Here is a 115,343-nt window from a genome sequence, read left to right as displayed (position 1 = left end):
ATAAATTCTAAAAATTCATCAACAATATCACTAAAACTTTTCTCGTTTTTTAAGCGTTCATTGGTTAATCCGTGAATTGCTACCACTTCATCAGGAATAAGAACGCCTTCCGGATTTAAATAAACATGAAACTGGCGTCCCGTAAGATAACGATCAACCATTTCTACACAACCAATTTCGATTATGCGATCTTTCTCTTTATCTAAACCTGTTGTTTCTGTATCAAAAATAATTTCCCGCATAATTTTAATTCTTTAGCAATTTTTTTATGACATCAAAAACCTGTTGACGTGTATTCTCTAAATCTTTCCCTGTATCAATAATAAAATCAGCACGTTCTCGTTTTTTTTCATCTGGCATTTGCCTCGCATTGATAAAGGCAAATTTTTTCTCATTCATCCCTTGGCGAATCATCACACGCTCTTTTTGTATTTCTGGTGGAGCAGAAACAACAATAACGCTATCTACACGACTTTCACCATTTTTTTCAAACAGAAGTGGAATATCAAGAATAACTAATTTTTCCCCATGGCGACGCGCTGTATCAATAAATTCCTTTTCTTTTTTTTGCACTAATGGATGAATTACTTTTTCTAATGTTTGTAATTTTTCCTTATCATCAATCAAAATTTCAGAAAGTTTCAAACGATTAACTTCACCATTTTCAACAACACCAGGAAAAATACGCTCTATGCGAGACACAGCTGGCTCACTTTTATAAAGCTGTTGTACCGCCTCATCAGCACTAAAAACAGAAATACCCGCTTGCTTGAAAAAATCAGCAACTGTTGATTTTCCCATAGCAATTGATCCCGTCAATCCTATGATCTTCATTCTCTCTCTTCACTCATATCCTCTAAAATAGCTGCCCGTAAGGCTTTTGTTACCTGTGGTCTTATTCCAAACCACCGTTCAAAACCTATAACAGCTTGGTGGAGAAGCATCCCAAACCCATCAACAGTCTTTAGACCGCAAGCTTTAGCCTGTTGTAAAAAAGGGGTTATCAATGGTGTATAAACAATATCTGTTACTAATGCTGTTTTTTTTGCTTTATGAAAATCACAAAAAAAAGAATCATTTTTTTCTTCTGGATTTTTTATGCCTATGGATGTCGTATTAACAATCAAATCAGCTTGATAAAGTATTTCATGGACCTTATGCCAATCGTAGACTTTAATGGGTTTTCCAAAATGTTGGGCTAAATTATCAGCGCGTTGTTTTGTACGGTTAACTAAATAAATCTGTTCAAATCTGCGCTCTTTTAAAGCATAGAGGACAGCGCGTGCAGCACCACCTGCTCCAAAGACAAGAGCTGTTTCCCCTTCCCAATCAGATGCAAAATCATCAAGATTAGCGCTAAAACCATAGGCATCACTATTGGTAGCACAAAGTTTATCTCCTTCATACCAAAGTGTATTAGCCGCACCAATTATTGTTGCTGTTTCATCTTTATAATCTGCTAGACGAAAGGCTTCCTGTTTATGAGGCAAAGTAATATTTCCTCCACAAAAACCCATTTTTTGTATAGAAATAATAAAATGGTTGAATTCTTCAGAAGTCACTTCCTGTGCAAGATATTCCCCTTGTAAACCATATTGCTTAAGCCAAAAATTATGAATTGTTGGCGATTTTGAATGATGAATAGGAGAACCAACAACAAAAGCGCGGGGATAATTTGTTTTTTTTATTGTTAAGTCAACCATCAATAATCCCTAAATGACGTAATTTTACGAGTAGAGGGAGCAAAGGTAAACCAACAATAGTGAAAAAATCTCCATCAATTTTTTCAAAGAGTTGAATCCCTTCCCCTTCAATTTGATAGACTCCCACACTGTTTAAAACATCTTTTCCTACGCGCGCTAAATAACGCTCAATAAATTTTGATGAAAGTAAACGTACAGACATATGTGCACTAAAAGCTTCGACCCAAATTTTTTGACCATTTTTAAATAAAGCTACCGCACTATGAAGAGAATGTGTTTTTCCTGATAATTCGCATAAACGTTGGTGTGCTTCCTTAATATTTGTTGCTTTATGAAAAACTTGACCTTCTAAATCAAGCACTTGATCGCAACCAATAACAAAAGCATTAGAAAAACGATCTGAAACATTTTTTGCTTTTGCACTCGCAAGAAAACAGCTGAGTTCTTTAGGTGTTTTTTCTTTTGCTTTTTTTTCTACTTCTCTTTCATCAAAGGAAGCTCCTTCAATCAAAAAATTTAAACCTGCTTTTTTTAATAATTTTGCACGATAAAAACTAAGAGATGCTAATATTAATGTCTCTGTATTCATGAGAATTTTCTCTCATTTTCCTTCACGAAATCGTGATAAAAGTTCAAATATTGCCGCTGCAGTTTCTTCAATAGAGCGCCTTGTGACATCAATAATAGGCCAACCAAAACGTTCGCAAATGCGTTTTGCATAGATTAATTCTTCAGCTATGTTAATACGGTTTGTATAACTATCAAGAGCAAGACCTTCTCCCAAATCACGATTTTGCCGAATATGTGAGATTCTTTCAGCTGAAGCGATTAAACCAACAATTAAAGAATTTTTTGCCTCTAAAAGGGATTCTGGTAAATCAATATTAGGAATAAGAGGGACATTGGCCGTTTTGATCCCCCGATTTGCTAAATAGATACTTGTTGGCGTTTTAGAGGTCCTTGAAATTCCTACAAGAATTACATCCGCTTCAGATAAACTACTGGAAGATTGTCCGTCATCATGCTCTATCGTAAAATCCAATGCCTCAATACGGCGAAAATAATCAGCATTAAGATCATGTTGTGCGCTCGCACGTAAATGAGTTGGCATTCCAAGATAAGACTGAAAAGCATTTAAAACAGGATGTAATATATCAATACAGGGAACTTTTATTTTTTCGCATCTTTTTTGAAGAAGAAGTTTAAGTTCTTCATCAATTATTGTGTAAAGAACAATACCTGGCTCTTGTTGTATTTCATCAAGAGCTTTTTGTAACTGTATTTTATTACGAATCATAGGATAGATATGTTCTGTTGCCTGACTCATTGTATATTGGGATGCTACAGCTCTTCCAACAGAGATTAAAGTTTCCCCCGTTGCATCAGAAAGCATGTGTAAATGAAAGGATTTTTTTTCTTTTGTCACAAAAATTTTAACTCCTTGTTAAGACATGTGTATATATCTTCAGGCTTTTTTATAAAACTAAAATTTAGGAAAAATCTTCCATTATTATGCACAAATAAATCCCTTGTGATAATTGAACACTGCTTATGAGAAAAAAATGGGGATAATATCTTTAAGATAATGTTAATTTTATTTTTTTTATCCTCTCTTTTGTGGATAAAATTGAGAATAAATGAAGTGTAAATAATAATTCACACTAAACACAGTTTTTAATAAGAAGAATCCTCTCTTTAATATAAATTTATTAATAAAAAGTTTTGGAAAAAATACTCTTGAATGGAATTTCATTAACGTTATAGGTTAAATTCATATTTTTGTTATAAAATAATTAAATACTATTCGTGTTTTATATTTTTTATATAATATTCTTAATATTATACGAATAAATTTCATATAAATGGTACTTGCAGATTGAAAAAATTGAGTGTAAAATGCTTTCTTCTTGAGGATATTTCGTTCTATAAAATCTCCATAAATTGTTCAAGGTAATTCTCTCCTTAATTAAAAGAGCATCTTTCATGCAAAAAATGAAACTACAAGAACTTAAAAGTAAAAATCCCGTTGAACTTGTTTCTTTTGCTGAAACATTAGAAGTTGAAAATGCCTCCCTTATGCGCAAACAAGAATTAATGTTTGCGATCTTGAAAAAACTTGCTCTACAAGATGTAGAAATTATAGGAGAAGGCGTTGTTGAAGTTTTACAAGATGGATTTGGATTTTTGCGATCTGCTGATGCTAATTATCTTCCTGGACCTGATGATATCTATCTTTCACCTTCACAAATTCAGTCATTTTCTCTAAAAACAGGCGATACCATTGAAGGTCCTATACGAAGCCCAAAAGAAGGGGAACGTTATTTTGCTCTTCTTAAAATTAATACAATTAATTTCGAAAAACCTGAAAAAATTCGTTATAAAATTCACTTTGATAATCTTACACCTCTTTATTCAAATGAACGCTTCCAAATGGAAATACAAGATCCTACAGAGAAGGATATGTCATCGCGCGTGATTGATTTGATATCTCCATTGGGAAAAGGACAGAGAGGATTAATCGTTGCACCACCTCGGACGGGAAAAACAGTTCTCCTTCAGAATATTGCTCATTCTATTACCACTAATCATCCTGAATGTTATCTTATTGTTCTTTTGATTGATGAACGACCAGAAGAGGTTACAGATATGCAGCGTTCAGTAAAAGGAGAGGTTGTTTCTTCTACTTTTGATGAACCTGCAATACGTCACGTACAAGTGGCAGAAATGGTCATTGAAAAAGCCAAACGCCTCGTTGAATATGGTCGTGATGTTGTTATTCTTCTGGATTCGATTACACGTTTGGGTCGCGCATATAATACGGTTGTTCCTTCTTCAGGTAAGGTTTTGACAGGTGGTGTGGATGCAAATGCTTTGCAGCGTCCAAAACGTTTTTTTGGTGCTGCACGTAATATTGAGGAAGGTGGATCTTTAACCATTATTGCAACGGCTTTGATTGATACAGGAAGCCGTATGGATGAGGTTATTTTTGAAGAATTTAAAGGAACTGGTAATTCGGAAATTGTTCTTGATCGAAAAGTCGCTGATAAGCGTATTTTCCCCGCTATGGATATTTTGAAGTCAGGAACGCGTAAAGAAGAGCTTTTGGTTGCAAGACAAGATTTACACAAAATTTTTGTTCTTCGTCGTATTTTAGCGCCTATGAATGTAACAGATGCAATTGAATTTTTGATTGATAAATTAAAGCAAACAAAAAATAATAGTGAATTTTTTGATTCAATGAATACATAGAATCATTAAAGTTTTTATTAGGATAGAACCTGTGGATACAATCTTTGCTGTTTCGAGTGGATTGTTACCTTCAGGGGTTGCAGTCATTCGGCTTTCTGGTCCTCATGTTGTGCATATAGTTGAAACTCTTTGTGGTTGTTTACCTAAAGCACGCTTTATGCATTATGGAAATCTTACTGCTCGTGATGGTAGTTTTTTAGATTCTGCTTTGACTGTTTTTTTTCCTGCTCCTCATAGTTTCACGGGAGAAGACTGTGCAGAATTCCATTTGCATGGCGGAAAAGCAGTTGTTAATCGTTTTCTTGATGAATTATCGACATTTTCTGAATGCCGTATGGCTGAAGCAGGTGAATTTTCACGTCGTGCATTTATGGAAGGGAAATTAGATCTTGTTCAAGCAGAAGGTTTGGCTGATTTAATAGAAGCAGAAACGGAGAGCCAACGACGTTTAGCAGTGATGGGGACAAGTGGACATTTAACGACACTTTATCGTGATTGGCGCCATAAACTTATGAAGGCGCGTGCTTTTATTGAAGCAGAACTTGATTTTGCTGATGAAGCAGATATTCCTAACGCAATATCTGATAAAATTTGGAAAGATGTGGAAGATCTTTGTATTTCTCTTCGAGAACATATTGCTGAAGGAGAACGTGCAAGTATTTTACGTGATGGATTAAAGATTGTTATTGCAGGGGCTCCAAATTCTGGAAAATCAAGCATTATGAATCGTCTTGCAGGAAAATCTGTTGCTATTGTAACGGAAGAAGCAGGGACAACACGTGATGCTTTAGAAATGAGGCTTATTCTTGCTGGTTTACCTATTTTTTTAACGGATACTGCTGGTTTTAGAAAAACAGAAAATAAGGTAGAACAATTAGGAATAGAAGTTGCTAAACAGCATGTTAGAGAAGCTGATTTGGTTATTTTGGTTTATGATATAGGAAATCCTGAGCAAGTCGATTTACCAGAAACATCGGCTGAAATATGGCGTGTTGGCAATAAGCTTGATCTTTATGAAAAAAATGATCAAGATTATTCTATACAATTTTCTGCATTAACAGGGTTAAATTTTGATCATTTTATCAAAGAACTTGAATCATTTTGTCATCATCGTGCTTCTAAAGTTGGGAATCTTGTTCCGGCGCGTAAAAGACAACTTCAACTTTTAAAGGAAGCTGTTAAAGAGATTGAAAATTCTCTCAATTATCATTCTCTTGATCTCAGTTTACGTGCAGAACATCTCCGTCGTGCAAGTGATTTTATTGGAAAAATTACGGGAGATATTGATGTTGAAGATTTGCTTGATATTATTTTTTCAGAGTTTTGTGTTGGTAAATAATGATTCACGTGAAACATTGATTATTTCATAGACAGATTTAAAAGATTATGTAATTTATATTCTGTTTCACGTGAAACCTTAGATTATTCTCTATGGAATGAATTAAATGCAATCATATGATGTTGTCATTGTTGGTGGTGGTCATGCTGGCTGTGAAGCAGCTTCAGCTTCAGCCCGTGTAGGAGCACATACAGTACTTGTGACACATAAAATATCGGCACTGGGAACAATGTCCTGTAATCCTGCTATTGGAGGACTTGGAAAAGGACATTTGGTTCGTGAAATAGATGCTTTAGATGGTCTTATGGGACGTGCAGCAGATGCTGCTGGAATTCAGTTTAGACTTCTTAACAGACGTAAGGGACCAGCCGTAAGAGGTCCACGGACACAAGCAGATCGACAACTCTATAAAGAAGCCATTCAAAAACTTTTAAAAGAGCAGGAAAATCTGACGCTCATTGAAGATGAAGTTATTGATTTGGTTTTTAAAAATCATTGTGTATCAGGTGTTGTTTTAAAAAAACAAGGAACAATTTTTTCTGGTGCTGTTGTTTTGACGACAGGAACATTTTTAAATGGTTTTATTCATATTGGTGATAAAACATGGGCTGCTGGCCGTATGGGGGATCCCTCAAGTGTGCAACTTGCTGATCGTTTGAAAAATTATTCTATAAAGCTTGGGCGATTAAAAACTGGAACTCCTGCGCGTTTGAGTAAAAAAACAATTGATTGGGATCGTCTTCTAAAACAACAAGCCGATGAAAATCCTGTTCCTTTTTCTCTTTTAACAGAGAAAATTGAACAGCCACAAATTGAATGTGCAATAACACGTACAAATGCGCAAACACATCAAATTATTCGTGATAATATTCATCGTTCTGCTTTATATTCTGGAAATATTGAAGGATTAGGACCCCGTTATTGTCCATCAGTTGAAGATAAAATTGTTAAATTTGGGGAACGTGATGGACATCAGATTTTCCTAGAACCAGAAGGATTAAATGATGATACAGTTTATCCAAATGGTCTTTCTACTTCTCTTCCTGAAGACGTACAAATTTCCCTATTGAAAACCATTGAAGGATTGGAAAATGCTACAGTTTTACAACCTGGTTACGCTATTGAGTATGATTTTGTTAATCCACAACAATTAACGAGAAGCTTAGAATTACGCTCCTTACCAGGGTTGTTTTTAGCAGGACAAATTAATGGGACAACAGGATATGAGGAAGCAGCAGCACAGGGACTATTGGCTGGATTAAATGCGGCACGTAAAGTGGGTAAATTAGATGAAATACTTATAAGTCGTTCTACGGCTTATATTGGTGTTATGGTTGATGATTTAGTTTCACGCGGTGTTTATGAACCTTATAGAATGTTTACATCACGTGCTGAATTTCGTTTATCTTTACGATCTGATAATGCTGATACGCGTTTGACACCCTTGGCAAAAGAATGGGGTATTGTCAGTAAAAAGCGTTGGGATTGTTATCAGAAAAAGCAACAACGGCTTGATCAAGCACGATCAATATGCCAAAATCTCTTTTTAACACCGAATGAAGCTTCCGCTCATGGATTACACGTGAATCATGATGGAATTCGGCGTTCGGCTTATGATTTTCTTGCTTATCCTCATATGACTTTAGAGCGTCTTTCACATTTTTGGCCACAACTACAAACAATTGATTCTAAAACAGTAGAATCTTTAGAAATTGAAGCACAATATGCGGTTTATTTAGATAAACAAGCACAAGATATTGCCTCTCTTCAGAGAGATGAACGTTTAGAAATTCCTTCATCTCTTGATATTCAGGCAATTTCAGGTCTTTCAAATGAGCTTAAATCAAAGATTCAAGAAATGTCGCCGCGTTCAATTGCTGATGCACAAAAAATTGATGGTATGACACCCGCCGCGTTATCCCTTATTATTACATATATTCAACGTCAACGACGTGAAAAGGCTAAAACAGCTTAATGGATTTTTCTACAGAACAAAAATATCAGCAATTATTAAATATTGTTCCTTCTGTTTCACGTGAAACGATGGAAAATTTAATTCAGTTTGAGTCTTTAATACTTCAATGGAATGCGCATATTAATTTGATATCTGCTGCAACAATACCAGATTTATGGACACGGCATATTTTAGATTCAGCACAAATTTTTCCTTTGTATCCTCATTCTTTACAGTGGTGTGATCTAGGATCAGGAGGAGGTTTTCCCGCAATTGTTATTGCTATCTTTCTGAAAGAAAAAGGAACAGGGCACATTAATCTTATTGAAAGTAATGGAAAAAAAGTTGCTTTTTTGCGAACTGTTATTGCTCAACTCAATCTTCCTGCAACGGTTTATCATGCTAGAATTGAAGATGTATATCAGAAAATTCCCATATCCGATATTATAACGGCACGGGGATTAGCACCGCTTAATGTTCTTTTACCGCTTATTTTTCCTTTATTAACAGAAAAAACGATCGCTCTTTTGCAAAAAGGTCGGGATTACGCTACAGAAATAAAAAATGCCTCTGCCAATTGGCACTTTGATCTGTTAAAACATAAAAGTAAAGTTGATGAAAATTCTGTTATTTTAGAAATTTCTCATATTAGAGGGTAAAGCAAAATGAGCGAAACAAGAATTATCGCTATTGCAAACCAAAAGGGTGGAGTCGGAAAAACAACCACAGCAATTAATCTTGCGACAGCTTTAGCAGCTATTGGTGAAAATGTCCTTATTATGGATGTTGATCCACAAGGTAATGCAAGTACAGGTTTAGGAATTGATCGTAATAGCCGTCCTTTGTCATCTTATGATGTTCTGGTTTCAGGAGTTTCAATCACACAAGCGGCTTTAAAAACAGCAGTACCCAATCTTTACATTGTTCCTTCTACTCTTGATCTTTTAGGTGTGGAAATGGAAATTTCTTCATCACAAGATCGTATAAGACGCTTGCGTAAAGCTCTATACGATGATCCAGAAATGGAAAAAAAATTCAATTATATTTTAATTGATTGTCCACCATCACTTAATCTTCTGACACTGAATGCTATGGGAGCTGCAGATTCCGTTTTGGTACCTATGCAATGTGAATTTTTAGCGCTTGAAGGTTTAAGTCAATTGCTTGAAACAGTAAAACAAGTGCGATCCGTTCTTAATCCATCCCTAGAAATCCAAGGTATTGTTCTCACCATGTATGATGGACGGAATAATCTTTCAAATCAAGTTGTTGAAGATGTACGCTCTTTTATGGGAGATAAAGTTTATCGTACTGTTATTCCACGAAATGTAAGAGTATCAGAAGCGCCCTCTTTCGGTAAACCTGTATTGCTTTATGATCTCAAATGTGCTGGGAGCCAAGCTTATTTGCGTCTAGCATCAGAAATGATTCAACGTGAAAAACAAGCACGCGCTGCTGCTTAGAAATATAAAAAATATCTAAAAGTTCAAAGAGAAAAATTATGAATGATGATCTCTCAAAAAAAAGACTAGGACGTGGATTAGCAGCATTGATTGGTGATATCAATTTAAACAACAATCTTGCACGTTCATCAAGTTTTGATAAATTAACCGAATCCAGTAGCATTTCCGAAAGATTTGTTCCTCTTGAATCTATTTCGTGTAATCCTCATAATCCGCGGCGGCATTTTACTGAAACAGAGCTTGACAATTTAGCACAATCAATTCGTCAACATGGTGTGGTTCAGCCTGTTATTGTAAGACCTTTAAGAGATCATCCTCATCGGTTTGAATTGATCGCGGGTGAACGGCGTTGGCGTGCTGCACAACGTGCAAATTTAAGTCAATTGCCTGTTATCATTCGTGATGTCGATGATAAAACTGCTTTGGAATTGGCTATTATTGAAAATGTTCAGCGGGCTGATCTTAATCCTATTGAAGAAGCAAAAGGATATGAGATGCTCCTGAATGAACATGATTATACACAAGTCGATTTAGCGCACGTTATAGGAAAAAGTCGTAGTCATGTTGCTAATACGCTTCGTTTGTTAAAACTTCCAGAAAAAGTACAACAATTCTTGACGGATGGACAACTTTCTGCGGGACATGCGCGATGTCTTATAACCGTTGATAATCCACAAGAGTTAGCTGAAAAAATTATCCGTGAAGGGCTTTCAGTACGTCAAACAGAAATACTTGCCTATGAGCAAGCTAATCCTAAGACTAAAAAACGTACCACTGTGGAGAAGGATGCAGAAACAAAATCTTTAGAAAAATTACTTGCCGATGTTATTGGAATGAAGGTTATGATTCGTCACGGTAAAAAAGGTGGCGATTTAAAAATACATTATTCTTCACTAGAACAATTAGATGAAATTTGTCGTCGTTTACAAAGTTAATCGATTATTTTAAAAGAATTTTTTAACAATTCCCTTTTAAAATTTTGATTATTCTGTACATATGTTTTTTAGCAAATTCTATATTACTTGAAGGTATAATTTTTGGGTTATAAATAGAATTTTCTTCGTTGGTAAGCACATTCAATGTTGCTTGAAGTGCTAGGAGAACAACAACAAAATCTTTTGGTGTGAAATTATTTTCTCTTAAAATGTTTACGAGTTCTCGTTTACTAGAAATATAAGCGACATATCCTTCAATATGATCATTATCAGTGGTGAAATCACTTTTTGTATTTTTTGTTTCTGGCTCTGGAGGTAAATTTTTACATTCGTTTTCAATTTTTTCTAGCTTTAAAAGAAGATCTTCTGTTAAGGGATAATTTGCAATAAGAGGTGATATAAGAGGAGGATTATCTGTTTCTTGTTTCTTTTCTTGAGCATATGATATAAAGGGAAAAAGCAAAAGAAAGCACAATAAAAATTTAAACATGATTAAAATTGATCCTTTCTTTTTTGAATTTCAATAAAGGTTTTTTCATCTATTGACCTTTATTTTTAGAAAAATCATTTATAAACATAACCAGAACACAAGGTAATTATTTTAAATGGTGAAAATATGCCTCTTATGAAGAATAGAACGCTACTGGATTGCTAATTTAAATATTTGTTTTTAAAAAAGATATTCTTCAACATTCCCAAGAACATTTTATGACGTTCTCATAAATGGTATAACGATAAAGCGTCGTGAATAATATAAAATTATAGGGTTCCAATCTTTGCTTTTATAAAGGAGAAAGCCATATCATCACGTATATTTTTCCAACACCCAAAAGTTTTCAATGGACGACAAAGTGCCTGGTACTTAAGATGATTCATAAAAGGTATTTTTATTGTAGAGTTTTACTCAATACAGCTCCGCCCCTTTGTACATTACAATCGGATAGTTTTGGTCGACTCAACATGGGAGAGATTTTGAATAAGAGAATCTTGCGATATTCTTGCTCCTTATTCAACCCGCAAAATAGAGAATTATCATTATAAACCAATATCTTGATATATTATGGCAATGGAATGATATTTCTCGAATTTTCATAATTTATTAGTTTATCAAAATAAACTCCCCACAGCTTCCTAAATGAGTCGTTATTTTGTAAAAGCCTTTTTTAACAAATTTAAAATTATTGAGAAATATAACATTTTTCTCAGATGAATATTTCTTTTCGGATACCAATGCAAGAAGCATTCATATCCCTTTAAGTGTTAAGATTCCAGAAGAAAAATCTCTATGGGTGAGATTATTTTCTTTTAAAATACTCGCGAGTTTTGGTTTACTAGAAATATAGGCAGTGTAATTTTTAACACTAGAGTGGATACTGGAGTCATAAATGATAGACTTATTTTTTGTTTATGAAAGTAAATTCTTACATTCCTTTTCAGTTTTTTCCAGCTTTAAAAGAAAAGTTCCTATTAAGGGATAATTGCTGATGGCAAGTTATATAAAAAAGAATTATTAGTGTTTTTTTTCTAGAGCATATGATACAAAAGAAAAAAAGCACAGTGCAAGTTTAAGCGTGGCTAAAAATTATCCTTTCTTTTTCGAATTTCGGCAAAAACTTCTTCACCTGTAGCATTCTTCATTGAAAGATTTTTTCTAATTGTTTGATCATCCCAACGAAGAAAGGGGTTTGTTGTTTTTTCCTGCCCTAAAGTAACTGGTAAAGTCATGGCATTTTTTGCGCGTAATGAAAAAACCTCTTCTGCTCTTTGTTGAAGTTCTTGATTATCTGGATCAAGTGTTAATGCAAAAAGAGCATTATTTTTTGTGTACTCATGTCCACAATAGAGAAGTGTTTCGTCAGGAAGCTCACGAAGTTTTTTTAAAGAGTTCAGCATTTGCGTTGCTGTTCCTTCAAATAAGCGTCCACAGCCGAGTGAAAAAAGTGTATCTCCGGCAAAGAGTAATTTTTTTTCAGGAAAATAATAGGATAGTGCTCCCAAGGTATGGCCAGGTGTTGAGAGAGCTAAAAGTGTATGAGAGCCAAAGAAAAATTTTTCATCAGGTTTAAGTGTTTGATCAAGATGATTAATTTTTTCTTTTTCTGCTTCTGGTCCTATAACCATAGCGTTGTACACTTGTTTTAATTCTGCTACGGCTTCCACGTGGTCATAATGATGGTGAGTCACAAAAATAGTATGAAGTGTCCAATTACGACGCTTTAAAGCATTGTGAATGGCTTTGTTTTCAGGAGCATCAATTGCGGCTGTCATACCACTTTTTTCATCATGAATGAGCACACCAAAATTATCCTCCCGACAGATAAACTGTTCAATCAACATGCTTTTTCTCCTGAACAGTGTATCTGTCAATAAATACATAAAGTAATTTGTATTCGTGAATTTGTTTAAGAATTAGATTTATCCTCTTCTGTAAAAAGCCCTTGTGAGTGTTTTAGTATAAGAGGCATTTGGGTAAGCATAAAGAGAATTGTTATAGGCATGACGCCAAAAACTTTGAAACTCGTCCAAAAATTATCGCTAAAATTGCGCCAAATAATTTCATTCAAAAGGGCAAGAAAAGCGAAAAAAAATGCCCAACGATAGGTGAGTTTTTGCCAGCCTAAATCATCAAGTTTTAAGGTAGAGTCAAGAGCATAACGTAAAAGTGGTTTTTTAAAAAACATGCCACCAAAAAGTATACAAGCAAATAAACTGTTAATGATTGTTGGTTTCATCTTTATGAAAGTTTCATTATGAAGCCAGAGCGTCAGAAAGCCAAAAACGAGAACAAATATTCCCGAAATAAGAGGCATAATAGGAATTTGTCTTGCAAGGATCCACGATAAGCTTAGAGAAATAATAATCGCTACCATAAAAATAGCTGTTGCAGGGAAAATAGGCTTACTAAAATTTTGAAAAAATTCAATGTTTTTTATCAACCATTCTCCCTTATAATTAGCAAAAAAGAAGGCGACCAATGGTCCCATTTCTAAGAGAAATTTAAATGTTGGTGAGAGAGGCGTTTTTTTATTGTTGTTCATATTTTTCTCAGAATTATTGTGTGAATTAGGGTTCGTTAAAGGTTGTTTCATACATGTTTTCCTACGATAGTTTCGGCAAAGTCAGAGGCAGAAAAGGGTTGAAGGTCTTCAATATTCTCTCCTACACCGATAAAATAAATGGGTAATTTATATTTTGCTGCGATCGCGACAAGAATTCCTCCGCGTGCAGTCCCATCTAGTTTTGTCATGACTAAACCATTAACACCGGCAATATCACGGAAAATCTCCACTTGGCTGAGTGCATTTTGTCCGGTGGTGGCATCAAGTGTTTGAAGAATTGTATGGGGCGCTTGGGGAGAGTGTTTTCTTAAAACACGAATAATTTTTGCCAACTCATCCATCAATTCAGATTTATTTTGTAAACGCCCTGCTGTATCAATAATTAATACATCACTGTTTGCTTTTTTTGCCTTCTCGAAAGCATCAAAAGCTAAGCTTGCGGCATCTGCACCCAATTTAGTCGAAATAACAGGAGAATCGGTACGTTTACCCCAAATATGCAATTGTTCAATCGCTGCGGCTCGGAAAGTATCACCTGCAGCAAGCATAACTTTTAGTCCCCCTTCAGTTAATTTAGCTGCAAGTTTTCCAATAGTTGTCGTTTTTCCAGTACCATTTACACCAACCAACAAAATAACATGAGGCTTATGACTGAGATCAAGCTCTAATGGTATTGCTACAGGCTCCAAAACTTTTTTGATTTCATCAGCAACAATCATATGAATATCATCTGGGGAGAGATCTTTTTCATAACGACTGGAAGCTAAAGTATTTGTGATGCGTGTTGCCGTTTCTACACCAAGGTCAGCTTGAATAAGAATATCTTCGAGCTCTTGCAATGTCTCTTCATCAAGTTTTCTCTTAACAAAGAGGTCGCTAATTGATCCGCTTAGACGTTGTGAAGAAAGGGCTAAACCTTTTTTAAGGCGTCCAAACCACGCTGTCTTTTTTTGTTCAACAGAGGGTTCGGGTAAAGTTTCTTCACTCTTTTTTTCACAAATGGTGTTTGTGACAATAATTTTGCTATAAGGAGAAACTTTACCAGAATGGGGGACTTTATCAGAATGAAGTTCTAAAGATGTGGGGAGGTCATCGTGTTTTATAGGTATTGATTTTTTACTTTTTATTTTTTCCTCTTTTTCTACCTCTATAGAGGTTTGGCTGTTTTTTATCCCTTCATTTTCTTCTATTATATCGCTTTTATCAGGAGCGGAAATTTGTTCACTTTCCTGCTCTTTGGATTTGGAATAAGAAAATATTTTTTTTATAAAAGATTTCGTCATAAGAGTTTTCCTGCTCAAGCAGCGTTTAATTTTGGAAGGACAGCAATTAATTTATCGCCATCATGGTCAATGATAAGAGCTTGAACAATTGTCCCTGCTTTTGCACCTTTAATTTGTACAAGAGTATAATCTTCTGTTCGTCCAATTTCATCTTTTTCAACGAGAATTTTTTGTTGGCTGTTTTGTAAATGAGCAAGATGTTGTTGGTAGGCCTCTTCACCTGCCTTACGCAAGCTTTCAGCACGCATCTTAATTATTTTACGGTTGACTTGTGGCATTCGTGCGGCAGGTGTTCCTTCTCTTGGACTAAAGGGGAAAACATGAAGGTGGGTTAAATTACAATCTTTGATTAAAGCAAGACTGTTTTGAAACATCTCTTCTGTTTCCGTAGGAAAACCAGCTATTAAGTCGGCACCATAAACCATTGTAGGACGTTTGGAACGCAACTCTTGGCAAAATTGAATAGCATGTTCACGCAAATGACGACGTTTCATCCGTTTTAAAATCATATTATCGCCTGCTTGCAAGGATAAATGCAAATGGGGCATGATCCTTTTCTCATAGGCTAAAAGATTTATAAGTTCTTCGTCTGCTTCAATAGAATCAATAGAAGAGAGGCGTAATCGGGCCAAATCGGGGACATGATGTAAAATGGCTGATGTTAATTTTCCTAAATTTGCTTTTCCAGGAAGATCGTGACCATAACTTGTAAGGTCAACACCTGTAAGAACAACTTCTTGAATCCCCTCGCCTGTAAGTTTTTTAATTTGCTCTATGACAGCACCCATGGGAACTGAACGAGAAGGTCCACGTCCATAAGGAATAATGCAAAATGTACAGCGATGATCGCATCCATTTTGTACCTGTACAAAAGCGCGGGTGCGTTCTTGCATTGCACTGACCATATGGGGAGCAATTTTTTGCACTTCCATGATATCATTGATACGCACCTTTTCGGAATGATTAATACCAAAATCAGGAAGTTGACGATAAGAATGGGCGTGAAGTTTATCTTCGTTCCCTAAAACGAGATCAACTTCTGTCATTGAGGCAAAATTTTGTCCTTCTGTTTGGGCAGCACATCCTGTTACAATAATACGTGCATGAGGATTTTCACGTCGCGCTTTGCGGATAGCTTGTTTTGCTTGTCGTACGGCTTCGGCAGTGACAGCGCAGGTATTAAAAATAATAGCACCATCCTTGAGCTGGTCTAAACCTGAAGCAGTGCTTTCTTTGCGAATAATTTCCGATTCGTAACTATTGAGTCGACAACCGAAAGTTACAATTTCTACTGCCATCAAGAGTGATCCTTTTTATAGCACCCTGTTAAAGGATTTAAAAAACCACTAAATTGATATTTTATGGGTCCTGTCATAATAATGTGATTATCTTCTCGGTAAAAAATATTAAGTGTTCCCCCTGGTAAATTTACATCGATATGGCGCTGTGTCAAACCACGTCGATAAGCGGCCACGGCACTAGCACACGCAGCACTCCCACATGCTTGTGTTAATCCTGCTCCTCGCTCCCATGTACGTAAATTTAGACTTTTCTTTGACGTTATGCAAGCAATGGAAATATTACACCGTTCTGGAAAAAGGGAATCATGTTCAAGTATTGGTCCGTATTTTTCTAATGGAATATGTTGAAGATCATTTTCAACAAAAAAGATAGCGTGGAGATTGCCAATAGAGACAAGACAAGCATCTCTTAGGGGACCAGCTGTAATTTCCACGTGATTGGTATCAACTATTTCACGTGAAACAGGCATCTCTTTTGCATTGAAATTTGGGCATCCCATGTCAACAGAAATGAGATTGTCGGCTTGGTATTTTCCTTCGATCACTCCAGCGGGGGTTTCTAAACGAAAATTTTCACCAAAATTGTGGTCTGTGAGCCATGCAATGACACAGCGGGTACCATTTCCACAAGCTTTAGCCTTTGAACCATCAGCATTCCATATTTCGATGCGGAAGTCGGCTTCGTTCTGAGTTGGAGTGTGGATAGCCATGATTTGATCAAAATGCATTTCAGGATCTGCCGATAAAGCAAGGATTGCTTGTGGTGTAAGAGCCTCTGTGCTTTCGCGCATATCAGCAACAATAATTTGATTTCCAAGACCATCCATTTTGCTAAATGGCGTTTTCATGAAATTTCTCTATTCTAAAGATTACTTATCAAGGGATATATGACTAAAAATCTTATAGATTTCTAGTGTTTAATAAATATAAACTTAAGTACATAAATTATTTTGTTTTAAATAAAGAATTTTAATCCTGTTTTTTTAATTTGTTAATTTATCTTTGTAATTATAAAAAATATTCACTTAATTTTTTGTGAGTTTATTTATTGTCATGGGAGAGAGTACAGAAATGTCGTTTTCAAAAAATTCGTTTTTCGTTGCAATGTCAACTGTAATGCTTTTAGGGGGATGTTCAATAACGCGGTTTGACAGTAATGATAATAGTAACGCATTAGAAGTTTTTTATCCATCTCAACAAATGACAACCCTAGAAGTATCTGATCTATCGTCTGCTTCTTCGTCGGTATCTGAAGCTGCAAACGCTTCGATGTATGAGAAAGGAGATTCTCAGAGCGATGGACGAATGGCGAGTCTCGAATTACCAAGCAATGCCACTGATTTGTTTCCTGCAAGTATTGCTGGGGTATGGAATCTTTCTATGGGGGGTAAAGTTTGTCGGATTGCAACGCCACAAACAAAGTTTGGACAAGGGTACCGAGCAGGTCCTTTACACTGTCCAGGAATTGTTTCCCAAGTAAGATCGTGGGCTGTTAAAGGAAAAAGATTATATTTTTATAATAATTATGGACGTGTTATCGTTGCTCTTTATTCTTCAAATGTTGATCGTTTTGAGGGACGTACACTTGATGATCATCCCGTTGTTTTAAGCCGTTAAATCATTTTTGACCGTTTATGAAAAAATAAGCTATAGGGGCAGATTCGTGAAAAGAATTTGTATTTTTCATTGAAAACGGTTGGAAAAAGGTTGTTTGGATGATTCTCGTTTCAACGCGCTATAAGGAGCTGGTCTCTAAAGGGGAAGTCCGTTTTGATCCAGCTCAGTTGGCTGTAACAGAGCACTTTGATCATTTATTAAAAAAAATTTTGGAACAAAATGCTTCTCGTCCTTGGTCTTGGATATTTGGGTCTTTTTTAAAAAGAATATTTAAAAGGAAAAGACAAAATTTTGATCATATTGTAAAACAAAGGGATGAAAATAGTTCTTTTCAGGGATTGTATATTTATGGTGAAGTAGGACGAGGCAAAACCATGCTGATGGATTTGTTCTTTTCTTGTTTGCCTAAGAATAATAAAAAACGCGCTCATTTTAATGATTTTATGGCCGATGTGCATGAGCGTATTAATTTTTATCGTCAAGCATCTGGGCGTGCAAAATCTAAACAAGATAATCCTATTTTAGCTGTTGCTGAAGATCTTGCACGAGAAGCAAAGGTACTTTGTTTTGATGAGTTTAGTGTAACAGATATTGCTGATGCTATGGTGTTGGGGCGGCTTATTTCTGCTTTGTTTGATAAGCGAATTTTCTTTATTGCAACTTCAAATGTGGCGCCGAATAACCTTTATTATAACGGTTTAAATCGTGAACTCTTTTTGCCTTTTATTGAAGTTTTGAAAGCATATGTTCGTGTTGTTAATCTTGATGCAAAAACAGATTATCGTCTTGAAAAATCAAATCTACAGCCTGTGTATGTAACGCCATTAGGGAAAAAAGCAGATGAATGTATGGATCAAGCATGGGTACGTGTGTTGCAAGGACATAAAGAAAGATCTGATGAGCTTTCTATCAGAGGGCGCCTTATTCCTATTCCACGTTTTGCTGCTGGTTGTGCGCGCTTTGATTATCGAGACTTGTGTGCAAAACCTTTGGCCGCAGCTGAGTATTTGGTATTAGGGGAGCGCTATCATACGATTTTTATCGATAATGTACCGATCATGGATGATACATGTCGCAATGAAACAAAACGGTTTATTTTGCTTATTGATATTCTTTATGAGCGCCACATTCGATTATTTATGTCGGCAGCAGCAGGAGTGGAGGATTTGTATAAGGGGCATGCTCAGACTGCAGAAACATTTGAATTTCAAAGAACACAGTCACGTCTTTTTGAAATGCAAAGCTACGATTATTTGAAGCTTTGGGAAGAACATTTTCTTTTGAAGAAGAAGCTTTGATTATACTTTTACCTTTACGTAAACTGTAAAAACAATAACTCTTTGAAATTAAAGAAATGTAATAATTCTGTTGTATTTTTTTAAAATTCACTTTATCGATACATCATGATAATTTTCTAATAGTTGTTTGTGCGGAGGGTTGTTGTTTCTGTAAGGAGAGAAATTTGTAAATTTCATTTCTTTACTGCTTTTTATGATATTGTTTAAATGTGGTGTAAGTCAAAAATTTTCAGTATATGGGCGCTGATGTGTGTGCGCTGAATGATCTAAAAGTTAGGAAAAAATAAAATGGCACGAAAAAAGATAGCTCTCATTGGTTCAGGTATGATTGGGGGTACTTTAGCACATATTATTGGGTTAAAAGAGCTTGGTGATGTTGTCTTATTTGATATTGCAGAAGGTATGCCTCAGGGTAAAGCTCTTGATATTGCTGTATCTTCTCCCGTTGACGGTTTTGATATTAATTTAAAAGGTGCAAATGCTTATGAAGCAATTGAAGGGTCTGATGTTGTTATTGTAACAGCAGGCGTTGCACGCAAACCTGGTATGAGCCGTGACGACCTTTTGGGTATTAATTTGAAAGTCATGGAACAAGTCGGTGCTGGGATTAAAAGATATGCACCTTCAGCTTTTGTTATTTGTATTACAAATCCCCTTGATGCAATGGTATGGGCATTGCAGAAATTTTCAGGTCTTCCCGTCCATAAAGTGGTTGGTATGGCTGGTATTCTGGATTCAGCGCGGTTTCGTTATTTTTTATCTGAAGAATTTAAAGTCTCTGTTAAAGATGTGACAGCATTTGTTTTAGGTGGGCATGGTGATTCAATGGTGCCTTTGGTGCGTTATTCAACAGTTGGTGGTATTTCTTTACCTGATCTTGTTAAAATGGGTTGGACAACGCAGGAAAGGATTGATCAAATTATTCAACGGACCCGTGATGGTGGTGCAGAAGTTATTCGTTTGTTAAAAACAGGTTCTGCTTATTATGCACCCGCTGCTTCTGCTGTTTCCATGGCTGAAGCTTATTTAAAAGACACTAAGCGTGTTGTTCCCGTTGCAGCCTATCTTTCAGGGGAATATGGGGTTAATGATACCTATGTTGGTGTTCCCGTTGTACTTGGTGCAGGTGGTGTTGAAAGGGTCATTGAAATTGAGCTTGATAAAGAGGAAAGAGAGGCTTTTGATTATTCCGTAAATGCGGTTAAAAAGCTTTGTGAAGCTTGTATTGCTCTTGTGCCTAGTCTCAAGTAAATAAAATAAGATTTCGTTCATTAAAATAAAGTGTTTTAGAATATTAGAACTTTAGGATTAATAATAATTCATAAAAGAAAAGGACAAATGCATGAATATCCATGAGTATCAGGCCAAACGTCTGCTTCATGAATATGGAGCACCCATTGCAAATGGTGTTGCTGTTTATTCTGTAGAGCAAGCTGAAAAATGGGCAAAAAAATTGCCCGGACCTCTCTATGTGGTTAAAAGTCAGATACACGCTGGTGGTCGTGGTAAGGGTAAGTTTAAAGAACTTGGTTCTGATGCAAAGGGTGGTGTTCGGCTTGCACATTCTGTTGAAGAAGTTGTTGCAAATGTTCAAGAAATGCTTGGGAAAACTTTGGTAACCAAACAAACTGGTCCAGAAGGTAAACAGGTCAATCGTCTTTACATTGAAGATGGTGCTGATATTGAACGCGAGCTTTATCTTTCGCTTTTGGTTGATCGGAGTGTTGGTCGGATTGCTTTTGTTGTTTCAACAGAAGGTGGAATGGATATTGAAACAGTTGCTGAAGAAACACCAGAAAAAATCTTCACTCTGCCCATTGATGCTACGCAAGGTGTTACCTCTGCTGATTGCGCAAGACTGTGTGATGCATTGGGATTGCGTGATAGTGCGCGAGAGGATGGTGAAAAGCTTTTTCCAATTCTCTATAAAGCATTTTGTGAAAAAGATATGAGCCTTTTAGAAATCAATCCCCTTATTGTGATGAAAGATGGTCATTTGCGCGTTTTGGATGCAAAAGTTTCTTTTGATAATAATGCTTTGTTTCGTCATCCAGATATTTTAGAATTGCGTGATCTTTCAGAAGAAGATCCAAAAGAAATCGAAGCTTCAAAGCATGATCTTGCTTATGTTGCTCTTGAGGGTACCATTGGTTGCATGGTCAATGGTGCGGGTCTTGCTATGGCAACCATGGATATCATCAAGCTTTATGGCGCTGAACCGGCAAATTTTTTAGATGTGGGAGGTGGCGCATCAAAAGAAAAGGTGACTGCTGCTTTTAAGATTATTACAGCTGATCCAAATGTTAAGGGCATTTTAGTTAACATTTTTGGTGGTATTATGCGTTGTGATGTCATTGCTGAAGGTGTGGTTGCTGCTGTGCGTGAAGTTGGTTTAAAGGTTCCCTTAGTTGTTCGTCTTGAAGGTACGAATGTTGAGCAGGGTAAAGCAATTATCAAGGACAGTGGTTTGAATGTTATTCCCGCTGATGATTTAGATGATGCTGCTCAAAAAATTGTTGCAGCCGTGAAGGGAGCTTAAGTTATGTCGATTCTTGTGAATAAAGAGACGAAAGTTCTTGTTCAAGGGCTTACAGGAAAAACGGGAACATTTCATACAGAACAGGCGCTTGCTTATCATGGTACGCAAATGGTTGGTGGTGTTAATCCTAAAAAGGGTGGAGAAACATGGGAAGGTTCAAAAGGTGAGACTCTTCCTATCTTTGCTAGTGTTGCAGAAGCAAAAGAAAAGACAGGCGCGGATGCTTCCGTTATTTATGTTCCTCCTGCAGGAGCAGCGGCAGCTATTATAGAAGCGATTGAAGCTGAAGTTCGTTTAATTATCTGTATTACAGAAGGTATTCCTGTTATGGATATGGTCAAGGTAAAGGCACGATTAGAAAACTCAAAATCTCGTCTTATTGGTCCTAATTGTCCTGGTATTCTCACGCCAAACGAATGTAAAATTGGTATTATGCCTGGTTCTATTTTTAGAAAAGGTTCTGTGGGGGTTGTTTCACGGTCGGGAACATTAACTTATGAAGCTGTTTTTCAAACGAGTCAGGAAGGTCTTGGACAAACAACCGCTATAGGAATTGGGGGCGATCCTGTTAAGGGGACTGAATTTATTGATGTGTTGGAAATGTTTTTAGCGGATGATGAAACCCAGTCTATTGTGATGATTGGTGAAATTGGGGGATCTGCTGAAGAAGAAGCCGCACAGTTTTTACAAGATGAAGCAAGAAAAGGTCGTAAAAAGCCTATTGTTGGCTTTATTGCTGGTCGTACGGCTCCTCCAGGACGTACAATGGGGCATGCTGGTGCTGTTATTTCTGGTGGTAAAGGTGGAGCAGAAGATAAAATTGCGGCAATGGAATCAGCAGGGATTCGTGTATCTCCTTCGCCATCACAAATAGGTAAGACTTTGATGTCAGTTTTGAAAGGCTAAAAGAAAATTTCATCTGAATTAAGAAAATATTCTTAATTCAGGTGAAAAAACTTGAGTATAAAAAGGTAAAACTTTTTTGAATATTAGACCCCTCCCTCATTTGCTTTGTGAGCGTTTAAGGGTTGAAAAGAGATGTAAGGAGACGGAATAGATGTTCCGGAGAGGTATATGGCAAGGCAGGACGAGATAAATAGTCTTTTTGCACAGACGTCATTTCTTTATGGTGGGAATGCGGATTATATAGATCAACTTTATGCTCAGTATGAAAAAGATCCTACCAGTGTTGATTCACAATGGCGTGCTTTTTTTGAAGGCCTTCATGATAACAAAGAAGATGTTCTCAAAAATGCTGAAGGAGCGACGTGGCAGCGTGATCATTGGCCATTAAAGCCAGATGGTGAGTTGGTTTCCGCTCTTGATGGTGATTGGTCTTCTCTTGAAAAATATCTTGGTGATAAATTAAAGCAAAAAGCAGCAACAGGGATTGCTCAAAAGGGAAAAGCTTCCAGTGAACAAGATATTATTCGTGCAACGCGTGATTCTGTTCATGCGCTTATGATGATTCGTTCGTTTCGAGCTCGGGGGCATCTTCGGGCAAAGCTTGATCCTCTTCAATTGGCAGAAAAGCTGGAAGATTATAAAGAACTTTCTCCGGAAGCTTATGGTTTTACTCCTGCTGATTATGAACGTCCCATTTTTATTGATAATGTTTTAGGATTGGAATATGCAACTATTCCGCAAATGCTTGAAATTCTCAATCGTACCTATTGTTCAACAATCGGTGTGGAATATATGCATGTTTCTGATCCGGTCCAGAAGGCGTGGCTTCAAGAGCGGATTGAAGGGCGAGATAAAAAAATTGCTTTCACACAGCAAGACAAGAAAGCTATCCTGAATAAGCTTATTGAAGCAGAAGGATTCGAACAGTTTTTAGACACTAAATATAAAGGAACAAAACGTTTTGGACTTGATGGTGGTGAAGCGCTGATTCCTGCTCTTGAACAAATTATTAAATGCGGTAGTGCTTTAGGGGTGCAGGAAGTTATTTTAGGCATGGCCCATCGTGGTCGTTTAAATGTTCTTTCACAAGTTTTGGCTAAACCGCATAGAGCTATCTTTCATGAATTCAAAGGGGGATCTTATAAGCCAGATGATGTAGAGGGATCAGGTGATGTTAAATATCATTTAGGAACGACGGCTGATTTAGACTTTGATGGAAATAAAGTTCATTTATCGCTTGTGGCTAATCCTTCCCACCTTGAGATTGTTGATCCAGTTGTTATGGGAAAAGCACGTGCTAAACAAGATCAACTTGTCGGACCCACACACACTGATTCACTCCCATTAAGTGAGCGCTCAAAAGTGTTGCCATTGCTTATTCATGGTGATGCTGCTTTTGCAGGACAGGGCGTCATCCAAGAAACTTTCGGTCTTTCAGGTCTTAAAGGTTATCGTGTTGCAGGTTCACTTCATGTGATTATCAATAATCAGATTGGTTTTACAACGGCACCACGTTTTTCACGTTCTTCGCCTTATCCATCTGATGTTGCAAAAATGATTGATGCTCCCATTTTTCATGTGAATGGCGATGACCCTGAAGCTGTTGTTTTTGTTGCTAAAATAGCAATGGAGTTTCGTCAAATTTTCCATAAACCGGTAGTTATTGATATGTTTTGTTATCGCCGTTATGGACATAATGAAGGCGATGAACCTTCCTTTACGCAGCCACTTATGTATAAAGCAATTCGTAATCATAAAACAACTCTTCAGCTTTATAGTGATCAATTGATCGCAGAAGGAGTGGTTTCTTTAGAAGAGATTGAGCAACAAAAAAAATTATGGCGTGATAAACTTGAGGGTGAGTTTGAAGCAAGTGCTTCTTATAAGCCTAATAAGGCTGATTGGCTTGATGGAAGCTGGACGGGACTTAAAGCCTTTAGTCATGCTGATGAGCAACATTCTAGAACAACGGGTGTTGAATTAAAGACCTTAAAGGAAATTGGTCAGAAACTTGTCGAAGTTCCAGAAAATTTTCATGTTCATAAAACGATACAGCGTTTTTTAAATAATCGTGCTAAAATTTTCGAAACTGGTGAGGGCGTTGACTGGGCAACCGCTGAGGCTCTTGCTTTTGGCTCACTTTGTTTAGAAGGAGCGCCGATACGTCTTTCCGGTGAAGATGTTGAACGGGGAACTTTTTCACAACGTCATTCAGTTCTTTATGACCAAGAAAATGAAGCGCGTTATATTCCTTTGAATCATTTACAAAAAGGGCAAGCACTTTATGAAGTTGTTAATTCTATGCTTTCTGAAGAAGCTGTTCTTGGTTTTGAATATGGATATTCTCTTGCTGAACCACGAGGATTAATACTTTGGGAAGCACAATTTGGTGACTTCTCTAATGGTGCACAGGTCATTTTTGATCAATTTATTTCATCTGCAGAGCGTAAATGGCTTCGTATGTCTGGTCTTGTGTGCTTATTGCCTCATGGTTTTGAAGGACAAGGACCGGAGCATTCTTCTGCACGTTTAGAGCGGTTTCTTCAGCTTTGTGCGGAAGATAATATGCAGGTTGCTAATTGTACAACTCCTGCAAATTATTTTCATATTTTGCGTCGACAAATTAAGCGCGATTTCCGTAAGCCATTAATTCTAATGACACCTAAATCGCTTTTGCGTCATAAGCGGGCTGTTTCTCTTCTCAATGAAATGGGACCAGAAACGAGTTTCTCTCGTGTATTGCTTGATGATGCAGAATGTCTCAAGGATTCTGTCATAAAGTTGCAGAAAGATAATAAAATTCGCCGTGTCGTTCTTTGTACAGGAAAGGTTTATTACGACCTTTATGAAGAACGTGAAAAAAAGGGTATCGATGATGTTTATCTCCTTCGTGTTGAACAGTTGTATCCTTTCCCTGCAAAAGTTTTGGTGAATGTGTTATCGCGCTTTTTGCAGGCAGAAGTTTTTTGGTGCCAAGAAGAGCCAAAAAATATGGGGGCTTGGTCATTTATTGAGCCTTATTTGGAATGGGTTTTGACGCATATTAATGCGCAATATTCACGTGCTCGTTATGCGGGACGTCCGGCGAGTGCGTCACCGGCCTCTGGGTTAATGGTGAAACACCTTGAACAACTGGCTGCGTTTCTCAAAGACGCGTTAGGTTCTTAATTTATTACTACTCTGATGTATGGAAAAATATTATGACTACTGAAATCCGTGTTCCTACTTTGGGCGAATCGGTTACCGAAGCAACGGTTGGCAAATGGTTTAAAAAACTTGGCGAAGCTGTCGCTATGGATGAGCCTTTGGTTGAATTAGAAACTGATAAGGTAACTGTTGAAGTTCCTTCTCCTGTTGCAGGGAAATTATCTGAAATCATTGCAAAGGAAGGCGATACAGTTGAAGTGAATGCGCTCTTAGGGACAGTTGAAGCTGGAGCTGCCGGTGTTACCCAATCGTTTTCACCTTCTGCGACATCTGTTCCAGTGGCTTCATCTGAATCGGAGAAACTGGCTTCAAGCAATACTATGCCACCTTCACCTTCAGCAGCAAAATTGATGGCTGAAAATAATATAGCAAAAAGTGATATTGCAGGTTCTGGAAAACGTGGACAAATTCTTAAAGAAGATGTTCTTGGTGGATTAGAACAAAAAACAAAAACCCCCACACCTTCTTCTTCTGCAACAGGTTCTTCAGTGGTGTCTGTTCCAGAAACACGTGAAGAGCGGGTTCGTATGACGAAATTGCGTCAAACAATTGCTCGTCGTCTTAAAGATGCGCAAAATGTAGCAGCAATGTTAACCACATTTAATGAGGTTGATATGTCGGCGGTGATGGATTTGCGCAAGCGTTATAAAGATCTTTTTGAAAAAAAACATGGTGTTAAACTTGGTTTTATGGGCTTTTTTACCAAAGCTGTTTGTCATGCATTAAAAGAACTTCCTGCTGTTAATGCTGAAATTGATGGAACAGATATTCTTTACAAAAACTATGTCAATGTTGGAATTGCTGTTGGAACGGATAAAGGACTTGTCGTTCCAGTGGTGCGTGATGCAGATCAAATGTCATTAGCAGAAATTGAAAAGGAGATTGGCCGTTTGGGACGTCTTGCGCGTGATGGGAAATTAGCCGTTTCTGATATGCAAGGCGGAACTTTTACCATTACTAATGGTGGTGTGTATGGATCGTTGATGTCAACACCGATTTTGAATGCACCACAATCTGGTATTTTGGGAATGCATGCGATTAAAGAACGTGCAATGGTTGTTGAGGGCCAAGTTGTGATCCGCCCCATGATGTATTTAGCGCTTTCTTATGATCACCGTATTGTGGATGGGCAAGAAGCTGTAACTTTCCTTGTGCGTGTTAAGGAAAGCTTAGAAGATCCGGAACGCCTTGTTCTTGACTTGTAAAATATAGTTTTCAGGATGAAAGGAGAAACGGATGTCTTATGATGTGGCTGTGATCGGAGCGGGTCCAGGTGGTTATGTAGCAGCAATAAAGGCCGCACAACTGGGGCTTAAAGTAGCGATTATTGAAAAGCGTACAACATTAGGGGGAACATGTCTCAATGTTGGTTGTATACCTTCTAAAGCGTTGTTGCATGCTTCAGAAGTGTTTGCTGAAACCCAGCATGGTTTTGAAACGCTTGGGATTTCTATTGGCAAATCTAAACTTAATCTTGAACAAATGATGGTTCATAAGAAAGCCGTGGTGACAGCTAATACAAGCGGTGTTTCTTTTTTGATGAAAAAAAATAAAGTTGATACTTTTTTTGGAACAGCCAAAATTGTAAACGCGGGGCAGGTGGAAGTTGTTGCTAGAGATGGTAACAAGCAAACAATTGAAACAAAAAATATTATTATTGCTACGGGCTCAGAGAGTTCAAGCATTCCAGGGGTGAATGTTGAAATTGATGAAAAGATAATTGTTTCTTCTACGGGAGCTCTTTCTCTTGAAAAAGTACCATCTCGTATGATTGTCGTGGGCGCTGGTGTCATTGGTTCGGAACTTGGGTCGGTTTGGAGCCGCTTAGGGGCTAAAGTGACTATTATTGAATATCTTAATAAAGTTTTGGGCTCAATGGATGGTGAAGTTTCACGCCAATTTCAAAAGTTAATGGAAAAACAGGGCATTGAATATAAAGTGGGTGCAAAGGTAACAGCCATTACACAATCTGGCTCAACGGCTCAGGTGAGCTTTGAATCTGTTAAAGGTGGTGAATCTGAAACCTTAGAGGCTGATGTTGTGCTTATTGCGACTGGGCGTTCTCCGTATACGGAGGGGCTTGGTTTGAGTGAGGCTGGTGTTCAGTTAGATGAACGGGGATTTATTGCCATTGATGCCCATTGGCAGACGAATGTTCCAGGAATTTATGCGATTGGTGATGTCGTAAAAGGACCAATGTTAGCGCATAAAGCAGAGGAAGAAGGCGTTGCGGTGGCAGAAATTTTGGCAGGTCAAAAAGGGCATGTTAACTTTGATGTTATTCCTAGTGTCGTTTATACACAGCCGGAGATTGCGAGTGTAGGAAAGACAGAAGAAGAACTGAAAGAAGCCGGTATTGAATATAATGTTGGCAAATTTCCTTTTATGGCTAATGGTCGTGCACGCGCGATGCAAAAAAGTGATGGATTTGTTAAAATTCTTGCTGATAAAAAAACAGATCGGGTTTTGGGCGGGCATATTCTTGGATTTGGTGCTGGTGAAATGATTCATGAAATTGCAGTCCTAATGGAATTTGGTGGTTCATCAGAGGATCTAGGACGCTGTTGTCATGCACACCCTACTTTATCAGAAGCAGTTCGTGAAGCAGCTTTGGCAACATTTGCTAAACCGCTTCATATTTAAAAAGCTTTTAAAAAGGACATTTTAAAAAGCCAAAGAGACAGTAAATATTTGTGAAGCATGCAACAAATTTTGAGAGAGAATAAAAAAAATCGTATGAGGTATTCCACTTAATTTGTTGTGTGCTTTTCCAATAATTGTTGTTTTAAATCTCTGTTGTGCTGTTTTGATTAATTATCCTGTTGTGCACACGCGTTTAAAGCGGTGGTATTTAGTCTATGTCAAGTTTTACATATGTGGTGTTTCCATCCTGTTATAAATTTCGGGATGGGATTCTCAGCCTATTTACGTGCTGTGTTTTAAGGAAACATCTCTCAAAGCTATCAAATCTATTTCGCGATGGAACTGGTGAATGGTGTAATTGAAATTCTTAAAGCCATTATCCACCATCATCTTTATGCTTCATAAAAGATATAAGTCGGCGTCATAAGTTATATTTACGAACCTTCAATGTTATACTGATTTTCGGTTATTTGAGAGCGTTTATAAGAGGTATTTTTTCTTTTTTACTCTTTATTCATACAGACCTCTTCCGCTTGTGACATGTAGAAAAAGTGGTTTTGATTAATTTAATATAAATAGATTTGTCATGAGAAAATCCTACGAGTATGGGGCTCTCATTCAATGTCTACAACAATAAATTATACTTACAATTTATATTCAGAGAAAAGTCTTCTTATAGAGCTGTATGAAGTGGAAAGCCAAGCGGAAAGTATTGGATAAGACACAAGGTTGTTGATCGTTTTTTAGAGAAACGATATTTTATTGTTATAAATTAATGAGTTATAGATGATGTGAGACAGATGAAGTATGAAGGAAAGTGGAATTTTTTTAAAGAAATCTGATTGTTTAATGATTGGTGCGGGTTAAGGATCTTTAATTTTTTTTAAGATGAAGCGGGTGCTAAATATTTTGAAAAATACCACCTTTTAAGGTGGTATTTTTATATCTTTTGTTGAAGCACTCCCTTTTTGATGACGATAATAGGTCATGCGATGTGATTAAGTTAGTTTTTGCCTCTTAGCTCTTTTTAATCGTTGCTTGCTCTGTCTTAAAAAAATGATCTGTATCTTCTTTAAGGTTTTTAAGAAATCCTAATATTGCCAAAACATGACCCATAGCTAAAAAATATAATTTCATAAGAATATTAAGTTTTTTCAGGAGGAAGTTTTGTGATAACTTAAAAAAATCAAGCCTATGCACTCTATAGGGATAAATTTAAAATTGTAATTTTTTATCCTCTTCTTGTTCTCTTATAAAGGTAGGGAGCCCCATATGATCAAGATATTTGAGGAAAGGACGGGGAGGTAATTCTTCTACGTTGACCATCGTTTTTACATCCCATTCACCTGTGGCAATAAGGAGAGCTGCTGCTGCTGCGGGTACACCAGCTGTATAGGAAATGCCTTGTGCACCGGTTTCATGAAAAGCTTGTTTGTGATCAGCTATGTTATAGATAAAAATTTCTTTTGGTTTTCCATCTTTTTCGCCTTTGATAAGATCTCCGATACAGGTTTTTCCTGTGTATTCAGGGGCGAGAGAAGAAGGATCAGGTAAGACAGCTTTGACAACTTTTAAAGGAACGACTTCTTGTCCTTCTGCTGTTTTTATGGGCTGTTCGGATAAGAGGCCAAGATTTTTCAAAACGGTAAAAACAGTGATATAACGATCACTAAACCCCATCCAGAAGCGAACATTTTGGACATCAAGATTTTTGGAAAGTGAATGAATTTCATCATGTCCTGTCATATAGGCTTTTTGTTTTCCAACAACCGGAAGATCCCATTCATGACTGACTTCAAACATTTTATTAGAAGTCCATTTTTTATTTTGCCATGACCATACCTGTCCTGTAAATTCTCGGAAGTTAATTTCTGGATCGAAATTTGTAGCAAACCAACGCCCATGATTTCCAGCATTAATATCAATAATATCGATGTCTGTGATTTTATCAAAATAACATTTATGCGCTAGTGCTGCATAGGCATTGACCACACCTGGATCAAAGCCCGCACCTAAAATAGCCGTGATACCAGCTTGTTCACATTCTTGACGCCGTGGCCATTCATAATTGCCGTACCAGGGTGGGGTTTCACAAATTTTAAGAGGATCTTCATGAATGGCAGTATCGATATAAGCGCATTTGGTTTCGATACAGGCTGAAAGAACAGACATATTAAGAAAGGCTGAACCAACATTAATGACAATTTCACACTTGGTTTTTTGGATGAGCTTTACAGTTTCTTCTACATTCATGGCATTGAGCGAATGGCTTTTGAGAACACCTTGTTCTTTCATGCTGTTTTTTTCTTTAATAGAAGCAATAATAGCCTCACACTTTTTGAGTGTTCGTGAAGCAATATGAATTTCACCAAGAATATCGTTGTTTTGAGCACATTTGTGGGCAACAACTTGTGCAACACCTCCAGCACCAATAATGAGAACATTTTTTTTCATTGTAGGTTCATCTCCTTTTTAATACTGTTGTATGACGTTTTTTGTGGTTATCTTTATGAAAGGCTTGTCTGATAGTCATTGTAGCTGAATTGGCGTTGCAGCGTTAATGTACCATCGCACTCTTTTAGAACAATAGCAGGCATTGTCACACCATTAAACCAGTTTTTCTTGACCATTGTATAACCTGCTGCATCTTGAAAAGACAGTCTATCCCCTACTTGAAGAGGTTTTTGAAACTGAAACGTTCCAAAAATGTCTCCAGCAAGACAAGATTTTCCGCAGATCATAATTTCGTGTTCTCCTTGATTGGGTTCTAATTTGGCATTTTCACGATAAATGAGAAGATCAAGCATATGTGCTTCGATTGAGCTATCAACGATGGCAAGATTCTTTTCGTTGTACAATGTATCAAGAACGCTAACTTCTAAGGTAGTGCTTTTGGTGATAGCAGCTTCTCCTGGTTCCAGAAAAAGAGTGACACCATGGGTCTGTGAAAAGTTTTTTAACCGTTCTGCGAAAGCTTCTAGCGGATAATTTTCAGCTGTAAAATGAATTCCACCACCAAGGCTTATCCAATCTACGGCAGAGAAAAGTTCTGAAAACTTTTCTTCCATAACCCCGAGCATTTGATTAAAAAGATTAAAATCAGCATTTTCGCAATTGTTATGGATCATTAAGCCGTTGATGAGAGGGAGGACTTCTTTAATAGCATTTTGGTTCGTTTCTCCTAAGCGGCTAAAAGGGCGCGAGGGATTGGCAAGATCAAAATGGGATGCACTTATTCCTGGATTTAATCTTAGACCTCGTTGAATGGTTTTGGTTGCATCAGAAAAGCGTTGAAGTTGCTGGATTGAGTTAAAGATAATTTTATCTGCATAACCACAGGCTTCATCAATTTCGTGATCAGCCCACGCAACCGAATAGGCATGGGTTTCTTTGCCAAATTTTTCTCTTCCTAAGCGCAGTTCATAAAGGGATGATGAGGTGGTTCCATCCATGAACTCAGACATTAAATCAAAAACACTCCATGTGGCAAAACATTTCAAAGCAAGCAAAACTTTTGCTCCTGACATTTCTCGTAAACGAGAAATTGTTTGCATATTTTTGATAAGTTTCGATTTGTCTATAAGGTAGTAGGGGGTTTTTATCATCATTCATTCATTCTTTTTTAAAGGATCTTATTCTTGAGATCAGCGTTTAGTACAAAGAGTAACAGAATGTCTCAAGAAAAAAGAATCTTAAGAAAAGAATCTGTTTCTGTCTAGCAAGAGAAAGGCTTTCTGTAACGACTGTTGTTTATTAGTTTGAGTTTTGCGTTATGCGTATGAAAAAAAAATTATATTATGCTTTAGCTTTTATATTTATGAGCAGTCTTTTCATGATAACAACTGCTCTTGTTCATTTGGGGCAAAATAGAGGTAATGCTAAAGCCAAACTGGTCTCTCAAACCGCTGTCCAAGAGAGTTCGGTGCCTTTGATTTTTACGGGACGTAGAGAACTGAATGGTTTTAAGGGTTATCATCATTATCGGCGTGGTTATGTTAGGTATAAAGATAATTGGTGGTATCCTGAAGCGGCTTTTGTTACATCACCACACTTAAGCACAAAAGGCGCATCATTAAAAGTTGTATCAGATGCTAAAAGAGTTTTTTTAACGGCTTCTTCTGAAAGTTCAGAAAAAAAAGAGCCATGGATGCTTAAACAGCATATTGAATCTTGTCGTGCGCGTTATCGCTCCTATAACCAAAATGATAATAGTTTTCAGCCTTTTCATGGGCCTCGTAGACAGTGTTTATCGCGCTTTTTTAAAGGATAGAAAGATTAAATAAAATTTTAATTGCTTCTTGTCGTGAGCGTTATTGTTCTTACAATAAAAGAGAGCTTGTGTGGTGCGCAGCATTTCTATGCAAGCATTGTTTTTTGAAAAATTTAAATGCTTTTAAGTTTTATTAAATCTTATTATCATTAAGTGTGCAATGGGGGGTGAGAATATAAATTTTTGTTTTGTCAATGACAAAATATTAAGGACAGGATGGAGCTGAAAGAATGGCAACACGGGAAGCAATGCTAATATTGCTCATTTTGCTTCCCTTTTGTGGAAGTGCTGTTATTGGCTTTTTTCGTTCGACAGCAAAAAATAATGAAGCATGGTTTGCTGGGGGAATTGCTTTCTTTAGTCTTCTTTTTACAATCATGCTTTATCCGGCAATTCGTGGCAATCATATTATCCGTTTAAATATTTCTTGGCTCCCAGAATGGGGAGGTGATTTGATTCTCCGGATGGATGGTCTGTCTTGGCTTTTTTGCTTACTCATTACAGGAATTGGTCTGCTTGTCGTTGTTTATGCCCGTTATTATATGGATCCCGCGGATTCTGTACCCCGATTTTTTTCTTTTTTTCTAGCCTTTATGGGCTCAATGACAGGGATTGTTTTATCAGGTAATCTCGTGTTTTTGGTTGTTTTCTGGGAACTTACCAGTATTTTTTCTTTTTTGTTGATTGGTTATTGGTATCATAATGCGAGTGCGCGTGAAGGGGCGCGTATGGCTTTAACGATTACAGGTTTTGGTGGTTTTGCCCTTTTTATTGGGGTTTTATTGATTGGGTATATCGTTGGTAGTTTTGATCTGGATAAAATTTTACAGTCTGGAGATGTGATCCGATCAAGTTCGCTTTATATCCCCGCCCTTATTTGTATTTTATTGGGTGGATTAACAAAAAGCGCACAGTTTCCTTTTCATTTTTGGTTACCTAATGCGATGGCAGCGCCAACACCTGTGTCGGCTTATTTGCATTCGGCAACGATGGTAAAAGCTGGGTTATTTTTGCTGGTTCGTTTATGGCCCGTGCTCTCTGGGACAGACTCTTGGTTTTGGATGGTTGGATTTTCAGGACTCTCAACACTTCTTCTTGGCGCTTATTTTTCCATGTTTCAGCAAGATTTAAAGGGCTTGCTTGCTTACTCAACGATTAGTCATCTTGGATTGATTACAACGCTTTTAAGCCTTGGGAGTCCCCTTGCATGTGTTGCTGCGATTTTTCATATGGCCAATCATGCTACTTTTAAAGCGTCTTTATTTATGGCTGCTGGAATTATTGATCACGAAACGGGAACACGTGATATGCGTAAGCTAACTGGTCTTTATCGCTCTATGCCGATTACAGCAACTCTTGCTTTGGTCGCAAGTGCGGCAATGGCTGGTGTTCCTTTGCTCAATGGTTTTTTATCAAAAGAAATGTTTTTTGCTGAAGCTGTTGAAACGCATATGGAATCATGGCTTGATTGGATTGCTCCTTATGTTGCAACACTTGCTAGCTTGTTTAGCGTGACCTATTCTGTACGTTTTATTCATGGTGTCTTTTGGGGACCAAAACCTCATAAATTACCCAAAACTCCCCATGAACCACCGCATTTTATGCGTTTACCTATGGAACTTTTGGTGTTTATTTGTTTGGCCGTTGGTATTTTTCCTAATTTTACAATCGGGCCTATTTTAGATAATGCTGTTGTCTCTGTTTTAGGACCGATGACGATCTCTTATAGCTTGGCTGTTTGGCATGGGGTTAATACGCCATTAATGATGAGCTTGGTGGCTTTATTTGGGGGTGGTTTGCTCTATGTTGTTGGGCGGCGTTATTTTTTATCTTGTGATGATGGGGCTCCCTTTTTTCGTCATTTGAAAGGACCGCGTATTTTTGAACGCATTCTTGTGATTATTTCTTGGAAATGGGCCCGTGCGGTGGAAGCTTTTTTGTCAACACGTCGTTTGCAAATCCAGTTGCATTGGATTTTTGCTGTGTGTTTTGTTTTTGTTGGTCTTTTGCTTTGGCGTGATGGTTTCATTGCACTAGGAGGGTTGCCGCTTTTTCCACTTGATATTCCTTTTCTCGCGCTTTGGCTGGTCGGTGGATTGTGCGCGCTTTTAGTCGCTTGGCAAGCAAAGTTTCATCGTCTTGCATCACTCATGCTGTTGGGGGGAGCAGGGTTAATGACGTGTGCAACCTTTTTATGGCTTTCTGCGCCCGATTTGGCTATAACGCAATTGGTTGTTGAAGTGGTGACAGCTGTTTTATTATTGCTGGGTTTGCGTTGGTTGCCTAAGCGTGTGCATAATCCTTCTCCAAAGTCTATTCGTTTCGGGGTACGTTTACGTCGTGCTCGTGATTTCATTATAGCAATTATCGGAGGTGTTGGTGTTGCATGGCTCTCTTTTGCCATGATGACACGTCCTCAAGGGACAACAGTTTCTAATTTTTTTCTGAAAAATGCTTATTCTGGTGCTGGTGGTCGCAATGTTGTGAATGTATTGTTGGTTGATTTCCGTGGTTTTGATACAATGGGTGAAGTTGTGGTGTTGGGGGTTGTTTCTTTGACTGTCTTTGCTCTGTTACGTCGATTTCGCCCTGCTCCTGAAAGTATTGAGCCGCCGTTTCAACAACGTGTTCAGGAAGCTTTTGATAAGGCACAACCAAATCGAAATGTGGGGGATACAGTCTTAAACTATCTCGCTATTCCTTCTGTTATTATGGGGTGGCTCTTTTCCGTTATTATTGCTTTTTCCTTTTATTTATTTGTGCGAGGACATAATCTTCCAGGTGGTGGATTTGTTGGTGGTGTGACTTTAGCGATAGGCTTCATTTTGCAGTATCTTGCCCGGGATATTCGTTGGGTGGAAAATCATTTAAGAGTTTTGCCCTTACGTTGGATGGGCTTTGGCTTATTGCTATCGGTTGTCACGGGAGCAGGGGCTTTGTTTGTTGGGTACCCTTTTTTAACATCATTTTTTCAATATATTCATGTGCCATTGATTGGAAAGGTTCCTATAGCTTCTGCTTTTTTGTTTGATTTTGGTGTGTTTTCTCTTGTGTTGGGAGCAACGATTCTCATTTTAATCGCACTTGCACATCAATCAATACGGAGTTACCGAATCGGTAAAAAACCTGCTTTAAAAGGGAAGGAAAATTAATGGAAATTATTCTTTCTTTGGCTATTGGTGTTCTTGTGGGATCGGGAATTTGGCTCATTTTGCGTCCTCGAACTTTTCAAGTCATTCTTGGTTTGTCTTTGATATCCTATGGCGTTAATCTTTTTATATTTGCAATGAGTAGGCCACGCAGTAATGCAGCACCAATCGTTGATCCTACGATGGCTATCAATCCAGCGAATTATGTTGATCCTCTTCCACAGGCGTTGGTTTTAACTTCGATTGTGATCGGTTTTGCAACGACAGCTTTATTTTTGGTTATTTTGTTGGTTTCACGCGGTTTAACAGGTTCAGATCACGTTGATGGACGTGAGGTACAGTGATGGGAGCTTGTGTGCATCATCTTCTTATCTTGCCGATTCTTTTGCCGTTAAGTACTGGAGCCTTTCTTCTTTTCTATGATGAACGTCGTTCAAAATTGAAATCACTCATAAGTATTTTTTCTGCCGCATTGTTAATTGTCATTGCTGTTCTACTGGTGATACGTGCTCTTGACGTTGCACCAGCTGTGGATGTTTATCGGCTTGGTAATTGGCCTTCTCCTTTTGGTATTGTTTTGGTGCTTGATCGCTTAAGTGCTATGATGCTTTTGCTTTCTAGCTTGGTGATCAGCGCGACGTTGGTTTTTGCTCGAGCACATTGGTATAAAGCGGGTCCTCATTTTCAGTCATTGATGCAGTTTTTCATGGTCGGAATAAACGGCGCTTTTTTAACCGGTGATTTATTTAATTTATTTGTATTTTTTGAAGTGATGTTAACAGCTTCTTATGGCCTTGCATTGCATGGTTCTGGTCCTTTACGTGTGCGCGCGGGGTTGCATTATGTCGTGATTAATCTGGTTGCTTCGTTGTTTTTTCTCGTTGGTGCGGCACTTATTTACGGAATCGTAGGCACCCTCAATATGGCTGATTTGGCTGTAAAAATGCAATATATCGCTTCTAGCGATATGACTTTATTCGAAATAGGGGCTGCACTTTTGGGAATTGCTTTCTTAATTAAAGCAGGGGTGTGGCCATTGAATTTTTGGTTGATGCCAACTTATAGTGCAGCTGTAGCCCCTGTGGGAGCTTCTTTTGCGCTTTTAAGCAAAGTCGGTATTTATATTATTTTACGTTTAACATTGTTATGGTTTGGTCCAGAAGGTGGACATTTTAGCCATTTTGGTCAAACGGTTTTGTTTTACGGTGGGCTTGCAACTATGGCTTTTGGTTTTGTTGGGGTGTTGGCAAGTCAAGTCTTGGTACGTTTGGCTGCTTATAGTGTTTTGGTTTCTTCTGGGACATTGTTAACAGCAATTGGGATCGGCAATACAGCTCTGGTTGCAGGCGCACTCTTTTATATTGTTTCCTCAACTTTGGCTCTGGGGGCTTTTTTTCTTTTGGTGGAATTGGTTGAACGCTGTCAAGATGTAGCTGCCAATGTTTTGACGGTGACAATGGAAGTCTATGGGGACGATGAAGAGGAGGAGGAAGATGAGGTAGGGACTTATTTACCGGTAACTTTGGCAATTCTTGGAGCTTGTTTTGGTCTTTGTGCACTTTTGATTATTGGTCTACCTCCTTTTTCTGGTTTTGTTGCTAAATTTATGATGTTTGTGGCACTCTTAAAACATAGTAAAGAAAATATTTCTCCCTCTCTCCCTGTTTATCACGATTGGCTTTTTATGATTTTTGTCACTCTCTCTGGTTTTGCGGCTTTTATTGCGATGACACGAACGGGCATTCGAACTTTTTGGATTTCTCTTGAAGGGAGGATTCCAAGGGTGCAGGTGATTGAATTTGCCCCCATTGCTGTTCTGCTTGCTTTGTGTTTTCTTATTACAATTGTCGCTGGTCCTGTTAGTCGTTATATGTTTGAAACAGCTAAAACTTTGTATGAACCTCAAAATTATATTGGTAGCGTTTTAGATGATTTTTCTCTTGAAAATAGGGGGATTCATTAGTGAAATATTGTTATTTTTTCCCTTTTTCTAGCGTAGCAATTATTTTTATGTGGCTGATTTTAAATGGTTTTAGTTTTGGTCAACTACTTTTAGGAATTATCATTGCGTTATTTGGGGGCTGGATGATGCGGCTTCTTGAGCCGGAAAAAATAACGATTAAAAGTTGGCGTGCCGCCTTTCAGCTGTTTTTTCGTGTGTTTGTTGATTCTATTATTTCAAATATTGCTGTGGCTTGCTTCGTTTTAACCAAAAAAACTCGGAAACAGCAGTCTGGTTTTATTGTGGTGCCCATTTCGCTTGAAAGTCGCACCGCTTTAGCTGTTTTGGCCTGTATTCTTTCAGCAACTCCAGGGACTGTTTGGATTGCCTATAATAGAAAGAATAGTGAACTTTTGCTTCATGTCTTAAATTTTGAAAATGGATATGATTACCAAAAATTGATCAAAAAACGCTATGAGCAATTACTTTTGGAGATTTTTTAATGAGTATGCTGATCCTTTATTGGGGGCTTTATCTTTCACAGTTTTTTTTAAGTTTGGCAATGATTCTCGCGCTATTTCGGTTGATTCGTGGTCCACGAGCGCAAGATCGGATTGTGGGGTTGGATGCCCTTTATATAATCACTATTCTTTTATTTCTGACCTTTGATATCCGTTCAGGAACAACCATTTATTTTGTGGCAGCTCTCATTGTTGGCTTATTGGGTCCTATATCAAGTATTGCTTTGGCAAAATTTCTCATGCGGGGGGAGATTATTGAATGAAGGATGATGCATCGCTTGTTGTGGCTATTGCTGTCACTGTTTTTTTGATCTTAGGATCTGGTCTCACACTGATTGGAACGATAGGATTGGTGCGTCTTCCCACTTTTTATAAGCGTTTACATATGCTTTCGTTGAGCACAAGTTGGGGCGCGGGTAGTATTCTTGTTGCGTCATTTCTTTATTCAATTTTTGTCGATCATCATTTTGTTTTTCATGAATTTTTGTTGGTAATTTTTTTACTTGTAACAATACCAGTCGCTTCTATGTTGGTATCACAAGCAGCAGCTTATCGAGACTATTCAGAAAATAAATTAAAAAAACCGCTGGCCCTTTTATCACGTCAGATGGAAAAACAAACATCTACTTCCGAAGAAATGTCATGTGATACGAGCCAGAGCGATTTTTAAGATACCATAAGCTTTTTTTATTCTGTTTTTTGTTCTTCTATACAGTGAATAAGATTTTTTTCTTCTGGGTCATTGATGAGATCAGAAAGCATGGCTTCGTTCCCTTTTGTCCACCATATATAGGGTCCTCCCATATATTTTGTTCCAGAAGCACTGATACTACGGGAAGCGATGATGCGTTTTCCTTGCCATTTGAAATCAACAAGTGAAATGTTCCCAGCATTGAGATAGGTTACTTCAACAGACTCTTTACTTGTCCCTGTTTCGCATTGATAGGTAGTAACTTCTGTTGTGGGCTCTGGATCATCTGGGACTTCAATAACTAAAGAGCCAGCAAAAGCATTAAGTGAACCGAAGAGCGGTAGGCTTAAAGCAGTAAAAAATCCTACAATAAAAGCAATTTTTTTCATGATATTTCCTCAGTTATTTAAAATAATAACAGTGATTCATCCTTACAGAGGATGGGTTTTTTTTCTTCTGGATCTTGGATAAGATCATAAAGTGTTACTTCTTTATTTTTCTCCCACCAGATATATTGCTCCCCTACATATTTTGCTCCAGAAGCAGCAATTACATTCGCAGCGATAATACGATCGTCTTTCCATTTAAAATCAACCAATGAAATATCGTCAGCGTTGTGATAGGTTGCTTTAACGCGTTCTTTATTTTCTCCCATATCACATTGATAGGTTATGGTTTGTGTTTCTGGATTACCTGACACTTCAATGACTAAAGCAGCAGCTAAGCTATTAGTGACATTGAAAAATAATAAAAAGGAAAAAAATCCTAAAATTTGTAGAGTTTTTTTCATAATGCTTCCCTATATGAAAAGTAATTTGTCTTTAATCTGATGGTGTCTACGGCAGGATTCGAACCTGCGACCCCAGGATTCATACCACTTCGGTTTTCACCGCCAACCTTATTGGTTGTTTGTGGTCTGGACTGTCTCTTCACCTTGAAGCTTCCGCCTTTTAGGTGCTGCCCGTTCAGTCTCTACACCTTCCTCTCATGTGAAGAGAGGCTTGGCTCGGGATTGGCATATCGTTTTGCCCATGAAGCTTTCCCCGAATTTGAGCAGATCCACTTTAAGGATTTCTCCTAAAAGCGCCCAATTTCTTTAGGAATCCTGTGCTCTATCCTACTGAGCTACGCAGACATCATCATAGCTATTCCTTTAATAGAAGTATAAAAACGAATCAATTATATTCAATATCAATTAACGAATTTCTGATAATTTTTGTTCCAAAAAGGATAAAACTGCATCTGGTGGAACATTTTTTGCAATAAATGATTGGCCAAGTCCGCGTGTCAAAATAAAGGTTAAATTATTTTGTGAAACTTTTTTATCTTGAGCAATGAAAGTCATTAATGTTTCAGCATTTGGTAGCCTTCCGGGGATATCCTTTAACTGTGTGGGCAAACCCACAGCTTTAAGGTGTGTTTCGATACGATGTGTGAGTGTGGGATCACATAGATTCAGTTGTGTAGAGAATTGATGGGCAAGAATCATTCCAATTGCTACAGCTTCACCGTGAATTAAACGCTTGGAATCATAAGCGGTTGCTGTTTCGAGCATGTGTCCAAAGGTATGACCAAGATTTAAGAGTGCACGCTCTCCAGCTTCGTATTCATCACGGGCGACTATGGCAGCTTTAAATTGGCATGAGCGAACAATGGCTTCTATTCTTATCGCGCCATTAGAAAAAATTTCTTGTCCGTTTTTTTCAAGCCATTCAAAGAAATCAGGCTGGTTAATAAGTCCATATTTGACCATTTCCGCATAACCTGCGCGAAATTCACGTGGTGGGAGCGTATCAAGAACAGATGTATCAGCGATAACGCATTCCGGTTGATAAAAAGCACCAATAAGATTTTTACCATATCGGCTGTTGATGCCTGTTTTTCCACCAACAGAGGAATCAATTTGTGCAAGAAGCGTTGTGGGCATCTGAATGAAGTTCATTCCGCGGCGGATCATACTTGCTGCAAATCCTGCTAGATCTCCGATGACACCGCCACCAAAAGCAATTACACAGTCACCTCTTTCTAAGCGTGCGGAAAGAATTTGGTCGATGACAGTTTGCAAGGTTGAAAATGATTTTGATTGTTCTCCTGCTTCTACAATAATAGGGACAGTATGGATTTTATTTTTTGTTAACTCTGCTTGTAATGGATCCAAATGGAGAGGTGCAACATTTGTATCTGTAACAATTGCTAAACGCGTTTGATGAAAAATTTTTTTCTGAAGTGAATCCTTAATTTGTAAAGCAACTCGCGTAATAAGATCTGGACCAATGATGATATCGTAACAGTGCTTGTCTAATTTAATGGTGACAGTTTTGACTTGCATGCTTATTCTTTCTATCGTTATTTTTTTGTATAGAGGTAGTGCTGTAGAGATCGTATGACATTTTTTGCTACACCGTAGGGGCTTTCTTTATGACTGTTAATTGTTACGTTTGCTTTTGCATAGAGAGGATAACGCTGTTCCATGAGTTTTTGCATTGTTTCTTTAGGATTTTCTGTTTGAAGAAGTGGTCGTGTTGGACGCTTTGAAACACGTTGCATCAGGATATCAAGATCTGCTTTGAGCCAGAGAGATATTCCATTTTGCTGAATAGCTTTTCGTATCTCTTGATTGATATAAGCACCACCACCGGTTGCTAAGACAAGGGGACGTTTTTTTATCAGGTTGAGAATAACACGCTGCTCAAGGGAACGAAATTCCGCTTCACCATAGATTTTAAAAATTTCTGTGATAGACATTTGCGCTGCTTTTTCAATTTCTTGATCAGAATCATAAAAGGGTAAATCAAGTATGGTGGCAACACGTCTTCCGATGACTGATTTTCCTGCCCCCATAAGACCAACAAACACAAGAGCTTGATTATCGAGAGATGATAAGATTTGTCTTTTTATTTGTGACAGGGGCGGATGTTGGGGTCGATTACTTTTCATAGCTTATTTCGGCATTTATCTGCTTTAAAGTCAATTCCTGTTAATCTTTATAAGATAAAATAAGAGATAGAGTATTTTGGAAAGTTTATTATTTTATGCCAACATTAACCAGACTTTTGATGATTCTTTTCATTTTGCTTGCTATTCTTTTTAGTATAATGATCATTCTTGTCGTTTTTGTTGAACCTGCAACTGTGGATATATCTGTTGATGTCCCTTTGGATTCGCTCACTCTTTCTTTGAGAATGAATCAATGAAAAGTAACATTGTGATAGAGCGTTTTCTTGAAATGATGAGTGCTGAGCGAGGCGCTTCTGCTCATACTCTTGCCGCTTATCAGCATGATTTACAGTGGGCACAAGAGGAATTGTCTTCGCATTCGGTTTCGCTTCTTTCAGCACAAAAGGAGCATCTCATTGGTCTTTTATCGCTCATGCATACATTTGGTTTTGCTGCAACTTCACAAGCGCGCCGTTTATCAACATTGCGTCAATTCTATCAGTTTCTTTATGCAGAAGGATTAAGAGCCGATGATCCTTCCAATGATATTGATGCCCCTCGCCAAGGGCGTTCTTTGCCCAAAATTATCAGTGAAGATGCGGTGACAAAATTTCTTGATTTGGCGCAGGTGGAGGTTAATCAAGCAGACTATGGATCTAAGGATTATCTGCGTGCATTGCGTCTTCAGCTGCTCAGCGAGATGCTTTATGCGACAGGTTTACGCATTAGTGAGTTGGTCAGTCTACCTGTGCAGGCTGTTCGAGGGAAAAAATACAATATTTTGGTTCGTGGTAAGGGAAAAAAAGAACGAATGGTGCTGTTATCGAAAAAAGCCCATCAAATTCTTTTGCAGTGGTTGGATTTGCGTGATCAGGGAGAAGATGCGAAAAGCCTTTATCTTTTTCCGGCCCATTCAGAAACAGGCTATATTGCGCGCCAAGTTGTTGCACGGGAATTGAAAAGTCTTGCTAAAAGGGCTGGAATAAAAAGTGAAAGCTTTTCTCCCCATGTGTTGCGCCATGCTTTTGCTAGCCATCTTTTGCAAAATGGTGCTGATTTGCGTGCCGTTCAACATTTGTTAGGTCATTCTGATATTTCTACCACTCAGATCTATACCCATGTGTTGGAAGAGGGACTTTATCGTCTCGTTAATGAGCATCATCCACTTGCCGATGCGTAAAAGGCGCGTTAAAGAAAAGCTGATGTTTTTGAAAAAAACTTTATAAAGCAAATTATAAGTGTATAAGTGACACTGAATGAGTTGGTACAAATGTATAATTATCTTGATTTTGAAAAACCAGTTGCTGATCTTGATGGGAAAATTCTTGAATTAAAAAAAATTTCTCAAGAAAAAGACGGTCTTGATATGAGTGACGAGATTGCGCGTCTTGAAGCACGTTCAAAAACGGCATTGCGCGATCTTTATAAAAAATTGTCGCCGTGGCAAAAAACACAAGTTGCTCGTCATCCTGATCGTCCGCATTTTATGGACTATTCTAAGCGCCTATTAAGTGATGTGACACCTTTGGCAGGAGATCGAAAGTTTGCTGAAGATGAGGCTATTCAAGCTGGATTTGCACGCTTTAAGGGAGAAGCCGTTGCTTATATCGGTCAAGAGAAAGGTCACGATACAAAAACACGTTTGCGCTATAATTTTGGTTCTGCTCGTCCAGAGGGATATCGTAAAGCTGTCCGTATTATGGAAATGGCTGACCGATTTGGTTTACCACTTCTTACTTTTGTCGATACGGCGGGTGCTTATCCTGGGGTAAGCGCTGAAGAACGTGGGCAAGCTGAAGCAATTGCTCAATCAACCGCTGCAACTTTGCGCCTAAAGGTTCCTATTGTATCCGTTGTGATTGGAGAAGGTGGTTCTGGGGGGGCGATAGCCATTGCTGCTGCCAATAAAGTTTATATGTTGGAACATGCGATTTACTCGGTTATTTCTCCAGAAGGAGCAGCGTCTATTTTATGGCGTGATCCAGCGCGTGCAAAAGATGCTGCAATGAATATGCGTATTACCGCTCAAGATTTGCTTCGCTTAAAGATTATTGATGGCATTATCTCAGAGCCTGTAGGAGGAGCGCATCGTGATAAAGAGATTGCTATTGATGCAACGGGTGAGATTATTTCAGAGGCTTTAAAAGCTATGGCTGGAAAAGATGGTGAAGTTCTTAAACAAGAGCGAAGGGAAAAATATCTTCAAATTGGTCGATCTTTGGCGTAAGTCGTTTTTATGAGGGGTGTTGGATTGGAGTTTTTTCGATGACGTTTAACAAATTCCTGACTGTGTGTGTGTTGTTTGTAATGGGAATATTGACGGCCTGTGAAGGAAGATTACCAGCTTCTATTCGTGCTAAAGTTGAGCAGCCTCTTCCGCAAGAAATCCAGAATAGAATGGCTTTGTACGATATTGATCCTTATGCACCAATTGTAATGCGCTTTTTCAAGGAAGAAAATCTTGCTGAAGTTTGGAAGCAATCTCGTTCAGGTCCTTTTATCTTGGTTGCTCGTTATGGTATTTGCAAATGGTCTGGTAAGCTTGGACCTAAATATAAAGAAGGAGATCTTCAGACACCGGAAGGTTTTTATACGATTACTGCAAACCAAATGAATCCTTATTCAAAATATTATCTTTCTTTTAATATAGGATTTCCTAACCTTTATGATCAGGAAAATGGTCGGACAGGAAGCAATCTTATGGTGCATGGTTCTTGCTTTTCTGCCGGTTGTTATTCTATGAGTGATAAGAATATGGCGCAAATTTATGCGTTTGCGCGAGACGCTTTTAAAGGAGGACAAAGAGCATTTCAGTTGCAGGCTTTTCCTTTCCGCATGACCAAGGATAATATGTTACGTCATAGCAATGATCCTCATTATCCATTCTGGGTGATGCTTAAGAAAGGTTATGATTTTTTTGAAGAAAATCGTCAACCACCAATCGTTGAAGTGTATGGAAAACGTTACGTTTTTAATCACGATGTTGATAAAACTTCAGTTTCCCTCATGAAGTGAGCGTTATTTTATTCCGCTATACTTAAAATACTATCGCTGACGATGGCGATACAGGACATACAAAACTTTATGCATGAGGTGTTTAAGGGAGTTATCTATTTTAAACGCTGAGTTTGTTTATAAAGTTTTATGTTAGTAAATCGAAGTAGGAGGACTAAGAGCAACTTGCCCAGAGAATTTGAGTTGTTTGCAGACTAGTATGGATGGCAATTTTGATTTTCTCGTGGAGAGTGAATTAACATAAAATGTTTCTCTCTTTTATCCTGTAAAGTATTATCTTATCGTACTGGTCTATAAGATACATCTAAAAATACGTTATCAGCTCTGTTGATTTTAGTTTTTTTGCTTAAACTTAAGAGGGGTTTGTTTCAATCAGCTCGGGAAATATAGAGTTAAGTAGAGTATTTAAAACCAAGAATGTATCCAATGGAGTTTTTGAAATGAATCACATGAAGTGATTTGCAGATAAAGTGTACGTCGAGAGAAAACAACTTGTTTACAGATTGATAAATATTAAAAAATTTTACAATAACAATTTGATTTATAATTTTCTGTTTTAATAAGAGCTTGAATATCATGAGATTTTTTATCTAAAAATCTGTTTATGATAAATCAATCAAAATTATTCGCTTGCACATTCCAAGCGCAAAGCGCTGCATGGATAAAATTGTACAATAAAAATGCCTCTCATGAATCGTCTCATGTGCCGAGAGCTACAAAACATTGGGGGCTGGCAAAATCTATGGTGGAGCTGTTTTGTTTTTAAAAGCGCAAAGAGGCTATAGCTCAATGGATTTAACGTTGTAAAGGAGAATTAAAACTTTATTCCTGGAATGATGAGAGGGTTTTCCAAGAGAGCTGTTTTGTCTGCAGTATCTATGGCTGGTTTATTAAAAAAAGCATTGAGAAGTTTTTGTATTGCTTCTTTTTCAACACCATCGGCAATAATGACAAAACGTGTTTGTTTTATTCCTTTTGGCCATGCTGGCAGTCTTATGGGGGGATGAAAAAATGTTTGTACACCATGTAATACAAGGGGGCGATAAGGATCATCACGCAATGCGATTATTGCTTTAATACGGAGTAATTTTGTACCATAATGGTCTTGTAGGAGATCTAAAAAAGCTTCAATTGTGGCATAATCAACAAGATCTTCACAATCTAATGAAAAGGTACGAATGGTTTTATGGGGAGCATGATCGTGTGGAGCGGTGGTAAGATTTTGCTTAAGGTGTGTATTTTCTCCTGTTTCATTCCATAATGTGTGATTTATTAATAGATTTGAACAGAAATCTTCAGAATGGACATCAATGATTTGTGCTGTGGGATTCATTCTTTTGAGTGTGTTAAGGAGCGTATTTGAAAGGGATTGTGGGGCTGTGAGATCTGTTTTGGTGAGAATAATTTTATCAGCAAGGATTAATTGTTTATATATTTCAGGATAGCGCTCGCATATGGAAAGTGTGCTTAATGTATCAAATGTTGCAACAACAGCATTTATGGACAGTGTTTGAATAAACAGTGGGTGGCTTAACAGTACTTGTAAAATAGGGGCAGGATCAGCTATCCCTGTTGTTTCAATAATAATGTGATTGAGTTGTTTGATCTGTCCTGTCTCGACGCGATTGATTAAATCCACTAATGTATCAATGAGATCACTGCGTAAATTGCAGCATAAACAGCCATTGGCAAGTTCAATAATTCCTTCTGTCGCCTTTTCAACAAGAAGATGGTCAATACTGATTTCGCCAAATTCATTAATGATAACAGCACATTCCGTTAAGAGAGAGTTTTGTAACATACGGTTGAGCAAAGTTGTTTTGCCAGAGCCTAAAAAACCAGTGATAAGCGTGAGAGGAATGCGCTTCATTTTCATTTTAATCATCAACCGTGGTTCTGTTTTAAAGAAACATATCTTGCGACGTCAACCCCATTCATAATGAGGTGTGAGGGATATGTGATGGATAATTGCCTACGAAATCCATTTTATCACTCCTTTTAAGTTTATAAAGGTAAATGCGGATGCAATCATGCACTTTTTCAGTGCTCGTGTTATAATAATTTTTGGAATTTGAAAGGTCTTATAGGAAGAGTTTTAATTCCTTACTTTGATTATTTTATCTATTATGCTCATCCATTTTGTGATGTGAAAGAGAGGGATTTTAATTGATTCAACAGCGATGGATTTGAAATAAGAGAATTTTACGGTATTGGCGGTTATACGGTATTTGTGGTTCTGACATACGGGGCAAAATAATTAATCATAAATTATGAATTGTAGCTTACGGCTTTTTTATAGAATAGTTTGCGCGTCTTTTATACGGACTAAGGGGTTTTTTTAGTGGTTTTACTGTTATTTTAGGCGTCTGTGGACTACGAATGAGATGGACTACTAAAGGATGAGAAAAAGAAGGTGGAGCTGTGATAAATGGTGAGGTGAGAATAATATTTCCTTGTTCATCATATGAATTGGCATGCATTTTTATGGCTTCAGGCGTGCATGTTTGTTGGCTCATATTGTTGGCTTGCGTTATGTTGCTCCCATAAGGTTTTAATGTTGTAAGTGTTAGTTGGGGGACTCCTTGATGCAAAAAACCTATTTCAAGAAGTTGTGCCGCTTTTTCTTCCCTTTCACTTATGTTGTTTGCCCCTAGAATGACAGCAATAATTGTACGTTTATTGCGGGTGGCTGAGGCAACAAGATTAAAACCAGAGGCACAAATAAAGCCTGTTTTCATACCGTCTATTCCATAAAAACGACCAATGAGGTTGTTGGAGTTATGCTGGATTTTTCGGTTATTACCAAAATCAATGGCTGGAATAGAAAAATAATGAGCATATTGTGGAAATTCCCGACGTATTTGGACAGCTAAAAGAGCAATATCACGTGCGGTGGAATAGTTTTGAGGATCTGGTAAACCACTTGCGTTTGCAAAATGAGTGCCAAACATGCCTAAACGTTTAGCTTCGCTATTCATTTTGCGTACAAAAGCTTTCTGTGAACCAGCAACGGCCTCACTCATGGCAATGGCCAAATCATTGGTTGATTTAACCATGGTGATACTTAAGGCTGTATCAAGTGTGAGAACAGAACCAGCTTTATAGCCTGAACGATACGCGGGAGCTTTTGCAGCAGATTCGCTGATGGTGATAGGTTTATTGGGTGAAATTTCCCCTCGGCTCATGGCACGAAAAATAACATACGCGGTCATTAATTTTGTTAAGGAAGCTGGATACCAACGCTCAAAAGCTTGATTATGTTTTAAGATGTGTCCCGTTGTAACATCAACAGAAATAAAAGGCTGTGCTAAAGCAAAAGTGCTCGACAAACTCAAAATGAAAGAAAAAAATAAATTATAGAAGAGACGTTGCATGAGTTTAAATTCAGTTCCTTCTTATTCATTATTTAGAATTGTTTTAATGTAGCATACAAAGCTTTTAAGTCTAGGATTAGAAAAAACAGATGGTTAATTATTGTATTGAGTTATGTCTCATGGATAAAAACCAACATTCATTTTTATTTTCCCCTTAAATTTGATTTGATGAGTTAAGTCTCTCAAGAAATACTTTTTAAATAATGAAGATTGTAAAAGATTTCAGGTTCTTGAGGGGATTGATGTTTTTTTTTGGAAGGAACAAGCTCGTATAATCATACATTTTGCCTGCTATTCTATTATATAAACATTGATTTGTGATGATCATTCACTGTTTTACATATTGAATGAGGCTTTTGAGTATCATACGACTTTCTCATTCCAAATCTATTCCACGTTGAATAAGGGTAAATTATATTTATAAATCAATACCCTGTGTGTTATTTAAACGATTTGAAGGAGAGGAAGAATGCTTTCTCAAAAAATTCATACATTGATCATTTTTGATGATGTGTGTTTTATAATTTTGTGTGAGAAAGTTTGAAATATCTCCCTTATATTTTTGTTTCATATGCTGCATTTAACACACAAAGTGATGTTTTTTATCAATCAAGATTGTGTTTCATGATGCTTCAGTTTTTGAAGCTTCTGAACAGCAGATGGTGGCATAGGAGGAGGGGTAGGATCTTGAGCGGCTAACAGAAGCAGTTCATCACATGCTTCTTCAGTTTTTTGAATCAGTTGATTTAGAAAATCACGTTTGCTTAAACCAGCTTCTATTGGAGGAAGAATACGAACACGAATTGTTCCGGGATAGCGGCGGAAATTACCTCGTGGCCAATATAAACCCGCATTGTGCGCAATAGGGACAACTTGAAGTTCTAATTCATTATAGAGTGCGACAATTCCTGACTTATAATCTGGTTCTTGACCAGGTTGTCGGCGTGTCCCTTCAGGAAAAATGAGGATTTGGCGTCCTTGTTTTACTTTCTCTTTTGCTTTTTGTATAACGGTTTTTAAGGCTTTGATGGGCGTTGTGCGGTTAATGGGGATAATTTGTGTTTTCGCCATATACCAGCCAAACAAAGGAATCCACATCAATTCACGTTTTAAAATGAGAGTGGGGTCATCAAAATAGGGAACAAGGCTAAAAGTTTCCCATGCAGATTGATGCTTTGGAGCAATGATATAGGGTCCTTGGGGAAGATTTTCTAATCCTTCAATTTCATAACGTGTGCCTGCGATGTATTTTTGCAAAAAGAGTGTAACGCGCGCCCATGTTTTAGGAACAATCCATGCCTTTTTTCGGGGCATGAGAAAATAAACGGGAGCGTAAAGAATCATTTGTATGAAAGTTGTGGTATAAAAAGCGAATGTAAAAAGAATAGAACGAAGGATAAGCACTATATTTTCCATTTTATATCTATAAGAAGACTTCGTATATAATATAATTCGCATGAGAAAACATCTTCTTTATGTTTTTTCAAGCATCTATTTTTTCGGTCATTTATTTTCTGATATTTAAAAACAGAAGGAAAGAGGTTGATGGAATTACAAAAAGATAAACTTTTTATTCCACGGATTTTATCTATTGCGGGAACAGATCCTTCTGGTGGTGCTGGAATGCAGGCGGATTTGAAGGTTTTTTCAGCTATGAAAACTTATGGTATGAGTGTGGTTACAGCTGTTGTTGCACAAAATACTCAGGGCGTGCGTGCTTTTCAGGCATTAGAGGCTTCTTTTGTTGCTGATCAAATTGATTCTGTTTTTGAGGATATCCACGTTGATGCCGTTAAAATTGGTATGGTTGCAAATGCTCAAATTGCACAGGCTATTGCAGAACGTCTTGCTTATCATAAAGCGCGTTTCATTGTTTTTGATCCGGTTATGGTGGCAAAAAGTGGTGATGTTCTTTTAAAGTCTGATGCCATTGAAATTATGCGTGATGTTCTTGTGCCGATGTCAACTTTGATCACGCCAAATTTGCCTGAAGCTGCACTGTTATTGGGATGTGATGTACAATGGTCTTTAGAGGCTATGTATCAATATGCTCCACGACTTTTGGCGCTAGGATGTCATGCCGTTTTGTTAAAAGGCGGACATTTGAATACGCTTACCAAAAATAGTACAGAAAATTACGATTGTTCTAGTCCAGATCTTTATTGTGATCGTGAAAATTTGGTTATGCTTGAAGCTTCTCGTCTTTCAACCACACATGATCATGGGACAGGGTGTACCATTTCTGCTGCCATCGCAGCTTTATTACCTACACAACCTTTGGATTGTGCTGTTAAACAAGCAAAAGATTATTTACATGGAGCGTTATCTGCCTCAAATGCTTTGCAAGTTGGGAAAGGACGAGGTCCACTTCACCATTTTTATGCATTGTGGAAAAATTGATACAACAATTGAAGGTGAAAAATCTCCACTCTATGAATTTGTTTCGTCATTATATGCCATTTGGGATTGATCACGGATAACTGTTAAGACATTATAGCTTAACAGTTGTTTTGTATTTAAGAAAAATGAGAGAGAAAAAAGTTATAATTTGTTGCTTTTATATATGTTTTTACGATTAATATATCGCCTTGTAAAAAGCAATTTTAAATGTAAAAAAGAAAGCGAGAGACTCCTATAACTCAAGAGTTGATGGCAAAAAAGGTAGAGGGAAAGACTTTTTACAAGACGATATTAAAGATCGTTGATCCTATCATATTCACTGTTGTATTGATTGGTGGGTTATATTTGAGTTCTGCTGAAAATAATAGATACTCTTCATTGATGAGAAAAAAGAGTCCGTCGCTAAATAACCATGTGTTTATTGGAATAAACTTTAAATTCACCAAAGTTTATAAAATCCAATTTTTTATAAATGCTCATTCCCTCATGAGATGCTTGCATCCCAATAACATGACAATTCTTTCTTTTTAAATGCTGAATGGTAATTTTTGTCATGAATGTCCCAATACCTTTTTTCTGAAAATCTGGATGGGTAACAATATCATATACGCCACCAATGCCATCCGCTTTCATACAAAAGCATATGGCTACAGGATTGTTATTGATATAACTAATGAACAGATCTACATTAGGATCTTTTTTATAACAGCCTCCTATCGTTTCATAAAATATGACCGCCTCTTTATCAAAAGGCTCGAAGACGGATGCCATAACATTTCCGTAATTTCTAAAATCTTGAAGTGATTCAACTTCCTTGGTTTTGAAGTTATCTGGCTGAGACGCAATATGTGAATCTATATCTTGCGCTAAAGCCACCATTCCTATCTCTGTTTCAACATGCTTTAAACCAATAGATAAGAGAACTTCATCAACGTTGTAATGAGATGAATGAGGTCCAACCCACCAAGCCAAAGGAAGTTTCTGTGCATTGAAAGAATCGATTATGGACTTTGCTGGGCTTACAGGTACCGTTTCTTGTAAATTTTTAGCAGAGATAATGTTGAATGTGTCTGAAGAAAATGTTGAATGAACAGAAGATACGCCATTTGAAAAATCAATAACCTGCATTTGGGGACATAATTTTGGTAAAAAACAGACCTTTGAACAAAAATTATTTTCTAATGATAAGTTAATTTTTGTTTTGTTTAACATTTGTTTTTCTTGCCATTTCTCATTGATCTTTTAATGTTGAGGGTTGTAAAAAATTCCTTAGCTCAAAAGCAACCTTAAATTCTTTTGCATAAGCTTTTATAATCTAAACGGTTGCAAAAAAAAATCCGCTGCCAATATTAAAAAAATTACCCTTGAGATGGTAAGAGACAGTGAAAAATATTGTTAGAAAAAATGCCTTTGGATAAAATACTTCTGAAAAAGCCAAAGTATTGTTACCAAACAGCGTCATAAACCAATGGAAATTGTCTCAAGTTTATTTTACACGAGGGACCTAGAAAATTACAGTGATTTCCTAAAGAAATGCTGCTTAAATCACTTTCATATAAGTAATGGCTATTTTTTCTGAGCTAAAAATGATTATTCGATGATCGAGAAGCAAAATCCGATAGATGCTTTACAAGAAGTTACGAATCTTAAAAAAACTTCGAAAGATCTATGAAACTTTTTTAGAGAAGCCTTTAAAAATGATTTGAAAAAAGGAATCGATATAAAATCTGAGTGTTAAAATATATAAATAAAATCTGCTAGCAACCTACGATTATGGCGCTACGGAACAATAAATAAATTAAAATCCAATAATCAAAACTCAAATGGAGCGGGCGATGGGATTCGAACCCACGACCCCAACCTTGGCAAGGTTGTGCTCTACCCCTGAGCTACACCCGCTCACCGATTCGATATATACTTTGCTTGTATGGCGTAGCCTTTTATGAATTGCAACAAAAAAATATCATCTCAGTTTGATTTATTTTGTCTATGTTTCGATAAAATGAAATAAAGATTGATTTTAGAAGATTTTTCAGTAATAAATTGTTCCTTTTTTAATTTTTGCATGGAGAGGGGTGGAGTATAATGTTAATGTTGAAGAGAATAAATATATTAGGGATTGTCATCGCAGCTGTTTTTATGATGAATACTGTTGCAAAAGCCGATGATCAAGTTAAGCACGTTAAAGTTGCTTTAACACAAATTATGATCCATCCTGCGGCGGATGCTGTTCGTAAAGGGGTGGAAGATGTTCTTGCAGAAAATGGCTATAAGCAAGGTGAAAATTTTCAACTGACTTTTTTATCGGCACAGGGCAATATTTCAACAGCAACGCAAATTGCACGTAAATTTGTTGGTGATAAACCCGATGTTATTGTAGCGATTACCACACCTTCAGCACAAACAATGCTTGCAGCAACAAAAACAATTCCTATCGTTTTTGCAGCGATTTCTGATCCTATTGGAGCTAAAATCGTTTCTTCGCTGACCAAACCTGGTGGTAATATGACGGGGAGTTCTGATCGTATCGATGTTGCTGAAAGTGTTAAACTTTTGCAAGAAGTAAAACCAGATTTAAAAAAAATTGGTTATCTTTATAATGCCTCTGAAGCAAATTCTGTTTCAACCCTTAAGACGTTAAAGGATGTGGCAAAAAAAGCTGGAATTGAAATCATTCCTTCATCGGCACCAAAACCTTCTGATGTTCAGGCAGCAACACGCGCTTTAATCGGGAAGGTCGATGTTATTTTTATTCCCGCTGATAATACGATTCTGTCTGTTTTAGAAGGAGCCATAAAGGTCACGCAAGAAGCCAATATGCCTGTGTTTACTGTTGATGCGAATACGATAGGACGTGGTCCTTTTATGACGCAAGGTGTGAATTTCTACGATGTTGGAGTTGATGCTGGGAAGTTGGTTGTGCGTATTCTAAAGGGTGAAAAGCCTGGTGATATTGATGTTGTGCAGGCCGCTAATAATGACATTCGAATTGATCTGAAAGCAGCAAAAAAGGCAGGAATTATTATCCCGCAGGCCGTTATTGACCGCGCAACAAAAGTGATTCAATAACTTTTGTTGAGAGAGTGTTGATACAATAAAGTACGTTACGTTTTCATGGGGATTTTCTTTACATGAATATATTTGCCTTTTCTGGCGCGGTGGAATTAGGTCTTATTTATGCGTTTGTAGCTATAGGGGTTTATCTCTCATTTCGCGTTTTGGACTTTCCGGATTTAACGGTTGATGGCTCGTTTCTTCTCGGGTCCTGTGTCTGTGGCGTCTTGATTCTTTTAGGTTTTAATGCATGGACAGCTATGGCATGTGCTTTTTGTGCGGGTATGGTAGCAGGTTTGGTAACAGCTCTGTTGAATTTGCGTTTTGGCATTTTGAATCTGTTGGCTTCCATTTTAACAATGTCAGCACTTTATACGGTTAACCTTCGTATTATGGGAATTATGGGAGGGTCCAATGTTAATTTGGCGCTTGCTGATACAGCCTTAACACCCTTTTATAATTTGTTTGGGTTGTCTGATATCTTTGTGCGTCCTCTTTTCGTTGGGATTGTATTGCTTGTTGTAGCGTTTTTGATTTGGCGTTTTTTAGAAAGTGAAATAGGTCTTGCTATGCGTGCAATGGGCGCTAATCCACGCATGGCGACGGCGCAAGGGGTTCATACATCTGCATTGATTTATTTTGGTATGGGGCTTTCCAATGCCTGTGTTGCACTTGGTGGTTCTCTTTATATTCAAACTGCAATTGCAACGGATATTACCGGTGGAATTGGTACAATTGTTTTTGGGTTGGCCGCCGTGATTATTGGCGAAACGCTCTTTCGTACGCGCAATATTTTTTGGATTATAATCAGCTGTATTGTGGGGTCTGTGCTTTATCGTGTGGCGGTGCAATTTGCTTTTGAAGCCAATGGAATTGGTATTGATACCTCGACAGATCTTCAGTTGATTACGTCACTGTTGGTTGTGTTAACTCTTATTGTGCCACGCTATTGGAGGAGGCGTAAACGTGATTGAGCTTTTTCATGTTGGGGTCACATTTAAACCGCAAACGCCTTTGGAAAAACAGGCTTTAATTGATATTAACCTCAAAATTGATCAGGGTAGCTTTGTTACGGTTATCGGTTCAAATGGTGCGGGTAAATCAACGTTGCTCAGTGTTTTGGCAGGCGAAACACTTCCCTCGACAGGAAAAGTGGTTATCAATGGACAAAATGTTTCTAGGCAATCAGTCAGTGAACGTGCTGGAAAGGTGGCATGTGTTTTTCAAGATTCGTTAAAGGGAAGTTGTGGTTCTTTAACAATTGAAGAAAATTTGGCTCTTGCTGCTCTTCGAGGAAATCGTCGTAGTTTGCGTTCAGCTTTAAACCATGAAAAAAGGCAATTTTTTCGAGATAAAATTGCTCAATTAGGAATTGGTCTTGAAGCTTATATTCAAAATCCTATGGACAGTTTATCTGGTGGACAACGCCAAGCCGTTTGTCTTGTGATGGCAACGTTAGCTCATGCAGATGTTTTATTACTGGATGAACATACCTCAGCACTGGATCCTGGGATGGCTGATTTTGTGATGCGGTTGACAGAAAAAATCGTTGAAGAGAAAAAATTAACGACTATTATGGTGACCCATTCTATGCGTCAGGCTCTTGATTATGGAGATCGCACACTGATGTTGCATGGTGGAAAAGTGATTTTGGATGTCTGTCATGAAGAGCGTAAGGGCTTGAATGTTAATGATTTAATTCACATGTTTCAGAAAGTTCGCGGGGAAGTTCTTGATAACGATGAACTATTAATGGATTAATGGGTTGGCTCAGAAAAAAGCACATGAGGTTGATCAATTTCTAACGCGTTTCTCACGTGCTTTTCCTATTGTTCTCATTTATGGTCCAGATCGTGGTCTTATTTGTGAACGTGCCCAACGTTTTGCTAAACTTACAAAGGTCGCAATAGAAGATCCATTTTCGACAATTCGTTTGGATGCTGCTGAAATTGATAAAGATCCTGCACGTTTGGAAAATGAAGCGCGGACTTTATCGCTTTTTGGGGGAGACCGTTTAATATGGATCTCTAATGCTGCTAACCAAAAAGGTTTTCTTACAGCCTTGAAGCTTTTAATTGAGAAACCACCAGAGAAAAGTTTTATTCTCATTGAGGCAGGGGATTTGAAAAAAGGCACAGGGTTGCGCAATGCTGTTGAGACGGCGGCAAATGCAATGGCTTTGCCCTGTTTTGCCGATGATATGCGCTCTCTTGACGGTTTGATTGATGAGGTTTTAGGACAGTTTAAGAAGACCCTTTCTTTGGATGCACGGAGATGGTTGCATGAAAGTTTAGGAGTTGATCGTCTTGTATCACGAGGTGAATTAGAAAAGCTTTGTCTTTATGCTTCAAATGTTCATATTACTCTTGAAGATGTAAAAGCGGTTGTAAGTGATGTCAGTGCTTTTTCTCAAGATGAAGTCATTGATGCTCTTTTATTGGGTGATATATCAAGCTTTGAAGCGCATTTTAATCGACATGCAGCATTGCAGGGGGCACTTTTTTTTATTTTAAATACAGCACAAAGACATTTTCAGCAATTACAGCTCTTGCGTTATCAGGTGGAGGTTGAAGGAAAATCGCCTTTTACAGTGGTTTCTCAAGCGCGTCCTCCTATTTTTTTTCAACGGAAAAAAATTGTTGAACAAGCTTTAAAATATTGGAATTTAGAACAAATTTCTTACGCGATGGAAAAAATTCAGAGGGCTGTTTTAGAAAGCCGTAAAAATCCGCTTTTGGGTGAAGCCATCATTCGTCAAGCTTTGTTAGGACTCACAATTATTGCACGACGCCAAATGGCCGCTTAACATATTTAAAAATATGATAATTTTTTATTTTGAGTATAGCACTAGGGCATTTTCAGCAATTACAGCTCTTGTTTTATCAGATAGAGGTTGAGGGAAAATCGCCTTTTACAGTGGTTTCTCAAGCGCGTCCTCCCATTTTTTTCAATGGAAAAAAATTGTTGAACAAGCTTTAAAATATTGGAACTTAGAACAGATTTCTTACGCAATGAAAAAATTCAGACTGCTTTTTAGATAGTCGTAAAAAGGCATATGGAGAAGAATTTCTTATTGTAAGGTGCAAAAGACATGATTTTGATTAAACTCAACATAAGAAGACTTAAAATGAAATAATTCTGCGATATTTAAGGGATCTCTTTCAATATAATAAATAATGGCATTATCTTTATGAATCAATGCGTTGTATGATCGTAAGCAATGAAGTGAGAATTTTAAGTTTGGTGTTACATTTTTCGTCACGTATGTTTTGCATTTTCTGGTTCAAATGATCTGTTGTCAGTTTGCGCAGGTGATAATGGGTAAACTGCGTTATTCTCTTTATTCTCTAGTTGTAGTTTTTTAATATTTTGCGCATAACTCATTAAGATGAACAAACAGAAAATTATGTTTTTACAACTGTCTTTGTTGCTGTTTGCAAAGAATCTTTAAAGGTGAAAGATGCCCCCTATTCAATTTGAAAAAATAGCGCTCATTGGGATTGGTCTGATTGGATCTTCTTTAGCAAGAGTAATTAAAAAGAAAAATCTTTCAGCTCAGATTTCTATTGCAACACGTCGTCAAGAAACACTGGAAAGAGCGCGTGAATTGGAACTTGGAGATTTTTATACAACGGATAATGCAAAGGCTGTTGAAGGTGCTGATCTCGTTATTATTTCTGTTCCTGTTGGAGCGAGTGCAGAGGTGGCAAAAAACATTCATAATCATTTAAAGTCAGGGGCGATTGTGAGTGATGTTGGTTCTACAAAAGAATTGGTTATTACAGAAATGGCACCTTTATTGCCAAAAACGGTTCATTTTATTCCGGGACATCCTATTGCTGGAACGGAATATTCAGGTCCGGATGCTGGTTTTGCTGATTTATTTATGAATCGCTGGTGTATTTTAACGCCTTTTGCGGATAGTGATGCGGTGGCTGTTGCACGATTGACAGCGTTTTGGGAAGCGTGTGGGGCGCGTGTCGAAAAGATGGAGCCGAAGCATCATGATCTTGTTTTAGCGATTGTTTCGCATTTGCCGCATTTGATTGCTTATAATACTGTTGGGACAGCGAGTGATCTAGAAAAAGTAACCAATTCAGAAGTGATTGCTTATTCTGCTTCTGGTTTTCGTGATTTTACGCGTTTGGCATCTTCTGATCCCGTTATGTGGCGGGATATTTGTTTGCATAATAAAGAGGCTATTTTAGAAATGTTGAGCCGTTTTAGTGAAGGACTTTCTTTTTTAGAACGGGCAATTCGTATAGGTGATGGTGAAACACTGTTTAATTTTTTTATGCGCACGCGTGCTGTGCGCCGTAAGATCATTGCGGCAGGACAGGAAATTGATGCTCCTGATTTTGGACGTCATAATATTTCTAAAGAGGGCGTGTAAAATAAGCGATTTTTGAATTTTGTGCTGTTGTTTTGCTTATTCTTATCATGTTTCTTAGGCTATCTGTTCTTTTAAATTGTTCGTTGTAATGAAGATACAGCGCTGTACTTAGTCCTTTGGACAACAATGAGGGGTATCCGCCTGTAATGAAGGGTGACTCTTGTGTAAAATAAAACGCCCTAAACAGAAGACATTGAATTGGTAAAATTTGTTGGCTTCTCAGTTTTTGGATAGGGTGAGGCTTGACCACATAGATTATTGCCCTTTATACTAAAAAATGTTTGTTTTTAAAGTCTTGATGGTTTTTATAAAGCATGAGATAACTGAAAAAAGGATATTACCAGAAAGTATTGAGATTTGTTAAGAAATATCTTTTGGTATAGCTATCGTGTTTTTGGTGACGCAATAAGTCATTATTGGCGTGATAATGGGAGTGCTTTTGCAAGCCATGTTGCGCTGTCGGGTCTTTTAGCATTTTTCCCTTTTTTTATTTTTGGAACATCTTTTGCTCGTTTTCTCGGGGCTTTTACTTATACACCGCAAAAAATTAAAGCGTTGGTACAGTTATTGCCTGATGTCATTGCCGAGCCTTTATCTCAGGAAATTGTCAATGTTTTAACCCTTCATCAAGGAGGTGTGTTGACGCTTTCTGTTATTGGAGCGGCTTATTTTGCTTCTAATGGAATAGAGGCTTTGCGTACGGCTTTGAATAAAGCTTACCGTGTGACGGATCAACGGAGTTTGTTATTTTGTCGTTTTCAAAGTTTGTTTTTTGTGATTCTTGGCGCTTTTGGTCTTGTTGTGATGAGCTTTTTATTGATTTTAGCGCCTTTGTTGATCAAAATTATGCAAAATCATTCTTTTTTTATGACTGAATATATTGGGATCATTCGTTTATGGCGTTATACAATTGCTGTCGTTATTTTGTTTATGAGTCTTTTAATTGTTCATAAATGGCTTCCAGCAGGGCAGCGGAAATTCATAGATATTTTACCAGGAATCGTGGTGACAATGTTTGTATGGTTTATGGCTTCTCTTGCTTTTGCGCAATATTTAACGATGTTTGATTATATTTCAACCTATGCGGGGTTAGCATCTATTATGGTTGCCATTATCTTTCTTTATATATTAAGTGCAATTTTTATTTTGGGGGGTGAAATAAACGCTGCAATCATGTTTTATCGCAATTATTGGCAATCGCCTCGATGAATGAAAAAATTGTAGATCCTATGAAAGCCAAAAGATGGGGAAAGAAATAAGACCAGCCATTACTTTATTGGTTGATGCGGATGCTTGTCCTGTAAAAGCTGAAATTTATCGTGTTATGAATCGTTATCAGCTTAAAACATTTATTGTCGCAAACCGTTTTCTTTCTCTTCCCCAAGAAGAACTCATTGAAAGAATCATTGTTTCTGATGGGCTTGATAGGGCTGATGATTGGATTGTCGATCATGTGCATGAGGCGAGTATCGTTATTACCAGTGATATCCTTTTAGCTGCAAGGGTTGTAAGGTCTGGGGGGCTTTGTCTTTCGCCAACGGGGCGTATTTTTGATGCCAATTCAATCGGTCAAGCTTTAGTCATGCGCAATTTGATGGAAAATTTACGAGAGCAGGGGCATATCACAGGAGGACCACGTCCTTTTTGTGGTAAAGATCGTTCTGCTTTTTTGTCAGCATTGGATTTGACAATCCAACGTTTAAAAAGACGCGGTTATTAGATTATTGTGCTTCTTTTATGAAAGCTTTGATAAGTGCTTTGGCTTCATCATTGGCCCATGGCGCTGCCCCATTATAGGAAGCAATGAGATAACCCTTTTTATCAATGACAAATGTGATGGGCAGTCCTAAAGCAAGACCTTGTTTTCTCATGTCATTGAAGATACTCATGGTTTCATCGCGATAGTAGACTAAATTATCAGCATGAATATCTTGTAAAAATTGCTGAATTTTTTCTACAGAAGCGGCTTTATCGATATTAATCGCTATGACATCAAAGTTTTCTCCACCCAATTCGCGTTTTAATTGCGCAAGTTCCGGCATTTCTGTACGACAGGGTACGCACCAGATAGCCCATAGATTGATGAGTAACAGTTTTCCGTTAAATTCAGCGAATGTGTGGTCTTTTCCTTGAATATCCTTAAAAGAGAAGGTATTCATATCTAAGGGTGTATCCATAAATCGCATGTGAGCAAAAAAGCCTGTGGCGGCTTTTTGGATTGTCATCATTCTTTTGTCTTGTCTTTTTTCGGTCTTTTCTTTTGAAAGAGTATTGGCAAAAAAATAGACCGCCTTGTCATGATAATTTTTTATTGCGTATAAACTGACACCAACCAAAATAATAAAAAAAGATGCGATAAAGATTATCTTCTTTTTGTTTTTCTTCTTTTGGCTATTAACACTTTGAGGAATCATGATTTTATCCTTTTTATGGGTGTTTTTTTAATATGATCGATGAGAAGGTAAAGAACCAAATGTATGTGTGGTGGCTTATCGTAAAACTTGCTGTAGTTATGGAAGAAATTAACACCTTAATTGATATCGATCAAAAACTCTATCGGCAATATATTAAAGGTTCGCTCTCTCTTGCTGCGATATTAGCGCAAACAAAAATTATTTTACAGTCTGGTTGTGAAAAAATTTCTTATAGTTTAGAAATTATTTTCAAAGAAATTAAAGAAGGTACATTTGTTTTTTCACGAACACTTGAAGATATCTCATATGAATATTAAAGCGTGATTAAGCGTGTTGATTGGTCGTGGTGCTGGGCGTTTGCATATGGCACTTTTATGCAATGATCAAATGGTTGTTGATTTTTGATTGTGTGTGCATGAAGCAGTGCAGAAAATAGCACAAGCCCTAAAGGCATTTATAAAGCAATTGCTCACTCTTGCAGAAAAACATGTTAAAACCTTTATGCCAAGCTTTACGTATTTATAATTGGTTCAACTCGTAATACGGGGTCATTAGAGGATGGCATATGTGGAAATGTTTGGTTGCGATTTATCGTGGATGACTGATGCTTTTGAACGAATGAATGAATCGACTTTGGGGGCTGTGGTTTTGGCAGGATCGTGTTTTTGACCGTAGCTTTATATCGAAACTTTTAAATGCTGGTGTTCATTGTGCAATACATCTTTCGCGTTTAGCAGAAAAAATTATTCTTTGGTTAAGTGAACAGTTTTGTTTTATTCGTTTGTCAGATATTTTTTCACCGTGTTCATCGATGATGCCAAAAAAGAGTAAACTTGTTGCAGCAAAGCTGGTAAGGGCAAAAACAGGTTGATTGAATGGTGCGCTTATGGGATTGTTAACGGTGATAAAAGGATTACCGTTTGCTTATTTAAAGGATATGCAAGAAGATAAAGAATATGTGTTTAATGGGGCTTTGAGTTTGGACTTATCATTGACAGCGATGAAAGGGATGATCGCTGATTTGGAAGTGAATAAGAAAGCCATGAAATAAGCAGTGAATTTAGGGTATGTAACAACTACAGATTTTGCTGATTGTCTTGTTTGGGAATTAGGGATTCCTTTTCATAAGGCACATCATATGGGAGAGTGTGTTCTAGCATTGGTAAAAAAAACAGTATCGCCTTCAGGATTTATCATTAGATGAATTATCAATGCGACGCTTTTTGATGTTGTGACCATTGAAAAGTCTGTTGAAAATCGTAAAAGCTTTTGGGGGCGGCATCTTCAAAAGTTCTTTGGCAAATTGCCTATTGAAAAAAGCGTCTTGTGAACACTTGAATGATTGTGCTTTAAAGGTAAAAAGAGATCGAGATGAAGAAAGAGGGTAGATGAAAATTATAGTAAAGGGGTTGGTGATTGTCCTTTTGGGGGGCTTGGGTGTCGTTGTCGCTGGGTGTGGGCGTAAAGGGTCATTAGAGATGCCTCCTGCCAGTGTGGAAAAGTCTGTGAAGGGGCCATCTGCTGCTAAAAGTGAAGATGATCAACCTTTTATTCTTGATCGTTTGATAAAGTAGGAGGAGAATATGAATTTTTTCCCCTACCATCAAGGTAGGCTTTATGCTGAAGGGTGTTCGCTTGCTGCTCTTGCCCAAGAGGTGGAGACGCCTTTTTATTGTTATTCGGCTAATGCATTGATCACACGTTTTAAGGACTATCAAAAGGCATTTCAAGGGATGCCCAGTTTGATTGCTTATGCGGTTAAAGCCAATTCTAATCAAGCAATTTTACGGCTTTTAGCGGCAAATGGGGCGGGCGCTGATGTGGTCTCAGAAGGTGAATTACGGCGCGCCCTTGCTGTTGGTATTCCGGCACATCGTATTGTTTATTCTGGGGTTGGTAAAACCGTGAGAGAAATAGATTTTGCTCTTTCTCAGAATATTTATTGTTTTAATGTTGAATCAGAACCGGAACTTGAACAATTGTCGCAACGTGCTGTTGCTTTGTCAAAGACAGCACGTGTTTCATTGCGCATTAATCCAGATGTTGACGCAAAGACTCATAAGAAAATTACAACAGGAAAATCTGAAAATAAGTTTGGTATTCCATTGGTGTTGGCAAGAGAAGCTTACAAAAAAGCTGCCTCTTTACCTGGATTGCAGATTTGCGGTATTGATATGCATATTGGCAGTCAGATTTGTGATTTAAAGCCATTTGAGGAGGCATTCCTTCTTATTGCAAATTGTGTGCGTCAATTGTGGAGTGATGGTTATGCAATAACGCATATCGATATTGGTGGTGGGCTTGGTATTGCCTATGGTTGTGAACAACATACTGTACCCTCTCCTTTTAATTATGCCGAGCTGGTAAAGAAGCATATTGCTCCTTTAGGGATTAATATTGTGGTGGAGCCGGGACGCAGTATTGTAGGTCAGGCTGGTGTGTTGGTAACCTCTGTTCTCTATTTAAAAAAGGGACAAGGACGCAATTTTGTTATTGTGGATGCAGCGATGAATGATCTGATGCGACCAACGCTTTATGATGCTTGGCAGAATGTCGTCCTTGTGAAACAAGCAGCAAAAGGTGCTCCTCTTATTCGTGCAGATATTGTGGGCTCCGTTTGTGAGACTGGTGATTATTTAGCATTAGATCGCTGTTTACCGATTTTGGCACCCGGTGATCTTGTGGCAATTACGCAGGCTGGGGCTTATGGTGCTGTGATGGCAAGTACTTATAATAGTCGACTTTTGATCCCTGAAGTTCTCGTGCAAGATACGCGTTATGCGGTTATTCGTCCACGCCTTGATTATGCGCAATTGATGGGATGTGATCGTATTCCTGATTGGATTGAGCATTCTTAAATGTTTCTGGTCTTATTTTTACTAAACTTTGATGAAACAATTTATTTTCTGGAAATTGTCTTATATGATCTTAATACATCACGGTAAAAGGGGAAAAATGCTTGTTTATGAAAAATAAAAACATCAAGAGCTTTGCAATAAAGCTTTTGTGTGTACGCATTTTGATGTGGGGGATCCTTTTATTTGAACGGGTATGGATACGGTTGTTGCCATTTCTCCTTGTTCTTAGTCTCTTTTGTTCGCTTAGCTGGTTGGGGATTTTTGGCGTTTTAGGCTATTGGTTCCATTGGCTCTTACTTGGGGTGCTGCTTGTTTGTGCTGGAGCGAGTTTATTTTTTCTTATTGGTTTTCGGTTTCCCACCATGCGGGAAGTGGATCATCGTCTTGAACGGGTTAATGATCTTAAACACCAGCCTTTGAATATTCAGACAGATCATGTATGTTCTGAAAATGAAGAAGATTTTGGTGGTGTTATTTGGCGTGAGCATCAACGCCGAATGGCGGGACAATTATACCATTTAAAAACTGGATTTATCTCTCTTAATAGTGCGGCTTATGATCCTTTGGCTTTGAGGGCTTTGTGTGTTCTCCTTTTTGTGTGTGCCTTTAGTTTTTCTTTTGGTTCACGTGGGGGGCGCTTGGCTGATGCTTTTGATTTTCGTCCTGTTGTTGATGAAAAATTCATACGGATTGATGCTTGGGTAACACCACCTGCCTATACTGGTGTGGCACCGATTTATTTGACAAAAGATGAAAAGACACAACTGGAAATTCCTGAAGGGAGTGATGTGGTTGTGCGTGTTGTTAATGGGGCTGGTGTTACAGTCAAAGCAAAAACTGTAGAAGATGGGCAGAAAGTTTTGTTTTCAGAGAAAACGGAACAAACAGCTTTCAATGAACCAATTGTTCATTTTGAAACCCATTTAGAGCATTCAATGAATTTGTTTATCTCATCACGTCGTAAAAAACAGCAGTGGCATTTACAGGTGATGAAGGATAAGCAACCAACAATTGATTGGCTGGAAAAACCAGGGCGGATTTTAACGGGGTCGTTAGAGTTGCGGTATGTGTTGGATGATGATTATGGTGTGACAAAGGCTTTTGTTAAAATAGAGCCTCTTTTTCAGAATAAAAGTGCTTCTTCTCTTTATCATGCACCAGAAATAAAGCTTCTTCTTCCACGGAGTGGAAAAGGTAAAATGCGGACAGTGCACGATGTCTCAGCGCATCCATGGGCGGGTTCACAAGTCAAAATTACTTTGGTGGCAGAAGATGGTGCAGGGCAAAAAGGGCATAGCAAAACTTTTGTTATGATATTACCACAGCGTGTTTTCTCAAATCCTGTTGCGCGTGCCGTCAGTGAATTGCGTCGTTTAATTGCTCTTGATACTTCTGCGAGAGAGCATGTATTGGATATGCTCTCTGCTTTGCTGGTGCGTCCAGAAAAGGGGCTTCAAAATGCAACGCATTTTCTCGTTCTACAAAGTGCGTGGACAAGGCTTTCTTTGGCTCAAACAGAAGAGGATTTGCGCGGTGTGGTGGATTATTTATGGCAGATTGCTTTAGGTCTTGAAGGCAATCAGCTTGAATCTGCGCAAAAAAATTTAAAACAAGCACAAGCTGCTTTACGCGATGCACTGCGATATGGTGCTCCAGCGGCAGAAATTGAACGGCTTATGGCAGATTTACGTCAAGCTATGGATGCGTATATTCAAGCTTTGGCTGAAAAAACACCAGATGGTCAAGTTTCTAAAAATTCTAAAAGCTCAAAAAGTCCTAATCTTTCTGAAAATACATTACAAGAAAAGCTGAATCTCATTGAAGAAATGGCTAAAACAGGCTCTTCTTTAGCAGCAGAACAGCTCTTGGCGGAAATTGAACAGACGCTTGACCACTTGCATGTGCAAAAAGGCAATCATAATGAAGGAGAAAACAATCAATCTGCACAAATGAAAGAAAAGATGGACAAACTTGGTGATTTAATGCGTCGTCAGCAAGAAATTCTCAATGAAACACATCAGTTAGAGATGAAACAAAAACGTGGGGAAAATGTACCGGAAAAACAAAAAAAATCTTTGAAAAAACGTCAGACTGAATTGCAGTCTGAATTATCAACATTAGAAAAAGAATTATCAGAACAGGGATTTGAAACAGGTGATGCATTGAAAAAAGCAGAAGAAGAAATGAATTCTGCAGGAGATGCTCTTGATCATGGAAATCATCAGGCATCTATACAAAATCAGTCTGATGCTTTGGAATCTTTGCGACAAGGTGCCCAAAGTGTTTTGAAAAAAATGCGTGAAATCCTCAAAGAAACGGGAAATGATCAAAACGCTGATTCTGGTTCCAAAGATCCGTTAGGACGCCCACTTTTTCCAAAAACAGACGAAGGACAAAAAGGTGAGGCACTCCCACAAGAAAGTGATCAAATGCGTACGCGGCAAATTTTAGATGAAATTCGCAAACGTTTGGGCAAGGAACATATTCCAGAAGCAGACAAAAACTATCTTGAAAGGTTGCTTCATTTTAATTAACAAATTGTTGGCTTTTTTCTTAATTGATGTCAGAAACAACGTATGAGAAACCTCTATGGCGTTCATCTCAAAAGAAAATGATTAAAGCGCTTATAGTGCAATAATCATCTATTGTACGGCTTTTGGGGATCATTTAAGTTTAAAATGTGAAATATTAAAATGTTCGCTATTGCGGAGAAAGCGTGGAAGTCCATATAGGTTGAGTAGATAAAAATTGTAATATTTTGAAATTTATTTCTACATGGTATGTTGAGTTGGATATCGTTACACTGAAAGATTTTTATGCTTCTGCACTTGGACTACGTGTACAAAAGACACTGTGTGACCAATTGAACTTATGGTGGCCCGATCTTGCGGATAAACGGGTTATGGGCTTGGGGTATACCCTTCCTTATCTTTCTGCATTGCGTGAACGTACTCAACAATGTTTTGCTTTTATGCCAGCAAGACAAGGTGCTTCATCTTGGCCTTGTGTTGAGCAAGTTGCTACAGCGCTTGTTTTTGAAGAAGATTTACCGCTTTCTGATGCATCGGTTGATTGTATTTTATTGGTCCATGCCTTAGAATATACAGAGAATTCATTTGAGACGTTGAATGAAATATGGCGTGTTTTAGCCCCCAATGGTCATTTAATTGTCATTGTTCCTAATCGTTCTGGCTTTTGGGCGCGCAATACGTCTACGCCCTTTGGTTACGGTGAACCCTATACTCGGCAACAAATTACGCGTTTGTTTGAAAAAACAAATTTTGTTTCTGGGGCAATACAAGAAATTGTTCATTATATGCCTTCTACAGGTTATGTTTCGCGATTTTTCTCATTTTTTTATGAGCCCTTTGCACGCCATCTTTTTCCCTATTTTGGTGGCCTCCTAATGTGTCAGGCGCAAAAACGTATCTATCAGGGATTACTCGTACAACCTCGTCAGTCGCGACGTGTTTTTATTCCTGCTTTATCCCCACAGACAAGAAATATTTTGGTTTATAAGGATCATTAATCATTTTGCTATTGGCATAAGAACCACAAATATATGAGGCTTTTACTTATTGCAAATTTTCTGCATATCGAATCAAAAAAGAATTATTTGTTTGTACACAAGCGGGTGGGCTATGTAGGTTAAAATTATATAAGAAAGAACATGCTTCTTATGAGCTTTATGGACTGTCTCAAGGATTATAGGGCTGTCACAACATTTTAAAAAAAGCTCAAATGTGTGATGGTGTTCGCTTACTTATAATGAATTATCCTGTCTTTTAAGAGGAGATAAGTAAGGGTATGGAAAAAAATATAAAAATTATCTCTCAATGTAGGTGCATAAATGTAAGGTAAAGCAGTGAGGGAGAGCAGTATCTTCAAAAAATAATTATAAATATCAATATGCTAAAGAAGATGCTTATGATAAAAAATGTTGCTAAAAGAGAGTACGATTGTTTTTATGAAAAAATATTAAAATTTTTATAGAAAGCAAAAGCATATGAAGCAGAAGTTGCCAAGTGTATCGTAAGGTTGAAAAGTATTTCTGTTGCGGGCTCTCATGTTGGAATATTTTCAGAATAGTTTTTTGTATTTTGTCATAAAAGTTGCTGATAGATGAAAACTTTATATGCTACCACCCAAATTACATGTGAGCATTTTTTCATTTCGTTGTTGTCTTAATGCAAAGGAAGCAACTGAAGATACTAAAATTATTTTTGAAACAATCCATATCAAATTAGAGGTTTAAACGATACCCATTTTGATCGGTCATGAGAATTTGTGCATTGGAGGGATCATTTTCGATTTTTTGTCGTAAACGATAGATATGGGTTTCCAAAGTATGGGTGATAACGTTTTCATTATAACCCCAAACTTGTTCTAACAATGTTTCACGGCTGACAATTTTATCGTTAGCATAATAGAGGAATTTGAGAATCGCAGCTTCTTTTTCTGTGAGATAGATTTTATTGTTGCATGGATCAAGAAGGAGCTTTTGTCTTGGTTTAAAAGTATAGGGGCCAATATGGATGGTTGTGTCTTCATTTTGTTCATATTGGCGCAACTGTGCTCGAATTCGCGCTAATAACACCGCAAAGCGAAAGGGTTTTGTCACATAATCATTGGCCCCTGTTTCAAGATCTAAGATGGTCTCGCAGTCTGTATCATCATTTGTTATCATGATAATGGGCGCACGAAATCCTTGGGTGCGTAATTGTTTAACCATTTTGCGACCATCCAGATCAGGAAGTTCAAGTCCCAAAATAACAAGATCAATATTTTCTTCTTGGATTACTTTCATTCCCCCTTCAGCTGTTTTTGCTTGGAAAATTTCAAACTCTTGATGCATTTGCAATTGTTCTACCAAAATGGGACGTAGATCATCATCTTCAATGATTAAAAGAGTATGGTGCTTCATATTTTTCCTTATAGGCATGTTAAGGCACTGATTGATAAAGAGTAGTTTCATGAAAAATGAGCTTTCATGCAAGAAAAATTAAAAGAGGAAAGTTAAAAAAGAGAGTCTCTAAAAAATGAACCTTTTATGATTTCTATGGTTTCGTGCTAAAAAGAAGATGCATCTTTCGTGTGCAGAATATTTATACATGGTCTAGAAGCGTTTTTTATACTTTGGGGTTGTGTTTTTGCCATGGAGAGCCGCCATCTTTATACTTATAGAAAAAAAGCCGGCGTCATCATATATTTGAGTTTACTCCCAATGTTGCTTACCCTTGGTGTTTGAGATTCTTCATAAGAAACATGTTCTTTATCTACGTTTAGTTTTTTCATCACATTTGTATGTGGAGGGAGCGGTTTAGTGCTCGTGGTGTTGTCCACTATAATTGTTGAGTATTCTGAAAAGATGCATCATAAAGAGGGTGTTGGTGCAATTTGGGGAGAGTTGTATTGAGACAGGGCGCAGAATAAAAAATAACAAGAAACATTAGCATGAGAAAACGTAAGGGATATGTTATACTTGTCCTTCAGTGCTATAAAGTACTTTTCCATATGAGTTAATGAATAAAAAATTATTATTTTAAGATCAAAGCATTTCCTTCTTAAGGTTGCCCATCAAACACACTTCTTTCCATTCATCTTCTGTTACGGGTTGTACTGATAAGCGGCTGGCATTGACCAGCACCATATTGGTTAGTTTGGGATTGGCTTTAATTTGTTTTAATGAAACAGGTGTTGGCATGTCATAAAGTGCGCGGATATCCACACATTCCCAGCGTGGATCAGAAGTTGTAGAATCGGGGTGTGCTTCAGCACATATTTCTACAATGCCTACAATTTCTAAACCTTTATTTGAGTGATAAAAAAAACCTTTATCACCACATTTCATGGCGCGCATATTATTACGGGCTTGATAATTGCGGACACCATCCCATTGTTCGCCATCCGCTCCTTTTTTCTTTTGCATCTCCCATGACCATTTATGGGGTTCAGATTTAAAAAGCCAATAAGCCATGCGTTCACCTTTTTCATAGACTGTTATGTATTTTTATAAGCATATTGGTAAAATCATCAATGATGATTTTTAAAATGGCGTAAAGAACGAGCATTCTCTGTTTTTCGGCTACGGTTTAAAACGCGCTTACTGTGGAAGTATTGCGTTGGAAAAAGTTTAGCAAAAGAAAATTGGTTCTAAAAAGTGGCAACAATGGTCTTGAAACAAATGGGTGATCAAAGATGAAGAGGGTACAAGAATGGCTTCATATTATGCTGCGGTAGGGGGTAAGGTGTGTCTTATGATGCCGTAAAATACTGTCATGTAAAATGTGGTGATATAAGACAGTTTCTTTGAAACATGAAGTGTTTTTAGAATATGCGATGAATATTTAAGTTCGCGTATCAAGCTTTGGATTAAGTGAATCGTGTAAAATAAGAAGCAGATGAAAGCGTTTGCAGGTGGAAAATCGATTCAATAACTATCTAGATTACAAACCGGATTGAGTGAAAATCTTTGTTCTTTAAAAGGGTGAGGGAAAGCCATTTTCTTATGCTTTTGTTCCACGGCGTCCCGTCCCGATTAAGGGGGAGGCTTTTTCATCTAAGGGCCAGCGTGAGCGAGGGGCGATATCAAGCGAGCTTGTTTCTCCACGTGCGAGCTTTTGTGCACCGGCAAAAGCAATCATGGCTGCATTATCCGTACACAAGGAAAGAGGAGGTGCGATAAATTCGAAACCATGTTGGTGAGCAAGCTCTTGCAATGTCAAGCGAAGTGCTTGGTTTGCGGCAACCCCGCCTGCAACAACTAGAGCAGGGGAATGCTTTTCTTGATTATGAGAAAAAGGGTATTGGTTGGTAAAGTGTTGTAGAGCCAATTGAACGCGATCACGCACCGTATCAGTCACAGCGGCTTGAAAACTTGCTGCAATGTCAGCAACATCATTTTCTGTAAGAGGCGCTATGGCTGTTGCGGCTTGTCGAACAGCCGTTTTGAGGCCTGAAAAAGAAAAATCTAACCGTTTTTCACCTTTTAAAGGTCGTGGAAGAGGGATGCGATTTTTATCACCCAATAAAGCTGCTTTTTCAAGTGCTGGTCCACCAGGATAAGGAAGACCTAAAAGTTTTGCTGTTTTATCAAAGGCTTCTCCTAATGCATCATCAATGGTGGTTCCTAAACGCTGATAGTTGCCTACTCCATGAACAAGGATTGTTTGTGTATGCCCGCCCGAAACTAAAAGTAATAAATAAGGAAATTTGACATTGTGCGTTAATACAGCTGTTAAAGCATGTCCCTCTAAGTGATTTACGGCAATAAATGGTTTTCCAGTAGCAAGAGAGAGTGCCTTTGCGCTCATAACACCTACCAATAGCCCCCCTATCAAGCCTGGTCCACTGGTAGCTGCAATGCCATCAATATCTTTTAATTTTATGTTTGCTTCTGTGAGGGCTTGCAGAATTAAATGATCAAGAATTTCAACATGGGCACGCGCGGCAATTTCAGGAACAACACCGCCGTAAGGTGCATGATGATCAATTTGACTCCAAACAATATTGGAAAGAATTCGGCTGTTTGATTCATTGTTGTATTCAATGACAGCCGCTGCCGTTTCATCACAACTTGTTTCTATGCCCAACAGACGCATTTTAAACAAAACCTTATTTTGAAGTTTCTTTTCCACGTGCGTATCATGAACAGAAAAAGATGCAAAGTATTTCTCTTAAAAATTGATTTTTCTATGAAAAAATGAGTTTGTTTGGCACTTTTTTGAATTTTATGGCATTGTTGATCAAAAAATGAAGCTGTATTTTTGAGTATAAAATGCAGATGTGTTTTTAAAAACTTGTCTATTAAAGTTTATCATTGTAAATATTCTTGAGGAAAATGCGTTTTAGAAATTTTCTATAAAGCTCTACTCTTTATGAAAAGTGTGTAAAGTAAACAAGGATATTTGAGAAAAGCTTCATTTTTAAAACTTTTTTCATCTTATTATTTTATCATTAAAAGAAGTGTGCACAAAAAGTAACAAAAATGGTCGATTCTTCAAAACCAAAAGTTAAATCACATTATGCTGGTACGCGTCGTAAGAAGCCAGTCATTGAACATGAAGCTGTTTCCCATGATTCAGAGGAAAAAATACAAAATTCTGTAGAAGCTCATATCCAAGAAAAACAGAATATGCAAAATCAGGATCAAAGTACTTCTCGTACAACTTGGCTTTTGTTGCTCCTTTCAGGGGTTTTAGGGGGACTCATTGCTTTGGGAATTTTTGTGGGGCTTCAATGGGTGGGTTTGTTTTCTTCTCCTTTTGTGAAAAATTCTGCTGAAGGGGAAAAAGTTTTGCAGATTGCTGAAGCTGCAAAAGACACAAGTGAAGAAACAAGAGAACAATTGGAGCAGGTCCTTCAGGAGATCGATGCATTAAAAACAGCATTTTCTTCTGAGAAAAATTCCGTTGGAGGGGAAAAAGTTTTGCAGATTGCTGAAGCTGCAAAAGACACAAGTGAAGAAACAAGAGAACAATTGGAGCAGGTCCTTCAGGAGATCGATGCGTTAAAAACAGCATTTTCTTCTTTTTCATCACAACAGTTTCAAACAATCAAAAACGATGAACTCTTGCAAAAAGAAAGAAGAAAAGCTTTTGCGATTTTAGAGGAAAAAGTAAAAGCTCTTGAAGAGGCTGTACAAAATTTTGTTGGAGAGTCAAAAGAGATAGAAATGGCTTTGTCTATCGGGCAGAGCAATGCACATGATCTTGCTTCTTTAAAAAAACAGTTGGAAGCACTACAGCAAGAAATTATTGTTAAAAATAATGAAAAAAAAGAAATAAATACAGCACTTTTTACAGCAATAAGCTCGTTAAAAAATGCTGTAGAGCGGGGTGGATCTTATAATAATGAATTAAAGCTGTTAGAGCAATTATCGCCCTCTATTGATGGACTTGATCTGTTGCAAAAGACAGCTACTGTAGGTCTTCCAAGTTCAGCACAACTTTCAGTTGATTTTGCGCGTGTTGCTGATGCAATTGTTGGTACAGAAAATATTGTTACGTCAGATGCTGGTTTTTTTGATCGAATTTTAGCGTGGATAAAAGGGCTTGTTGTTTCGCGACCCATTGGAAATGTTGAAGGGATGACGCTTGGGGCTATTACAGCACGCATGGAAGTTGCCATTCAAGCGGGTGATTATGAAAAGGCTTTGAGCGAATGGCAGACATTACCTCAAAACGCAAAAGATGTTTCAAAGGGTTTTGTTCGGCAGCTTGAAAGACATATTGCTGTTCAACAATTGCTGCAGCAATTGTTGTTGTCTGTGCAACAAGGGTCTTTTAAGGCAACAAAGTAAAATAGGCTCCAGATGATACGTGTTTTTATTTATACTTTTGTTGTTTGTATCCTTGGGTTAGCTTTCGGGTGGGTTGCTAATCACAATGGTGTTTTTGTCCTCACATTTTTAAATTTCAGATTTTCTGCTTCATTGCTTACAGTATTAAGTGTGCTTACTTTGCTTTTTGTAGCACTGGTGCTTTTGTGGTGGTTATTCTCTTTCTTTTTTTCCATACCGAGTGCGCTTTCCAATTATTTTTATAAACGTCATCGAAGGCGCGGTTATGAAGCTCTCTCGAAGGGAATTCTCGCAGCTTTTGCTGGTGATGGTATGGTTGCGCAAAGAATGGAAACACAGGTTGCTAAATATCTTGCGGGAAAACAAGAGCCATTGGTGAAACTCTTACAAGCGCAAACTTTGTCTTTACAAAATAACTCTGTTCGCGCCATCAGTCTTTTTGAGGAAATGAGAAAGGAAGATTCAACAAAAATAGTTGGACTTTACGGTTTGTTTCGTGAAGCGATGAAGAGTAAAGCTTATGAGGCAGCGCAACAATATGCAGAAGAGGCGCTGTCTTTATCGCCAGCACTTGTATGGGCGCATCAGGCGGTGCTTGATCGGTTGGGTGCTGAGGGTAAATGGGATCGAGCACTTACTGTTTTTGAAAGAGCACAAAAAGCTCTTCCGCGTTCTGAGCGCGCGACTCCAGAGCGACAGCATATACAGGTTTTACTGTTAAGTGGGCAGGCTCTTCATCTGTTTGATACACATCCAGCACAAGCACGTGAAGCCATTTTGAAAGCTCATAAATTGGCGCCTGATTTTGTTCCAATAACAATTATAGCTGCTGATATTCTCTATAAATTAAACGAAACGCGTAAAGCGGATAAAATGATTATAACCGCTTGGCAGAAAGAACCTCATCCTGATTTGGGAACCCTTTATCTTGAAAAAGAAGAAGGAGCTGTTGGGCGGTTAAAAAGGGCTAAGATACTTGCTTCTTATAATAAAGATGCATTTGAGTCGGTTTTTCTTATTGCCAAAGCTGCTTTGGATGCTGGTGAAACAACATTAGCAAGAGAGCAGGCACAAAAAGCATTGCAGTATCATCCACGGGAAAGTGTTTATTTATTATTGGCAGATATTGAAGAAGCACAGGGAAACAATCAAGGTGCTGTGCGGCAATGGCTTTCCTTAGCTCTTCGTGCTGAACGTGATCCAGTATGGATGTGTGAGGGGTCTATTTTTTCTTCTTGGTCAGCTGTTTCTCCAATCAGTGGACGGTTGGGTTGCTTTGAATGGAAAGCGCCTCCCCGTGTACCTTCTCTTACATTAGAGGCGGTCAATATTGTGCCAAAAAAACAAGATAGAGAGGACATTGTGGAAAAAACTGAAGGGGTTGAAGATAAGAAGCTTGAGAAATCAACACCTATAGACGATTCTTTTTTGCATAATATGCAGGTGGAAAAACAAGATATAAAAGAACAAGATGCAAAAACGTTTAGCCAAATTCATTTAAACGTTGATGATCCAGGGGTTAAAACAGAAGAAGAGGACACGTCTTTATCGAGGAAAAAATTTCGTTTATTTTAAATTGCATCAACACGGTAATTTGAGGGTTTTCTCAGAAAAAACAATGAATGTAGAAGAAAAAAATTTATCGTCAATCTTGTCCAATAAAATTATTCTCTTATGCTTTAAAAATGAAGTTTTTCTCGGTTGCAGAGGTGATTGATTAAAAAATGTTTTTAAATCAGAGATGTCTTGATAAAAAGCAAAAAAATAGCAAACCAAGGATTGCTGTCGTTATTCATCGGCGGTCTACTTATACTGGTCGTTTGGGAAAATTTTTACAACAAAATGGTTTTGTTCTTGATGTTTATCGTCCTATTTTTGGACAAAAACTCCCTGATACATTAGAACATTATGCCGGTGTTGTTATTTTAGGGGGACCGATGAGTGTGAATGACAGCGAAGCCTATATTGGTGAGGAAATTGATTGGATTTCATTATCGCTAAAGGAAAATAAACCTTTTTTGGGTATTTGTCTGGGAGCACAAATGTTAGCGCGAAACTTAGGGGCGCGTGTTGGTACAAGAAGTGATGGGACTGTTGAAGTGGGCTGGTATCCACTTGAAGTGACCCCACAAGGAAAGGAATTGATGAATTGGCCGGAAATGGTCTACCATTTTCATGATGAAGGTATTTATGATTTACCAAAAGAGGCAAAGCTTTTGGCAACAGGGCATACATATCCTACGCAAGCTTTCTGTTATGGAAAAAATGCATGGGGCTTGCAATTTCATGCTGAATTTACACGCGCTATGATGCGGCGTTTGTTGGTACGTTCAGCCCATAAATTGACCGAAAAAGGTGCTCAACCTGCTTGTGCACATTTAAAAGGGCGTTTAATCTATGATCAAGCTTTAAGCCAATGGTTTGAAGGTGCATTACGGCAGATCTTTTGTGCACCGCCCGTACTGATGTGAGTCTGTACTTTTATTCTTAATGGGGGAACGACCTTCACGTAAAATAAAACGTCATTTGGTTGCATCATTATAGGCTTGTTTTAAAGAGACATCTCTCAAAGCGCACTCAAGCACATTTCACAGCGCCGACCGTGAATAGTATAATGATAATAAAGCTCCCATGGAATAATATAAAATACATAGAGCAGCGCCATTTTTATGTTTGTGAAGGGGGGCAGTCGGTAGCTATCACAACTTTGTCCCGCCCCCAATATTGTGACATCCCTTGGCATTTCTCGACGATTCATGAAAAGGTATTTTTATCCTTTCTTGTACCGTTTTTACCTCTACGTCAGCTTCGCTTTTGACGTGTAAGAAAATGGTTTTGATTAATTCAACCTAGAACAGGTTTGAAATGAGAGAATCTTACGATATTCGGGACTCTCGATTCAATATGCAAAACAGTAAGTTACTACTGTAAATCAATTTGTCATTGTCATTCTTGTTGACTGTAAAATAATGTCGTTTAAGATTGAAGATAGACAGCGCATGTAAAACTTTACATATAAGGCATTTTTTGTTAGAAGGTGTAAAGGGTTTTCTTAAGACATTCTTGCTTCTTGAGCGCGTGAAGTGCTGTACTTTAGGATGGAGGATTATAACCTCCATAACGTGGTCAGTAGATAAAATCCAATAGATTAAGAAGCTGGATTGTTTATAGATTGGTGAATGTTTAAGAAACTTTATCCTTTTTAGGGTGGGGTGAAAATCAAAAGATAAAGAAAGTTTTAAAGTTGTCTACGTCCTCTCAAATACCATCATCACAAAAAAGTTTTTCTTTGCGCTATTTATTATGTGGGCTGTTTTGTCTTGCTCTGATCCTCATTTATAGCACTTTCTGGTTTTTTTTTCACGTAAAATAGAAAACTATGTTTCTGATATATCCGCAAAAGCATCTTCCGATAATAGAGTGGCCGTGTGTGAGAATGTGCGCAAGAATGGTTATCCTTTACGGATTGGTGTTGTTTGTGACAAGTTTCAATTTTCTTGGCCTTTATATGGAGTTTCTTTATCGACGGGGCGTTTGACAGCTGGTGCACCAATTTATGCTCCTCATTTGGTCGAATTTAATGTTGATTCTCCTGCATCAATTGTTTTTTCTGGGAAAACTTCCATCGTATCCCATTGGCGTAAGTTGGTGATTGAAACAGAACCTTATTGGAAAACGGGTCAGACATTGAAGGTTATCGCTGAAGGGCTTGAACTTTCTCCTCTTTCCTCTTTTCTTGAGGATCAAAAGCTTCAAGAAGCATTGGGATCAAAAGCGACAGACAAAAAAACAACACAACAAAATGTTGAAGATCAGCTATCATCACAAGATAGTCCTGATGGGGTTTCCCAGCCATTAGATTCCAAAAATGTCTCTCAAAAAATAACGACAGAATTTTTGCGTCTTGATCTTAAACATGAAAAGAAGCATTTCTCAGGAAATATCATTTTTGATGGTTTTGATGTTTCTCCAGTTTTTACATCTTCTTTTGTTGAAGTTCCAAAAATCGATGGAAATTTGAAATGGATTTTAAATGATATCTCTCTTTTATCTGAAAATGAAGGGAAAAATTGGAAACAGCATTTGTATGGGAAAAATGGCATTTTAAAGCATGCTAAATTGGCTTTTCATACAGGTGGTGGGGTGCATATTAGTGGACCTTTTTCTTTTGATGATGAAGGATATTTGTCAGCAACATTTGAAATTGTTTGTATACAGCACGTGAAGTTTCTTGAGGCTTTGCAACATTTGTTTCCTGAAGAAACGGATAATTTTCAAGCGCTACTTTTTATTTTGAGTACACTGCCTAAAAATGCAGATGGTTCTCCAATTCTTTCCTTAACTATTAGTCATGGGTGGGTCAAACTGGGATTTTTAGAACTTGGTCGTCTTGCTCCACTTTAGATTTGAGAAGAAATGAGTAAGAGCGTCTGTATGGATAGGTATTGCTTTATAAAAAGTGTTCACTGTCTTATATGTTGAATGAGAGTCTTGAAGATTTTAAGGCTTTCTCATTTCAATCTTGTTCATATTGAATCAAACAAAATCCTTCCTCCTTGTATGTTGTGAATGGCAAAGTCATGTGGATCACTTGCTTAAGAAAGGGCTAAAAATGCCTCTTATGAACCGTCTCAATGGTTTAAAGGTATCGCATATTAGGGGTTAGAAAAATATGTGATGGTGCCGGCTTACTTTTTCATGAGTATAAAAGATGATGGTGTTCAGTGGATTTCCCGTTATATCATTCACGAGCGCTGGCACAAAATGGACTTGGGTGCTTTGAGAAATGTCGCTTTAAAACACGCCAATGAATATGCGACGCAGTGTATTTTATTTGGGGCGCTTTGTTTTATGTGAAAGTTGTAACTTTCTTAAAGAACGTGATAAACAAAAGCGTGAGGCAATCAAAAATCGCCATTATTTTAAAAGACATCGCTCTAAATTCTTTTGAAATCCGTAAAGCTAAATTAAAAAATGATGGTAAGGATGGGAACAGATTTATACTTTTAAAACTCCATGTTTTCCCTAAATGAGATTGTCTATCGTTTTAGAGATTACACAAACTGAGATACGCAATTTCTCCGCTCCAATTTAGTATATAAAAGCTGAGACAGATCATAAAGTACTGAATCCTCTTAATATTTGTCTCAAACATGCTGCTTTTAAATCTGAAAGTTAGATGTTTTTACGTTGAGAAATCAATTGTTAAAATCCATTCCTGTTGTCGTTTTGAAATTGTTATAAGTAATTCTGTTGTGATAAAGAGCGAGGCTTTTATTTTGGGGGCTGCATCTCAAAACAAAAACGCCCGCTTCATCTTTGCTGGTTTTATCTGGTGGGATGGAACGGGAGTTTTTAACTGGGGCGTTTTATATTCATGTTAAGTTTGAAAGCCAGTATTTTGCAGTTGAGAAATCAACCCTGCTGCAAAAGTAAAACGAGAAATATTGAGATCATTTTCAATAAGGGCACTAATGCGGTTTGTAAGATTGTGAATATGATCTTCGTTTGTTTTTTTCCAAGTGGTAAAAGGATCCTCTTTTTTTCCATAATTTTTGAGAATTTTAATGACGATTTGCCGTAGGCTTTCGGAAATACTTTCTTTGGCTTGGCTTAAAGCCATACTGTCATAATAATCTACTACAGGAATAATACGACTTGCTTCGTTAATTCGGTTGATACGAATGATTTGCGCAAGTGAGAAATAGATCTCTGCGGTTTTAATAAGATCGCTGTTGCTTTGTTTTGCAATTAAAGAAATATCACAAATGGTTGGAGCAGCTTCCAAGAGAGCCAGTTGTTTTGCTAATGCTTTTGGAGCCCCTTCTTCACTGTAGTGTCGTGCTTTTTCTTCAATCTTTTGCTTAATATCGTTATCTTGAGAATGCATAAGCTCTTTTTCGATAACATTACGGGCTTGTTTTATTGTTTTTACAATTTCTTCTAATGGATGTGAGAGATCCATGTTATGTAATCCCCAATTTGTTGTTTCAAAGAGCATTGGGGTCATTGCTGCGTAGAGTTTGTTTTGGACAAGACCGGGTACTTTATTATCAAGCTTATCAATTTGATCAGACAGTTGAGGAATTTCAAAACCATCACGGATGGCGATGAAAACACGAATAATATTTTCAGTCTTTTGTTCTGTTGCATCGTGGAGTTGCTTAACAAAAGTCGGACCTCCACGATTGACAATATCATTGGCAATCAGCGTTGCAATAATATTACGACGCAATTGATGGTTAATGACTTCCTTTTCAAAATTTTCTTGAATTTGGGTTGGAAAATAATTCAGCAAGGCTCTGTTGAAATAGGGATCATCAACAATGGGGCTATGAGCAATTTCTTCTTTGAGCGTTAATTTAGCATAGGCAAAAATAACGGCGAGTTCTGGACGGATAAGACCTTTGCCTTGAGTTATTCTTTGCCGTAAAACTTGCTCATCAGGGAGTACTTCAACTCTGCGATCTAAAAGCTTTTTTTGTTCCAAATCGTGCATAAAGCGTATTTGATAGGGTAAATCAGCAGTGCTTTGGCTTTCTGCTAAAGAAAGAGCAAGGGGTTGTAGATAATTGTTGCGTAAGACGAGTTGTTCAACTTGAGGAGTCATTTTTTTCAAGAGCTTATTGCGTTCTTCGCGGGTGAGTTTTTTAGCACGAAGTGCTGATGCAAGAACAATTTTGAGATTGACTTCAATGTCAGAACAATTCACACCGGCTGAATTGTCAATGGCATCCGTATTGCAGCGACCACCATTTGAGACATATTCAATCCGTCCTCGCTGCGTAACACCAAGATTAGCCCCTTCACCAATAATTTTTGCACGCACTTGTTCTCCGGTAATGCGTATTGCATCATTTGCACGATCACCTACTTGGGCATCACTTTCTGTTGTGGCGCGGATGTAAGTCCCAATGCCACCAAACCATAAAAGATCAACAGGGGCTTTGAGAAGAGCAGAGATAATTTCAAAGGGGGTTCCTGTTTGTTTTTCGAAACCAATGGCCCCTGCTGCTTCAGGGGAGAGCGTAATGGTTTTTTCTTTGCGTGAGAAAATACCGCCGCCCTTTGATAATTTGCTTTGGTCGTAATCTTGCCAGCTTGAGCGAGGTAGTTTAAAGAGACGCGTACGCTCTGCATAGCTTTCCTCTATGTTTGGATCTGGATCAATAAAGATATCTCGGTGATCAAAAGCGGCGATCAATTTTGTTTGTTTGGAAAGGAGCATTCCATTGCCAAAGACATCACCAGACATGTCGCCAACACCAACACAGGTGAAGGGCGTTGTTTGAATATCCTGATTAAAGGATTCTCGGAAATGTCTTTTAACAGCTTCCCATGCACCTTTCGCTGTAATCCCAATTTCTTTATGATCATAACCTGCTGAGCCGCCAGAGGCAAAAGCATCATCAAGCCAAAAATGGTTTGCTTGGCTGATGGCGTTGGCTGTATCAGAAAAGGTTGCTGTTCCTTTGTCGGCTGCAACAACAAAATAGGGATCAGGGTCATCATGACAGATGACATTGTGGGGCGCAGTTATTTTGCCGTGAATGAGATTGTCTGTGATGGAGAGTAAAGCTGTTATAAAGTCCGTATAAGCTTGTCGTGCTGCTTCTATGATGACAGAACGATCACTTGTTTGAGGAAGGCGATGGGGATAGAATCCACCTTTTGCCCCTGCAGGAACGATAACCGCATTTTTAACTTGTTGAGCTTTGACTAAGCTTAGCACTTCAGTGCGATAATCGAGTGCGCGATCAGACCAACGAATGCCACCACGAGCGATAGGTCCAAAACGCAAATGGACTCCTTCAACTTCTGGTCCATAAACAAAAATTTCTCGATAAGGACGTGGTTCAGGCAAACCTTCAATTTGGCGTGGATTTAATTTGGTGGCTAAAATACGCCGTGGACTGCCATCGCTAAGAGGTGTAAAGGCATTTGTTCGTAAACTCGCATCGATAAGATTACTATACCGGCGTAAGATAAGATCATCATCTAAACCAGAGACTTTCTGCAATTGTTCTTCAATGCGCTTTTGAATAACCTGGTGGTTTTTTGCTCGTTCTTTTTCTGTATGGCTTTGATGAAACTTTAAATGAAATAAAGCATAAAGCTCTTTGGTAATGTCAGGATAAGCATTTAAAGTTTGGGCGACGCGATCTTGCGAGTAAGGAATTCCAGCTTGTTGGAGATAGCGCCCGTAATGGCGCAGAATAACAATTTCATGCCAATCAAGTTCAGCTGTTTGGGTGAGGGCATTAAAGGCATCATTATCAGCATTTTGTGCCCAAATGGCTTCAAAAGTTTCGGCAAGTTTTTGACCGTCTTTTTCAAAATCAAGACTGAGCTGGAAAGTACTCTCTAATTGCATATCATGAAGATATACAGATTGCCCGTTGCCATCTGGTAATTCAAGGGTTTGTTCAGCAATAACACGAAATCCCATATTTTCAAGCAATGGAACACGTTTGGAAAGAGCAAGGGCTTCATGGCGGTGAAAGAGACGAAGAGAAATGTTCTGTTTTTCTTTGTTTTGCGCGTGATAAAAGGTCACGAAAAGGGGGTTATCATCATGAAGACTGAGAATATGTCCGGCATCTTTAATGGCATCTTCTGTTGAGAATAAATCACGATAACTGTTGGGAAATTCACTGGCTAGGCGGGTTTGTGGTTCTGTTGTTTTGTGGGTAAGAGCGATGGCTTGGACACTATCTTCCCAACTTCGTGCGATTGAACGAACATGTTGTTCAAGTGTGGTCCGTTCGTGAAGTGGAACAGTTTCGCTTACTTTGCGATGGATAATATAATAGACACGGATAAGAGTGCTTTCCAGAAATAGCGGATAGGATTCAAAAAAGTCGCCTTTGTAAAGTTCAACAAAATGTTCGCCAACTTTTTCACGGAGGCTGCTGCTGTAATGGTCACGGGGTACATAGACAAGGATAGAAACAAAGCGTCCAAAAGAATCAGTGTGGACAAGCACGCGCAAACGTGGACGTTCGTCTAATTGCAGAATAAGTTTAGCATTTTCTGTTAGTGTATCAACATCAACGCGAAACATCTCATCTCTTGGATAGGTTTCTAAAACACTGATAAGGGCTTTTCCTGAATAATCAGCGTGATTATGTCCAAGGCGTTGAATGATGGTTTGAGCTTTTTCTTTTAAGAAAGGAATTTGCAAAATAGAGCGCGTATAAGCTGAAGAGGTAAAAAGCCCTACAATGCGTAATTCCCCACAGAGCTGGTCTGCTTTATCAAAGATCTTAAGACCAATATAATCGAGCCAAACAGAACGGTGAATTTTGGAGCGGCTGTTCGCTTTTGTCACAATAAACAGGTTATTACTTTCCATAAAGGATAAGACTTCCTGGGGTGGTTCTTTCATACTTTCATCGTCAACAATATGAATAGAAGCATCCGCGAGTATACCAAGTTCGACGTTACTCGCTGTGAAAGATTTTATAGGTTTCTGATCTTTGATAAAGTTGTAAGTGCGCATGCCAAGGAAGATGAAATTATCATCTGTGAGCCAGTGAAGAAATTCAATAGCCTTTTCGCCTTCTTGTTTATAATGTGAGGGAAGACTTGTTTGGTAGGCATGAATATGCTTTTCAACTTCTTCAAGCATAGGTTTCCAGTCTCGTACAGCAGCATTAACCTGCTCAAGAACTAAGGTGAGTTCATGTTCAAGTTTTTGGATTTGCTGTTTGTTTAAAGACTCGATGTGAATTTGCATCAGACTGATGCGTTTTCCAGAAGCACAATCAAGAATAGGGTGTGCAATCAAATAAATATGGTTTTTGTGTTGATTGACGAGATTTAAAATAGAATCAAGAAGAAAGGGTTTGTTATCATTGACAAGGGTAATAACAGTTATAGGTCTGTTGTTGCGGGTTAAATTTTGTTCAAAGCAGATAGTATTTTTTCCTGCCTGATGGAGATTAAAAGCCTTTACTGCAATGGCTGCAGCTTTTTGAAGTTCTTTATTTTCGTAATAAGCGATATCTTCTTTATCGGTTTGAGCAAAAAGGATTTTTTCTATTTTGTCTGGTGTGTTTTTTGTTTCTATTGTTTTTTGTTGTAACACATTTACTCTCCCTTTTTTGCTCTTAGAGGTCTTTTCTTGTCTTCACATTAGAAGACCATTATATCTTTTTATACTGTAACATTTTCTTCTTAAAGAAAATAGCTCTTTATTTGAAAAGAATGACTTTGTTTTTGCTCTTTTTTAGTAATAATTTGCACTTTAAAGAAATATTGTGCATCAACAAAAGGGACTTTTTAGTATTTTTGTATGGTAATAGTTTTTTTTTCTAAATATACGAAATCAAAGTAAAGAGAGAATTAGAAGTAAAGAGAGAATGACCCGTTTACCAGAAAGACTTTTAAGTGGTTACCGAAACTTTATAAATAATCATTTTTTATATAAAACAGCAGATTATCAGCAATTGGCAATTGAAGGGCAGAAACCTGAAGTTTTGGTTATTGCTTGTTGTGATTCGCGTGCTGTACCAGAAATGATTTTTGATGCTAAACCAGGGGAAATTTTCACCCTGCGCAACGTGGCAAATGTGGTTCCTCCTTTTTCTCCTGATAATCAATATCATGCAACATCAGCGGCTCTTGAATATGCCGTACAATTGCTTGAGGTGAAACATATTGTTGTTTTTGGTCATGCCCATTGTGGAGGCGTTCTTACGGCTCTTAAGGAGACGTGTAAATCTTTATCGTCAAATGATTTTATTGGCCAATGGATTAGTCTTTTAGCGCCAGCCGCAGAAATTGTTTTGAATAATAAGTCGCTGTCTTGGCCGGAAAAACAAACAGCTTTAGAGCAGCTTTCTATTCGTCATTCGTTGAGAAATTTAGAGACGTTTCCGTGGATAAAGTTTCGAAAAGATCAAGGTATTTTAACATTACATGGGGTTTGGTTTGATATCTCTAGCGGAAAATTATGGAATATGGAACAGGAAACAGGGTGTTTTATGTGTGTTGAAGTTGAAAGTTTTGAAGTGTAATATTTGTTGTTTTTATTTCTTCATATAAAGACATTTTATGATAAAACTTGACAAAGCTGGGGTTTTATTGTTTGAAGGAGCAAGCTTTCAGTGACAAAATTAACTTGGAGCCACCGACTGAGACCCCAATGCAAGGGTATGAAGAGATCTCAGAGGTCAACATTCGACGGCGCGATGCGTTCTCGGGTGCTCTTTTGGTTTGTTTGTTCTGCAACTTTGTTCGGAAACAATGAGGTAAATAATGTTTGAATCCTTGCAAGAGCGACTTGGTTCTATCCTGTCTCATTTGACGGGGCGTGGCGCTTTGTCAGATCAGGATGTTGCAGAGGCGCTGCGTGAAATTCGGCGCGCTTTATTGGAAGCTGATGTTGCTCTTGATGTTGTTCGTTCTTTTACTGATAGGGTTCGGGAAAAAGCGGTTGGGGCTGAAATTGTTAAATCAATTAAACCAGGCCAAATGGTGGTTAAAATTGTTCATGACGAATTGGTTCGTATTCTTGGAAATGAGAGCGTTCTGAGTGATTTGAATGCACCAGCGCCCGTTGTTATCATGATGATTGGTTTGCAAGGTTCAGGAAAAACCACCACAACAGCAAAGCTTGCAAAACGGTTCACTGATAAGCACAATAAAAAAGTTCTTATGGCGTCATTAGATACACGTCGTCCCGCTGCGCAGGAGCAATTGCGCCAATTGGGAGAACAAGCAAAACTTGCAAGTTTGCCCATTATTGCGGGACAATTGCCTGTTGATATTGCATCACGTGCTGTGCAAGCTGCTAAATTGGGCGGTTATGATGTGCTTCTTCTTGATACTGCAGGACGTAATCATATTGATGAAGCTTTGATGCTTGAATTGGCTGAAATTAAAGCATGTTCTCTTCCTCACGAAATTATGTTGGTGGCCGATAGTTTGACGGGGCAAGATGCTGTCCATCTTGCGCGTTCTTTTGATGAGCGTGTAGGGATTACAGGGATTATTTTAACACGGATGGATAGTGATGGGCGTGGGGGTGCGGCTCTTTCTATGCGTGCTGTGACAGGCAAGCCAATTAAAGCCATTGGAACCGGTGAAAAAATAGAGGCTTTGGAAGAGTTTCATCCCAGTCGTATTGCTGACCGGATTCTCGGAATGGGTGATATTGTTTCTTTGGTTGAAAAAGCTGCGGAAACAATGGATCATGAGAAAGCTGCTGCTTTTGCAAAAAAAATGCAGGCCGGAAAATTTGATCTGAATGATCTTGCAGAACAGTTGCAGAAAATGAAAAAACTCGGTGGAATGGGTGGTATTATGGGCATGTTGCCAGGATTGGGTAAGGTGAAAGAGCAGATTGCGGCAGCGGGTCTTGATGATCGTTTGTTTAATCGTCAATTGGCTATTATTTCATCCATGACACCCCAAGAGCGTGCGAATCCAGAGCTTTTAAAACATAGCCGAAAACAACGAATTGCGAAGGGGTCTGGGACAACGGCGGCTGATATTAATAAACTTTTGAAGATGTATCGCCAAATGGCTGATATGATGAAAGCCATGGGTGGTAAAGGCAAAAGCGGCTTTATGGGAAAAATGTTAGGAGGCCTTGGCTCCAAAATGGGTTTTGGAGGGATGGGAGGTGCAGATTCTTCAGCTGTGCCTGATTTATCGGGATTGGATATGAAGCAACTTTCAACGCTTCAAAAACAGATTGAAAATGGTCATGGAGGGAACCTCTTGCCCGGACTTCCCAAACGTGATCCTACATTTCCTGGTCTTTCCAATGGCATTGCCGATAGGGGAAAACTTCCTCAGCATTTTAAGAAAAAATAAGATGCAAAGAGGGAAAGGAATGTGATGCAGGAAACAGTATTAAACGAATTGGCGCATTTACGAGCATCTATTGATAATTTTGATGCAACTTTGATTCATATTTTAGCAGAGCGCTTTCGTTGTACCAAAGCTGTTGGGCACTTAAAAGCCCGTTATGATTTGCCTAAAGTAGATCCTCTGCGTGAGCAACATCAGATCGCACGTTTGCGGCAATTGGCTATGGAAAGTCATCTTGATCCTGATTTTGCTGAAAGAATTTTAAAGTTTATTATTAAAGAAGTTGTGCGTCATCATGAAGTTATTGCTGAAGAGCAAAAAACAAAAAAAGTCAATTTAAACGAAAGCCAGAGCTGACAATAGGAGAAAAATATGGCATTGAAAATTCGTTTGTCCCGTGGAGGTTCAAAGAAACGTCCTTATTATCATATCGTTGTTGCGGATGTTCGTAGTCCGCGCGATGGGCGATTTCTTGAACGTGTTGGTGCATGGGATCCAATGTTGCCTAAAGATGGACCGAGGGTGAAACTTAATGAAGAACGTATCCAATATTGGCTTGGGCAAGGGGCTCAACCAACAGATCGCGTTTTGCGGTTTTTAGATGCGGCTGGCTTAAAAAAGCGTCCAACTCGCAATAACCCACATAAAGGTGAACCGGGTAAAAAAGCACAAGAACGTATAGCAGCAGCAAAGCAGGCAGCAGAGGAAGCAGCAGCTGCGGCTGACGCAGAATCTGCTTCAGAATAAGAAGCATGGCTGCTTAATCAACGCTTTTAAAAAAAATTCTAAGAGAATAAATATTATCCGTTTTTGTAAATCAAAAACGGATCTTCTTTAAAAGAATATTTATCTAAAATGGCGTTGGTTGTTTTAAAAGTTCAATTTTGAAAATTTATGGCTTTAAAAGTCGATGGCGCGGCCCTTAATTTCCCAGTCTCCATAGCGGGAAGGGTCTTTGCCGCCGCGTCCACCGTTTTCCAACGGGTGTTCTTTTTTTGCTTCGTCTTTTCGCCTTGCTTCAGCTTCTTTAAGGGCGCGTTGTGCTGCGGGAGGAAGACATTGCTGTTTAACAATAGTTGAATTTTTTGGGCTTGTTTTTTCATCTTTTTTATTCATTTTACACCTATTCCATTGAAGAAGCAGAAAGAAAACCCCATCATATAGTATTGGTAGACTTTTATCATGGAGTTTTTTGAGTAATGAACATAATGCGTACAGCCATGCTTTTGGCTTTTTTAACGGCCCTCTTTATGGGGGTTGGTTATCTTGTTGGAGGGGGCAGTGGCATGGTCATTGCTCTTTTAATGGCAAGTGGTTTAAACTTTTTTTCTTATTGGAATTCAGATAAAATCGTTTTACGTATGTACGGGGCGCGTGAGGTTGATCAGCATTCCGCACCCGTTTATTATAAAATCGTAAGCGATTTAGCTAAAAAAGCTTCTCTTCCTCAACCAAAGGTTTATGTGCTTGATAGCGCGCAGCCGAATGCTTTTGCAACAGGACGTAATCCTCAAAATGCCGCTGTGGCTGCAAGCCGCGGCTTGTTAGAGCGGTTAAGTGCAGAAGAAATTGCTGGTGTTATGGCGCATGAGCTTGCACATATTGAGCATCGTGATACCTTAACCATGACTCTAACAGCAACGATTGCAGGGGCAATTTCAATGCTTGGTAATTTTGCTTTTTTTATGGGAGGGCAGCGTAGCTCTTCGGAAGATTCTCATGGTGGGGGGGCAATTGGAGGATTTATTGCATTGCTCGTGGCACCTTTTGCTGCAATGCTCGTACAAATGGCTATTAGTCGTACGCGTGAATATGCTGCGGATCGGAGAGGCGCTGAAATATGTGGTAATCCTTTATGGTTGGCTTCAGCATTGCGTAAAATTGCAGATGGAGGGCATGGGGTTTACAATGAAGAAGCAGAGCATAATCCAGCAACCGCGCATCTATTTATTATCAATCCTTTGCGCGGTGAGGGAGCCGATAGTCTTTTTTCAACACATCCAGCAACGGCAAATCGTATTGCTGCTCTTTATCGGCAAGCAGAAGAGATGAGAGGGTCTCTTGCTGAAAGTGGCGGATGGAATAGAGAAGACGCTATAAATAAGAAAAGCAACGAGAAAAATTATGAAGATTTTCGCAGTCAGGCTCATGCATCAGGTGAGAAAGAAGATGACACTTTTCAGCGGGTCACAAAACGTCCTTCTTGGCTTCGTTATGAAAATTCAAAAAGTTCTCGTTCATGAAATTTTTGAGGAGATTTCTGGGAGATCTCTTGAGGAAGCAGTGATATAAAGGTGTTATTTTGAAACACAAAAAAGCGGGGCATGTGTCTGAAAAAGATGTTCCAGGATTGGCTGTTCGGCAGGTGTGTGTACGTCTTTTAGGGGCGGTCGTTGATAAGGATACGCCTCTTTCTGGTTTAACGGATAATGAAAACGGACACCCACAATATTTAAAACTTTCACAACGAGATCGTTTATTGTGTCGGGCTATTTTGACAACGTCATTGCGTCATCGAGGGTCGATTGCGGCGGCTCTCTCGCGCTTTTTAGCGCGCCCTTTGCCTTCACAAGCACTGTCACTTCAGCATCTTTTGCATATCAGTGTGGCGCAAATTCTTTATCTTGATATTCCTGATCATGCCGCTATTGATTTAGCTGTGCGTGTGGCGAAACTTGATCCTCGTATGCGCCGTTTTTCAGGGGTGGTAAATGCTCTTTTGCGCAATGTTGCACGTGAGGCGGCATCTTTACGCCAACAAATTCCGACCATTGAAGGTGTTCCAGCGTGGTTTGGAGAGCTTTTAGTATCAACTTATGGAATAAAAAAAGCGCGTCAAATTATAGAAATTCAAAGTGTGGAGCCTCCGCTCGATTTGACAGTAAAGTCTGATCATGTTGAATGGGCAGAGAGGCTTGGCGGTGTGGTATTGCCCAATGGATCTGTTCGATTGAATCGTTTGGCGTGTTCTGTTTCTGATTTACCAGGCTATCGTGAGGGGGAGTGGTGGGTTCAAGATTTTGCTGCAGCGTTGCCTGCCTGTTTATTAGGAGAGCTTCGGGGTAAAAATGTTGCTGACCTTTGTGCGAGTCCTGGGGGAAAAACAGCACAATTGGCTTTGCAGGGAGCAGAGGTGACAGCCATTGAGCTTTCTGCTAACCGCGTCAAGCGTTTAAAAGAAAATATGGAACGGCTGCATTTTTCCGTTCACATTTGGCAGGGGGATGTGAGAAATTTCCATCCCACACAGCTGTTTGATGCGGTTCTTCTTGATGCTCCTTGTTCTTCTACAGGAACGATCCGTCGTCATCCCGATATTTTATGGACGAAATCGAGAGATGATGTTGTCAAGTTAGCGGCGTTGCAATATGATTTGCTTGTCACAGCAATTGCTTTGGTCAAAAAGGGAGGGCGGATTGTTTTTTCCAATTGTTCGTTGGCAAGAGAAGAAGGTGAAGATCTTATTGAGAAAATTTTATCAACACGCGATGATATTGTTTTAGACCCTATTGATCCAGAAGAAATGGGGGAGCTCACACATTTGCTTGGTGAGGGGATGTTGCGCACGACTCCGGCGGATTTTTGTCATAAAAATTTTGATGCTGAGAAAACTGCCTTTTTAGGAATGGATGGTTTTTTTGCCGCGCGCTTGCGAAAAATTGCTTAATTAACGCTTCATTTACAAAAATGGTCGAAATTGTATTTGATTCAGCATAGATGGAGATGGAATTTTGGCGGTTGCGGTAAAAGCTCCTCAGGTAAAAATAGCAGCCTGTATCGATACGCTACAGCATGTTATGCGGCGTTTATGGGTTGGGCCCTTGTTTCGTTGGCGGTTTTCAGGGTTTCGTCCTCATAAAATTTTAGCCCATCCCATTGATTTGCATGTGGCTGATCCGATGATGGCACATGAATTTTATCACGGTCGTTTTGCTTTTGCTGGTCATATTGTTCATTCTGGTGCTGTTTCACCCTTTTCATTGGTTCCGCCAACGCCTGAATGGGAAGCGGCTCTGCATGATTTTCATTGGTTGCGCCATATGGAAGCAGCAGAAAGTGATTTAGCTGCAGCGCATGCACGTTCTCTTTTAGAAGATTGGCTAGACCATGCTGGCAAAAAGGTAAAAGGGCTTGCTTGGAGTGGCCCTGTTGTAGCGCGGCGTTTGATTTCGTGGATTTGTCACTCAAAAATGTTGTTAGAAGGGGCAAGCGAGCGGTTTGAAAAACGCTTTTTACGTGCACTTGGTTTGCAATTCCGTTATTTGCGCGTAACAATTTGCAGTATGGATCATGATGATAAACGTTTACAAGCAGCAACGGCTTTGACGTTTGCCTCTCTTGCGTTACCTGTTTCTGCAGCCGTGAAAAAAAAGGTCCAAACCACGCTTATAGAAGAGCTTTCGCTTCAGATTTTGGTTGATGGTGGGCATATTTCCCGTAGTCCTATCATTTTGCTTAATTTATTATCAGATTTATTATCTTTACGTTACCTTTTTATGCGGAGCAATGAAACAGCACCCCGTATTTTGATTGATTCTGTTGAGCGCATGTTGCCAGCTTTGCGATTCTTTATCCATGAGGATCAAACATTAGCGCATTTTAATGGGGTTGGTCCCCTCGCGTCGGAACGGTTATCAACACTTTTGGAGCTTGATGAAACAGGAGGTCATCCTTTTAGTTATGCGCGTTATTCAGGATTTCAGCGCTTAAAAGCCAATCAAACAACAATTCTTGCCGATACGGGAAAATTTCCACCACGCTTTGTAGCACAGCAAGCTTGTTCAGGATGCTTGTCTTTTGAAATGTCTTCACAAGGACACCGTTTTATTATCAATACCGGTGTTAACCCTGATGGGCGGGAGGACTATCGACATTTAGGGCGTATTACTGCGGCCCATTCAACAGCGACGCTTAATGATTGTTCGGTGGGTACTTTTTATAAAAAAAAGAAAAATAGCGCTTCTCTTTTGTTTGATGGACCCAGGGAAGTTCAAGTGCACCGTATAGAGGATTCTGAGAAAACAGGTTTTATTGCGAGCCATAATGGTTATGTGCGACCCTTTAATCTTATTCATGAGCGTGGTCTTATTTTGGCGACGAGTGGGGATATGATCGAAGGCTTTGATCGCTTTTTTATGCCCAATAAAGAGGGGAAAAAACATAAAAGGGCGCAAAGTGAACAAGATCATGTTGCTGTTCGGTTTCATCTTCATCCACAAGTTGAGGTTAACTATGATGGTGAGCGTGTGTGTTTAGCGGTAAAGGACGGACACGTAGAGGACGAGAAAGTATGGTATTTTATATCGCCTGATGCGGATATTTGTCTTGAAGATTCAATTGATTTTGCGGAATTAACAGGTCCGCAAAGGACACAGCAGATCGTTTTATATTTTCGCCCTGCATTTCAGGAAAAAGTTCGCTGGCGTTTTATCCGTAAAGCCGTTTGATAAAAAATCAGAACATCGTTCTTATCGTCTATTGTGTTTTATTTTCGTGTCCTAAAATATCATCGTTTATGGGGGATATATCCCTTATTGAAGGACTGTGTAAATTTTTATACACGGAAGTATTTTTTGTAAGTGTGTGGGATGAATATTTTGAGGCAAAATTTGCCTATAGAATCTCATGTGCTAGTGCTAAGAGGGGCAGTTTAGCGGAAACGGGGGTGTTAACAGACCATTTGACAGATTGGTACTGATTTTAAGAATCTTCATTCTTTAAAGATGTTAAGAGAAAATTAAACGGTTATTTATCTTCAAAAAGTTCTGGAGGGGGTTGTCGTGATCAATATTCTTGGTTTTGTTCACATTATGGTTGCTTATAGAGTAATACGCTGGCATCATCACACACCTAGAGCTGCTTTTAATGTTGCGAGACAGCCTTTGGCGTTTGAGACGATTCTTTTTAATTTCTTTTTGTGCAGTTTTATTCCATACACCGCGCGCTACTCGCTTGATAACGTGCAAGAGACAGGATTATAATTGATTAATATAAATAGATTGAGAATAAGATACTCGGACATTAGAGTCTTTCATCAAGCACGCAAAATAATGCACATTCTTGATAAATCAAAAGCCGCCCCTCATAGAAACATTGAGAATTCAAGAAACAACATTACACTAAAGAACTCGGGAAAAATTCCTTCTGCTTTGTGTTATTATCAAAGTGTTATTATACTAAAAACGAGGCCATAAAACCAAGCTTCAAGATGCTCGCTCCTTTATAGCAAAATACGCTCTCAAATATTCTAAACGACTCTTAGAAAGATTTACGCGAATAGCGCCGCGCAACTGAATCAATATCACCTCGACAAATGCCAAGGTCATTGAGTTCATATATCGAAAGACGGCTTAACGCATTAATGGTCCGACGATAACGGCGCCAATTATTATAAGAACGTAGAATATTCATATCCTGTACTCAAACTTTGTTACACTCTTTAGTTTAAGAATAGAGCATATTACTAAAAATAGTTGTGCTATAATGTCATAACAGGTATGCATCTACAGAAAAGAAAACCCTTTAATATGCATCGCACGTAAAAAGGCAACCATTTAAATCCCCTCATAACGATAATATCTTATTCCTAAAACAATGGCTAAATTATGTACATTTTTTGTGGTAATAACTTCTTTATCATGGGTAGATTCTCTCGATTGAATAACCCCTCCTATTTCAATGGTTATCAATCGACCGAGGATCTATGAAAAATTCCTTGAAGCGTTTGTCTTATATAGAAGATAAAATCACCGACACTATTCATGTTGCTAATATTTATAGAAAAAGTGCTGTTAATGACGGAAATGTCGTATTCCTGTAAAAACCATGGCTAAACCCTGTTCATTCGCAGCCGTGATAACTTCTTCATCACGCATGGAACCTCCTGGTTGAATGACGGCAGTTGCCCCTGCTTCAGCTGCTGCTAATAAACCATCTGCGAAAGGAAAAAATGCATCGGATGCAACCACAGATCCTTTTGTAAGAGTCTCTGTTAAGCCTGCTCTCTTTGCACTTTCTGCGGCTTTATTTGCAGCAATTTTTGCTGAATCGATGCGGCTCATTTGTCCAGCGCCAATGCCAACTGTTGCACTATTTTTCGCGTATACAATAGCATTTGATTTAACGTGTTTTGCTACACGAAAAGCAAATTGAAGATCACGCATTTCATCTTGAGTTGGTGCTCGTTTTGTCACCACTTGCAATTTAAGATCATCAACCACTACATTATCACGTGATTGCACTAAAATACCTCCTGCAAGTGTTTTTGCAAGAAGTCCTCCACAACGGGGATCAGGAATGCCCCCTGTAATGAGCAAACGAAGATTTTTTTTACGAGCAATAATTTCACGTGCCGCCATTGTTGCATCAGGCGCAATAATCACTTCTGTGAAAATTTTAACAATTTCTTCTGCACATTCCTCATCAAGGGTTTGATTTAAAGCAACAATTCCACCAAATGCTGATACATTGTCACACATCAGAGCTTTCAAATAAGCTTCTTTCAAATTTTTCCCTTCCGCCACACCACAAGGATTGGCATGTTTAATAAGAGCAACAGCAGCGGTTTTTTGCGGATCAAATTCTGCGACGAGCTCAAAGGCTGCATCTGTATCATTCAGATTGTTATAAGAAAGCGCTTTGCCTTGTAAAAGTTTTGCTGTGGCAACGCCAAAACGTTTTTCATTATTGCGATAAAATGCTGCCTGTTGATGTGGATTTTCCCCATAGCGCATAACACTTTCAAGATGACCAGAAAAACTTTGCCATGATGGTGTTTCAATTTTTAAATCTCGTGCAAACCATGCTGCTATTGCCGTGTCATAAGCAGCGGTGTGCGTATATGCACGCATTGCTAACTGATGGCGCATGGATAAGCTTAAACATCCGTTATGCTGTTTTAATTCCCCTAGAATCGAATCATAATCATTTATCGCTGTTACAACACCGGTATAAGCATAATTTTTTGCTGCAGCGCGAATCATCGCCGGTCCACCGATATCAATATTTTCAAGAATCGTTTGTGGATCAGCTCCTGAGTGGAGGGTCTCTTCAAAAGGATAAAGATTTACCACCAAGAGATCAATTCCATGAATGCCGTTTTTTTCCATAGCTTCCCTATGGCTAGGATCTTCTCTTACCCCTAACAAAGCACCATGAATCAAAGGATGGAGTGTTTTTACACGCCCATCCATTATTTCAGGAAATCCAGTAACTTCAGCAACATCTTTTACAGGTAAACCAGCAGCTATGAGAGTTTTGGCTGTTCCTCCTGTTGAAATCAATTCAACATTGTAAGTCGCATAAAGGGCTTTTGCAAAGGCGACCACCCCCGTTTTATCAGACACAGAAAGAAGAACCCTTTGAACCCGATGAAGATCAGGTATGGGAAAATTTTTGGCAACAACACCCATAACAGAAGCCTTAAAAAAAGAGTTAAAATTTTAGCAAAATAAGTTTATACATTTGTAGCACAAGCCTTTAGCAAAATACACTGAAAGGATAAACTGTCTTTTTAAAATAGACGATGATTCTCCTTTTTTCTTATACTGTAAAATGCCATCATTGGAGGTGTTGTTGATAGGGATAAAAGTCTCATTTAACTCAATTTTACCTTTATAGCAGGCTTGAAATACAAAACGTTTCTGCACGTTTCTGTTGTATTTGCTTTTCTATGTGCGATGAAGGCGAGATCCACATACCCGTTTGAGTTATCTTTGAGAGACGGGAAATAATCAGCAAGAATATGAAATGATAATGGTAGAAATGCGTGCTCATTTTTTCTGCCATTTTTAATTTTTATATTTTTGTAAAAGCATTACAATGTTTGTAATAGAACGTTTTTTTAAGAGTGGAAATGACACATTGTCCCACATTTTTGGGTATTGCCTTTTTAATGAGATTACGCTTTTCATGCAAAATAAAATACTATTACAGGGTGCATTTACGCGCGTTTATTTTAAAGTAAGCATTTTTCAATGAATCAACTTATGGTTGTTTTGTGAAGAATGTCGTGTAAATCACTTTGTGAATAGTATAACAGATCCATTAGATCCATAATCTGTAATTAAAGGTGTGAGGTTAGAACGTTCATTCTCTTTATACTTTAAGAACACGTGCTTTAACAATATTTGGCATTTGAGAGGAAGAAAGTATTGATCTTCTTATTTTCAATGATTTTATCTGTATGGTTCTCTTTACTTGTGGAGGGAGCATGAGAATGATTTTGCTGGTTTTGTCAGAAGATTTGAAGAAAAAGAGAGTCTTACGAATATTTGAGGTCTTATTTTAAGTTATAAAAGATAGAATTATTGTTATAAATCAAATAATTACTTATTAAAAATTTTGTGCAGTTTAAACGCTCAATATGACAGAATTAAGATCTTCTTTATTATGAAAAGGCCAAACTGTTTAATGAAAACTATATTGGGGATGGATATTTTACTGGTTGTTTTTTAATCTTTTTGTCGTAGCAGAAAGATAAAAGCGCCTAACATACCAGCAGCTAAAATAAACCACGTGATTGCATAAACAAGATGATTATTTCGAAAATGGATCATCGTAAGACCAGCGATGGGAAGGTTTGCTTGTGGAGATGTTTTTCTAGCGTCAATGAAATAAGGGGCAACAGTGGATAACCCAAGTTTTTCTGCCATAGCAGGAAGCTCACGCGTATACCATACATTTTTGTCAGGGTTATTTTTGCGTGGAAAAAATCCATTTTTTTCACTCATGCGTAATAAACCGATAATTGTCGTTTGTTCTGTGTTTGTGGTAGAATCTTGCTGAGATGAGGCATGTGTATGCGATGGCTCTGAGTGTTGAAAATTGTTACGTTCGTCCATAGGGATAAAGCCACGGTTGATAAAGGTCAGTGTGTTGTCAGCGGTTTGTAAAGGAGTCAAAACCCAGTAACCCGTGGTGTTTTGAGCCGCAGCCGTGACCAAAATATTTTTATTTTTTAAAAAAATTCCTGTGATCACAACCGGTCGATATTCATCTTTTTCAAAAGTAACCTCAGCCCATTGATCTTTCCTAGGGGCTTTTATGGGGGATAAGTGAACGCGCTGATTGGCGCTGGTGATAAGATTTGTTTTCCAGTTTAACCGTTGTATTTGCCATACGCCTAATGCACTAAAGAGAAAGAAAAAACAAATACATAAAGTTCCAAACAAGAAAGAAGAAAAACGGCAAGAATTTTCCTGAAGCTTTGTCATGGGGGGGGATTTTTTGCTCATGATGTATGCTTCCTTTCAGGACAATAGATTTTTATTCTAACATGGTATGCCTTTAAAAAAAGCATTTTGTACGCTTTTTAGCAGAATTTGCACGCCTTGATTTTGGAAAAAGATGAAGGATGAGTCAGCCAAGAGATGAAAAAGCTTTTATAAAAGACTTGACCTTTTGTTGTCGAGCCCCTATTAGAAAGAAACTTCCCAATGATGCCCGTTCAAGGTCGCATTATGCGCGATTTGCATTCATTGTGTCTTTGGGGTATAGGGATTTGAAAGTTTCTTAGAGTTTAAAGGTGAAGTTTATGTCTCGTGCATGTGAATTGACAGGGAAAACGGTTCTGTATGGTAATAATGTTAGCCATGCGAATAATAAGACTCGGCGTCGTTTTTTACCAAATCTTTGCAATGTGACATTGATTTCAGAAGTGTTGCAGCAAAGTTATCGCTTGCGTATTTCAGCAAATGCATTGCGTTCTGTTGAGCATCGTGGTGGTCTTGATGGCTTTTTGGTCAAGGCAGATGATAAAGAATTGTCGCAACGTGCGCGTTTGTTAAAACGCCAAATCATTAAGAAAAAAGCTGAGCAAGAAAGCGAGCAAAAGGCTGAGCAAGCAGCGTGATTTTTGTAGCGTGATTGTTCGTATCACATTATCTTTAGTGGATTGATGCTCTAATCACGGATCTTCGTTCTAGAAGTTCATTTTTTGGCTTTTCTCTCTTTGATCGCTCTATTGTTTTATTGGTTCCATAGCCCAGGTTAAAAAAAATGTTTTCAAGCGATCTTTTATTAGAACAGCAAAAGAGAAGATATGTTGTTTTTTCTATTTTAGCAATGTGTCTTGCGGTTACGGCTTCTAATATTTTGGTTCAGTATCCCGTCTATTGGTTTGGTTTGAATGAGCTTTTGACTTATGGGGCTTTTACTTATCCATTTGCTTTTCTCATCAATGATTTGACCAATCGTTTTTATGGTCCATCTGCTGCACGGCGTGTGGTTTATGCTGGTTTTTTTGCCGGTGTTTTTGTTTCTTGGATATTGGCAACACCGCGGCTTGCTCTTGCTTCTAGTTTGGCATTTTTATTTGGTCAACTCCTTGATATCGTTGTTTTTACGCCTTTGCGACGGAAAACATGGTGGAAAGCACCTTTAGCAGCGGCGTTGGTTGGTTCGGCGTTGGATACCGTGTTGTTTTTTTCTCTTGCTTTTTCGAGCTCTTTTGCCATTCTTGATCAGATAACAGGGTATGCTGATAGTTCACTGGTGGAGAGTACTGTCTTGGGAGGGATAGGTATGCCCGTTTGGCTCTCGCTTGCTTTTGGCGATTTCTCCGTAAAAATTATTATGAGCTTGTTGATGTTAATTCCTTATGGAACAATTCTTAACATTGTGAAACTCCCTCTTTATCAAAGTCATGCAAAGGAGGATTCCTCTTTTGCTTGTAACAAATAATAACCTTTGTTTTTTGTTTTCTTTAAACTTTGAGAAAATTTTTGTTATGTTAAGCGTGCGATAGCATCGTTGATTGAGAGGGTTTATCGCTTCATGGTTTAAAGGGAGAGGCTCGCATTTCAAGCCCCTTTTTGTGAGGAAGCAATAAAAATTATTTATTTAGGCTTTCATAAAAATGGATGGATAACCATTCTTTGAACGAGGCTAAAAATACTTTCTTATAGACTATATTGATGTAAAAGAAACTTCAGTTGTGTGTTGTTAATTTATTGAAGTTATAAGGATATCATCATTTTGCAACATGACGAGAAGCCGCATATAACTTTTACGTATTGTAAATCTTCTTATGTTGTTTCAATCAAAAGTTTCTCTCTTGCATATGATAAGCAGGGGAAAGCCCTTCATGAATCATCTTAAATGCCAAGGTTTGTTGCGATATTAAGGGTGGAACGCATAATGATAGTATCGGTTTTCTCTTTTATGGAGCGTAAAGATGGTGGTACTGCAATATCATTCATAGGTGCTTTTGTGAAATAAACTTGGAAGTAACGTGAAATGTTTTTTAAATAGAATTATTCTTTCTAGCATTGCTTGTTATGGGCAAGAAAATGATTTTACTTGATTTAATGGGGACAGATTTGAAATAAAAGAATTTTACGGCATTTAGGATTCTTATTTAAGTTGAATAACGCTCGATGCATGATGATAAATCCATAGATTGCTGTATGGCTGATTTAAGGCGGGTTTATTTATTATAAGTTTTGTGGTGTTTTATCACTAAAAAGTGCTTCTAGTTGTTTTGTTATGGCACCTGCAAGCTCTTCGGCATTCATAATTGTTACAGCACGTTGATAATAACGGGTGACATCATGTCCAATTCCAATGGCAATGAGTTCGATGGGAGAATGTGTTTGAATTTCTTGAATCACTGCGCGTAAATGTTTTTCTAGATAATTGCTGGCGTTGACTGATAGTGTTGAGTCGTCAACAGGGGCACCATCAGAAATAACCATGAGAATGCGACGTTGTTCACGCCGTGATAAAAGGCGTTGATGCGCCCAAATTAAAGCTTCCCCGTCGATATTTTCTTTGAGTAATCCTTCTTGCATCATCAAACCTAGATTGCGGCGTGCGCGACGCCATGGGGTGTCTGCGCTTTTATAGATGATATGACACAAATCATTCAGGCGTCCAGGATGATGAGGTTTATGTTGCTCAACCCATTTTTCGCGTGACTTTCCCCCTTTCCAAGTTTTGGTGGTAAACCCTAAAATTTCAACTTTGACACCACAACGCTCAAGCGTTTGTGCCAAAATATCAGCACAACTTGCGGCAACGCTAATGGGGCGTCCGCGCATTGAACCAGAATTATCAATGAGGAGTGAAACAACCGTATCTCGAAATTGGGTGTTACTTTCCATTTTAAAAGAAAGGGGCTGCATGGGATCAATAATTAGACGTGGAAGCCGTGCTGTATCGAGATATCCTTCTTCAAGGTCAAAGTTCCAATTGCGATTTTGTTGCGCCATAAGGCGGCGTTGGAGACGATTGGCTAAACGTCCAACAATGTTTTGAAGATGATTGATTTGCTTATCAAGACAACGGCGTAAGTTATCTAACTCGTTTTCAGAACAAAAATCGGTTGCTGCCAAAATTTCATCAAATTGACGGGTGAAGATTTTATAATTGCCAAGTTTTTCCATTTGTTCTGAATCGGAAAAAAGGCGTTTGGGTTTGCTCGGCTTTTCTTGCCAAGAGTCATTTTTTTGCTCACCACTCGTTTGATCAATATCGTTTGTTTGTGTTGCTTGTGTTTTTCCTTCGTCTTGATCATCACTTTCTTGTTCTGTGCTGGTTTGTTCTTCACTTTGAGCGTGTTTTTTGTTTTTACTTTTTTCTGCTGTTTGATCTTGAGGTTCACATTCGTTTTTTAATTTTTTATTGTTTTCACTGTCAGAAGTTTCATCTTGTTGCACGGTCATTTTGAGTGTAGCAAGCATTTGGCAAACGATCTGTGCAAAAGCCTGTTGGTTATAAATATGATGCGTGAGCTCATTGAGTTGTGCTGCGGCTTTTTGTTCAAGTTCTTGGCGCCATAATTCTAAGACAGGACCTGCTTCTTTTGGGGCTGCGCGCTTTGTTATTTTTTCACGCAATAAAAGGGCTAACGCTTCTTGGATAGGGGCTTCACTTTGGTTACTAATCTTTTCATAATGGGCTCTTTTGTATTTATCGGCGAGCATGGCATCAAGGTTTTTTGCCAGCCCCTCCATGGCTAAAGTACCGATTGCTTCAACACGTGTTTGTTCGAGGGCATCAAAGATAGCCTGCGCTTCTGATTCTAGCGGAGAAAATTGCATGTGAATGCGCTTATCATGCCATGCTTTGCGCAGAGCCATGGAATCACCTAAACCACGGGTAATGGTGATATCTTTATCCGTAGCATGTTGTGGTAATTCTGGTAAACGTGCACAATTTTCGCTCAAAGATGGTCGATTATGACTAAAGGAAACTTCGAGGTGGGATGTCCCAGCAATGGCACGCATACAAGTGGAAAGAGCTTTCTTAAATGCTCCACTATCAAGTGTATTGAGGGGAGCATTGTTTGTTTGATTTTTGCTGTTGTCGTCAGGGGCGAGCGCCATAATTGACATATTCCTTTAAGACAAGACACCCTGCATGAGTGATTCGGGAAGCTCTTGTCCAAAGGCGCGTTGATAAAACTCTGCGACAGTGGCACGTTCGAGTTCATCACATTTATTGAGAAAGGTTAATCGGAAGGCTAAGCCGATATCTTGAAAAATTGTGGTATTTTCTGCCCAAGTAATGACAGTGCGTGGGCTCATGACTGTTGAAAGATCCCCATTGATAAAAGCTTGGCGGACCATATCTGCAACGTGAACCATTTGTGAAATTGTCTTTTTTCCCTCAGCTGTTTGAAAAGATTTTACCTTTGAACAAACAATATCAACCTCTTTATCGTGGGGTAAATAATTAAGTATTGTTACGATAGACCAGCGGTCCATTTGGGCTTGATTGATTTGTTGGGTACCATGATAGAGCCCTGTTGTATCGCCAAGGCCAATGGTATTGGCTGTTGCAAAAAGACGAAATGCTGGGTGAGGAGAGATAACGCGGCTTTGATCAAGTAAGCTGAGTTTACCAGAGGTTTCTAGAACACGTTGGATGACAAACATAACATCAGGACGCCCTGCATCATATTCGTCGAAAACAAGAGCAATATTATTTTGATAAGCCCATGGCAAAATGCCCTCTTTAAATTCAGTGATTTGTAAGCCATCTTTTAAAACAATCGCGTCTTTTCCTACAAGATCGATACGACTTACATGACTGTCGAGATTAATGCGAAGACAAGGCCAATTGAGACGGGCAGCAACTTGTTCAATATGTGTTGATTTGCCTGTACCGTGATAGCCGGAAACCATGACACGACGGTTAAAAGTAAAACCTGCAAGAATCGCTAAAGTTGTTTGCGGATCAAAAAGATAATCGGGATCAATATCAGGAACATGCGGGCTTTTTGTGCTAAAAGCAGGAATTTTCATATCTGTTTCAATATGAAACAAGTCACGAGCACAAAGGGTAATATCGGGTTTATTTTCAAGATTAAGATTTGTCATGATATTTCTGGCAGGGAAAGAACGCTATTTATTTCATGAGAAAACGATACAAGAGTTAGAGCATTTATGCAATGCTCTAACGAGAGCCTTAGAGATGAAGGAAGATGAGATAAAGGATGATCATTCTCAATCTATTCTATCATATTGTGTGAAGATAAGAATGTTTTTATGCAAAGAGTAATGATCTCAATGAAAATGGGTTCATACCAATGCGTATTTTTTAGCATAAACCAGATTTTTTGAGTAAATTATAAGCATGTAAAACATCGCGAAAGCGTTCTTCAGAAGCGCGATTACCCCCATTGGAATCAGGATGGTGCTTTTTTACCAACTCTTTATATTTCATCTTTATATCTTCTGCTGAAGCGTTTGCTTGTAGTCCTAGTGTATCAAAAGCTTTTGCTTCTAAGGGCTTTAATTTTCGCGAGAAATTATTGCTTGAACGCCGTTCGGTAAAAAGCGTGAAGGGATCACGCATACGATTTTGATAGGCCGCTGTTCCAGAGCGAATCTTTGCATAATTGGCCGCAGTTTTTTTCGCTGTGCCGTTGCTAAGATCTGTCGGCCATGTTGGGCGATGTCCTGTGAGCGCATCCTTTTGGAACTTTGCAATATCTTGATTGCTAAGACCAGAAAAGTAATTGAAATTTTTATTATAGGCACGCACGTGGTCAATACAAAAATGTAGATATTGACCTTCGTGATTTCGACCTGCCGGTGCCTTATGGGTTCCTGTCTTTTCACACCCTTCCCACTGACACTGTTGCACTTCTGGCTCAGATTTTTGTTTTTTATTTGAGCTTATGCGAATTGAATCGAATAATTTAGATGTTATTGCCATATTATTGGTTTATGCAAAATTGATTAATTTTACAAGAATTGACTTTTAAAAAATTTGTTTTCACACTTATTTGGTTATGAAAAAGGTGTATTCTTACACTTTCATTTTGTTAAGGAATGAAAAATGTCTATAGAAACAATCATCAAGAAAAAGCTTCAGGATGCTTTTCATCCGCAGAAACTTGAAGTGATTAATGAGAGCCATCTTCATGAGGGACATCCTCATAATGAACATGCTTTTGATGGTAAAGGAGAAACACATTTTCGCGTGAAAATTTTATCTTCTTCTTTTTCTAAGATGACGCGCGTAGAAATCCATCGAGCGATTTATCAAGTTTTACAAGAAGAGTTAGCGACTTGTGTCCATGCCTTGGCACTTGAGGTTGAAACACTTTAATTTGTTTGATGGAGCGTTTTTAAGAACGAGGATGGGCCTTTTGATAAATTTCCAACAAATGGTCTGTATCAACATGGGTATAGGTTTGTGTGGTGGAAAGACTCGCGTGCCCAAGAAGTTCTTGAATCGTTCGCAAATCTCCCCCCCGTGATAAAAGATGGGTGGCAAAAGAATGACGTAGTGTATGGGGAGTGGCCGTTTCTGGTAAACCAAGACTTGCACGTAAGTTGCGTACAGTTTTCTGAATGATAGCCGGCTGTAGGGGACCACCTCGCGCACCGCGAAACATGGGTTGGTTATCTTTTAAAGGGTATGGACAATATTTGAGATAATTTTGGACAGCTTCGTAAACAATTTTGATGAGAGGAACAAGGCGTGTTTTGCCCCCTTTTCCTGTTATGTATAAACTTGTTTTCCTAGGATCAGAAAATTGTTCTGGTGTGAGGCTTAAGGCTTCTGATATTCGCATACCACAGCCATAGAGAAGCATAAGGACAGCTGCGTTACGCGCGTTAATCCAAGGTTCGTTTTCTAGCTGATTTTCTTGTTGGACGACGTGGAGAGCTGATTGTATTGCTAAAGGTTTTGGGAGTGACTTTGGATGTTTGGGGCTTCGGATAAGCTGAGCAGCAGGAATATTGACAATTCCTTCGCGAGATAGGTATTTGAAAAAAGAACGGATGCCTGCTATCCCACGGCTTAAAGAGCGCGCACTGACATTGTTTGTACGCCGATAAGCAAGATAAGCACGCAAATCACTGACGCGTAAATGAGCAAGATCTGTGAAAGTTGGTGCTTGGCTTAAATGTTGACAGAGAAAAGACAAAAATTGCCGCGTATCACGTTCATAGGCTTGTGCTGTTTGTACGGACATGCGACGGGTTTTTACAAGATGCTCTAACCAGTTTTTCCTTGCAGTTAAAACCGCATGGTCGGCTGGAATGAGAGGGCTATTTTCATCTTTTCTCTTGTCGTTTTTTATAGGCATTATCTAGTTAAGGGTTTCTTTCTTTGTAGAGCTTTCATCGTTGATGTGACCATTCTTGTTTTCGGGTTTTTCTTCATGATTGATCAGTTGCTTTTCACCTTTGAGAGAGAGTATTTTTAAAAGATTATGCGTTGACATCAAATGTGCAAAGATTAACCCTAAAAAGCCATTTTTATGAAGTTTTGCAAGTTGGCTTGCTGATAATTTATTCAATTTTTCTTCATCAACAACCCAAAAATTTTCCAATTGCGCTGAAAGACCTTGATCGTTTTTCACATTGATTGATTTTTGACTGAGAAGATCCATTTCCACAAGAGCATCAATGAATTCAGAGGTTTTCTCCATCGCGATTTTAAAACTTTCAAGAAAACGAATACGTTCTTCCATAAAAGGAGAAATAGAGCCATCAGAATTAAAAAGTTCTGTTCCTGCGACTTCATTAAACATTCCTGACTGTTGATCAAAGCAAACGGAAAGTTCTTTTTCATTGCTAATTTGTGCTAAAACAAAAGGATAGCGACGAACAAAAGCAGGAACATAAGTATGGGTTCTCCAGCTTTTATCAGAGGCGATATAGTCATTTTCATCGTTAGAAAGGCCAACAAGGGCAGCGGAAGTATAGTGCCGTTTTTTTTGTTCATCTTCAGCGCACATAAACAAAATAGGATAGTCTAGGGCTGCTTGAAAATATTCAGTACTTGCTAAAGGAACCCAGTGCGTATTTTTGGCAAAAGACATATCACTTGGTGGCGCAAATTTTAGATTTTTATGGGAAACTTTGTTGATTGGCGTGATATCTTTGTAAAATAGCATAATATTTGCCATAAGACTTTCTCCTTTGTAATTTGTTTTTGTTACCAAGAAAGGTCTTTGGGAAAGATTGTCTTATATGGCAACAAGATTGAATAGAAATGATTAAGATTGAGGGTTCACTTTTGAGAGATAATGTTTTTGTATGAAGTATAATAAAGAAAACCTTAAAAATAAAGTCTATCTTGCCATTATTGGTATGCCTCATGGTATAAAAGGAGATGTTTTTGTTAAAATTTTAAGTGCTGAGCCACAGCGTTTCAAATCTTACGGGACTCTTTATGATGATATGGGGCGTTCTTATGAAATTGTAACTCTTCGAACACAAAAAAATAACGCGATTGTACGGTTTAAAGGGGTCGATAATCGTAATGATGCCGAGTCTTTGAAAGGGATTCACCTTTATGTAATGCGTGATCAATTGAGTGATGATTTGGGCGAGGATGAGTTTTATCAAGTTGATTTAATAGGACTGCATGTTCAAGATTGTGGGGGAAAAGTCTTAGGGGAAGTGTGTGGTTTTTATAATTTCGGGGCTGGCGATTTGCTTGAAATAGGTTTGAATACAGGCAAAAGAGTACTTATTCCTTTTAGTAAGGTGGCGGTACCAGAAATTTGTATGGATTCTGGTTTTCTTATTGTTGATCCCATGGCGGCTGGCCTGAGCAGTGGGAGAGAAAATGATCAGTAACGAAATGGCTTGAATCTAAGAAAATAAAGATGAGAGTAAAAAATAATTGGCGAATTTTGTCAATAAAAAGTGAAAAGTATGCAAAGATTAAGAGAATACTTTTGAGCAGATATTGTAAGCATTTTATCTTGAGATATTGCTGAATTTTTAGAGTCTTTTTTGAAAGTTTAAGTATGGAAAGGACCCTATTGAATAGGTCGCAGGTTAAGAAGATTCTAATTAACGCTATAGCGTTATATGGAATTGGTTTGTGTAATTTTGACTTTAAAAGAATTTGTTGAATAAAATGAGGATGAAAAAACAAAAATGAAGTTTCAGGCGCGTGTTTTAACTCTTTATCCTGAAATGTTTCCTGGTTTTTTAGGGTATTCTTTAGCAGGGCAAGCTTTAGAGCGGGGAGTTTGGTCACTGGAGACAGTGCAGATTAGAGATTTTGCTTTGGATAAACACCATAGCGTTGATGATACACCTGCTGGTGGGGGGGCTGGTATGGTGATGCGGGCAGATGTCTTGGCAGCTGCGATTGATCATTGTCCACAGGATTCGCCAAGGTTATTGATGAGTCCCCGTGGGCGGCCTTTTGATCAAGCTTATGCACGTCGTTTGGCTGGTGATTCGGGCGTAACATTGGTTTGTGGACGGTTTGAAGGCGTTGATGAGCGAGTTATAGAAGCACGGGAATTAGAAGAAGTTTCTATTGGTGATTATATTCTTTCAGGCGGTGAAACTGCCGCACTGGTTATCTTAGATGCTATTATCCGTCTTCTCCCTGGCGTGATGGGAAATAAAGCTTCTGCAAAGTGTGAAAGTTTTGAAAATGGTTTGCTGGAACATCCCCAATACACGCGCCCTTCTCTTTTCGAAGGACGAGAGATTCCGCCTGTGTTAACCTCAGGGCATCACAAAGCGATTGCAGATTGGCGTCAAAGCCAAGCCGAATTGTTAACACGTCAACGTCGTCCTGATCTTTATGTGCAGTATGATAAAAATCGTCAGAAAACTTGATTCATAGGATAAGGTGGTGTATTGCATGGCTCTCTTTTTAAGAGAATTTTGAATAAAAGGTTTTCTATAGTTCCAAAAGTAAAATGAAGGAATGGTGTATTCGCTCCTGTAATAAGGCATAGCCTAAAGAGCAACTTTTCATAGTACAAGGCTTTTTGGGTAAGAGTTGAGCGCTCTGACTGTTCGATAAAGAACATGAAGGATAAAAAAATGAATATTATCGCACAGCTTGAAGCTGAACAATGTGCAAAAATTGAAGAAAAACGCCAATTTCCAGCCTTTAAACCAGGAGATACAGTCCGTGTTATGGTGCGTGTGAGCGAAGGTACGCGGACGCGTGTTCAGGCTTATGAAGGCGTGTGTATTGCGCGTTCAGGCGGTGGGTTGAATGAGACCTTTACAGTCCGCAAGATTTCTTATGGTGAAGGGGTCGAACGTGTCTTTCCTGTTTATTCTCCTTTGATTGAAGCTGTTGAGCTGGTGCGTCGTGGTAAAGTGCGCCGGGCAAAGCTCTATTATCTTCGTGGTCTGAGAGGTAAAGCCGCCCGTATTGCTGAAAAGAGAGATTATCGAAAAAAGGGTGAAAAGGGAGTTGAGAAAGTAGAAACAGCCCCTATAAGCGCAGATATTGAAACGCACGTTGCTGAGTAAAAATTATATCGGTTAAACTTTATGCAAAAGCGGCTTTTATGCCGCTTCTTTGTGTTTTTAGTGATTCGTTTTGTCATTTAAAAGACTTGTAAAAGGCTGAGCGGGGACACAAAAATGTTTAACCTATCCAAATTTTGTCTCTTTTTTATTCTTACATAAATGGGTGAAGTGCAGGGTATCATTGCACATGTCGTGGATACTCAAACGGAATAAGTATAGTTGAAAAAATATCTGTTTATATTTGATAAAAGATGTTAGACCTTTGACGTTAAGATAAAAGTGTATTAGATTAAGGCAAGTTTTGCGGATCATATCCGTGGAGTAATCGGTTCTTTTTATGCGTGACCTTTAATCCGTTATTTGAGACAACCGACCTGTAATCGGTATCTTGAGATGCCAAACAAGTAAAAACGAGAGAGTATATTTGGTCATTTTGTGTGAACCTTCTCGTTCATTGCGGTTGCAAAAACCAGGTCAGGATATTTTATGACAGAGACAACTAGGATAAAAGAGCGCCCTCGTTCCCCTCATATCAGTATTTATCGTTGGACAATTACTATGGCCATGTCTATTGCACACCGTATTACGGGTATGGCTCTTTATGTTGGAACGGTTTTTTTTGCTGTTTGGTTAATTGCTATTGCCTGTGGCGAGGAGGCATTTAGAACAGTTCACGAAATTTATAGTTCTTGGTTTGGATTGTGTATTTTGTTTCTTTATACTTTGGCAGGGGTTCATCACATGGTTGGGGGACTTCGCCACATTGTGTGGGATCTGAAGCCTTGCCTTTTAGCAAAAGAAAAGGCAACAGTTACTGCTTGGGCAACAGTGTTTATTTCTCTTATTGTTACTTTTGCAATTTGGATTATTGGATATACCGTTGTGTAGCTGGGGGTGAAAAGAGACATGAAAAAAGATTTTCGAACGGAACTTGGAAAAGTACGGGGGCGGGGGAGTGCGCATGCAGGAACAGAGCATTTTTGGCGAGAACGTTTGACAGGGTTTATCAATCTACCGCTTTTAATCTTTTTGATTGTTCTTATTCTTTCGCTTGTGGGCAAGGACTATAGTATTGTGCGTGCAAGGCTTGCACATCCTATTGTGGCTATCTTGATGGGATTGATGACTCTTTCAGTTCTTTATCACATGAAACTTACTATGCAGGTGGTGATTGAAGATTATATTCCACGCGAAGGTTTCCGGTTATTCTTTTTAACATTAAATATTTTATTTTGTTTTTTCATGGGCGGTGTCATTATTTTTTCTCTTTTAAAAATTGCATTAGGGGGTTAAACAAATATGGCGGGTACAAGATCATCTTTGGGCGCTAAAGCAGGTAACGCCCCTTATCACACTGTAGATCATAAATTTGATGTTGTTGTTGTTGGGGCAGGTGGTGCAGGATTACGTGCAACACTGGGTATGGCAGAACAAGGATTAAAGACAGCTTGTATCACGAAGGTTTTTCCAACTCGCTCACACACGGTTGCAGCACAAGGGGGAATTGCCGCATCGCTTTCAAATATGGGACCTGACAATTGGCAGTGGCATTTATATGATACCGTGAAAGGTTCTGATTGGTTGGGTGATACCGATGCAATGGAATATTTGGTGCGTAATGCCCCTGCTGCTGTATATGAATTAGAACATTATGGCGTTCCTTTTTCCCGAACGCAAGAAGGCAAAATTTATCAACGTCCCTTTGGTGGACATACGACACAATTTGGTGAAGGTCCACCTGTTCAACGGACTTGTGCTGCAGCAGATCGTACAGGCCATGCCATTTTGCATACGCTTTATGGACAAAGCTTAAAGCATAATGCGCAATTTTTTATTGAATATTTTGCACTCGATCTTATCATGACCGATGGGGTTTGTACCGGGGTTGTGGCGTGGAATCTCGATGATGGTACAATACACCGTTTTTCTGCTAAGATGGTTGTTCTTGCAACTGGTGGTTATGGACGTGCTTACTTTTCTGCAACATCGGCGCATACCTGTACGGGTGATGGGGGTGGAATGATCACACGGGCTGGATTACCCCTTCAGGATATGGAATTTGTGCAATTCCATCCTACAGGAATTTATGGTTCTGGCTGTCTCATTACAGAGGGTGCTCGTGGGGAAGGGGGCTATTTAATCAATTCTGAAGGTGAACGCTTTATGGAGCGCTATGCCCCTTCTTTTAAGGATTTGGCTTCACGCGATTTGGTTTCACGTTGTATCACGCTGGAAATTCGTGAAGGGCGTGGCGTTGGACCTAAGAAGGATCATATTCATTTGGTTCTCAATCATATTGATCCTGCAATTTTACACGAGCGTTTACCAGGGATTTCTGAATCCGCTCGAATCTTTGCAGGGGTGGATGTCACAAAAGAACCGATCCCCATCTTGCCAACGGTTCATTATAATATGGGCGGTATTCCTACCAACTACTACGGCGAAGTTCTCAATCCAACAGCTGATTCGCCTGATCGTATTCAGCCAGGACTGATGGCAGTGGGTGAAGCGGGATGTGCTTCTGTTCATGGTGCTAACCGCTTGGGATCAAATTCATTGATTGATCTTGTGGTGTTTGGGCGTGCTGCTGCCATTCGTGCGGGGGAAGTTATTGATCGGAATGCAGAAATTCCGCCTTTGAATGAAGAAGCTGTTGACGAAATTATGGCACGTTTTGATCGTTTACGCTTTGCACAAGGAGCGATACCAACAGCTCTTTTGCGTGAAAAAATGCAACGCACCATGCAAGAAGATGCTGCAGTCTTCCGTACAGAAGATTCTTTGCAACAGGGATGCCAACGGATGAATAAAATCTGGGAGGAATTGTCTGACCTTAAAGTTACAGATCGTTCCATGATATGGAATTCTGATTTGGTTGAAACATTAGAGCTTCAAAATCTCATGGCAAATGCTATCATGACTGTTCATTCTGCGGCAGCACGTTTAGAAAGCCGTGGCGCTCACGCCCGTGAAGATTATCCAGAGCGTGATGATAAAAATTGGCGAAAACATACGCTGTCACATTTGTCAAAAGAAGGTAAGGTGACGTTATCATATCGACCTGTCCATGTGGACCCATTAACATCTGAAGCTGATGGTGGAATCGATTTAAAGCGCATTGCACCTAAAAAACGGGTCTATTAAGGGGAGAATGAAATATGGTACAAATTAAGCTTCCCAAAAATTCTCAAGTAAAACCAGGAAAGGTTTGGCCTAAACCTGAAGGTGCGACAAAACTGACAGAATTTCACGTCTATCGTTGGTCGCCTGATGATGAGGAAAATCCCCATCTGGATACCTATTATGTGGATCGTTCTGCTTGTGGTCCTATGATTCTTGATGGGCTTTTGTTCATTAAAAACCATATTGACCCGACTTTGACACTGCGTCGATCTTGCCGTGAAGGAATCTGTGGTTCCTGTGCGATGAATATTGATGGAACCAATACATTGGCTTGTACCAAAGGTATGGATGATGTAAAGCACCCCATTAAGGTCTATCCTTTGCCTTCCATGCCAGTCGTGAAAGATTTGGTTCCTGATTTAAAGCGCTTTTATGCTCAACACAGAGTCATTGAACCTTGGTTGCAAACTGTTTCGCCTGAACCTGCAAAAGAGTGGTTACAAAGTCACTCCGATCGCCAAAAAATTGATGGTCTTTATGAATGTATTTTGTGCGCCTGTTGCCAAACATCATGCCCAAGTTATTGGTGGAATGGTGATCGTTATTTGGGGCCCGCTGTTTTGCTCCAAGCTTATCGTTGGATTGCCGATTCACGTGATGAGATGTGTGGTGAACGGCTGGATAATTTAGAAGATCCTTTCCGCCTTTATCGCTGTCATACGATTATGAATTGTGCACAAACTTGTCCAAAGGGATTAAATCCAGCAAAAGCGATTGCTGAAATTAAAAAACTCATGGTTGAACGTCGCCTTTAAAAAATAACGCCTTCATGAAAGCAAAGGTTAAGGTTAGAAATAGTGTGTACCCTTAGAATTTGATCTCTAAGAGCGCATGAACCTCTTATGAGGCGATCGTAACTATGTTGTTCTAAAAGCAAAGTAATCTTTAACAATGAAGTTTTTTCTGTAAAAGCAATCCTTGCTAACTGTATGGGCTTAAAAAAGCTCATAGTGGAGTTCTCTCTGTGCAAATGGACCGATTCATAAACAGTAAAGTGGAACAAGGGAAATTGTGTTTTTGTTTTTATTAAATTCGTATCAAAATTCTCATTTTAATGCATGATTTGATTGATCATTTTTTATAAAAGAAGACTACCTTATATCAATAGAGCATAAAATCACTCTCTATTATTCTGATAGATGATATAATTAAGAGGGAGTTGTTTAAAACTGTTATAACGTCAAACGATTTGAATTTATTAGAGAGCCCAAAAGACTTTTGAGGAAATATCAAATTTATATAAGTTTAATCCTTATTTTTCAGTATAAAATACATTTCTTAATATAAAAGAGAGCTCTACAATTATTAATGATATGATTCGTTATTCTTTGTGTATTTATTTGGTTGTGCTGTAAAATACCGTCATTTGCGATGTGGTGCTTAAAGTGGTTAAAAGTTCACCTTGCTAGGCAAAGAGACAGAGAGTTAAAGATCAGTTTGGGTTGAGAAGTTTAATCCTTTGGGCTGGGGATATGAGTCCCACGTGATATGGTTAGCAAAGCTTTCTTTAGAGAAATTTGATTGTTTACAAGCTGGTATAGGATAAGAAACTTTCTTCTTCCAAGCAGGATCGATATGTCACTATACTTTTTATTCCCGAATGACATGTGATTTATAGATGCTCAATCAGAATGAGACTATAACTTATATTGGATTCTCTGTATCTGGAGATTGTTGGATTAAAAAACGTATTTATTGATCGCTTAAAATAAGCTTTTGTCTTGATCATGATAATTATTGATGATTATCAGTATCTGTTTCATGAAGTTCTTATTGATAGGCGAATCAAAGTTTATTTTTTTCTTTTGCATCAAATATACCTTTTCAAAGGATAAATAGAGAGAATGATCAAAGATAAAAGAATAAAACTTTATATGCGATTTTGTTTTCTATTCACTTGTTTTTTCTGTTCATGAAGAGTGTAGAAAATACATTGGAGAAGCAAAGAGAAGAGCGATATTCAATAAAAAGCCGTAACAATTGGTTACGGCTTTTTTTATTTGTGTACTCTTATCGAAAGCGCAAGGCTCTTTTAAGTGATTTTTGATTTAGCAAAAATCGGGTCGTAAAAAACTTCAGAAAGTTTTCTATCTTTAAAGAACAACACGACATCAACTGTTGTGTAAAGAACGAGCTTGATCATTTCTATCTCGAGTTGGCGACCAACTTCTGATCTTTTAATCAAAGTGGCACAGCGCTCAAATGTCTGCAAAGCACTGTTTGCATGTGTCGTTGTAATCGATCCAGGATGACCTGTGTTGAGTGAATTGAGATATTCCCATGCTTCATTGCCTCGTAATTCAGCAAGAAAAATTCTGTCAGGCGATTGACGCATACAGGCGTCTAAGCATTCTTCAGCTGAAACACGACCTACATTGTTACCATAAATCATATTTACGTGATTAGGATGATTGGGTAGAAAAAGCTCATGAACATCTTCAATCGTGATAATACGCTCTTCTACAGGGACTTTTTCAATGAGCGAGCGGGCAAATGTCGTTTTACCCGATCCTGTCTTACCGGCAATGATAATGTTGCGTTTGTGGAGGACACATTCTTCTAAAAATTCAAGAATTTTTCCTTCACGTTTATGTTGTAAAAGCTGAACTTCAAATGGTTCTAACCGTGTGAAGTCCTGCTTCGATAACAAGTTATTGGCTTCTTTTGCTGAAGGCTTATTAAAACTTACATCGGAAAAATCATCAAATGTCCCTTCTTCTTTAAGTTCTTGTAACGTCTTAACGATAAGGGAATGTTTACGAATCACAAAGGAAAGAGCACCATCAACCACAGCTGGCGCTTGGATAATTGTACCACGTTGTCCACCAGGCAAGAGCACGTAATTAATACTTCTGGGAGCCATTCCGTTATAAACGATAATCGCTGTAATAAGCGTTTGCAAAAAAGCTGTTGTTAACTCAGGTACGCTATGGACCTGCCACCCGTTGAAGCTTTTTGTCCATAATTCACAGGGGCGGCAGATCGATAATTCAGTGATCTTCGGATCTTCTAAGAAACGATCAAGCGGTTGCAAAAGCTGAGAAACTGCTTGATCTTTTTGTATCGGGTTAACGTGTGACGAGACTGTAGACATCGCTGAAATCCAAATCACGAGCAACAAAAATATTCACTCGTTCGCCTTGGTGTTTGTAAAGAGTTGGTGTAATATTGATCGAATTCTGAAGAACATCGGTTACGATTGATTCAGCATTATGAGCTCCTTGTGGCTGTGTTTTTTCTTTATCCTCTTTTCTACTTTTATTAATTTTACCTCTCACCCATTCTCCTAAATCTCCAATAATACTCACCATAATTGCGCCACCAAATCGCTCCCAAAAGTGTCTATCAACCCAGCCACCCATACCTGCTTCACCAAGAGGACCTGTACCAGGTGAGTCAAGATTGACAATAACTCCAGAAGGCGTTTCAATGCGTAACCATTGCACAAACACACGTGTTTGTCCTTGCTGTAAGCCACTTTGGTAAAAACCAACGACTTTAGAACCACGGTCAAGCAAAACAACACGACCACTTGTAGAATAAATATCCCGTGTTAAATGACATGTCGTCATTCCTGGTTGTGACGTGATGATTTTTGTTTCCAATGTACAGTCTATTTGCGTTCCTTGTGTAATCAAAAGATCACGGTTACGAAGTTGCGCTGCATGTGATTGACCTAAACGTACAGGTTGGAGATTTAATGCACCACTGTCATCATTCGATGTTTTATTATTTGTATCCGTAGATCCTTCACTCCCACCATTGTTAAGACTAGAACTAAGCATACGTTTACGCGCTAATTCTTCAGAATCTTGGAGCATATGTGGGGGAACGGTTGTTTGAAGAAGTTTAGCTAAGGCTGGTGAAATATCTAAGCTTGAATCTTCAGGTTGTGTTGGTTTTTCTTCTTCTACAGGTTTTGGCTCTTCTATAACCCGAGGGATATAGCTCGGTATAATTTGCTGTACCGTTTGTTGTGGTTTTTCTTCCTCCACTTCCACGGTACTACCCATTTTTAAAGCCTTCCAAGTTAGAGCAATTGGTACCGCTACTATGACAATAAGTCCTACAATTAACAATGCACGGGTCCCTGGAATTGTCGGACGATGATCTGAACCTAGTTCGGAGCTCCCATAAGCATCTTCAATATGTTTTTGCTCTATATTGTCCAGTTTTCTACCTTTTTCATCTCCTTCCTTATTGTCAAACATTATTTTCCTCCTTTATTGATACGATAAACCACCGAAGATACTGTTCCAGTTGTGTTTGGTATACCATGTGGGTCATAGGCTTCATTAAAAACAGCGAGCGCGCGTTTACCAAGTCGTATGAGCCATTTAGGATTTACTTTATGAACGGCGATAATATCATTAGAACTGCCGATAATGGTGCGTGGTATTAAGCTTTCATTCCCTTCAGCATCTACGACATAAATTGATGGCATATCCATGTTAGCGGGAAACTTGAAGTAAGTAATACGTCCATTGTCCCAAGCATTGATAGGAGCAATATCTTGATGACCGCTCATGGTGTAACTGAGATTATAACCCTTCACGCTTTGGTGAAAACCACGTTCAATGGCAAGGCGTCGGTTGTTTTCTTCTGATTTTTCATCGGTTGAATCGGGATAATGGAAAGCTAATTCATAGGTTGATCCTGCACGGTCATTTCGAAATTGCAGTCGGAATTTGTAACTCCGTTTGTCCGTTACGACGATGAGATTGGTATTGGCAAGTTCCGCTTTTGGTTTAATAAAAATATGCCGCCCTTTATGCGCGAAGGCATAGGCTTCTGAATCGCCAAAGGCATGAGTGATATACTGTTCACCTTCTTCAAGAATAATATGTGTTGCTACTCCCAGAACTGTTTCAATTTGAACCACATCAGCTTCGTTATATGTTATATAGCGAATGCGGTGATCATATTGTGAATTTGATGGACTTTTGAGTGCCTGAACAGGTCCTATATAAAGAGAAGAAAACGAAGACAATAGAACAACAAATGCGAGTTTTTTCATAACAATCAATTCCTTAATCATTCAACAGTATTTCCGGGTCAGAACGGTAACTTGTTACTTGAAAACCAAGAGGGTTAAGCAATCGATCAGATGATTTCATGGGGGCACCGACATAGGTGTAACCAATTGTTGCAATCCGGTGTTGTTTTGGTCCATTAGCAGCGCCGCTGCTATCAAGCTGTTGAGTCGTAAAACGTACAGTTGCTTGACCGAGTCCATTGGGTTGGATTGATCGCACTTTAACTGTGATACGTGCTTTGTTGGAAAGCACTTTATCCCGTGCATTTTCTCCATCATAGATTTGATAATATTCTTGCTGAACAGAAGCTGCACTTAAAAGAGCTGTTGTGTCATAGTTCAGTTGAATGGTATCGTAGTCATAAGTTTCACGGTTAAGTACATATTGGTTGAGCCAATATCTGTCTACAACTTCACCATAGCTTTCTTCGTGCTCACGCATAATTGAGATAACATCAACAGAACCCGTTGTGTTATCAACACGTAACACTAAAGGTGTAGGGGCTGGTTGGGAAAATCCAATAACGCCACATATCATACCGAATAAGCCAAAAAGACCAACAGCACTCGCTACACGCCACGCCGTTCTGCGTGACCTTATAAATTCGTTTATGAGATCTCGTTCTAGGCCACGGCTTTCTTCGTAATAACTGCTAAGTTGTTCGGCTTTCACTGGTTTTGCTTGTTTTGTTTTCATCTGTCTCCTCGCTTAATTTCGGCAGGGATTGTTTTATTAATAGGCACACGGTTCCTATCATTGGGTTGTTTGAGCTTTGGTGCTAA

96 protein-coding genes, 1 tRNA gene and 3 pseudogenes (1 of these 100 running past the window's edge) are annotated in these 115,343 nt (G+C 38.5%); 59 read left to right on the top strand and 41 right to left on the bottom strand.

Going from position 1 to position 115,343, the window contains the following annotated elements:
- The 5 genes in view from dnaQ to T429_RS0102920 are tightly spaced (at most 12 nt apart) and all read right to left on the bottom strand, a layout consistent with a single transcriptional unit that may run on beyond the window.
- Nucleotides 1-242, bottom strand: the beginning of a protein-coding gene (gene dnaQ / locus T429_RS0102940; protein ID WP_005774960.1) for a DNA polymerase III subunit epsilon. The gene continues 466 nt to the left of window position 1, outside the view; 242 of the gene's 708 nt are visible here — the first part of the coding sequence; its start codon is at nt 240-242; the stop codon falls past the left edge of the window.
- A gap of 4 nt (nt 243-246) precedes the next feature.
- Entirely contained in the window at nt 247-834 is a 588-nt protein-coding gene (coaE, locus tag T429_RS0102935) for a dephospho-CoA kinase (RefSeq protein WP_005774328.1), read from the bottom strand.
- On the bottom strand, nt 831-1,703 hold the full coding sequence (locus T429_RS0102930; protein WP_005774327.1) for a shikimate dehydrogenase: 873 nt from the start codon (nt 1,701-1,703) through the stop codon (nt 831-833). The genes coaE and T429_RS0102930 overlap by 4 nt, the downstream gene beginning before the upstream one ends.
- On the bottom strand, nt 1,696-2,292 hold the full coding sequence (locus T429_RS0102925) for a Maf family nucleotide pyrophosphatase (RefSeq protein ID WP_005774326.1): 597 nt from the start codon (nt 2,290-2,292) through the stop codon (nt 1,696-1,698). Before T429_RS0102925 ends, T429_RS0102930 begins: the two co-directional genes overlap by 8 nt.
- 12 nt (nt 2,293-2,304) lie before the next feature.
- Complete coding sequence (locus T429_RS0102920) at nt 2,305-3,129, bottom strand: pyruvate, water dikinase regulatory protein (protein ID WP_005774959.1); 825 nt, start codon at nt 3,127-3,129, stop codon at nt 2,305-2,307.
- A gap of 557 nt (nt 3,130-3,686) precedes the next feature.
- On the opposite strand from T429_RS0102920, the gene rho reads away from it, so the two are divergent.
- The 6 genes from rho (at nt 3,687) to T429_RS0102890 (ending at nt 10,643) form a co-directional block, all read left to right on the top strand.
- Nucleotides 3,687-4,952 (top strand): transcription termination factor Rho, encoded by a 1,266-nt coding sequence (gene rho, locus T429_RS0102915; RefSeq protein WP_005774324.1) that lies wholly within the window; start codon nt 3,687-3,689, stop codon nt 4,950-4,952.
- A gap of 31 nt (nt 4,953-4,983) precedes the next feature.
- Nucleotides 4,984-6,291 carry a tRNA uridine-5-carboxymethylaminomethyl(34) synthesis GTPase MnmE gene (mnmE, locus tag T429_RS0102910; protein ID WP_005774322.1) on the top strand — a complete coding sequence of 436 codons (1,308 nt, stop codon included), beginning with the start codon at nt 4,984-4,986 and terminating at the stop codon, nt 6,289-6,291.
- A gap of 106 nt (nt 6,292-6,397) precedes the next feature.
- Nucleotides 6,398-8,266 (top strand): tRNA uridine-5-carboxymethylaminomethyl(34) synthesis enzyme MnmG, encoded by a 1,869-nt coding sequence (gene mnmG, locus T429_RS0102905; protein WP_005774321.1) that lies wholly within the window; start codon nt 6,398-6,400, stop codon nt 8,264-8,266.
- Nucleotides 8,266-8,904, top strand: a complete 639-nt coding sequence (gene rsmG, locus T429_RS0102900; RefSeq protein ID WP_005774320.1) for a 16S rRNA (guanine(527)-N(7))-methyltransferase RsmG — start codon at nt 8,266-8,268, stop codon at nt 8,902-8,904. The genes mnmG and rsmG overlap by 1 nt, the downstream gene beginning before the upstream one ends.
- A 6-nt stretch (nt 8,905-8,910) precedes the next feature.
- On the top strand, nt 8,911-9,708 hold the full coding sequence (locus tag T429_RS0102895) for a ParA family protein (RefSeq protein ID WP_005774319.1): 798 nt from the start codon (nt 8,911-8,913) through the stop codon (nt 9,706-9,708).
- A gap of 38 nt (nt 9,709-9,746) precedes the next feature.
- The gene (locus T429_RS0102890) at nt 9,747-10,643 is read left to right on the top strand and encodes a ParB/RepB/Spo0J family partition protein (RefSeq protein WP_005774318.1); all 897 of its coding nucleotides are present in this window, start codon (nt 9,747-9,749) and stop codon (nt 10,641-10,643) included.
- A 22-nt stretch (nt 10,644-10,665) separates the two neighbouring features.
- Here T429_RS0102890 and T429_RS0102885 read toward each other — a convergent pair whose 3' ends face one another.
- The 6 genes from T429_RS0102885 to dapF all read right to left on the bottom strand — a co-directional run bounded on the left by T429_RS0102885 (nt 10,666) and on the right by dapF (nt 17,134).
- Nucleotides 10,666-11,133 (bottom strand): hypothetical protein, encoded by a 468-nt coding sequence (locus tag T429_RS0102885; protein WP_005774317.1) that lies wholly within the window; start codon nt 11,131-11,133, stop codon nt 10,666-10,668.
- A 1,085-nt stretch (nt 11,134-12,218) separates the two neighbouring features.
- A complete protein-coding gene (gene gloB / locus T429_RS0102875; RefSeq protein WP_005774316.1) occupies nt 12,219-12,980 on the bottom strand; it encodes a hydroxyacylglutathione hydrolase in 762 nt (253 codons plus the stop codon).
- Nucleotides 12,981-13,045: 65 nt separating this feature from the next.
- A complete protein-coding gene (locus T429_RS0102870) occupies nt 13,046-13,732 on the bottom strand; it encodes a septation protein A (protein WP_005774315.1) in 687 nt (228 codons plus the stop codon).
- On the bottom strand, nt 13,729-14,985 hold the full coding sequence (ftsY, locus tag T429_RS0102865) for a signal recognition particle-docking protein FtsY (RefSeq protein ID WP_005774314.1): 1,257 nt from the start codon (nt 14,983-14,985) through the stop codon (nt 13,729-13,731). The genes T429_RS0102870 and ftsY overlap by 4 nt, the downstream gene beginning before the upstream one ends.
- A gap of 14 nt (nt 14,986-14,999) precedes the next feature.
- On the bottom strand, nt 15,000-16,283 hold the full coding sequence (mtaB, locus tag T429_RS0102860; protein WP_005774312.1) for a tRNA (N(6)-L-threonylcarbamoyladenosine(37)-C(2))-methylthiotransferase MtaB: 1,284 nt from the start codon (nt 16,281-16,283) through the stop codon (nt 15,000-15,002).
- On the bottom strand, nt 16,283-17,134 hold the full coding sequence (gene dapF / locus T429_RS0102855) for a diaminopimelate epimerase (protein WP_005774311.1): 852 nt from the start codon (nt 17,132-17,134) through the stop codon (nt 16,283-16,285). Before dapF ends, mtaB begins: the two co-directional genes overlap by 1 nt.
- A 223-nt stretch (nt 17,135-17,357) precedes the next feature.
- Here dapF and T429_RS0102850 point away from each other — a divergent pair, with 223 nt between their 5' ends.
- The 8 genes from T429_RS0102850 to lpdA all read left to right on the top strand — a co-directional run bounded on the left by T429_RS0102850 (nt 17,358) and on the right by lpdA (nt 28,496).
- A complete protein-coding gene (locus T429_RS0102850) occupies nt 17,358-17,903 on the top strand; it encodes an AprI/Inh family metalloprotease inhibitor (protein WP_026500854.1) in 546 nt (181 codons plus the stop codon).
- A 98-nt stretch (nt 17,904-18,001) separates the two neighbouring features.
- The gene (gene zapE / locus T429_RS0102845) at nt 18,002-19,201 is read left to right on the top strand and encodes a cell division protein ZapE (protein WP_005774309.1); all 1,200 of its coding nucleotides are present in this window, start codon (nt 18,002-18,004) and stop codon (nt 19,199-19,201) included.
- A gap of 288 nt (nt 19,202-19,489) precedes the next feature.
- Nucleotides 19,490-20,452 (top strand): malate dehydrogenase, encoded by a 963-nt coding sequence (gene mdh / locus T429_RS0102840; RefSeq protein ID WP_005774308.1) that lies wholly within the window; start codon nt 19,490-19,492, stop codon nt 20,450-20,452.
- 91 nt (nt 20,453-20,543) lie between these two features.
- The gene (gene sucC / locus T429_RS0102835) at nt 20,544-21,740 is read left to right on the top strand and encodes an ADP-forming succinate--CoA ligase subunit beta (RefSeq protein WP_005774306.1); all 1,197 of its coding nucleotides are present in this window, start codon (nt 20,544-20,546) and stop codon (nt 21,738-21,740) included.
- Between the two features lie 3 nt (nt 21,741-21,743).
- On the top strand, nt 21,744-22,646 hold the full coding sequence (gene sucD, locus T429_RS0102830) for a succinate--CoA ligase subunit alpha (RefSeq protein WP_005774305.1): 903 nt from the start codon (nt 21,744-21,746) through the stop codon (nt 22,644-22,646).
- 168 nt (nt 22,647-22,814) lie between these two features.
- Nucleotides 22,815-25,814: a 2-oxoglutarate dehydrogenase E1 component gene (locus tag T429_RS0102825; protein ID WP_005774304.1), complete on the top strand. Its 3,000-nt coding sequence runs from the start codon at nt 22,815-22,817 to the stop codon at nt 25,812-25,814.
- Nucleotides 25,815-25,846: 32 nt separating this feature from the next.
- Nucleotides 25,847-27,058 carry a 2-oxoglutarate dehydrogenase complex dihydrolipoyllysine-residue succinyltransferase gene (odhB, locus tag T429_RS0102820; RefSeq protein WP_005774303.1) on the top strand — a complete coding sequence of 404 codons (1,212 nt, stop codon included), beginning with the start codon at nt 25,847-25,849 and terminating at the stop codon, nt 27,056-27,058.
- 31 nt (nt 27,059-27,089) lie between these two features.
- A complete protein-coding gene (lpdA, locus tag T429_RS0102815) occupies nt 27,090-28,496 on the top strand; it encodes a dihydrolipoyl dehydrogenase (RefSeq protein ID WP_005774302.1) in 1,407 nt (468 codons plus the stop codon).
- Nucleotides 28,497-29,711: 1,215 nt separating this feature from the next.
- On the opposite strand, the gene T429_RS0102805 is transcribed toward lpdA, so the two are convergent.
- Nucleotides 29,712-30,950: a saccharopine dehydrogenase family protein gene (locus T429_RS0102805; protein WP_005774301.1), complete on the bottom strand. Its 1,239-nt coding sequence runs from the start codon at nt 30,948-30,950 to the stop codon at nt 29,712-29,714.
- A gap of 53 nt (nt 30,951-31,003) precedes the next feature.
- On the bottom strand, nt 31,004-32,101 hold the full coding sequence (locus T429_RS0102800; RefSeq protein ID WP_005774300.1) for a carboxynorspermidine decarboxylase: 1,098 nt from the start codon (nt 32,099-32,101) through the stop codon (nt 31,004-31,006).
- 167 nt (nt 32,102-32,268) lie between these two features.
- On the opposite strand from T429_RS0102800, the gene T429_RS0102795 reads away from it, so the two are divergent.
- The 7 genes from T429_RS0102795 to mnhG all read left to right on the top strand — a co-directional run bounded on the left by T429_RS0102795 (nt 32,269) and on the right by mnhG (nt 39,048).
- A complete protein-coding gene (locus tag T429_RS0102795; RefSeq protein ID WP_005774299.1) occupies nt 32,269-32,766 on the top strand; it encodes a BA14K family protein in 498 nt (165 codons plus the stop codon).
- A 230-nt stretch (nt 32,767-32,996) separates the two neighbouring features.
- A complete protein-coding gene (locus T429_RS0102790; protein WP_005774298.1) occupies nt 32,997-35,918 on the top strand; it encodes a monovalent cation/H+ antiporter subunit A in 2,922 nt (973 codons plus the stop codon).
- Nucleotides 35,918-36,259, top strand: a complete 342-nt coding sequence (locus tag T429_RS0102785) for a Na+/H+ antiporter subunit C (protein ID WP_005774297.1) — start codon at nt 35,918-35,920, stop codon at nt 36,257-36,259. The genes T429_RS0102790 and T429_RS0102785 overlap by 1 nt, the downstream gene beginning before the upstream one ends.
- A complete protein-coding gene (locus tag T429_RS0102780) occupies nt 36,259-37,878 on the top strand; it encodes a monovalent cation/H+ antiporter subunit D (protein ID WP_005774296.1) in 1,620 nt (539 codons plus the stop codon). Before T429_RS0102785 ends, T429_RS0102780 begins: the two co-directional genes overlap by 1 nt.
- On the top strand, nt 37,878-38,360 hold the full coding sequence (locus T429_RS0102775; RefSeq protein ID WP_005774294.1) for a Na+/H+ antiporter subunit E: 483 nt from the start codon (nt 37,878-37,880) through the stop codon (nt 38,358-38,360). The genes T429_RS0102780 and T429_RS0102775 overlap by 1 nt, the downstream gene beginning before the upstream one ends.
- Entirely contained in the window at nt 38,360-38,641 is a 282-nt protein-coding gene (locus T429_RS0102770; RefSeq protein ID WP_005774293.1) for a K+/H+ antiporter subunit F, read from the top strand. Before T429_RS0102775 ends, T429_RS0102770 begins: the two co-directional genes overlap by 1 nt.
- Complete coding sequence (gene mnhG / locus T429_RS0102765; protein WP_005774292.1) at nt 38,638-39,048, top strand: monovalent cation/H(+) antiporter subunit G; 411 nt, start codon at nt 38,638-38,640, stop codon at nt 39,046-39,048. Before T429_RS0102770 ends, mnhG begins: the two co-directional genes overlap by 4 nt.
- A 17-nt stretch (nt 39,049-39,065) precedes the next feature.
- On the opposite strand, the gene T429_RS0102760 is transcribed toward mnhG, so the two are convergent.
- The 4 genes and pseudogenes from T429_RS0102760 to T429_RS09735 form a co-directional block, all read right to left on the bottom strand.
- Nucleotides 39,066-39,458 carry an MliC family protein gene (locus T429_RS0102760; RefSeq protein ID WP_005774291.1) on the bottom strand — a complete coding sequence of 131 codons (393 nt, stop codon included), beginning with the start codon at nt 39,456-39,458 and terminating at the stop codon, nt 39,066-39,068.
- Between the two features lie 17 nt (nt 39,459-39,475).
- Nucleotides 39,476-39,859, bottom strand: coding sequence for an MliC family protein (locus T429_RS0102755; protein ID WP_005774290.1), 384 nt, complete (start codon nt 39,857-39,859; stop codon nt 39,476-39,478).
- A gap of 405 nt (nt 39,860-40,264) precedes the next feature.
- Nucleotides 40,265-41,398 (bottom strand): 3-dehydroquinate synthase, encoded by a 1,134-nt coding sequence (gene aroB / locus T429_RS0102750; protein ID WP_005774289.1) that lies wholly within the window; start codon nt 41,396-41,398, stop codon nt 40,265-40,267.
- Nucleotides 41,373-42,006, bottom strand: a pseudogene (locus T429_RS09735) (shikimate kinase). Before T429_RS09735 ends, aroB begins: the two are co-directional and overlap by 26 nt.
- 253 nt (nt 42,007-42,259) lie before the next feature.
- Between T429_RS09735 and T429_RS0102735 the strand changes: the two are divergent.
- The 3 genes from T429_RS0102735 to T429_RS0102725 all read left to right on the top strand — a co-directional run bounded on the left by T429_RS0102735 (nt 42,260) and on the right by T429_RS0102725 (nt 45,021).
- Nucleotides 42,260-43,186 carry a tyrosine recombinase gene (locus T429_RS0102735; protein ID WP_005774286.1) on the top strand — a complete coding sequence of 309 codons (927 nt, stop codon included), beginning with the start codon at nt 42,260-42,262 and terminating at the stop codon, nt 43,184-43,186.
- Nucleotides 43,187-43,276: 90 nt separating this feature from the next.
- Nucleotides 43,277-44,233 carry an acetyl-CoA carboxylase carboxyltransferase subunit alpha gene (locus T429_RS0102730; protein WP_005774284.1) on the top strand — a complete coding sequence of 319 codons (957 nt, stop codon included), beginning with the start codon at nt 43,277-43,279 and terminating at the stop codon, nt 44,231-44,233.
- Between the two features lie 38 nt (nt 44,234-44,271).
- Nucleotides 44,272-45,021 (top strand): L,D-transpeptidase family protein, encoded by a 750-nt coding sequence (locus T429_RS0102725; RefSeq protein ID WP_005774283.1) that lies wholly within the window; start codon nt 44,272-44,274, stop codon nt 45,019-45,021.
- A gap of 814 nt (nt 45,022-45,835) precedes the next feature.
- Here the strand turns inward: T429_RS0102725 and T429_RS0102720 are convergent.
- The 3 genes from T429_RS0102720 to T429_RS0102705 all read right to left on the bottom strand — a co-directional run bounded on the left by T429_RS0102720 (nt 45,836) and on the right by T429_RS0102705 (nt 49,811).
- Nucleotides 45,836-46,897 (bottom strand): CobW family GTP-binding protein, encoded by a 1,062-nt coding sequence (locus tag T429_RS0102720; protein WP_026500853.1) that lies wholly within the window; start codon nt 46,895-46,897, stop codon nt 45,836-45,838.
- A 406-nt stretch (nt 46,898-47,303) separates the two neighbouring features.
- A complete protein-coding gene (locus T429_RS0102715) occupies nt 47,304-48,395 on the bottom strand; it encodes a D-alanyl-D-alanine carboxypeptidase family protein (RefSeq protein WP_005774281.1) in 1,092 nt (363 codons plus the stop codon).
- A gap of 609 nt (nt 48,396-49,004) precedes the next feature.
- A complete protein-coding gene (locus T429_RS0102705; protein WP_180376398.1) occupies nt 49,005-49,811 on the bottom strand; it encodes a lysophospholipid acyltransferase family protein in 807 nt (268 codons plus the stop codon).
- Nucleotides 49,812-49,940: 129 nt separating this feature from the next.
- Between T429_RS0102705 and thiD the strand changes: the two genes are divergently transcribed.
- A complete protein-coding gene (thiD, locus tag T429_RS0102700) occupies nt 49,941-50,795 on the top strand; it encodes a bifunctional hydroxymethylpyrimidine kinase/phosphomethylpyrimidine kinase (RefSeq protein ID WP_005774279.1) in 855 nt (284 codons plus the stop codon).
- A gap of 402 nt (nt 50,796-51,197) precedes the next feature.
- Here thiD and T429_RS0102690 read toward each other — a convergent pair whose 3' ends face one another.
- The gene (locus T429_RS0102690; protein WP_005774956.1) at nt 51,198-52,007 is read right to left on the bottom strand and encodes a GNAT family N-acetyltransferase; all 810 of its coding nucleotides are present in this window, start codon (nt 52,005-52,007) and stop codon (nt 51,198-51,200) included.
- A 612-nt stretch (nt 52,008-52,619) separates the two neighbouring features.
- Nucleotides 52,620-52,694: transfer RNA gene (locus T429_RS0102685), tRNA-Gly, on the bottom strand.
- A 192-nt stretch (nt 52,695-52,886) separates the two neighbouring features.
- Here T429_RS0102685 and T429_RS0102680 point away from each other — a divergent pair.
- The 7 genes from T429_RS0102680 (at nt 52,887) to T429_RS0102650 (ending at nt 59,962) form a co-directional block, all read left to right on the top strand.
- On the top strand, nt 52,887-53,864 hold the full coding sequence (locus T429_RS0102680) for an ABC transporter substrate-binding protein (RefSeq protein ID WP_005774277.1): 978 nt from the start codon (nt 52,887-52,889) through the stop codon (nt 53,862-53,864).
- A 62-nt stretch (nt 53,865-53,926) separates the two neighbouring features.
- Nucleotides 53,927-54,823, top strand: a complete 897-nt coding sequence (locus tag T429_RS0102675) for an ABC transporter permease (RefSeq protein WP_005774275.1) — start codon at nt 53,927-53,929, stop codon at nt 54,821-54,823.
- A complete protein-coding gene (locus tag T429_RS0102670) occupies nt 54,816-55,610 on the top strand; it encodes an ABC transporter ATP-binding protein (protein WP_005774274.1) in 795 nt (264 codons plus the stop codon). The genes T429_RS0102675 and T429_RS0102670 overlap by 8 nt, the downstream gene beginning before the upstream one ends.
- Nucleotides 55,611-55,614: 4 nt before the next feature.
- Nucleotides 55,615-56,655, top strand: coding sequence for a DNA polymerase III subunit delta (holA, locus tag T429_RS0102665; RefSeq protein ID WP_005774273.1), 1,041 nt, complete (start codon nt 55,615-55,617; stop codon nt 56,653-56,655).
- A gap of 654 nt (nt 56,656-57,309) precedes the next feature.
- Entirely contained in the window at nt 57,310-58,242 is a 933-nt protein-coding gene (locus T429_RS0102660) for a prephenate/arogenate dehydrogenase family protein (protein WP_005774272.1), read from the top strand.
- Between the two features lie 357 nt (nt 58,243-58,599).
- Nucleotides 58,600-59,451, top strand: coding sequence for a YihY/virulence factor BrkB family protein (locus T429_RS0102655; RefSeq protein WP_005774271.1), 852 nt, complete (start codon nt 58,600-58,602; stop codon nt 59,449-59,451).
- A gap of 34 nt (nt 59,452-59,485) precedes the next feature.
- Nucleotides 59,486-59,962: a YaiI/YqxD family protein gene (locus tag T429_RS0102650; protein ID WP_005774270.1), complete on the top strand. Its 477-nt coding sequence runs from the start codon at nt 59,486-59,488 to the stop codon at nt 59,960-59,962.
- Nucleotide 59,963: 1 nt separating this feature from the next.
- On the opposite strand, the gene T429_RS0102645 is transcribed toward T429_RS0102650, so the two are convergent.
- Nucleotides 59,964-60,656: a TlpA family protein disulfide reductase gene (locus T429_RS0102645; RefSeq protein ID WP_005774269.1), complete on the bottom strand. Its 693-nt coding sequence runs from the start codon at nt 60,654-60,656 to the stop codon at nt 59,964-59,966.
- 32 nt (nt 60,657-60,688) lie between these two features.
- Here T429_RS0102645 and T429_RS10765 point away from each other — a divergent pair.
- From T429_RS10765 to T429_RS0102600, 5 genes and pseudogenes are all read left to right on the top strand, one after another.
- Nucleotides 60,689-61,970: pseudogene (locus tag T429_RS10765) on the top strand (lyase family protein).
- 74 nt (nt 61,971-62,044) lie between these two features.
- Nucleotides 62,045-62,230, top strand: coding sequence for an LPS translocon maturation chaperone LptM (lptM, locus tag T429_RS0102615; RefSeq protein ID WP_005774264.1), 186 nt, complete (start codon nt 62,045-62,047; stop codon nt 62,228-62,230).
- A 9-nt stretch (nt 62,231-62,239) separates the two neighbouring features.
- Nucleotides 62,240-63,514 carry a diaminopimelate decarboxylase gene (gene lysA, locus T429_RS0102610; RefSeq protein WP_005774263.1) on the top strand — a complete coding sequence of 425 codons (1,275 nt, stop codon included), beginning with the start codon at nt 62,240-62,242 and terminating at the stop codon, nt 63,512-63,514.
- 107 nt (nt 63,515-63,621) lie between these two features.
- On the top strand, nt 63,622-66,048 hold the full coding sequence (locus tag T429_RS0102605; RefSeq protein WP_005774262.1) for a TIGR02302 family protein: 2,427 nt from the start codon (nt 63,622-63,624) through the stop codon (nt 66,046-66,048).
- Between the two features lie 224 nt (nt 66,049-66,272).
- Entirely contained in the window at nt 66,273-67,043 is a 771-nt protein-coding gene (locus T429_RS0102600; protein ID WP_005774261.1) for a class I SAM-dependent methyltransferase, read from the top strand.
- Nucleotides 67,044-67,757: 714 nt separating this feature from the next.
- On the opposite strand, the gene T429_RS0102590 is transcribed toward T429_RS0102600, so the two are convergent.
- The 3 genes from T429_RS0102590 to tsaD all read right to left on the bottom strand — a co-directional run bounded on the left by T429_RS0102590 (nt 67,758) and on the right by tsaD (nt 71,115).
- On the bottom strand, nt 67,758-68,438 hold the full coding sequence (locus tag T429_RS0102590; protein ID WP_005774260.1) for a response regulator transcription factor: 681 nt from the start codon (nt 68,436-68,438) through the stop codon (nt 67,758-67,760).
- Nucleotides 68,439-69,062: 624 nt separating this feature from the next.
- Entirely contained in the window at nt 69,063-69,491 is a 429-nt protein-coding gene (locus T429_RS0102585) for an EVE domain-containing protein (protein WP_005774259.1), read from the bottom strand.
- 529 nt (nt 69,492-70,020) lie between these two features.
- Nucleotides 70,021-71,115, bottom strand: coding sequence for a tRNA (adenosine(37)-N6)-threonylcarbamoyltransferase complex transferase subunit TsaD (gene tsaD, locus T429_RS0102580; protein ID WP_005774258.1), 1,095 nt, complete (start codon nt 71,113-71,115; stop codon nt 70,021-70,023).
- A 386-nt stretch (nt 71,116-71,501) separates the two neighbouring features.
- Here tsaD and T429_RS0102575 point away from each other — a divergent pair, with 386 nt between their 5' ends.
- The 4 genes from T429_RS0102575 to T429_RS0102560 all read left to right on the top strand — a co-directional run bounded on the left by T429_RS0102575 (nt 71,502) and on the right by T429_RS0102560 (nt 77,219).
- Nucleotides 71,502-72,815, top strand: a complete 1,314-nt coding sequence (locus T429_RS0102575) for a COG4223 family protein (protein WP_005774257.1) — start codon at nt 71,502-71,504, stop codon at nt 72,813-72,815.
- 12 nt (nt 72,816-72,827) lie between these two features.
- Entirely contained in the window at nt 72,828-74,390 is a 1,563-nt protein-coding gene (locus T429_RS0102570) for a heme biosynthesis protein HemY (RefSeq protein WP_005774255.1), read from the top strand.
- A gap of 149 nt (nt 74,391-74,539) precedes the next feature.
- On the top strand, nt 74,540-75,286 hold the full coding sequence (locus T429_RS0102565) for a glutamine amidotransferase (RefSeq protein ID WP_005774254.1): 747 nt from the start codon (nt 74,540-74,542) through the stop codon (nt 75,284-75,286).
- A gap of 919 nt (nt 75,287-76,205) precedes the next feature.
- Nucleotides 76,206-77,219: a DUF2125 domain-containing protein gene (locus T429_RS0102560; RefSeq protein ID WP_409359706.1), complete on the top strand. Its 1,014-nt coding sequence runs from the start codon at nt 76,206-76,208 to the stop codon at nt 77,217-77,219.
- Between the two features lie 976 nt (nt 77,220-78,195).
- Here the strand turns inward: T429_RS0102560 and T429_RS0102540 are convergent.
- Entirely contained in the window at nt 78,196-82,905 is a 4,710-nt protein-coding gene (locus T429_RS0102540; RefSeq protein WP_005774252.1) for an NAD-glutamate dehydrogenase, read from the bottom strand.
- Between the two features lie 274 nt (nt 82,906-83,179).
- On the opposite strand from T429_RS0102540, the gene T429_RS0102535 reads away from it, so the two are divergent.
- The 4 genes from T429_RS0102535 to rpsP all read left to right on the top strand — a co-directional run bounded on the left by T429_RS0102535 (nt 83,180) and on the right by rpsP (nt 86,384).
- Nucleotides 83,180-83,836 carry a carbonic anhydrase gene (locus T429_RS0102535; protein WP_005774251.1) on the top strand — a complete coding sequence of 219 codons (657 nt, stop codon included), beginning with the start codon at nt 83,180-83,182 and terminating at the stop codon, nt 83,834-83,836.
- A gap of 241 nt (nt 83,837-84,077) precedes the next feature.
- A complete protein-coding gene (gene ffh / locus T429_RS0102530) occupies nt 84,078-85,640 on the top strand; it encodes a signal recognition particle protein (protein ID WP_005774250.1) in 1,563 nt (520 codons plus the stop codon).
- Between the two features lie 24 nt (nt 85,641-85,664).
- Nucleotides 85,665-85,994 (top strand): chorismate mutase, encoded by a 330-nt coding sequence (locus T429_RS0102525; RefSeq protein WP_005774249.1) that lies wholly within the window; start codon nt 85,665-85,667, stop codon nt 85,992-85,994.
- A 15-nt stretch (nt 85,995-86,009) separates the two neighbouring features.
- Nucleotides 86,010-86,384 carry a 30S ribosomal protein S16 gene (gene rpsP, locus T429_RS0102520; RefSeq protein ID WP_005774248.1) on the top strand — a complete coding sequence of 125 codons (375 nt, stop codon included), beginning with the start codon at nt 86,010-86,012 and terminating at the stop codon, nt 86,382-86,384.
- Between the two features lie 153 nt (nt 86,385-86,537).
- Here rpsP and T429_RS0102515 read toward each other — a convergent pair whose 3' ends face one another.
- On the bottom strand, nt 86,538-86,753 hold the full coding sequence (locus T429_RS0102515; protein ID WP_005774247.1) for a DUF1674 domain-containing protein: 216 nt from the start codon (nt 86,751-86,753) through the stop codon (nt 86,538-86,540).
- 83 nt (nt 86,754-86,836) lie between these two features.
- Here T429_RS0102515 and htpX point away from each other — a divergent pair, with 83 nt between their 5' ends.
- From htpX to T429_RS0102495, 4 genes are all read left to right on the top strand, one after another.
- Nucleotides 86,837-87,880 carry a zinc metalloprotease HtpX gene (gene htpX / locus T429_RS0102510; RefSeq protein ID WP_005774246.1) on the top strand — a complete coding sequence of 348 codons (1,044 nt, stop codon included), beginning with the start codon at nt 86,837-86,839 and terminating at the stop codon, nt 87,878-87,880.
- Nucleotides 87,881-87,939: 59 nt separating this feature from the next.
- Nucleotides 87,940-89,304 carry an RsmB/NOP family class I SAM-dependent RNA methyltransferase gene (locus T429_RS0102505; protein ID WP_005774953.1) on the top strand — a complete coding sequence of 455 codons (1,365 nt, stop codon included), beginning with the start codon at nt 87,940-87,942 and terminating at the stop codon, nt 89,302-89,304.
- Nucleotides 89,305-89,368: 64 nt separating this feature from the next.
- Nucleotides 89,369-91,084, top strand: coding sequence for a heparinase II/III family protein (locus tag T429_RS0102500; RefSeq protein ID WP_005774952.1), 1,716 nt, complete (start codon nt 89,369-89,371; stop codon nt 91,082-91,084).
- A 333-nt stretch (nt 91,085-91,417) separates the two neighbouring features.
- Nucleotides 91,418-91,618 (top strand): hypothetical protein, encoded by a 201-nt coding sequence (locus T429_RS0102495; protein WP_026500849.1) that lies wholly within the window; start codon nt 91,418-91,420, stop codon nt 91,616-91,618.
- Between the two features lie 277 nt (nt 91,619-91,895).
- Here T429_RS0102495 and T429_RS10265 read toward each other — a convergent pair whose 3' ends face one another.
- From T429_RS10265 to T429_RS0102480, 3 genes are all read right to left on the bottom strand, one after another.
- On the bottom strand, nt 91,896-92,048 hold the full coding sequence (locus T429_RS10265) for a DUF1127 domain-containing protein (protein ID WP_005774241.1): 153 nt from the start codon (nt 92,046-92,048) through the stop codon (nt 91,896-91,898).
- Nucleotides 92,049-92,428: 380 nt separating this feature from the next.
- Nucleotides 92,429-94,048, bottom strand: coding sequence for a bifunctional phosphoribosylaminoimidazolecarboxamide formyltransferase/IMP cyclohydrolase (purH, locus tag T429_RS0102485; RefSeq protein WP_005774951.1), 1,620 nt, complete (start codon nt 94,046-94,048; stop codon nt 92,429-92,431).
- A 1,041-nt stretch (nt 94,049-95,089) separates the two neighbouring features.
- Nucleotides 95,090-95,872: an SURF1 family protein gene (locus tag T429_RS0102480; RefSeq protein ID WP_005774237.1), complete on the bottom strand. Its 783-nt coding sequence runs from the start codon at nt 95,870-95,872 to the stop codon at nt 95,090-95,092.
- A gap of 299 nt (nt 95,873-96,171) precedes the next feature.
- Here T429_RS0102480 and rpmB point away from each other — a divergent pair, with 299 nt between their 5' ends.
- Entirely contained in the window at nt 96,172-96,489 is a 318-nt protein-coding gene (rpmB, locus tag T429_RS0102475) for a 50S ribosomal protein L28 (RefSeq protein ID WP_005774236.1), read from the top strand.
- 146 nt (nt 96,490-96,635) lie between these two features.
- Nucleotides 96,636-97,319 carry a VUT family protein gene (locus tag T429_RS0102470; RefSeq protein WP_005774235.1) on the top strand — a complete coding sequence of 228 codons (684 nt, stop codon included), beginning with the start codon at nt 96,636-96,638 and terminating at the stop codon, nt 97,317-97,319.
- 752 nt (nt 97,320-98,071) lie between these two features.
- Here the strand turns inward: T429_RS0102470 and cobT are convergent.
- The 3 genes from cobT to T429_RS0102450 all read right to left on the bottom strand — a co-directional run bounded on the left by cobT (nt 98,072) and on the right by T429_RS0102450 (nt 101,801).
- Complete coding sequence (cobT, locus tag T429_RS0102465) at nt 98,072-99,964, bottom strand: cobaltochelatase subunit CobT (protein ID WP_005774234.1); 1,893 nt, start codon at nt 99,962-99,964, stop codon at nt 98,072-98,074.
- A 15-nt stretch (nt 99,965-99,979) separates the two neighbouring features.
- Nucleotides 99,980-100,960, bottom strand: coding sequence for a cobaltochelatase subunit CobS (gene cobS, locus T429_RS0102460; RefSeq protein ID WP_005774233.1), 981 nt, complete (start codon nt 100,958-100,960; stop codon nt 99,980-99,982).
- A 220-nt stretch (nt 100,961-101,180) separates the two neighbouring features.
- Complete coding sequence (locus T429_RS0102450) at nt 101,181-101,801, bottom strand: J domain-containing protein (protein ID WP_005774232.1); 621 nt, start codon at nt 101,799-101,801, stop codon at nt 101,181-101,183.
- A 123-nt stretch (nt 101,802-101,924) separates the two neighbouring features.
- Here T429_RS0102450 and T429_RS0102445 point away from each other — a divergent pair, with 123 nt between their 5' ends.
- Nucleotides 101,925-102,197, top strand: coding sequence for a BolA family protein (locus T429_RS0102445; RefSeq protein ID WP_005774231.1), 273 nt, complete (start codon nt 101,925-101,927; stop codon nt 102,195-102,197).
- Nucleotides 102,198-102,216: 19 nt separating this feature from the next.
- Here the strand turns inward: T429_RS0102445 and T429_RS0102440 are convergent, their stop codons facing one another.
- A complete protein-coding gene (locus T429_RS0102440; protein WP_005774230.1) occupies nt 102,217-103,185 on the bottom strand; it encodes a tyrosine recombinase XerC in 969 nt (322 codons plus the stop codon).
- 3 nt (nt 103,186-103,188) lie between these two features.
- Entirely contained in the window at nt 103,189-104,010 is an 822-nt protein-coding gene (locus T429_RS0102435; RefSeq protein WP_005774228.1) for a SapC family protein, read from the bottom strand.
- Nucleotides 104,011-104,140: 130 nt separating this feature from the next.
- On the opposite strand from T429_RS0102435, the gene rimM reads away from it, so the two are divergent.
- The 7 genes from rimM (at nt 104,141) to T429_RS0102400 (ending at nt 110,280) form a co-directional block, all read left to right on the top strand.
- Nucleotides 104,141-104,686, top strand: coding sequence for a ribosome maturation factor RimM (gene rimM / locus T429_RS0102430; protein WP_005774227.1), 546 nt, complete (start codon nt 104,141-104,143; stop codon nt 104,684-104,686).
- 306 nt (nt 104,687-104,992) lie between these two features.
- Nucleotides 104,993-105,691, top strand: a complete 699-nt coding sequence (gene trmD, locus T429_RS0102425; RefSeq protein ID WP_005774226.1) for a tRNA (guanosine(37)-N1)-methyltransferase TrmD — start codon at nt 104,993-104,995, stop codon at nt 105,689-105,691.
- Between the two features lie 210 nt (nt 105,692-105,901).
- Complete coding sequence (gene rplS, locus T429_RS0102420; RefSeq protein ID WP_005774225.1) at nt 105,902-106,342, top strand: 50S ribosomal protein L19; 441 nt, start codon at nt 105,902-105,904, stop codon at nt 106,340-106,342.
- Between the two features lie 486 nt (nt 106,343-106,828).
- A complete protein-coding gene (sdhC, locus tag T429_RS0102415) occupies nt 106,829-107,230 on the top strand; it encodes a succinate dehydrogenase, cytochrome b556 subunit (RefSeq protein WP_005774223.1) in 402 nt (133 codons plus the stop codon).
- 18 nt (nt 107,231-107,248) lie between these two features.
- A complete protein-coding gene (gene sdhD / locus T429_RS0102410; protein ID WP_005774222.1) occupies nt 107,249-107,635 on the top strand; it encodes a succinate dehydrogenase, hydrophobic membrane anchor protein in 387 nt (128 codons plus the stop codon).
- Nucleotides 107,636-107,641: 6 nt separating this feature from the next.
- Nucleotides 107,642-109,486, top strand: a complete 1,845-nt coding sequence (gene sdhA, locus T429_RS0102405) for a succinate dehydrogenase flavoprotein subunit (RefSeq protein ID WP_005774221.1) — start codon at nt 107,642-107,644, stop codon at nt 109,484-109,486.
- 14 nt (nt 109,487-109,500) lie between these two features.
- Entirely contained in the window at nt 109,501-110,280 is a 780-nt protein-coding gene (locus T429_RS0102400; RefSeq protein WP_005774220.1) for a succinate dehydrogenase iron-sulfur subunit, read from the top strand.
- Between the two features lie 1,277 nt (nt 110,281-111,557).
- Here T429_RS0102400 and virB11 read toward each other — a convergent pair.
- The 5 genes and pseudogenes from virB11 to T429_RS09725 all read right to left on the bottom strand — a co-directional run.
- On the bottom strand, nt 111,558-112,619 hold the full coding sequence (gene virB11 / locus T429_RS0102395; protein WP_005774218.1) for a P-type DNA transfer ATPase VirB11: 1,062 nt from the start codon (nt 112,617-112,619) through the stop codon (nt 111,558-111,560).
- Complete coding sequence (gene virB10 / locus T429_RS0102390) at nt 112,594-113,736, bottom strand: type IV secretion system protein VirB10 (protein WP_005774217.1); 1,143 nt, start codon at nt 113,734-113,736, stop codon at nt 112,594-112,596. Before virB10 ends, virB11 begins: the two co-directional genes overlap by 26 nt.
- Nucleotides 113,736-114,542 carry a P-type conjugative transfer protein VirB9 gene (virB9, locus tag T429_RS0102385; RefSeq protein WP_005774215.1) on the bottom strand — a complete coding sequence of 269 codons (807 nt, stop codon included), beginning with the start codon at nt 114,540-114,542 and terminating at the stop codon, nt 113,736-113,738. Before virB9 ends, virB10 begins: the two co-directional genes overlap by 1 nt.
- A 13-nt stretch (nt 114,543-114,555) precedes the next feature.
- Nucleotides 114,556-115,257: a VirB8 family type IV secretion system protein gene (locus T429_RS0102380; RefSeq protein ID WP_005774214.1), complete on the bottom strand. Its 702-nt coding sequence runs from the start codon at nt 115,255-115,257 to the stop codon at nt 114,556-114,558.
- Nucleotides 115,254-115,343, bottom strand: a pseudogene (locus T429_RS09725) (TrwH protein); the annotation flags it as partial. The gene T429_RS0102380 and the pseudogene T429_RS09725, both read right to left, overlap by 4 nt.

It is taken from the genome of Bartonella elizabethae F9251 = ATCC 49927 (genome assembly GCF_000518165.1).
GTDB classification, from domain to species: Bacteria; Pseudomonadota; Alphaproteobacteria; order Rhizobiales; family Rhizobiaceae; genus Bartonella; species Bartonella elizabethae.
The sequence above is the reverse complement of the archived record's forward strand: the minus strand, read 5'-3'. Positions and strand labels throughout refer to the sequence as shown.

Excerpts from the sequence above, each read along its gene's own strand:
- rho (WP_005774324.1), top strand. The coding sequence starts at position 3,687 with ATGCAAAAAATGAAACTACAAGAACTTAAAAGTAAAAATCCCGTTGAA.
- T429_RS0102725 (WP_005774283.1), top strand. The coding sequence starts at position 44,272 with ATGACGTTTAACAAATTCCTGACTGTGTGTGTGTTGTTTGTAATGGGA.
- gloB (WP_005774316.1), bottom strand. The coding sequence starts at position 12,980 with ATGTTGATTGAACAGTTTATCTGTCGGGAGGATAATTTTGGTGTGCTC.
- T429_RS0102730 (WP_005774284.1), top strand. The coding sequence starts at position 43,277 with ATGTATAATTATCTTGATTTTGAAAAACCAGTTGCTGATCTTGATGGG.
- T429_RS0102825 (WP_005774304.1), top strand. The coding sequence starts at position 22,815 with ATGGCAAGGCAGGACGAGATAAATAGTCTTTTTGCACAGACGTCATTT.
- lptM (WP_005774264.1), top strand. The coding sequence starts at position 62,045 with ATGAAAATTATAGTAAAGGGGTTGGTGATTGTCCTTTTGGGGGGCTTG.
- thiD (WP_005774279.1), top strand. The coding sequence starts at position 49,941 with ATGGAATTACAAAAAGATAAACTTTTTATTCCACGGATTTTATCTATT.
- T429_RS0102690 (WP_005774956.1), bottom strand. The coding sequence starts at position 52,007 with ATGTTAAACAAAACAAAAATTAACTTATCATTAGAAAATAATTTTTGT.
- virB11 (WP_005774218.1), bottom strand. The coding sequence starts at position 112,619 with ATGTCTACAGTCTCGTCACACGTTAACCCGATACAAAAAGATCAAGCA.
- cobT (WP_005774234.1), bottom strand. The coding sequence starts at position 99,964 with ATGGCGCTCGCCCCTGACGACAACAGCAAAAATCAAACAAACAATGCT.
- T429_RS0102715 (WP_005774281.1), bottom strand. The coding sequence starts at position 48,395 with ATGCAACGTCTCTTCTATAATTTATTTTTTTCTTTCATTTTGAGTTTG.
- cobS (WP_005774233.1), bottom strand. The coding sequence starts at position 100,960 with ATGACAAATCTTAATCTTGAAAATAAACCCGATATTACCCTTTGTGCT.
- T429_RS0102785 (WP_005774297.1), top strand. The coding sequence starts at position 35,918 with ATGGAAATTATTCTTTCTTTGGCTATTGGTGTTCTTGTGGGATCGGGA.
- purH (WP_005774951.1), bottom strand. The coding sequence starts at position 94,048 with ATGGGTGTTGTTGCCAAAAATTTTCCCATACCTGATCTTCATCGGGTT.
- rimM (WP_005774227.1), top strand. The coding sequence starts at position 104,141 with ATGAAGTATAATAAAGAAAACCTTAAAAATAAAGTCTATCTTGCCATT.
- T429_RS0102735 (WP_005774286.1), top strand. The coding sequence starts at position 42,260 with ATGAAAAGTAACATTGTGATAGAGCGTTTTCTTGAAATGATGAGTGCT.
- T429_RS0102480 (WP_005774237.1), bottom strand. The coding sequence starts at position 95,872 with ATGAGCAAAAAATCCCCCCCCATGACAAAGCTTCAGGAAAATTCTTGC.
- mnhG (WP_005774292.1), top strand. The coding sequence starts at position 38,638 with ATGAAGGATGATGCATCGCTTGTTGTGGCTATTGCTGTCACTGTTTTT.
- T429_RS0102680 (WP_005774277.1), top strand. The coding sequence starts at position 52,887 with ATGTTGAAGAGAATAAATATATTAGGGATTGTCATCGCAGCTGTTTTT.
- T429_RS0102585 (WP_005774259.1), bottom strand. The coding sequence starts at position 69,491 with ATGGCTTATTGGCTTTTTAAATCTGAACCCCATAAATGGTCATGGGAG.
- T429_RS0102800 (WP_005774300.1), bottom strand. The coding sequence starts at position 32,101 with ATGATAAAAACCCCCTACTACCTTATAGACAAATCGAAACTTATCAAA.
- T429_RS0102380 (WP_005774214.1), bottom strand. The coding sequence starts at position 115,257 with ATGAAAACAAAACAAGCAAAACCAGTGAAAGCCGAACAACTTAGCAGT.
- T429_RS0102605 (WP_005774262.1), top strand. The coding sequence starts at position 63,622 with ATGAAAAATAAAAACATCAAGAGCTTTGCAATAAAGCTTTTGTGTGTA.
- dapF (WP_005774311.1), bottom strand. The coding sequence starts at position 17,134 with ATGAAAACGCCATTTAGCAAAATGGATGGTCTTGGAAATCAAATTATT.
- mnmG (WP_005774321.1), top strand. The coding sequence starts at position 6,398 with ATGCAATCATATGATGTTGTCATTGTTGGTGGTGGTCATGCTGGCTGT.
- T429_RS10265 (WP_005774241.1), bottom strand. The coding sequence starts at position 92,048 with ATGAATATTCTACGTTCTTATAATAATTGGCGCCGTTATCGTCGGACC.
- T429_RS0102570 (WP_005774255.1), top strand. The coding sequence starts at position 72,828 with ATGATACGTGTTTTTATTTATACTTTTGTTGTTTGTATCCTTGGGTTA.
- T429_RS0102565 (WP_005774254.1), top strand. The coding sequence starts at position 74,540 with ATGTTTTTAAATCAGAGATGTCTTGATAAAAAGCAAAAAAATAGCAAA.
- T429_RS0102780 (WP_005774296.1), top strand. The coding sequence starts at position 36,259 with ATGGGAGCTTGTGTGCATCATCTTCTTATCTTGCCGATTCTTTTGCCG.
- rsmG (WP_005774320.1), top strand. The coding sequence starts at position 8,266 with ATGGATTTTTCTACAGAACAAAAATATCAGCAATTATTAAATATTGTT.
- T429_RS0102450 (WP_005774232.1), bottom strand. The coding sequence starts at position 101,801 with ATGGCAATAACATCTAAATTATTCGATTCAATTCGCATAAGCTCAAAT.
- lpdA (WP_005774302.1), top strand. The coding sequence starts at position 27,090 with ATGTCTTATGATGTGGCTGTGATCGGAGCGGGTCCAGGTGGTTATGTA.
- T429_RS0102790 (WP_005774298.1), top strand. The coding sequence starts at position 32,997 with ATGGCAACACGGGAAGCAATGCTAATATTGCTCATTTTGCTTCCCTTT.
- T429_RS0102925 (WP_005774326.1), bottom strand. The coding sequence starts at position 2,292 with ATGAATACAGAGACATTAATATTAGCATCTCTTAGTTTTTATCGTGCA.
- lysA (WP_005774263.1), top strand. The coding sequence starts at position 62,240 with ATGAATTTTTTCCCCTACCATCAAGGTAGGCTTTATGCTGAAGGGTGT.
- T429_RS0102435 (WP_005774228.1), bottom strand. The coding sequence starts at position 104,010 with ATGGCAAATATTATGCTATTTTACAAAGATATCACGCCAATCAACAAA.
- T429_RS0102440 (WP_005774230.1), bottom strand. The coding sequence starts at position 103,185 with ATGCCTATAAAAAACGACAAGAGAAAAGATGAAAATAGCCCTCTCATT.
- rpmB (WP_005774236.1), top strand. The coding sequence starts at position 96,172 with ATGTCTCGTGCATGTGAATTGACAGGGAAAACGGTTCTGTATGGTAAT.
- sucC (WP_005774306.1), top strand. The coding sequence starts at position 20,544 with ATGAATATCCATGAGTATCAGGCCAAACGTCTGCTTCATGAATATGGA.
- T429_RS0102400 (WP_005774220.1), top strand. The coding sequence starts at position 109,501 with ATGGTACAAATTAAGCTTCCCAAAAATTCTCAAGTAAAACCAGGAAAG.
- T429_RS0102760 (WP_005774291.1), bottom strand. The coding sequence starts at position 39,458 with ATGAAAAAAATTGCTTTTATTGTAGGATTTTTTACTGCTTTAAGCCTA.
- T429_RS0102645 (WP_005774269.1), bottom strand. The coding sequence starts at position 60,656 with ATGATTCCTCAAAGTGTTAATAGCCAAAAGAAGAAAAACAAAAAGAAG.
- sdhC (WP_005774223.1), top strand. The coding sequence starts at position 106,829 with ATGACAGAGACAACTAGGATAAAAGAGCGCCCTCGTTCCCCTCATATC.
- T429_RS0102885 (WP_005774317.1), bottom strand. The coding sequence starts at position 11,133 with ATGTTTAAATTTTTATTGTGCTTTCTTTTGCTTTTTCCCTTTATATCA.
- rplS (WP_005774225.1), top strand. The coding sequence starts at position 105,902 with ATGAATATTATCGCACAGCTTGAAGCTGAACAATGTGCAAAAATTGAA.
- T429_RS0102535 (WP_005774251.1), top strand. The coding sequence starts at position 83,180 with ATGACCCGTTTACCAGAAAGACTTTTAAGTGGTTACCGAAACTTTATA.
- T429_RS0102755 (WP_005774290.1), bottom strand. The coding sequence starts at position 39,859 with ATGAAAAAAACTCTACAAATTTTAGGATTTTTTTCCTTTTTATTATTT.
- T429_RS0102895 (WP_005774319.1), top strand. The coding sequence starts at position 8,911 with ATGAGCGAAACAAGAATTATCGCTATTGCAAACCAAAAGGGTGGAGTC.
- T429_RS0102930 (WP_005774327.1), bottom strand. The coding sequence starts at position 1,703 with ATGGTTGACTTAACAATAAAAAAAACAAATTATCCCCGCGCTTTTGTT.
- T429_RS0102705 (WP_180376398.1), bottom strand. The coding sequence starts at position 49,811 with ATGGAAAATATAGTGCTTATCCTTCGTTCTATTCTTTTTACATTCGCT.
- T429_RS0102870 (WP_005774315.1), bottom strand. The coding sequence starts at position 13,732 with ATGAAACAACCTTTAACGAACCCTAATTCACACAATAATTCTGAGAAA.
- T429_RS0102890 (WP_005774318.1), top strand. The coding sequence starts at position 9,747 with ATGAATGATGATCTCTCAAAAAAAAGACTAGGACGTGGATTAGCAGCA.
- T429_RS0102795 (WP_005774299.1), top strand. The coding sequence starts at position 32,269 with ATGCGTATGAAAAAAAAATTATATTATGCTTTAGCTTTTATATTTATG.
- sdhD (WP_005774222.1), top strand. The coding sequence starts at position 107,249 with ATGAAAAAAGATTTTCGAACGGAACTTGGAAAAGTACGGGGGCGGGGG.
- T429_RS0102850 (WP_026500854.1), top strand. The coding sequence starts at position 17,358 with ATGTCGTTTTCAAAAAATTCGTTTTTCGTTGCAATGTCAACTGTAATG.
- coaE (WP_005774328.1), bottom strand. The coding sequence starts at position 834 with ATGAAGATCATAGGATTGACGGGATCAATTGCTATGGGAAAATCAACA.
- virB9 (WP_005774215.1), bottom strand. The coding sequence starts at position 114,542 with ATGAAAAAACTCGCATTTGTTGTTCTATTGTCTTCGTTTTCTTCTCTT.
- ftsY (WP_005774314.1), bottom strand. The coding sequence starts at position 14,985 with ATGACGAAATCTTTTATAAAAAAAATATTTTCTTATTCCAAATCCAAA.
- tsaD (WP_005774258.1), bottom strand. The coding sequence starts at position 71,115 with ATGCGTCTGTTGGGCATAGAAACAAGTTGTGATGAAACGGCAGCGGCT.
- sucD (WP_005774305.1), top strand. The coding sequence starts at position 21,744 with ATGTCGATTCTTGTGAATAAAGAGACGAAAGTTCTTGTTCAAGGGCTT.
- T429_RS0102590 (WP_005774260.1), bottom strand. The coding sequence starts at position 68,438 with ATGAAGCACCATACTCTTTTAATCATTGAAGATGATGATCTACGTCCC.
- mtaB (WP_005774312.1), bottom strand. The coding sequence starts at position 16,283 with ATGGCAGTAGAAATTGTAACTTTCGGTTGTCGACTCAATAGTTACGAA.
- T429_RS0102675 (WP_005774275.1), top strand. The coding sequence starts at position 53,927 with ATGAATATATTTGCCTTTTCTGGCGCGGTGGAATTAGGTCTTATTTAT.
- mdh (WP_005774308.1), top strand. The coding sequence starts at position 19,490 with ATGGCACGAAAAAAGATAGCTCTCATTGGTTCAGGTATGATTGGGGGT.
- aroB (WP_005774289.1), bottom strand. The coding sequence starts at position 41,398 with ATGCAAGTCAAAACTGTCACCATTAAATTAGACAAGCACTGTTACGAT.
- T429_RS0102575 (WP_005774257.1), top strand. The coding sequence starts at position 71,502 with ATGGTCGATTCTTCAAAACCAAAAGTTAAATCACATTATGCTGGTACG.
- T429_RS0102470 (WP_005774235.1), top strand. The coding sequence starts at position 96,636 with ATGTTTTCAAGCGATCTTTTATTAGAACAGCAAAAGAGAAGATATGTT.
- htpX (WP_005774246.1), top strand. The coding sequence starts at position 86,837 with ATGAACATAATGCGTACAGCCATGCTTTTGGCTTTTTTAACGGCCCTC.
- T429_RS0102525 (WP_005774249.1), top strand. The coding sequence starts at position 85,665 with ATGCAGGAAACAGTATTAAACGAATTGGCGCATTTACGAGCATCTATT.
- T429_RS0102660 (WP_005774272.1), top strand. The coding sequence starts at position 57,310 with ATGCCCCCTATTCAATTTGAAAAAATAGCGCTCATTGGGATTGGTCTG.
- T429_RS0102650 (WP_005774270.1), top strand. The coding sequence starts at position 59,486 with ATGGGGAAAGAAATAAGACCAGCCATTACTTTATTGGTTGATGCGGAT.
- T429_RS0102805 (WP_005774301.1), bottom strand. The coding sequence starts at position 30,950 with ATGAAAAAAAATGTTCTCATTATTGGTGCTGGAGGTGTTGCACAAGTT.
- zapE (WP_005774309.1), top strand. The coding sequence starts at position 18,002 with ATGATTCTCGTTTCAACGCGCTATAAGGAGCTGGTCTCTAAAGGGGAA.
- virB10 (WP_005774217.1), bottom strand. The coding sequence starts at position 113,736 with ATGTTTGACAATAAGGAAGGAGATGAAAAAGGTAGAAAACTGGACAAT.
- odhB (WP_005774303.1), top strand. The coding sequence starts at position 25,847 with ATGACTACTGAAATCCGTGTTCCTACTTTGGGCGAATCGGTTACCGAA.
- trmD (WP_005774226.1), top strand. The coding sequence starts at position 104,993 with ATGAAGTTTCAGGCGCGTGTTTTAACTCTTTATCCTGAAATGTTTCCT.
- ffh (WP_005774250.1), top strand. The coding sequence starts at position 84,078 with ATGTTTGAATCCTTGCAAGAGCGACTTGGTTCTATCCTGTCTCATTTG.
- rpsP (WP_005774248.1), top strand. The coding sequence starts at position 86,010 with ATGGCATTGAAAATTCGTTTGTCCCGTGGAGGTTCAAAGAAACGTCCT.
- T429_RS0102445 (WP_005774231.1), top strand. The coding sequence starts at position 101,925 with ATGTCTATAGAAACAATCATCAAGAAAAAGCTTCAGGATGCTTTTCAT.
- T429_RS0102770 (WP_005774293.1), top strand. The coding sequence starts at position 38,360 with ATGAGTATGCTGATCCTTTATTGGGGGCTTTATCTTTCACAGTTTTTT.
- sdhA (WP_005774221.1), top strand. The coding sequence starts at position 107,642 with ATGGCGGGTACAAGATCATCTTTGGGCGCTAAAGCAGGTAACGCCCCT.
- T429_RS0102720 (WP_026500853.1), bottom strand. The coding sequence starts at position 46,897 with ATGAAAATGAAGCGCATTCCTCTCACGCTTATCACTGGTTTTTTAGGC.
- T429_RS0102515 (WP_005774247.1), bottom strand. The coding sequence starts at position 86,753 with ATGAATAAAAAAGATGAAAAAACAAGCCCAAAAAATTCAACTATTGTT.